This window comes from Streptomyces sp. NPDC085946 (assembly GCF_044540485.1).
Taxonomy (GTDB): domain Bacteria; phylum Actinomycetota; class Actinomycetes; order Streptomycetales; family Streptomycetaceae; genus Streptomyces.
In genome coordinates, this window is the sequence record NZ_JBITSF010000013.1 from 131,504 (window position 1) to 244,491 (window position 112,988).

The 112,988-nt window shown below is 74.6% G+C and carries 98 protein-coding genes and 2 pseudogenes (2 of these 100 running past the window's edge); 39 read left to right on the top strand and 61 right to left on the bottom strand.

Features of this window, described 5'->3' with window-relative positions; translation table 11 throughout:
* On the bottom strand, positions 1-874 hold the 5' portion of the coding sequence (locus ACIF8T_RS25040; RefSeq protein WP_400038312.1) for a helix-turn-helix domain-containing protein. 86 nt of this gene lie to the left of the window's left edge; the window shows 874 of its 960 coding nt (coding positions 1-874); it begins with the start codon at positions 872-874; its stop codon lies off the left edge, out of view.
* 303 nt (positions 875-1,177) lie between these two features.
* On the opposite strand from ACIF8T_RS25040, the gene ACIF8T_RS25045 reads away from it, so the two are divergent.
* The 3 genes from ACIF8T_RS25045 to ACIF8T_RS25055 all read left to right on the top strand — a co-directional run bounded on the left by ACIF8T_RS25045 (position 1,178) and on the right by ACIF8T_RS25055 (position 4,004).
* Positions 1,178-2,161, top strand: coding sequence for an alpha/beta hydrolase (locus ACIF8T_RS25045; RefSeq protein WP_400038313.1), 984 nt, complete (start codon positions 1,178-1,180; stop codon positions 2,159-2,161).
* Positions 2,162-2,290: 129 nt separating this feature from the next.
* Positions 2,291-3,133 carry an alpha/beta fold hydrolase gene (locus tag ACIF8T_RS25050; protein WP_400038314.1) on the top strand — a complete coding sequence of 281 codons (843 nt, stop codon included), beginning with the start codon at positions 2,291-2,293 and terminating at the stop codon, positions 3,131-3,133.
* A 28-nt stretch (positions 3,134-3,161) separates the two neighbouring features.
* Positions 3,162-4,004: an alpha/beta hydrolase gene (locus ACIF8T_RS25055; RefSeq protein WP_400038315.1), complete on the top strand. Its 843-nt coding sequence runs from the start codon at positions 3,162-3,164 to the stop codon at positions 4,002-4,004.
* 51 nt (positions 4,005-4,055) lie between these two features.
* Here ACIF8T_RS25055 and ACIF8T_RS25060 read toward each other — a convergent pair whose 3' ends face one another.
* From ACIF8T_RS25060 to ACIF8T_RS25115, 12 genes and pseudogenes are all read right to left on the bottom strand, one after another.
* A complete protein-coding gene (locus ACIF8T_RS25060) occupies positions 4,056-6,833 on the bottom strand; it encodes an ATP-binding protein (protein WP_400038316.1) in 2,778 nt (925 codons plus the stop codon).
* Positions 6,834-7,006: 173 nt separating this feature from the next.
* On the bottom strand, positions 7,007-7,561 hold the full coding sequence (locus ACIF8T_RS25065) for a DUF3291 domain-containing protein (protein WP_400038317.1): 555 nt from the start codon (positions 7,559-7,561) through the stop codon (positions 7,007-7,009).
* Between the two features lie 722 nt (positions 7,562-8,283).
* Entirely contained in the window at positions 8,284-8,997 is a 714-nt protein-coding gene (locus ACIF8T_RS25070; RefSeq protein ID WP_400038318.1) for a S1 family peptidase, read from the bottom strand.
* Positions 8,998-9,328: 331 nt separating this feature from the next.
* On the bottom strand, positions 9,329-10,342 hold the full coding sequence (locus ACIF8T_RS25075) for a polysaccharide lyase family 1 protein (protein WP_400038319.1): 1,014 nt from the start codon (positions 10,340-10,342) through the stop codon (positions 9,329-9,331).
* 14 nt (positions 10,343-10,356) lie between these two features.
* Positions 10,357-11,373 (bottom strand): polysaccharide lyase family 1 protein, encoded by a 1,017-nt coding sequence (locus tag ACIF8T_RS25080; RefSeq protein WP_400038320.1) that lies wholly within the window; start codon positions 11,371-11,373, stop codon positions 10,357-10,359.
* A gap of 10 nt (positions 11,374-11,383) precedes the next feature.
* Positions 11,384-12,406: a polysaccharide lyase family 1 protein gene (locus ACIF8T_RS25085; protein WP_400038321.1), complete on the bottom strand. Its 1,023-nt coding sequence runs from the start codon at positions 12,404-12,406 to the stop codon at positions 11,384-11,386.
* 15 nt (positions 12,407-12,421) lie between these two features.
* The gene (locus ACIF8T_RS25090; RefSeq protein ID WP_400038322.1) at positions 12,422-13,492 is read right to left on the bottom strand and encodes a polysaccharide lyase family 1 protein; all 1,071 of its coding nucleotides are present in this window, start codon (positions 13,490-13,492) and stop codon (positions 12,422-12,424) included.
* A 390-nt stretch (positions 13,493-13,882) separates the two neighbouring features.
* Positions 13,883-15,005 (bottom strand): annotated as a pseudogene (locus tag ACIF8T_RS25095) (FAD-dependent oxidoreductase).
* A 513-nt stretch (positions 15,006-15,518) separates the two neighbouring features.
* Positions 15,519-15,644 (bottom strand): annotated as a pseudogene (locus tag ACIF8T_RS25100) (zinc-binding dehydrogenase); the annotation flags it as partial.
* A gap of 538 nt (positions 15,645-16,182) precedes the next feature.
* The gene (locus ACIF8T_RS25105; protein WP_400038323.1) at positions 16,183-16,425 is read right to left on the bottom strand and encodes a DUF5302 domain-containing protein; all 243 of its coding nucleotides are present in this window, start codon (positions 16,423-16,425) and stop codon (positions 16,183-16,185) included.
* 169 nt (positions 16,426-16,594) lie between these two features.
* A complete protein-coding gene (locus ACIF8T_RS25110; protein WP_400038324.1) occupies positions 16,595-16,972 on the bottom strand; it encodes a nuclear transport factor 2 family protein in 378 nt (125 codons plus the stop codon).
* 44 nt (positions 16,973-17,016) lie between these two features.
* Entirely contained in the window at positions 17,017-17,811 is a 795-nt protein-coding gene (locus ACIF8T_RS25115) for an SDR family oxidoreductase (protein WP_400038325.1), read from the bottom strand.
* A gap of 81 nt (positions 17,812-17,892) precedes the next feature.
* Here ACIF8T_RS25115 and ACIF8T_RS25120 point away from each other — a divergent pair, with 81 nt between their 5' ends.
* A complete protein-coding gene (locus tag ACIF8T_RS25120; protein WP_400038326.1) occupies positions 17,893-18,696 on the top strand; it encodes a MerR family transcriptional regulator in 804 nt (267 codons plus the stop codon).
* A gap of 142 nt (positions 18,697-18,838) precedes the next feature.
* Here ACIF8T_RS25120 and ACIF8T_RS25125 read toward each other — a convergent pair whose 3' ends face one another.
* The 6 genes from ACIF8T_RS25125 to ACIF8T_RS25150 all read right to left on the bottom strand — a co-directional run bounded on the left by ACIF8T_RS25125 (position 18,839) and on the right by ACIF8T_RS25150 (position 24,218).
* Entirely contained in the window at positions 18,839-19,423 is a 585-nt protein-coding gene (locus ACIF8T_RS25125) for a DUF488 family protein (RefSeq protein ID WP_400038327.1), read from the bottom strand.
* Positions 19,424-19,573: 150 nt separating this feature from the next.
* Positions 19,574-19,819, bottom strand: coding sequence for a DUF5133 domain-containing protein (locus tag ACIF8T_RS25130; protein WP_400038328.1), 246 nt, complete (start codon positions 19,817-19,819; stop codon positions 19,574-19,576).
* 605 nt (positions 19,820-20,424) lie between these two features.
* The gene (locus ACIF8T_RS25135) at positions 20,425-21,129 is read right to left on the bottom strand and encodes an alpha/beta hydrolase (RefSeq protein ID WP_400038329.1); all 705 of its coding nucleotides are present in this window, start codon (positions 21,127-21,129) and stop codon (positions 20,425-20,427) included.
* Between the two features lie 424 nt (positions 21,130-21,553).
* The gene (locus ACIF8T_RS25140) at positions 21,554-21,871 is read right to left on the bottom strand and encodes a DUF2795 domain-containing protein (protein ID WP_400038330.1); all 318 of its coding nucleotides are present in this window, start codon (positions 21,869-21,871) and stop codon (positions 21,554-21,556) included.
* A gap of 740 nt (positions 21,872-22,611) precedes the next feature.
* Positions 22,612-23,019 carry a DUF2795 domain-containing protein gene (locus tag ACIF8T_RS25145; protein WP_400038331.1) on the bottom strand — a complete coding sequence of 136 codons (408 nt, stop codon included), beginning with the start codon at positions 23,017-23,019 and terminating at the stop codon, positions 22,612-22,614.
* A gap of 56 nt (positions 23,020-23,075) precedes the next feature.
* On the bottom strand, positions 23,076-24,218 hold the full coding sequence (locus ACIF8T_RS25150) for a Vms1/Ankzf1 family peptidyl-tRNA hydrolase (protein ID WP_400038332.1): 1,143 nt from the start codon (positions 24,216-24,218) through the stop codon (positions 23,076-23,078).
* A gap of 176 nt (positions 24,219-24,394) precedes the next feature.
* On the opposite strand from ACIF8T_RS25150, the gene ACIF8T_RS25155 reads away from it, so the two are divergent.
* From ACIF8T_RS25155 to ACIF8T_RS25165, 3 genes are all read left to right on the top strand, one after another.
* The gene (locus ACIF8T_RS25155) at positions 24,395-26,524 is read left to right on the top strand and encodes a SpoIIE family protein phosphatase (protein ID WP_400038333.1); all 2,130 of its coding nucleotides are present in this window, start codon (positions 24,395-24,397) and stop codon (positions 26,522-26,524) included.
* Positions 26,525-26,887: 363 nt separating this feature from the next.
* On the top strand, positions 26,888-27,568 hold the full coding sequence (locus tag ACIF8T_RS25160; RefSeq protein WP_400038334.1) for a DUF4232 domain-containing protein: 681 nt from the start codon (positions 26,888-26,890) through the stop codon (positions 27,566-27,568).
* Positions 27,569-28,327: 759 nt separating this feature from the next.
* Positions 28,328-28,915: a sigma-70 family RNA polymerase sigma factor gene (locus ACIF8T_RS25165; protein ID WP_400038335.1), complete on the top strand. Its 588-nt coding sequence runs from the start codon at positions 28,328-28,330 to the stop codon at positions 28,913-28,915.
* Here the strand turns inward: ACIF8T_RS25165 and ACIF8T_RS25170 are convergent.
* Positions 28,861-29,595 (bottom strand): zinc-binding dehydrogenase, encoded by a 735-nt coding sequence (locus tag ACIF8T_RS25170; RefSeq protein ID WP_400038336.1) that lies wholly within the window; start codon positions 29,593-29,595, stop codon positions 28,861-28,863. The genes ACIF8T_RS25165 and ACIF8T_RS25170 overlap by 55 nt on opposite strands.
* Positions 29,596-29,747: 152 nt before the next feature.
* Complete coding sequence (locus ACIF8T_RS25175) at positions 29,748-33,257, bottom strand: hypothetical protein (protein WP_400038337.1); 3,510 nt, start codon at positions 33,255-33,257, stop codon at positions 29,748-29,750.
* A 236-nt stretch (positions 33,258-33,493) separates the two neighbouring features.
* Between ACIF8T_RS25175 and ACIF8T_RS25180 the strand changes: the two genes are divergently transcribed.
* Complete coding sequence (locus ACIF8T_RS25180) at positions 33,494-34,474, top strand: D-cysteine desulfhydrase family protein (protein ID WP_400038338.1); 981 nt, start codon at positions 33,494-33,496, stop codon at positions 34,472-34,474.
* Between the two features lie 534 nt (positions 34,475-35,008).
* On the opposite strand, the gene ACIF8T_RS25185 is transcribed toward ACIF8T_RS25180, so the two are convergent.
* The 6 genes from ACIF8T_RS25185 to ACIF8T_RS25210 all read right to left on the bottom strand — a co-directional run bounded on the left by ACIF8T_RS25185 (position 35,009) and on the right by ACIF8T_RS25210 (position 40,534).
* The gene (locus ACIF8T_RS25185) at positions 35,009-35,356 is read right to left on the bottom strand and encodes a hypothetical protein (RefSeq protein ID WP_400038339.1); all 348 of its coding nucleotides are present in this window, start codon (positions 35,354-35,356) and stop codon (positions 35,009-35,011) included.
* A gap of 104 nt (positions 35,357-35,460) precedes the next feature.
* Positions 35,461-35,598, bottom strand: a complete 138-nt coding sequence (locus ACIF8T_RS25190; protein WP_400038340.1) for a hypothetical protein — start codon at positions 35,596-35,598, stop codon at positions 35,461-35,463.
* A 169-nt stretch (positions 35,599-35,767) separates the two neighbouring features.
* A complete protein-coding gene (locus ACIF8T_RS25195; protein WP_400038341.1) occupies positions 35,768-36,373 on the bottom strand; it encodes a hypothetical protein in 606 nt (201 codons plus the stop codon).
* Between the two features lie 1,364 nt (positions 36,374-37,737).
* On the bottom strand, positions 37,738-38,385 hold the full coding sequence (locus tag ACIF8T_RS25200; RefSeq protein WP_400038342.1) for a dihydrofolate reductase family protein: 648 nt from the start codon (positions 38,383-38,385) through the stop codon (positions 37,738-37,740).
* Between the two features lie 79 nt (positions 38,386-38,464).
* Positions 38,465-39,454: an aldo/keto reductase gene (locus ACIF8T_RS25205; protein WP_400038343.1), complete on the bottom strand. Its 990-nt coding sequence runs from the start codon at positions 39,452-39,454 to the stop codon at positions 38,465-38,467.
* Positions 39,455-39,685: 231 nt separating this feature from the next.
* On the bottom strand, positions 39,686-40,534 hold the full coding sequence (locus ACIF8T_RS25210) for a LysR family transcriptional regulator (protein WP_400038344.1): 849 nt from the start codon (positions 40,532-40,534) through the stop codon (positions 39,686-39,688).
* Between the two features lie 104 nt (positions 40,535-40,638).
* On the opposite strand from ACIF8T_RS25210, the gene ACIF8T_RS25215 reads away from it, so the two are divergent.
* The 6 genes from ACIF8T_RS25215 to ACIF8T_RS25240 all read left to right on the top strand — a co-directional run bounded on the left by ACIF8T_RS25215 (position 40,639) and on the right by ACIF8T_RS25240 (position 46,518).
* On the top strand, positions 40,639-41,379 hold the full coding sequence (locus ACIF8T_RS25215) for an SDR family oxidoreductase (RefSeq protein ID WP_400038345.1): 741 nt from the start codon (positions 40,639-40,641) through the stop codon (positions 41,377-41,379).
* Positions 41,380-42,362: 983 nt separating this feature from the next.
* Complete coding sequence (locus tag ACIF8T_RS25220; protein ID WP_400038346.1) at positions 42,363-42,785, top strand: Hsp20/alpha crystallin family protein; 423 nt, start codon at positions 42,363-42,365, stop codon at positions 42,783-42,785.
* Positions 42,786-43,693: 908 nt separating this feature from the next.
* A complete protein-coding gene (locus ACIF8T_RS25225; RefSeq protein WP_400038347.1) occupies positions 43,694-43,801 on the top strand; it encodes a keywimysin-related RiPP in 108 nt (35 codons plus the stop codon).
* A 129-nt stretch (positions 43,802-43,930) separates the two neighbouring features.
* On the top strand, positions 43,931-45,814 hold the full coding sequence (locus tag ACIF8T_RS25230) for an asparagine synthase-related protein (protein WP_400038348.1): 1,884 nt from the start codon (positions 43,931-43,933) through the stop codon (positions 45,812-45,814).
* Positions 45,811-46,068 carry a lasso peptide biosynthesis PqqD family chaperone gene (locus ACIF8T_RS25235; protein WP_400038349.1) on the top strand — a complete coding sequence of 86 codons (258 nt, stop codon included), beginning with the start codon at positions 45,811-45,813 and terminating at the stop codon, positions 46,066-46,068. The genes ACIF8T_RS25230 and ACIF8T_RS25235 overlap by 4 nt, the downstream gene beginning before the upstream one ends.
* A 33-nt stretch (positions 46,069-46,101) precedes the next feature.
* Positions 46,102-46,518 (top strand): lasso peptide biosynthesis B2 protein, encoded by a 417-nt coding sequence (locus ACIF8T_RS25240; RefSeq protein ID WP_400038350.1) that lies wholly within the window; start codon positions 46,102-46,104, stop codon positions 46,516-46,518.
* Positions 46,519-46,645: 127 nt separating this feature from the next.
* Here ACIF8T_RS25240 and ACIF8T_RS25245 read toward each other — a convergent pair whose 3' ends face one another.
* From ACIF8T_RS25245 to ACIF8T_RS25255, 3 genes are all read right to left on the bottom strand, one after another.
* Positions 46,646-47,035: a GntR family transcriptional regulator gene (locus ACIF8T_RS25245; protein WP_400038422.1), complete on the bottom strand. Its 390-nt coding sequence runs from the start codon at positions 47,033-47,035 to the stop codon at positions 46,646-46,648.
* A 423-nt stretch (positions 47,036-47,458) separates the two neighbouring features.
* Complete coding sequence (locus tag ACIF8T_RS25250) at positions 47,459-47,851, bottom strand: VOC family protein (protein ID WP_400038351.1); 393 nt, start codon at positions 47,849-47,851, stop codon at positions 47,459-47,461.
* Positions 47,848-48,159, bottom strand: a complete 312-nt coding sequence (locus ACIF8T_RS25255; protein ID WP_400038352.1) for an ArsR/SmtB family transcription factor — start codon at positions 48,157-48,159, stop codon at positions 47,848-47,850. The genes ACIF8T_RS25250 and ACIF8T_RS25255 overlap by 4 nt, the downstream gene beginning before the upstream one ends.
* A gap of 203 nt (positions 48,160-48,362) precedes the next feature.
* Here ACIF8T_RS25255 and ACIF8T_RS25260 point away from each other — a divergent pair, with 203 nt between their 5' ends.
* Entirely contained in the window at positions 48,363-48,569 is a 207-nt protein-coding gene (locus ACIF8T_RS25260) for a DUF6924 domain-containing protein (protein ID WP_400038353.1), read from the top strand.
* 127 nt (positions 48,570-48,696) lie between these two features.
* Here the strand turns inward: ACIF8T_RS25260 and ACIF8T_RS25265 are convergent, their stop codons facing one another.
* The 3 genes from ACIF8T_RS25265 to ACIF8T_RS25275 all read right to left on the bottom strand — a co-directional run bounded on the left by ACIF8T_RS25265 (position 48,697) and on the right by ACIF8T_RS25275 (position 50,437).
* The gene (locus ACIF8T_RS25265; RefSeq protein WP_400038354.1) at positions 48,697-48,948 is read right to left on the bottom strand and encodes a hypothetical protein; all 252 of its coding nucleotides are present in this window, start codon (positions 48,946-48,948) and stop codon (positions 48,697-48,699) included.
* A 184-nt stretch (positions 48,949-49,132) separates the two neighbouring features.
* A complete protein-coding gene (locus ACIF8T_RS25270; protein WP_055711351.1) occupies positions 49,133-49,336 on the bottom strand; it encodes a cold-shock protein in 204 nt (67 codons plus the stop codon).
* A gap of 357 nt (positions 49,337-49,693) precedes the next feature.
* The gene (locus ACIF8T_RS25275) at positions 49,694-50,437 is read right to left on the bottom strand and encodes a DUF1775 domain-containing protein (RefSeq protein ID WP_400038355.1); all 744 of its coding nucleotides are present in this window, start codon (positions 50,435-50,437) and stop codon (positions 49,694-49,696) included.
* Between the two features lie 1,078 nt (positions 50,438-51,515).
* Between ACIF8T_RS25275 and ACIF8T_RS25280 the strand changes: the two genes are divergently transcribed.
* Positions 51,516-53,672 carry a DUF4139 domain-containing protein gene (locus ACIF8T_RS25280; RefSeq protein WP_400038356.1) on the top strand — a complete coding sequence of 719 codons (2,157 nt, stop codon included), beginning with the start codon at positions 51,516-51,518 and terminating at the stop codon, positions 53,670-53,672.
* Positions 53,673-53,680: 8 nt separating this feature from the next.
* The gene (locus tag ACIF8T_RS25285; RefSeq protein WP_400038357.1) at positions 53,681-55,240 is read left to right on the top strand and encodes a mucoidy inhibitor MuiA family protein; all 1,560 of its coding nucleotides are present in this window, start codon (positions 53,681-53,683) and stop codon (positions 55,238-55,240) included.
* A 55-nt stretch (positions 55,241-55,295) separates the two neighbouring features.
* Here the strand turns inward: ACIF8T_RS25285 and ACIF8T_RS25290 are convergent, their stop codons facing one another.
* Both ACIF8T_RS25290 and ACIF8T_RS25295 read right to left on the bottom strand, forming a co-directional pair.
* On the bottom strand, positions 55,296-56,042 hold the full coding sequence (locus ACIF8T_RS25290; RefSeq protein ID WP_400038358.1) for an SDR family oxidoreductase: 747 nt from the start codon (positions 56,040-56,042) through the stop codon (positions 55,296-55,298).
* Between the two features lie 375 nt (positions 56,043-56,417).
* Positions 56,418-56,654, bottom strand: coding sequence for a hypothetical protein (locus ACIF8T_RS25295; protein WP_400038359.1), 237 nt, complete (start codon positions 56,652-56,654; stop codon positions 56,418-56,420).
* Positions 56,655-56,965: 311 nt separating this feature from the next.
* Here ACIF8T_RS25295 and ACIF8T_RS25300 point away from each other — a divergent pair, with 311 nt between their 5' ends.
* A complete protein-coding gene (locus ACIF8T_RS25300; RefSeq protein WP_400038360.1) occupies positions 56,966-57,325 on the top strand; it encodes a winged helix-turn-helix transcriptional regulator in 360 nt (119 codons plus the stop codon).
* Between the two features lie 30 nt (positions 57,326-57,355).
* Here ACIF8T_RS25300 and ACIF8T_RS25305 read toward each other — a convergent pair whose 3' ends face one another.
* On the bottom strand, positions 57,356-57,676 hold the full coding sequence (locus ACIF8T_RS25305) for a putative quinol monooxygenase (RefSeq protein ID WP_400038361.1): 321 nt from the start codon (positions 57,674-57,676) through the stop codon (positions 57,356-57,358).
* A complete protein-coding gene (locus ACIF8T_RS25310) occupies positions 57,673-58,707 on the bottom strand; it encodes a zinc-binding alcohol dehydrogenase family protein (protein WP_400038423.1) in 1,035 nt (344 codons plus the stop codon). The genes ACIF8T_RS25305 and ACIF8T_RS25310 overlap by 4 nt, the downstream gene beginning before the upstream one ends.
* Before the next feature lie 886 nt (positions 58,708-59,593).
* Here ACIF8T_RS25310 and ACIF8T_RS25315 point away from each other — a divergent pair.
* A complete protein-coding gene (locus tag ACIF8T_RS25315) occupies positions 59,594-60,706 on the top strand; it encodes a hypothetical protein (RefSeq protein ID WP_400038362.1) in 1,113 nt (370 codons plus the stop codon).
* 8 nt (positions 60,707-60,714) lie between these two features.
* Here the strand turns inward: ACIF8T_RS25315 and ACIF8T_RS25320 are convergent, their stop codons facing one another.
* The 3 genes from ACIF8T_RS25320 to ACIF8T_RS25330 form a co-directional block, all read right to left on the bottom strand.
* Complete coding sequence (locus ACIF8T_RS25320; protein WP_400038363.1) at positions 60,715-62,607, bottom strand: hypothetical protein; 1,893 nt, start codon at positions 62,605-62,607, stop codon at positions 60,715-60,717.
* A 43-nt stretch (positions 62,608-62,650) separates the two neighbouring features.
* On the bottom strand, positions 62,651-63,043 hold the full coding sequence (locus ACIF8T_RS25325; protein ID WP_400038364.1) for a DUF1330 domain-containing protein: 393 nt from the start codon (positions 63,041-63,043) through the stop codon (positions 62,651-62,653).
* Between the two features lie 127 nt (positions 63,044-63,170).
* Complete coding sequence (locus tag ACIF8T_RS25330) at positions 63,171-63,806, bottom strand: CatB-related O-acetyltransferase (RefSeq protein WP_400038365.1); 636 nt, start codon at positions 63,804-63,806, stop codon at positions 63,171-63,173.
* 253 nt (positions 63,807-64,059) lie between these two features.
* Here ACIF8T_RS25330 and ACIF8T_RS25335 point away from each other — a divergent pair, with 253 nt between their 5' ends.
* The 3 genes from ACIF8T_RS25335 (at position 64,060) to ligA (ending at position 67,634) form a co-directional block, all read left to right on the top strand.
* A complete protein-coding gene (locus ACIF8T_RS25335; protein WP_400038366.1) occupies positions 64,060-64,572 on the top strand; it encodes a hypothetical protein in 513 nt (170 codons plus the stop codon).
* 11 nt (positions 64,573-64,583) lie between these two features.
* A complete protein-coding gene (locus tag ACIF8T_RS25340; RefSeq protein ID WP_400038367.1) occupies positions 64,584-65,021 on the top strand; it encodes a glutaredoxin domain-containing protein in 438 nt (145 codons plus the stop codon).
* 549 nt (positions 65,022-65,570) lie between these two features.
* A complete protein-coding gene (ligA, locus tag ACIF8T_RS25345) occupies positions 65,571-67,634 on the top strand; it encodes an NAD-dependent DNA ligase LigA (protein ID WP_400038368.1) in 2,064 nt (687 codons plus the stop codon).
* A gap of 176 nt (positions 67,635-67,810) precedes the next feature.
* Here the strand turns inward: ligA and ACIF8T_RS25350 are convergent, their stop codons facing one another.
* On the bottom strand, positions 67,811-68,206 hold the full coding sequence (locus ACIF8T_RS25350) for a hypothetical protein (protein ID WP_400038369.1): 396 nt from the start codon (positions 68,204-68,206) through the stop codon (positions 67,811-67,813).
* A 208-nt stretch (positions 68,207-68,414) separates the two neighbouring features.
* Between ACIF8T_RS25350 and ACIF8T_RS25355 the strand changes: the two genes are divergently transcribed.
* From ACIF8T_RS25355 to ACIF8T_RS25365, 3 genes are all read left to right on the top strand, one after another.
* Positions 68,415-68,756, top strand: coding sequence for a hypothetical protein (locus ACIF8T_RS25355; RefSeq protein WP_400038370.1), 342 nt, complete (start codon positions 68,415-68,417; stop codon positions 68,754-68,756).
* A gap of 154 nt (positions 68,757-68,910) precedes the next feature.
* Positions 68,911-69,684, top strand: a complete 774-nt coding sequence (locus tag ACIF8T_RS25360; protein ID WP_400038371.1) for a hypothetical protein — start codon at positions 68,911-68,913, stop codon at positions 69,682-69,684.
* A gap of 606 nt (positions 69,685-70,290) precedes the next feature.
* The gene (locus ACIF8T_RS25365) at positions 70,291-70,833 is read left to right on the top strand and encodes a hypothetical protein (RefSeq protein ID WP_400038372.1); all 543 of its coding nucleotides are present in this window, start codon (positions 70,291-70,293) and stop codon (positions 70,831-70,833) included.
* A 274-nt stretch (positions 70,834-71,107) separates the two neighbouring features.
* Here the strand turns inward: ACIF8T_RS25365 and ACIF8T_RS25370 are convergent, their stop codons facing one another.
* Positions 71,108-71,566 (bottom strand): hypothetical protein, encoded by a 459-nt coding sequence (locus ACIF8T_RS25370; RefSeq protein ID WP_400038373.1) that lies wholly within the window; start codon positions 71,564-71,566, stop codon positions 71,108-71,110.
* 319 nt (positions 71,567-71,885) lie between these two features.
* Entirely contained in the window at positions 71,886-73,328 is a 1,443-nt protein-coding gene (locus ACIF8T_RS25375; protein WP_400038374.1) for a tyrosinase family protein, read from the bottom strand.
* A 569-nt stretch (positions 73,329-73,897) separates the two neighbouring features.
* Between ACIF8T_RS25375 and ACIF8T_RS25380 the strand changes: the two genes are divergently transcribed.
* Together ACIF8T_RS25380 and ACIF8T_RS25385 are read left to right on the top strand one after the other, a co-directional pair.
* On the top strand, positions 73,898-74,842 hold the full coding sequence (locus ACIF8T_RS25380; RefSeq protein ID WP_400038375.1) for an endonuclease/exonuclease/phosphatase family protein: 945 nt from the start codon (positions 73,898-73,900) through the stop codon (positions 74,840-74,842).
* A gap of 42 nt (positions 74,843-74,884) precedes the next feature.
* Positions 74,885-76,921 carry a S8 family serine peptidase gene (locus ACIF8T_RS25385; protein WP_400038376.1) on the top strand — a complete coding sequence of 679 codons (2,037 nt, stop codon included), beginning with the start codon at positions 74,885-74,887 and terminating at the stop codon, positions 76,919-76,921.
* Between the two features lie 109 nt (positions 76,922-77,030).
* On the opposite strand, the gene ACIF8T_RS25390 is transcribed toward ACIF8T_RS25385, so the two are convergent.
* The 3 genes from ACIF8T_RS25390 to ACIF8T_RS25400 all read right to left on the bottom strand — a co-directional run bounded on the left by ACIF8T_RS25390 (position 77,031) and on the right by ACIF8T_RS25400 (position 79,335).
* A complete protein-coding gene (locus ACIF8T_RS25390) occupies positions 77,031-77,609 on the bottom strand; it encodes a hypothetical protein (protein WP_400038377.1) in 579 nt (192 codons plus the stop codon).
* A 153-nt stretch (positions 77,610-77,762) separates the two neighbouring features.
* Positions 77,763-78,107: a MerR family transcriptional regulator gene (locus tag ACIF8T_RS25395; RefSeq protein ID WP_400038378.1), complete on the bottom strand. Its 345-nt coding sequence runs from the start codon at positions 78,105-78,107 to the stop codon at positions 77,763-77,765.
* Positions 78,108-78,507: 400 nt separating this feature from the next.
* Positions 78,508-79,335, bottom strand: coding sequence for a TioE family transcriptional regulator (locus ACIF8T_RS25400; RefSeq protein WP_400038379.1), 828 nt, complete (start codon positions 79,333-79,335; stop codon positions 78,508-78,510).
* Between the two features lie 58 nt (positions 79,336-79,393).
* On the opposite strand from ACIF8T_RS25400, the gene ACIF8T_RS25405 reads away from it, so the two are divergent.
* A complete protein-coding gene (locus tag ACIF8T_RS25405) occupies positions 79,394-80,596 on the top strand; it encodes an erythromycin esterase family protein (RefSeq protein WP_400038380.1) in 1,203 nt (400 codons plus the stop codon).
* Between the two features lie 145 nt (positions 80,597-80,741).
* Here ACIF8T_RS25405 and ACIF8T_RS25410 read toward each other — a convergent pair whose 3' ends face one another.
* From ACIF8T_RS25410 to ACIF8T_RS25425, 4 genes are all read right to left on the bottom strand, one after another.
* Positions 80,742-81,629 (bottom strand): hypothetical protein, encoded by an 888-nt coding sequence (locus tag ACIF8T_RS25410; RefSeq protein ID WP_400038381.1) that lies wholly within the window; start codon positions 81,627-81,629, stop codon positions 80,742-80,744.
* Between the two features lie 122 nt (positions 81,630-81,751).
* Positions 81,752-82,348 (bottom strand): hypothetical protein, encoded by a 597-nt coding sequence (locus tag ACIF8T_RS25415; RefSeq protein WP_400038382.1) that lies wholly within the window; start codon positions 82,346-82,348, stop codon positions 81,752-81,754.
* A 257-nt stretch (positions 82,349-82,605) separates the two neighbouring features.
* Complete coding sequence (locus ACIF8T_RS25420) at positions 82,606-83,448, bottom strand: hypothetical protein (protein ID WP_400038383.1); 843 nt, start codon at positions 83,446-83,448, stop codon at positions 82,606-82,608.
* A gap of 102 nt (positions 83,449-83,550) precedes the next feature.
* Complete coding sequence (locus ACIF8T_RS25425; protein ID WP_400038384.1) at positions 83,551-88,428, bottom strand: CHAT domain-containing protein; 4,878 nt, start codon at positions 88,426-88,428, stop codon at positions 83,551-83,553.
* 112 nt (positions 88,429-88,540) lie between these two features.
* Here ACIF8T_RS25425 and ACIF8T_RS25430 point away from each other — a divergent pair, with 112 nt between their 5' ends.
* Both ACIF8T_RS25430 and ACIF8T_RS25435 read left to right on the top strand, forming a co-directional pair.
* Positions 88,541-88,942 (top strand): hypothetical protein, encoded by a 402-nt coding sequence (locus ACIF8T_RS25430; RefSeq protein ID WP_400038385.1) that lies wholly within the window; start codon positions 88,541-88,543, stop codon positions 88,940-88,942.
* Entirely contained in the window at positions 88,939-89,907 is a 969-nt protein-coding gene (locus ACIF8T_RS25435) for a hypothetical protein (RefSeq protein ID WP_400038386.1), read from the top strand. Before ACIF8T_RS25430 ends, ACIF8T_RS25435 begins: the two co-directional genes overlap by 4 nt.
* Before the next feature lies 1 nt (position 89,908).
* Here ACIF8T_RS25435 and ACIF8T_RS25440 read toward each other — a convergent pair whose 3' ends face one another.
* Positions 89,909-90,433: a hypothetical protein gene (locus tag ACIF8T_RS25440; protein WP_400038387.1), complete on the bottom strand. Its 525-nt coding sequence runs from the start codon at positions 90,431-90,433 to the stop codon at positions 89,909-89,911.
* Positions 90,434-90,845: 412 nt separating this feature from the next.
* Between ACIF8T_RS25440 and ACIF8T_RS25445 the strand changes: the two genes are divergently transcribed.
* Positions 90,846-92,390 carry a peptidoglycan-binding protein gene (locus ACIF8T_RS25445; protein WP_400038388.1) on the top strand — a complete coding sequence of 515 codons (1,545 nt, stop codon included), beginning with the start codon at positions 90,846-90,848 and terminating at the stop codon, positions 92,388-92,390.
* 258 nt (positions 92,391-92,648) lie between these two features.
* Here ACIF8T_RS25445 and ACIF8T_RS25450 read toward each other — a convergent pair whose 3' ends face one another.
* Complete coding sequence (locus ACIF8T_RS25450) at positions 92,649-96,437, bottom strand: CHAT domain-containing protein (protein WP_400038389.1); 3,789 nt, start codon at positions 96,435-96,437, stop codon at positions 92,649-92,651.
* 167 nt (positions 96,438-96,604) lie between these two features.
* On the opposite strand from ACIF8T_RS25450, the gene ACIF8T_RS25455 reads away from it, so the two are divergent.
* Both ACIF8T_RS25455 and ACIF8T_RS25460 read left to right on the top strand, forming a co-directional pair.
* Positions 96,605-97,009 (top strand): hypothetical protein, encoded by a 405-nt coding sequence (locus ACIF8T_RS25455; RefSeq protein WP_400038390.1) that lies wholly within the window; start codon positions 96,605-96,607, stop codon positions 97,007-97,009.
* A 3-nt stretch (positions 97,010-97,012) separates the two neighbouring features.
* Positions 97,013-97,945, top strand: coding sequence for a hypothetical protein (locus ACIF8T_RS25460; protein WP_400038391.1), 933 nt, complete (start codon positions 97,013-97,015; stop codon positions 97,943-97,945).
* Between the two features lie 72 nt (positions 97,946-98,017).
* Here ACIF8T_RS25460 and ACIF8T_RS25465 read toward each other — a convergent pair whose 3' ends face one another.
* Complete coding sequence (locus tag ACIF8T_RS25465) at positions 98,018-98,959, bottom strand: LysR family transcriptional regulator (protein ID WP_400038392.1); 942 nt, start codon at positions 98,957-98,959, stop codon at positions 98,018-98,020.
* Positions 98,960-99,035: 76 nt separating this feature from the next.
* Here ACIF8T_RS25465 and ACIF8T_RS25470 point away from each other — a divergent pair, with 76 nt between their 5' ends.
* On the top strand, positions 99,036-99,755 hold the full coding sequence (locus ACIF8T_RS25470; protein WP_400038393.1) for a hypothetical protein: 720 nt from the start codon (positions 99,036-99,038) through the stop codon (positions 99,753-99,755).
* A 67-nt stretch (positions 99,756-99,822) separates the two neighbouring features.
* Here the strand turns inward: ACIF8T_RS25470 and ACIF8T_RS25475 are convergent, their stop codons facing one another.
* Positions 99,823-100,752 (bottom strand): NAD(P)-dependent oxidoreductase, encoded by a 930-nt coding sequence (locus tag ACIF8T_RS25475; protein WP_400038394.1) that lies wholly within the window; start codon positions 100,750-100,752, stop codon positions 99,823-99,825.
* 131 nt (positions 100,753-100,883) lie between these two features.
* On the opposite strand from ACIF8T_RS25475, the gene ACIF8T_RS25480 reads away from it, so the two are divergent.
* The 3 genes from ACIF8T_RS25480 (at position 100,884) to ACIF8T_RS25490 (ending at position 104,288) form a co-directional block, all read left to right on the top strand.
* Positions 100,884-101,477 carry a TetR/AcrR family transcriptional regulator gene (locus tag ACIF8T_RS25480; RefSeq protein WP_400038395.1) on the top strand — a complete coding sequence of 198 codons (594 nt, stop codon included), beginning with the start codon at positions 100,884-100,886 and terminating at the stop codon, positions 101,475-101,477.
* A gap of 120 nt (positions 101,478-101,597) precedes the next feature.
* Entirely contained in the window at positions 101,598-102,122 is a 525-nt protein-coding gene (locus tag ACIF8T_RS25485) for a hypothetical protein (protein WP_400038396.1), read from the top strand.
* A 183-nt stretch (positions 102,123-102,305) separates the two neighbouring features.
* Positions 102,306-104,288 (top strand): amino acid transporter, encoded by a 1,983-nt coding sequence (locus ACIF8T_RS25490; RefSeq protein ID WP_400038397.1) that lies wholly within the window; start codon positions 102,306-102,308, stop codon positions 104,286-104,288.
* A 229-nt stretch (positions 104,289-104,517) separates the two neighbouring features.
* Here the strand turns inward: ACIF8T_RS25490 and ACIF8T_RS25495 are convergent, their stop codons facing one another.
* From ACIF8T_RS25495 to ACIF8T_RS25520, 6 genes are all read right to left on the bottom strand, one after another.
* The gene (locus tag ACIF8T_RS25495; RefSeq protein ID WP_400038398.1) at positions 104,518-104,850 is read right to left on the bottom strand and encodes an STAS domain-containing protein; all 333 of its coding nucleotides are present in this window, start codon (positions 104,848-104,850) and stop codon (positions 104,518-104,520) included.
* Positions 104,847-106,187, bottom strand: coding sequence for a PP2C family protein-serine/threonine phosphatase (locus ACIF8T_RS25500; RefSeq protein WP_400038424.1), 1,341 nt, complete (start codon positions 106,185-106,187; stop codon positions 104,847-104,849). Before ACIF8T_RS25500 ends, ACIF8T_RS25495 begins: the two co-directional genes overlap by 4 nt.
* Positions 106,187-106,990 carry an alpha/beta fold hydrolase gene (locus ACIF8T_RS25505; protein WP_400038399.1) on the bottom strand — a complete coding sequence of 268 codons (804 nt, stop codon included), beginning with the start codon at positions 106,988-106,990 and terminating at the stop codon, positions 106,187-106,189. The genes ACIF8T_RS25500 and ACIF8T_RS25505 overlap by 1 nt, the downstream gene beginning before the upstream one ends.
* 139 nt (positions 106,991-107,129) lie before the next feature.
* Positions 107,130-108,362 (bottom strand): serine hydrolase domain-containing protein, encoded by a 1,233-nt coding sequence (locus ACIF8T_RS25510; RefSeq protein ID WP_400038400.1) that lies wholly within the window; start codon positions 108,360-108,362, stop codon positions 107,130-107,132.
* 89 nt (positions 108,363-108,451) lie between these two features.
* Entirely contained in the window at positions 108,452-109,159 is a 708-nt protein-coding gene (locus tag ACIF8T_RS25515; protein ID WP_400038401.1) for a B3/4 domain-containing protein, read from the bottom strand.
* Between the two features lie 35 nt (positions 109,160-109,194).
* Entirely contained in the window at positions 109,195-109,842 is a 648-nt protein-coding gene (locus tag ACIF8T_RS25520) for an FMN-binding negative transcriptional regulator (RefSeq protein ID WP_400038402.1), read from the bottom strand.
* Positions 109,843-110,131: 289 nt separating this feature from the next.
* Between ACIF8T_RS25520 and ACIF8T_RS25525 the strand changes: the two genes are divergently transcribed.
* Positions 110,132-110,713, top strand: coding sequence for a helix-turn-helix domain-containing protein (locus ACIF8T_RS25525; protein ID WP_400038403.1), 582 nt, complete (start codon positions 110,132-110,134; stop codon positions 110,711-110,713).
* A gap of 248 nt (positions 110,714-110,961) precedes the next feature.
* Here the strand turns inward: ACIF8T_RS25525 and ACIF8T_RS25530 are convergent, their stop codons facing one another.
* Complete coding sequence (locus tag ACIF8T_RS25530; protein ID WP_400038404.1) at positions 110,962-111,999, bottom strand: saccharopine dehydrogenase family protein; 1,038 nt, start codon at positions 111,997-111,999, stop codon at positions 110,962-110,964.
* A 111-nt stretch (positions 112,000-112,110) separates the two neighbouring features.
* On the opposite strand from ACIF8T_RS25530, the gene ACIF8T_RS25535 reads away from it, so the two are divergent.
* Positions 112,111-112,988 carry the 5' portion of a helix-turn-helix domain-containing protein gene (locus ACIF8T_RS25535; protein ID WP_400038405.1) on the top strand. 112 nt of this gene lie beyond the right edge of the window, so only the first 878 of its 990 coding nucleotides appear in the window; its start codon is at positions 112,111-112,113; its stop codon lies off the right edge, out of view.

Here is a 112,988-nt window from a genome sequence, read left to right on the forward strand (position 1 = left end):
CCACGTTGCGGAACCCCCAGCCGCGGGCCACGGCCGAGATCGTCGGAGTCGCCGTGCCCCGGCGTACGAGTTCCCGCGCGCACGCCTCTGTCCGCCGTCGCTGGATCAGTCTGCGCACGGTCGTCTCCTCGTCCTCGAAGAGCAGATGCAGATAGCGGACGGAGATGCGGTGCGCCTCGGCGATGCGGGCGGGAGAGAGGTCCGGGTTCCGCAGGTTGTCGTCGATGTACCGGCGGATCAGCGTGCGCAGTTGCTCGCGAGGGGCGGGGCCCGGCAGCCGGCCGTCCGGGCTCTGCTCGTCGATCAGGGTGGCCAGCAGGTCCGCGGCGTTCCCCGCGAGCCGGTCCCCCACCGGCCCGGCCACCCGGTGGGCCCGCGCCACCAGCGCCGACAGGAAGGGCCCGAGAAGCGCCGCCACCCCCTCACCGGTCGGGACGGCGCGTCCCGTCACCCGGTGCGCGCGGCTGCCCGAGCCACCGAGGGCGTGCCCGGGAACGCACAGCACCTGCAGGCGGAAGGGTTCGCGCTGCTCGAAGGAGAACGGCCGGCGCAGGTCGCACAGCGCCAGTTCACCGGGGCGCACGGCGGTGCTGCGGCCGTCCTGGTGGAGGGCCGCGGTTCCCGACACCTGGGCGACCAGGGCCACCCGGTCGTCCGGCGCGGCCGTGACCAGCCGGGTGGTGCGGCTCAGGCGCAGGGGATCGGCCCGCACCGACAGCACCCGGACATAGCCCAGGTCGCTCGACCACAGCGCTCCCTCGAAGGGCCGCGCCGACGGCGGCGCGGACACGCTCAGCGGAGCCAGCCAGTGCCGCACGGCCCGCTCCCAGGCCGGGGCCCGCTCCGCGTCGGGCAGACTCTCCGTACTCACCACGGGCCGCACGTCCGCTCCTCGAGTCGCTTCCCGCGCGAGCCGGGACGCCCTGCCCGGCTCACGCCCGAGGGGACCAGTCTGGGCCGGGCGGCGCCGCGGCCGTCAGGTCATTTGACGGGGCCGCCCGGCACGACGGGGCGGTACGGGCCGGCCGCGCGGTGCCGTGCGTGGACGGTCATGGCACCGTGCGCTCCGGGACACGTGCGATGCCGTGATCGTCCCTAGGGTCGTCCGGGTGCCGTCGGGCTTCCGGTACGTGGAGGCGGCACTCGTGCAGGACGCCGTCACCCACGAGGAGTTCGCGTGTCCCCCTCCCCCCGGCCGCAGCAGCCGCCCCTCGTACTGGAGCGGACGGTACGGGATTTCGTCCGCGACCACGTCTGCCCGACGGTGCCCCGGGGCACCGACCCCGGGCCGGCCCGGGACGGCGTCGCGCGGCTGCTCGGCGGCCCCGGACAGGACGCCCACGTCAGCGAGGAGTGGCTGTCGTTGCCCGCTCCCGGCCGCGCCAGGATCACCGTGCGCATCCTGCGGCCGGTGGGCGCGGACGGGCCGCTGCCGGTCGTCCTGTTCCTCCACGGCCTGGGCTGGATGCTGACGGACGCCTCCGCGCACGGCCGGCTGCTCACGGACCTCGCCCTCGGAGCCGACGCGGCCGTCGTCGTGCCCGACTACGCCCGCACCCCCGAGGCCCGTTACCCGGTGGCCGTCGAACAGGTCTACGCGGCCGCCCGGTGGATCGCCCGGCACGGGCGCGACTGCCGGCTGGACGGCGAACGGGTGGCGCTCCTCGGCGCCTCGGCGGGCGCCAACCTCGCCGCCGCCCTCACCCTTCTGGCGAAGGAGCGCGGCGGGGTGCGGTTCGTCCACCAGGTGCTGGTCTGCCCCGTCACCGATGCGGGCATGGACACCGGCTCGTACCGGGATTTCGCGGACGGCTACTTCCTCGGGAACGGGGCCATGCGCCACTTCTGGCAGCAGTACGCCCCCCGGCCGGCGGACAGGTACAGCAGCACGGCCTCGCCCCTGCGCGCGACGGACGACGAACTCACCGGCCTGCCGTCCGCCCTGGTCGTCACCGCGGAGGCCGATGTCCTGCGCGACGAGGGCGAGCACTACGCGGCGCGGCTGCGGCAGGCCGGCGTGGACGTCACCTCGGTGCGCTACCACGGCACGGTGCACGGCTTCGTCCTGTTCGAGGCGCTGCGCGGCAGCGCCGCCTCCCGGGCCGCGCGCATCCAGACGACGGACACCCTGCACGCGGCCCTGCACCCCTGGCCCCACTGACCCCACCCGGCCAGGGACGCTCCTCGCCGTGCACCGGCAGCACACCGGACTGCGCCCGCGGTCATGCGGCCCGCGGCGCCCCGCCCCTAGCGTGCCGCTGACAACCGAGGCGACCGAGGAGCGGACACCATGACCGAGCACCTGCCGATGAGCCGACGCGGCGTCGTGATGGCGGGCGCCGCCGTCGCCGCCACCGCCGGCCTGGGCACGACCCCGGCGAGCGCCGCCCGGCGGGACGACCCCGGACACGGCCACGACAGGCCCCTGGTCATTCTGGTGCACGGAGCCTTCGCCGACGGATCCAGCTGGGGCCCCGTCATCAGGCGACTGCAGCGAGCCGGACATCCGGTACGGTCCGTCGCCAACCCGCTGCGCGGGCTCGCCGCGGACGCCGCCCACCTCAGGAGCGTGCTCGCCTCACTCACCGGGCCGGTGGTCCTGGCCGGGCACTCCTACGGCGGTGCCGTGATCACGGAAGCCGCCGCAGGCGCCGCGAACGTGAAGGCACTCGTCTACGTCGCCGCCTTCATGCCCGACGCGGGAGAGGTGCTGGGCGAACTCGCCGCGAGGTTCCCCGGCTCCGAACTCCAGGCCGCCCTCACCGCCGTGCCCGCCCCGGCCCCCGACGGATCGGCCGGGGCCGACCTCTGCATCCGCCAGGACCGCTTCCGGCACGTCTTCGCGGCCGACGTGCCGGAACCGACCGCCCGCCTGCTCGCCGCGGTCCAGCGTCCGCTGGCGGCGACCGCGTTCACCGACCGGGCCACCACGGCCGCCTGGCACGGCATCCCCTCGTGGGTCCTGGTCACCACGCGCGACCGCGGCATCCCGCCCCGGCTCCAGCGGTTCCAGGCCGCCCGGGCCCGGGCGCGCACCGTCGGCGTCGACAGCTCCCACCTGCCCCTGTACAGCCACCCCGGTGACGTGGCCCGCCTGATCCAGGCCGCCGCGCACACCGTCACCCCTGCCTGACCCGCCCTTCCCAGTGAGGAAACCCCGCATGACCACACCCCATGACCTCGAGCAGATCGCGCGCGTCAACGCGGGCGAGCGCACCCCCGTCGTCTTCGTGCACGGTCTGTGGCTGTTGCCCAGCAGCTGGGAGCGCTGGGCGGCGGTCTTCGAGGAGGCCGGGTACGCGCCCCTGACGCCCGGCTGGCCGGACGACCCCGACACCGTGGCCGAGGCCAACGCCCACCCCGAGGCCTTCGCCGGCAAGAGCGTCGGACAGGTCGCCGACCACTTCGCCGGTCTCATCGGCCGGCTGGAGCGCAAGCCCGTCGTCATCGGGCACTCCTTCGGCGGGCTCATCACCCAGATGATCGCCGGACGCGGACTCGCGGCGGCGTCCGTCGCGATCGACCCGGCCCCCTTCCGCGGCGTGCTGCCCCTGCCGCTGTCGTCCCTGCGCGCCGCGAGCGCCGTCCTCGGCAACCCCGCCAACTACCACCGCGCGGTCCCGCTGACCTACGACCAGTTCCGCTACTCCTTCGCCAACGCGGTGAGCGAGGAGGAGGCCCGGGAGCTGTACGAGCGGTTCGCCGTGCCCGCGCCGGGCGAGCCGCTGTTCCAGGCAGCCGTCGCCAACATCAACCCCTGGACGGAAGTGAAGGTGGACACCCTCGCACCCGGGCGCGGCCCCCTTCTGATCATCTCCGGGGAGAAGGACCGCACCGTGCCGTGGGCCATCGCCAACGCCTCCTACAAGAAGCAGGCCCGCAACGAGCACGCCGTCACCGAGATCACCGAGATACCGGGGCGCGGCCACGCCCTCACGATCGACAGCGGATGGCGCGAGGTCGCGGACACCGCCCTGGCCTTCGTCAAGCGCTTCGCCGTCTGACCGGACGGTGCCGGGCGGCACGGCGACGCCCGGCACCGCTCCCGGCCGCCCTCACTCCTCGCGCAGGGCCCGCGCGAGCGCGGCCCGGGACGTGATCCCCAGCTTGGGGAACGCCTTGTACAGGTGGTCGGCGACGGTACGCGGCGACAGCTGCAACAGCCGTCCGATGTCCTTGTTCGACAGACCGTCCGCGGCGAGATCGGCGATGCGCAACTCCTGCGCCGTCAACGGCTCCCGGCGCCCGGGCCCCGCCGCCACCGCCTGCCCGGCGGCACGCAGTTCCCGCCCGGCCTGCTCCGCCCACGGGACGGCACCCAGCATCCGGAACGCGCGATGAGCCTCGCTCAGGACCGGCCGGGCCGCGGCGCGCTGGTGCCGACGCAGCCACCGCCCGTGGGCGAGCCGCAGCCGGGCGGCCCCGAAGACCCACCGCTCGGCTCCCGGAACGGCGACCGCCCGCCGGAACGACTCCTCCGCCTCCTCGTCCGGGGCGGCCACCGCGGAGGCGGCGGCCAGCAGGAAGGCGTGGTGCGCGGAGATCTCCGCCATCCGCGCCGCCCGCGCCGCCGCCACGTGCGCCCTCGCCTCGGCATGCCGCCCGGTCCGCACAGCGGCGTCAACGAAGTCGAAGAACGGCAGGTGGAAGCGGGGAAGTCCGGGCGGCAGCACTCCGGGCGGGGTGAGCTCCGCCAGCCGCCCGTACGCCTCCTCCGCACGGCCGTGGGCCAGCGCGACCAGCCCGTGCAGATACGCGAGGTGGTCCGTCAGGAGCTTCATCCCGGCCCGCTGTACCACCGGCCGGAGCATCCGGTCGCAGTCGGCCAGCCCCGCCTCGTCACCCCGCCCGGCCAGGAACGTCGCGTGGTGCAGCCGGAACATCAGCGCGTTGTAGTGGTAGCCCAGCGCCTCGGCGGCCGCCGCCTCCCGCACACAGGTGCCGGCCCGCTCCCAACGGCCCTCCACATAGTCCTGGTGGGCTTGGGCCTTCGCGACCGTGCCCTGGGTGGCATACGCGTGCTGCTCCGTGAAACGCCGCCGCATCCCCGCGTCCGCCATGTCCACCGACGTCGCCGTCCACAGCACCAGCCAGGCGGACCCGGCCGCCCGGCCCGGGCCCGCGTCCTCGGTCAGCGCACGCAGTTCACCGCCGACACCGTGCGCCGTGCGCGCCGGGTCCTGCCAGGCACGCAGGCACAGCCGGGCCGTCGGGGACACCCGTCCGCGATGCTCTGCCAGCGCGGCCCACCCCCGGCCGTCGCCCGTACAGGCCGACGCCATCAGCAACTTGAAGTACGCCTCCTCGGCCAGCCCGCCGAACGAGTCGGCGCCGGGCTGCGCCAAGGCGTCCAGGATCCCGGGCAGCAGGGTGAAGGACGACTCGAAGTCGATCCGGTGGCTCTGGTCGACGTAGACCGTGGCGTAGGCGAACAGGGGCGCCACGTCGACCGGTACCGGCCCGCGCCGCAGCTCGTCGAGGAGCTTCGCCGTGTACGGCAGCCGTCCGCCGCGTGCGCCCATGACGGCGGCCCACGTCAGCCGCCGGGCCCGGTCGAGCGGGGCGGGGCTCAGGGCCGCCGCACGGTCCAGGAGCGAGGCCGCCTCGGCGTCACCGCCTCTGCGGGCCAGGCGCTGTCCCGCCTCGGTGAGCCTGGCCGCGAGATCCTCGTCGGGCGATGACGCGGCGGCCGCCTCGTGCATCAGCCGACGCGGGTCGTCCGCCGGAAGCGCCGCGGCGAGTTCCCGGTGGGCGGCGCGCTGCCGCTCCTCGGGAGCACCGGCGACGACGGCACCGCGCACCAGCGGATGGCGGAAGACCAGCCGCCCCAGGGAGTCGAGGTGCGCGAGTCCGCTCGACTCGATGCGCTGCACCACGTCCTCCACCCGAGTGTCGTCCCCCCGCGCATCGCCTTGACCGCGCAGCCACTTGGCGACGTCCCAGGCGGCCGTGGAGCCGCCGAGCGCCACCAAGAGCAGGACACGGCGCGCCGCCGCCGGCAGGGATGCCAGGCGGGCGGCGAACAGGCGCTCCAGACGCGGCCCGAGCATGAACTGCTCCGGCAACGGCACGATGCCGCGCGCCTGGTCCGGACTCAGGTGCGCGGGGAGTTCCAGCAAGGCGAGTGGATTGCCCGCCGCCTGCTGGAGGATCCGCTCGGCCGCCGAGTCACTGAGCGCGGGATACCGCCCGTGCAGCAGCTCCACGGCGTGCTCGCGGGCCAGCGCACCGACGTCGACCGGCCGGGCGGGCCAGCCCTCACCGGCCGCTCCGTCCGGTCGTTGCGCGCTCACGATCACCACGGGCAGACCGGCCGTCCTGCGGTGCAGGAAGGCGAATACCTCCACGCTCGAGGAGTCCACCCATTGCAGATCGTCCACGAGGATCAGCAACGGACGTTCCCGCAGCGCCCCGGCGAGCAGCGTGAGCGCCGCGGCACCCACCAGGAAACCGCCGCCCCGCGACAGCGGCTCGCGCAGACCGAAAGCGGACCCCAGCGCCTCCCGCTGCGGACCGGGCAGGGCTCCGGCCTCGTCGGCAAGCGGCCCCAGCACTTCACGCAGCGCCCCGAACGCCACTTTCGCCTCGGCCTCCGAACCCACCGCGCGCAGCACGGTGAATCCCCGCTCGGCCGCCTGGCGAGCCGTCCAGTTCAGCAGTGCGGTCTTGCCGATGCCCGCCTCACCCCGCAACAGCAGGGCCGACCCGGCCCCCGGCGTCTTCAGCGCCTCGTCCAGGGCGGCACGCAGCAAGCCCGTCTCGTGCCCCCTCCCGACGAGCCCCCTGCCGCCTGTCGCCCCCACTGCCCCTCCCACCCCGCACGGCACATGCACGAGGAGCCGGATCCTCCACGCCAGGGAACGATGCCGCGCCGACCCCGACGACCGGCCGACGAGGTCGGCGGTCCCTTCAGGTGCAGATTATCGCCGCTGCCTGACGCCCGAAGGGCGTCGCAGAAGGCTGTGATCCGGGCATTCTCAGCGAACCGGGTCCCTCAGGGTCCGGGTCAGTGCATCTGGCTCTTCGGCCCGACGCCTTCGAGTCCGGTCGGTGTTCCGGCTGGATCGAACGGGTGGTGGAAGGCAAAGGCGTACGGTGCGTAGCCGTGGTCGTTGAGGTGCTCCAGCCTGGTGACCCCGTCCTGCCAGGTGGGCAGTGCGCCGTCGGTGACCCACCAGAACACGTGATTCGGGTGTCCCGTCCTCTCGAACCAGTCGTGACGCCTGTTGAGCGCCGCGCGGTGCGGACCGGTGTAGACGGCGTCGAAGGCGGATCGCAGGTCGGTCCAGAGCGAGAGGGTCGCTGCCAGGGCGGTGGTTTCCGCAGTGCGGCCTTTGCCGTACCAGGCCGGAACAGCGAACTCTCCCCATTCGCCCCAGTCCGAGCCGAACAGTGTGCCTCGGCTGTGGTCCGCCGCTTCGGCATGAGCGATGTATCCGGGGCGCCGGCCGATCTCCCGGTAGACGGCCTCACCGCTTTCGTAGAACTCCTGCGTGAGACGGGCGGGATCGGTGAGGGGTGACTTCAGGACGCCGAATGTGTACAGAGCAAGACGGGGCATGCGTTTCTCCCTGGTTGAGTGGGCCCGGAGGGAAAGTCCCCGACGGTCTCGCCTGCTGAGCGTGGACTCGGTTCGATGGCTTGCCCGTCGGGTGGGGAGCTGTGGGCGTGATCGACTCGGCCCGGTGGAACTCCCCCGCGGCTGTGGACGCCGCCGGACGACAGGTGACGATAGCCACCGCCGCGGACTCTGTCGAAGTTGCGTTCTCCCTCTTCAAGTGGCCTCGTACAGCGGCTTTCGCGGGAGCTGAGGCGGAGAGACCCGACTCGCTGGCCCACCGCCGCGACACACTCCCCGACGCCTGCCTCGCCATCGCCGGACCGCTCTCCGACCGCACCGCCGCCTGGACCGAGCCGCAGTTCGAGCCGTCGCACCCTCGACCGCGACCACGCACCGGCTCGTCGGCGGAAGTACCGCGGTCCTGGCCGCAGCCGACGACGGTGACAGCAGGGCCGGGCCGTGTCAGTGGACTCCACCGTCTGCCGGGCCCGCCGGCCTGCCGCGGGGTCCTTCGGACCGCGCCCGACGACAGGCCGGGGTTCTCTTGTCCCCCTGCTCGGGCGGCAAGAGGCCGATGCCCCCGGGAACCGACGGATCGAGGAGACACGCTCCGGGCCGGCAGCCGGGGCCCGTAGCGGTTCGGCGGCACGTGCCCCGCCGTTCACGGCGCACAGGTCGCCGCATGCCACCGCGTCACGACCGGACGGCCCGACCCGGCCGCCTCAGTAGACGCTCAGGCCGTACGCCGACAGCCACTCGGTCACCGGCTGGTAGTAGGTGACGCCTCCCGAGCCGCAGTTCCCGCTGCTGCCGACGATGATGCCGAGAGCCGTGCCGCCCGAGAAGGCCGGACCGCCGGTGTCTCCGGGCTCGGAGCAGATGGTGGACCGGAACAGGCCGTACACGGTTCCCCCGCCGTAGTTGACGGTGACGTTCACGGCCTGGACGGTCCCGCAGCGGTATCCGGTGGTCCGCCCGACGTGGCAGATCGACTGCCCGACGACGGGGTGCGCCGCGCTGGTGATGTCGCGGGTGCCGGCGCCGGCGCCGAGCGAGACCTCGCCGGGGTAGGCGGTCGCCGTGTCGGTGTACCGCACGCTCGCGTAGTCGTCGCCCGGGAAGCTCACTGCCGTGGTGACGCCGACGGCGACGGTCAGGCCGGCGTCGGCGTACCAGGTACGGACGCCCTGGGCGCACCGGCCCGGAACGAGCGCGTGCACCGCGGAGCCGGAGCGGGCGTTGAAACCCACGGTGCAGCGGGTGCCGGTGCTGTAGAGGGTGTCGCCCCCGCGCACCGCGAGGGCCGTCCGATGCGCCGCTCGTTCCCCGGCCTGGGCGGCCGGTCCGGTGGCGGCGGACCAGCCGAGGAGCAGCGCCAGTACGGCGAAGGCCCGGACGACGGCGCGGAGGGGTCTTTCGGAACGCAGGGGACTCACGGCGACCTCCTATGGCAGTACGTGCCATTCTGCGCATCCCGGGCCCGGACCGTCAGGCCGAAAGCCGCCAAGCGCGGGGTGCGCGGACGGGGCGAGGTGCTCACGGTGCGGAAGGCGCCGCCCTGCTCGGCGAGGTTGCCCCGGTGATCCTGAACTCCTCGGTGACGCGGCGGCTTTCCTCGCCTCCGAGCAGAGCGGCTTCATCCTCGGAGCCCACCTGTACGTCGACGGCGGCGAGCCCCGGATCCGACCCGCGAACCACGGCGACCCGTGGGCACGACGCCCCTCCGTGCATGCCGTCCGGCCTGTTCGAACCGGTGGTTTCCCCTGGTCACAGGCCGATGGTGCCCGGGCCCGCGCCCCGCGTCACGGCGTCCTTGACGGTCTGCGGGTCGTCGACGGTGTAGTCGTAGTAGTCCGCCGGGTCCTCGACGCTGCCGCCCGTGACCGGTTCGCCGGTGTCGCCGACGAAGACGTTGTTCCGCTCGACGATGTTGCCTTCCGGTCCCGAGTAGCTGTTCGTCATGGGCTCTTCGACGTCGTCGAAGTAGTTGCCCTCGATGAAGCAGCCCGAGTCCGCGTTGCAGGCGGGGCCGGTGTCGCTGTTGTCGAGGAAGTAGTTGTTGTAGATGTGGACCGGGTCGCCGAAGCGGGTGCGCGGATTGCGCTGCGGGGTGCGGTCGTACCAGTTGTGGTGGTAGGTCACCTTCAGCCGGCCGGTGTCCTGGGCGCCGTTCTTGTCGGAGTGGCCCAGCAGCATGTTCTTGGCGTGGTGATGGGTGTGGTTCCAGGAGACGGTGATGTAGCTGGCGCCCCGCTTGATGTCGATCAGTCCGTCGTATCCGGCGGACAGGTCGTTGTGGTCGATCCAGATGTGGTGCGAGAACATCTGGACGTTGATGGAGTCGTCACTGGCGTTCTTGAACGTCAGGTTGCGGACGATGACGTTGTGCACGGCGTTCGCGGGCGGCGAGGTGACGCTGTCGCTCGCGGGCAGGCCGATGTTGAGGCCTCCGCCCGAGATGCCGGAACTCGCGCCGACACCGACGATCGTCTTGTCGGAGCTGACGTCGTACATCCCGGCGGGCAGCGTGATCATGCCGTTGACCCGCACGATCCTCGGGCCGTCGGCCTTGACGGCGGCGATGAGGTCGGCGGCGGTGGAGACGGTCACGGTCGGACCGCCCGCGCCGCCGGTGGTGCCGTTCTGGCCCCACGCGTCGACGCTCGCGAACCCGGTGGGCGCCGACTCCGCCGATACCGCGGGAGCGGTGGGTGCGGAGGCGGCGGCCGTGGCGGTCAGTGCGGCCAGGGCCGTGAGGAGGAGAGTGCCCGTGCGGTGCATCGTGTGCCTCCTGGTCAGGCGATCCTGCCGACGCCGACGCCGGCCGGAACGGTGGTGGGGACGGTCGACGGGGCGTCGAGGGTGTAGGCGTAGAAGGTCCGCGGCTCGATCACCGAGCCCAGTGTGTGGGGGGCACCGGAGTTGACGTAGAGGTTGTCGCGCTCGACCACCCGGCCCGGGCCGCTGTCGTCGTAGCCGGAGTAGACCGGGTGGGCGACGTTCTCGAAGTAGTTGCCCTCCACCAGCACGCCCGCGTCCTCGGTCGAGGCCACGCCGTACAGCCGGTTGTTCCGGTAGTAGTTGTTGTAGACGTGCACCGGCTCGGCGAACCGGACGCGCGGGTGGCGCTGGTCGGTGCCGTCGAAGAAGTTGTGGTGGTACGTCACGCGCAGCTTTCCCCGGTCGGCGGTGTGGCTGTCGTTGTGACCGAGCAGGCACGTCTTGCTGTGGTCGTGGAAGTGGTTCCAGGAGACGGTGACGTAGTCCGACTCCCGCTTGATGTCGAGCAGTCCGTCGTATCCCTGCGAGAAGTCGCAGTGGTCGATCCACACGTGGTGGGCGCGGTTGGTGACGCTGACGGAGTCGTCGGAGGCGTGGGTGAAGCGGATGTTGCGGATGATGACGTTGTTGCCGGGCCTGGTCGTGGAACCGAGCTGGAGACCGCCCCCGGTGATCTCGGCGGTGGAGCCGACACCGAGGATCGTCTTGTCGGCCACCACGGTGATCATGCCGTCGATCTCGATGCGGCCGGAGACCAGGAGGGTGCAGGGGGAGTTGCGGCCCGCGTAGTCGCGGAGTTGGGCGCCGGTGGTCACCGTCACGGCCGGCCCGGCGGCGCCGCCGGTGGTGCCGTTCAGGCCGAGCGCACTGACGCTCGCGAAACCGTCGGCGCTCTGCGCCGCCGCGGCGGCGAGCCGGCCCGGGGCGGTGGAGGCCCGGGCGGGCGGGGCGGCGCCGACGGCCGCCAGGGCGGCGGAGGCAGCGGTGCCCGCGAGCAGGCCGCGGCGGGTGATCGGGGGAACGTCCGGCACGAGGGCTCCTTCAGATCCGGCCCGCGCCGGCACCGGCCGGCACGAGGAAGGGGAGGTCCGCGGGGGCGTCGAGGGTGTACGCGTAGTAGGTGCGCGGCTCGACGACGGTGCCGAGCGTCTCGGGCTTCCCGCAGCGCACGTAGACGTTGTCGCGCTCCACCACCCGGCCGGGTCCGCTCTCGTCGTAGCCGGAGTAGACCGGGTGGGCGACGTCCTCGAAGTAGTTGCCCTCCACCAGCACGCCCGCGTCCTCGGTGGACGCCACGCCGTAGAGGGTGTTGTTCCGGTAGTAGTTGTTGTAGACGTGCACGGGTTCGCCGAAGCGGACGCGGGGATGGCGCTGGGCCGTGCCGTCGAAGAAGTTGTGGTGGAAGCTGACCCGCAGCTTGCCCTTGTCCTGGCTCCCGTTGGCGTCCGAGTGGCCGATCAGCATGGTCTTGCTGTGATCGCGGAAGTGGTTCCAGGAGACGGTGACGAAGTCCGCGCCGCGCACGATGTCGATCAGGCCGTCCGCGCCCGTGCTGAAGGTGCAGTGGTCGATCCAGATGTGGTGCGAGGACTGCTGGATGCTCAGGGAGTCGTCGTCGGCGCCGGTGAACCGCAGGTTCCTGATGATCACGTTCTGCCTGCGGTACATGTCCAGGCCGCCGCCGGTGATCTCCGCGTCGGTGCCCAGGCCGATGATGGTCTTGTTCGAGCGGACGCCCTGCTTGCTGCTGATGCGCAGGGTGCCCGAGACCTGGATCACGTAGGGCTCGTTGCGGTCGCAGTAGTCCAGGAAGGTGTCGGCGTCGGTGACGGTGACCACCGGGCCGCCGGCGCCGCCGGTGGTGCCGGACAGGCCCAGCGCGGGGACGCCCGCGAAGCCGTCGGCGCTCTGCGCCGCCAGGGCGGCTCGCGTCCGCCGTGCGGCGGCGGGCGCGGCGGCCCAGGCGTGCCCGCCCGCGCCGGTGGCCGGCAGGGCGGCGGCGGCCGCGGTGGCGGCGGTGCCCGCGAGCAGGCCGCGGCGGGTGAGGGAGGGAAGGTTCCCCATCGTCGTCTCCGTTCCTCAGATCTTTCCGACGCCGGCGCCGGCCGGGACGACGGCCGGGACCTCGGCCGCCCGGTGCGGGGTGTAGGGGTAGTACGTGCGGGGCTCGACGACCGAACCCCGGGTCTCGACGGGGTGGTTGCACTCGACGAGGACGTTGTCGCGCGCGACGAGGCGGCCGAGGTCACCGCTGAAGTCCACGCGGGCGGGGTTGTTGACGCTGTGGAAGTAGTTGCCTTCCAGGACCACCCCGGCGTCCATGGCGGAGGCGACGCCGTAACTGTTGTCGCGGTAGTAGTTGTTGTAGACGTGCACCGGCTCGGCGAACCGGACGCGGGGATTGCGCTGGTCGGAGGCGTCGAAGTAGTTGTGGTGGTAGGTGACGCGCAGCCGTCCGCGGTCCTGGGCGGCGTTGTCGTCGTCGTGTCCGAGCAGCAGTGTCTTGTCGTGGTCGTGGAAGCGGTTCCAGGACACGGTGACGAAGTCCGAGCCGCGCTTGATGTCCACGGCGCCGTCGTCACCGTCGGAGAAGTCGTTGTGGTCGATCCAGATGTGGTGCGAGAACATCTGGACGTTGATCAGGTCGTCCGTGGCGCCGTCGAACGACAGGTTGCGGATGATGATGTTGTGCACCGCGTCGGCGGGGGGCGAGGTGACGGCGTCGCTCGCCGGGAGGCCGATGTGCAGTCCGCCGCCGGTCAGCCGGGCGGTGCTGCCCAGGCCGACGATGGTCTTGTCCGAGGCGACCGGGTGCATGCCGTCGCGGGAGCCCGCGGGCAGCGTGATCGTGCCGCTGACCTGCACCACGAGGGGTTCCGGGCGGGAGATGTAGGCGAGGAACTGCGCGCTGGTGGTGGCCGTGACGACCGCGCCGCCCGCGCCACCGGTGGTGCCCTTCTGCCCGAGGGCGTCGACGGAGGCGAAGCCGTCGGCGGTCGCGGCGGAGACGGCGGGAGGGTGAGAGGCGGGAGGGTGAGAAGTGGGAGGGGTGGCGGAGGCGGGGCCGACCGGCGCGGTGGTCAGGAAGGAGGCCACCAGTGCGGCGAGGGTCAGGGCGGCTCGGGACGCGCGGACTCCGGATAATCGCATCGGGGGACAGCCCTTTCTACAGCGGTGATCGGGCATGGCGAAGAGGGCGCTTTGAGCGGCGCTGGACTGACGGAACGGCGGCCCATCTGTCAGCAAGCGCTTTCCGTGGAAAGTAGAGCGCTTGTCTCGGGTGCGTCAACATGCGTGCACCTTCACGAAAAGCGAAGGTTCTCAACAGAAGCGAACAGGCTGCAGGGCTGAGCGCCGGACGGCCCTGCCGGGCCGTGCGCGGTGCGGACATGGATGCTCGGAAACGGCCGGAATTCCGTGCGGAGACTCCACTCCCCCACGGCGGGAAGGCGACGGGGCCGCGCGGGAAGGCGTGACCGTGGAGGGCGGTCGCCCGTGCGGCGGAGAAGGCGAGGCCACCGTCTTCGACGACCCGTCCGGTCAAGCTCGGTCGTCGCCGGCGAGACCGGGCAGGCCCGTGGGCGGCAGTCCGGCGGCTGCGCCGTCGAGGAGCCGGGCCATCTCGGTCGAGCGGAGCACCATGGTCGTCCCGTAGACGCGGACGGCGTCGTCGACAGTGCCGGTGTTCACGAGGGCGAGGGCGAGAGTGAGTGCGCGGGCGTCGAGCGGGGCGAGGGTGACGCCGACGCCGAGCGGGGGCATGAGGTGGGCGGCGTCGCCGAGCAGGGTGACGGTGGGGTTGTGGTCCCAGGTGTGCGGGACCGGCAGGGCGAAGACCGGGCGGTCGACGTAACGGCTGTCGTCGTCGGTGATCAACTCGCGCAGGCGGGGTGACCAGCCGGCGTGACGCCGTACCAGGACGCGGCGGACGCCGTCGGTGTCCTCGGGCGTCAGGCCGTCGGCGGTGATCCGGTCGGCCGGGACCGCGCTGGACGATGGGGGCGCGGACGCGGTTTCCGCCGTTGCGCCGGGCGAACAGGCCGCGTTCGCCGGTCGGCCGCCGCGGCGCTGCCCCGGCCGACCGGTTCGGTGATGCCGGGGCGCCGGTCGTCGACGTCGTCGAACCGGGCTTCGAGGAAGCTCACGCCGCTGTACTCGGGGGCGGCGGAGGGGACGGCCCGCCGGACCGTGGACCGGGCGCCGCCGGCGCCGACGACGAGGTCGGCGGTGACGGTGGCGCCGTTGGCGAAGTGCGGGGTTCGCGGTCCGCGGGCGGGGCCGGAGGCTCCCCCGAGGGTGTGGTCCTGTCGCACGGTGCCCGGGTGCGGGGAGTCGAGCAGCAGGTCGCGCGGGCGGCCGCGGTCGATCTCCGGTTCGGACCTTTCGCCCTCCTGCGGGAGGCGATGGAAGAGGGTCGTGCCGGCCGGGCCCCTCTGGCGCGTTTCCTGCCCCTCGGGGCGGGCCGGCCGGAAGAAGTCGTCGAGCAGCCCGCTTCGCGCAGGGCGATCCGGCCGCTGTCGGCGTGCGGGTCCAGGGTGCCGCCCTGGTCGCGGGCGTCGGGGCCGGTGTCACGCCCGTGGGTTCTGCCTGGCCGGACCCCGCCGCCGTCCGCGTCGACGTCATCGCCGTTCCGGGCCCCGAAACGGTGAAGGACCGCGCGCACATCGAACTCGCCACCACGTCCGCGGCCCGTCGCGCGGAGTCGGCCGCGCGAAGTCGGTCGCGCGCCTGAAGGAGCTCGGCGCGACGCCCGCCGGTGCTGGCCGGGCGCCCTCCCCCGGACGGTCCCGGCCGACCCGGAGGGCAACGAGTTCCGCGTCCTCGGCCCGGCCTGACGCGGAGCCTTCCCGCCCGCTCCGGCACGCTCCTGCCACCGGACTCATCGATCACGGCGTTCCGTCGCGGTCGTCCGCCGGCTCGGCCACGCCGGCGTCGCCTCCTTGCGCAGACGCCGGTGGCATCGCGGCGGAGGTGGCGGTGGTGAGGCCGAGCCGGGTGGTGAGACCGAGCCGGGTGGTGAGACCGAGCCGGGTGGTGAGGGCCGGCCCGCCGAGGGTCCGGCGGTTCCGGCGGTCGGGGTGTCGACGGCTGCGGAGACGCCGAGTTCACGTCCGGGACGCCGAGTTCACGTCGGGGACGGTGCCCGCGAGGCCTCCTGCGATGAAGGGGCGCGTTCCTAAGCGACCGTGAGCACGATCTTGCCCTGGATGTGGCCGCGGGCGGCGCGTTCGTGCGCCGCCCGGGCGTCCGCGACCGGGAACGTGCTGTCGATCGCGACGCGGATCGTGCCCGTGTCGAGCAGGTGCCGGGTGACGTCGTCGGTGCGGCACGTCCCGCACATAGCCGGGTCGCCGGCGTCCAGGCGCCACCGCGCGCCGTGTCCTTCCCCCCGTTCGTCGGTGAACCTCGCTCCGGCCGCTCGCACACCGGCCGCCGCGCCTTCCGGTCGCCGGCCCGGCACCGGCCCTCCCCCGCTTCGCCCTGCGCGGCCCGGTGGCGGTCGAGGGCGTAGCCGTCGAGTCGGGAGCGGGCGTCCCCGGCCGCCGCGTGCGGGGCGTCGGGAGCGGCACTCCACCGGTGCTTCACCGGGAAAGCCCGGGGCACGGTGAGGGCCGCTACCGCGACGGGCGGGCCGGACGCCGAGCTGACCGACCGCATGCTGCGACCCGGTCGCGCACGAGACGGCCGAACTCGGCGGGCCGTCTCACGCGCGGAGTGTGCCGGGTGCTTCCCCGCTGTCGCGGGGCCCGCCGCCGGGAGTTGCCCGGGACCCGGTTCGAGACCACCGGCAAGGCTGCCGGCCGGTGTCGCGCCGAGTCCCTCCCGGCGGCGGTGTGGACTCAGCCGCCGCTCTTCCGCCGGAACGACCGCTGGCTCGCAGCCGGACCGTGCGCGCTGCGGACCTTCGACGCGTCGGTGTTCGCAGCGAGGGCGGCGGCCTCCGCCTGCTTGCCTCGCTTGCGCGCGAGGGCTTCCCGGAACTTGCCCTTCAGGTCGTACTGGCCGTCGTCGTCGGGCGTCAGGGCACGGCTCTCGCTGTCGGCCGGCTCCGGACCTTCTTGCGACGGAGATTCTGCGGTCATGGTGACCTCCTGAGGTCGGGCAGTGGAAGCACAGCTTGTCATGCCGGGCACCGTGCGGGGCGCCCGTCCCTCTGGGAGCAGAGCCTTGCGCCGCCGGCGGGCCGGCCCGCCGGCGGCTCCGGCTCCGGCACCGGCGGTACGAGCGGGCTTCGCGGTCGCCCGGGAGCGGCTACACGGGGCTGATGACGAGTGCCGTGATCCGCGCGTCGTCGACCGTGAAGGCGTAGTCGAGGTCGACGACGCCGCCGGGGAAGTCTCCTTCGAGGCGCTGGGTCACGTTCCAGTGCCGCGCGCCGCGCCGGACGGCGGCGATGGGGGTGGTCGTGCAGGTGTACTCGGCCGAGGAGCGGCTGAGCCAGCCGCGGATCTCCTCGCGGCCGCGGTAGGTGCTGCCGTCGTCCACGACCACCGCGGCCGGGGCGAAGCACTCGGCCGCTGCCGGGACGTCGCCGCGGGCGTGCGCGTCGAGGCAGGCCCGGACGACGCCTGGCAGGTGCCGAAGATCGGTCGCGGTCGGGGTCGGGGTCGGGGGCGAGGTGGGGGTCATGTCTCTCCTTGTGAGCGTGGTATTGCCGACGGTGGGGGGCGGGCCTAGACGGTGGGGACGGTGCCGCCGTCGATCGTGTGCTCGGCGCCGGTGATGGCACCGGCCCGGTCGGAGACGAGGAAGGCGACGAGCTCGGCCACCTCCTTCGGGCGCGTGGGGCGGCCGAGGGGGATGCCGCCGAGTGCCGCCAGGACCTGCTCCCAGGCCGCGGCGTGGTCGATGCCCTGGGACCGGGCGATGCGGGCGACGAGGGCCGTAGCCGCTTCCGTCTCGATGGCGCCCGGGGAGACGACGTTGACCCGCACTCCGTGCGGGGCCAGCTCACGGGCGAGCCCCTTGCTGTAGGTGGTCAGCGCTGCCTTGGCGGCGGCGTAGCCGAGCGTGGCGTCGAACAGGGGCAGCCGGCGCTGGATGGACGAGACGTGGATGACGGCGCCGCGGCCGGCCCGGCGCATCGCCGGCAGCAGCGCGCGGTCCAGACGGACCGCGGCCAGCAGGTTGAGGGCGAGTTCCTCCTGCCAGTGCTCCTCGGTGAGGGCGGCGAACCCCCCGGCGGGCGAGCGGGATCCGCCGAGGGTGTGCACGAGGACGTCGAGGGTGCCGAACCGCTCGTGCACGGCCGTGACGACGGTGTCGACGCCTTCGGGCGACGTCAGGTCGGCAGCGATGAAGGAGTCCCGGTGGGCGGCGGTCTCGGGCGCTGTGCGCGCCGTGGCGAGCACGGTGGCGCCGGACGCGCGCAGACGTGCCGCGATCGCGGCGCCGGTGCCCCTGCCGGCACCGGTGACGAGGGCGAGACGTCCCTCCAGATCGGGGGAAGCGGGTGTCGTGCTGGTCATGCACGTGACCGTGCGGCCTCCCGCGCCGGGAAGGTCAAGCCTCTCGACCCTCCCCCTGCGGGAGGGTGCACAGTAGGACGCGTGCTGACGATCGGCGAATTCGCGCAGATGACCCACCTGAGCGTCCGGACCCTGCGCCGCTACCACGAGGCGGGGCTGCTGGAACCGGCCCACGTGGACCCGTCGAGCGGCTACCGGTACTACGACGCCGCCCAGATCCCCGCCGCGCAGGTGATCTCCAGGCTGCGGGAGCTCGACGTCCCGCTCGCGGACGTCCGGCAGATCCTGCTCACGCAGGACCCGGCCGCGCGCGCGGCGCTCGTGGCCGGACACCTCCAACGGCTGGAGGACCAGCTGTCGCGCACCCAGGCGGCCGTCGCCTCACTGCAGCGGCTGCTGCGCCCGGAGCAGGCCGGCGTCGCCGTCGAGCTGCGGCAGGTGCCCGCACGGCTCGTGGCCGCGGTGGAGGCCACCGTCGCACACGCGGACGTGCTCGGCTGGTACGCGGGCGCCATGGCCGAACTCGACGCGGTCGTCCGCGAACCGGCGGGGCCCGCGGGCGGGCTCTACGACAACGCGCTGTTCACCCAGGGGCGGGGACATGTCCTCGTGCACGTCCCGATCGCCGCGCCCGTACCGGCCGTGGGACGGATCCGCAGCATCGAGCTGCCGGGGGTGGAACTCGCGGTCGCCGTGCACGCGGGCGCGCACGACACGATCGACGTGACCTACGGCGAGCTCGGCAGGTGGGTGGCGGACCACGCTCTCGCCGTGGCCGGGCCGGTACGCGAGACCTACCTCGTCGGCCCGCGCGACACCCCGGCTGAGGCCCGGTGGCGCACGGAGATCGGCTGGCCGGTGTTCCGCGTCACCGGCGCCCCGTGAACGGCCGCCGTCCACGCCTCCGACCACCGGCACGCCCGCGACCCGGCCGACTCCCGCCCGGGCACGCCGGGTTCGCTCGGCTGCTGGACGGGTTCCGCCCGGCAGCCGGCGGAGTTCGACGCGGCCTCTCCCCCGCCGGCCGTCAGGGCGGTGCCGAGCCGGTGTCGTCGTACACGAGGAGGCCGTCACCGCGGAGGCGCACGCCCGGCGTCGGCCTGTGAGGTGCGAGGCGTCCGTCGTGCATGAGGTGGTGGACGGGCGTGCCGCGGGCCAGGACGGCGAAGTCGGCGACGAGACGCCGGTGGCATCGCCACCACACCGCTTCGCTGCACATCACCGCGGTGCGCTGTTCACCGGCTTGCCGCACGACCTCGTCCAGGGCGGTGACGAACTCCGGGCTGCGGGTGTGCGCGGCGTAGCCGCGGAAGGAGACGTTGCGCCAGACCGTGTCGGGTGAGTCCGGCGGCGGTTTCCTGAAGCCGCCCAGGCGCGGCTCCCACCGGTAGGCGATGCCCTCCTCGGGCAACCACCGGGCCAGGCGCTGCCGGGACACGTCCGGGTCCCGGCGGCTGCCGGGAGCGGTCCTGATGTCCACGACGGCCGCGACGCCGGCTTCCCGCAAGAGCCTTGCCAGCGCCTCCCGGTCGGCCGTGCTGTGACCGAAGGTGATCAGTTCGGCCCGCGGGGTCGGGAACCCGGCTGTGGGGTCGGCCCGGTCGTCGTCCATGGATCGAGTCCAGCAGGTCCTGGTCCGTGCGGCACCCGCCGGCCCGGTGCCACCCGGCTGTGCGGGCCGGCGGGGCGGGCCGGTCGGGACGAGGAAGCCGGCCCCGTGCCCATCGCCCGGCACGGCGGCGGGCAGAGGAGGCCCAGCCCGCTACGCGGCCAGTGTCTCGTTCTCCCGGGAGACGCTCACACGACCCGTCCCGTACTGCTCGAGCAAGGTGTCCGCCACGCGCAGAGCCTGCTCGGCGGTGCGGGCCCCGGTCATCACGCACAGCGTGTACGTGGCGTCCTCGAGAGCCCGGCTGGTGCGGCCGGTGGGGTGCACGTCGTGTTCCATGCGTGCCTGGGCGAACCGGGCCAGCACGGCGCGCAGTTCCTTCTCCGCCGGAACGATCATGGTGATACCTCTCCCCTTCACACTCATCTCAGGACGGCCCGCCTCACCGCGAGGAACCGGCTGCATCCCAGGCATCCGACGCCCCGGCTCACCACCGGGAGCGTCAAGCAGATCTTCAAATGCCCCGCATCGAACGGTCCATGCCCCCTGTCTGCGCCGAACGCGGCGAGCGCGTCGTGGCCCGCTCCGCGGACGGGTGGCGGCGACCGGGACGCGCAGCGCGGGGGCGGCCTTCCCGGCCGGCGTGGTCAGGATCCGGGCGTGGGCGTCGGCCGTCGACACCGTGGACGGTCACGTCCTGTCCGGTGACGGCCTCCTGGATCAGGCCCGTGGTGGAGGCGATCAGGCCGCCCGTCGTGAGCGGCCCCGCGAGCGGGCGCCGTCGAAGGCGGCGGTGCCGACCGGGCCCGGCGCGCCCGCGTCCCCGGTGTCCGGGTCCACAGGTACACGGGCGGCGAAGACCGTGTCGTCGACGGCGAAGCCCTCCACTCCCTCGCCGAGCGCTCACCGGCCTCCGGCGCGGGTCTCGATGCCGGCCGCGGCCGCAGCGGCGGGAACCTCGTGCCCGACGCCCCCGACGCCCCTGATGCCCTCCCCGCGCCGCCTCATGCCCCGCTCCACCACCGCAACGCCTCCGCGGCCACCTCGGGGGGTACTTCGTGGCCGCCCGCGAACTCCCGGTAGGTGACCGGAACGTCGTCGCCGACCAGCGCACGGACGAGCCGGCGACTGCACCGTCCGATCGGCAGCACCGCGTCCGCCGTGCCGTGGGAGACAAAGACGCGGGGCCGGCCGTGACGGATCACGGGTGCCATGAAGCCCGGCGAGAAGGCGAGCACCGCGTCGAAGAGGTCACCGTTGGCCAGCCCCAGGGAGAGCGCGTACGAGGCACCGTCGGAGAAGCCCGCGACCGCCACCTGAGCCGGCCCCACCGGGACCCGGCGGAACACGTCGGCCAGCGCGGCGTCGAGCGCGCTCACGTCGGGGCCGTACCCTCCGACGATCAGGTCCCAGGTGGCGGCGGCGGCCTGGGGCGCGAGCAGCAGGAGACCGTCGGCTCCCGCCTGCGGAAGCAGCCAGGTCAGCGCCTGCCGGGCCGATCCGCCGGCCCCGTGCAGCACGACCACCAGCCGGTACGGCGGCGTGCCCGGCGGCACACGCAGCAACGCCCCGCCGTCCAGCGGGTGCGTGCCCGGCTCGGGCGGATCCTGCGGTTCCGGCGCGGCGGCCGGTGGGCGAGCGGTGAGCCTGCCGTGCCGCGCGTTCTCCTGGATCGTCGGGTGGGCCCGGGCGTTCTCGGGCACCGGCATGGTGCTCGCCTCCCTTCGTTCGTGCCCGTGGGGGTGGGGGCACCCGGCGCCAGGAGGTGATCGTCGTGCCTCGACCTGGAAGCAGGAAGTACGACACCAAGCGGGCCAGGGCGCGTAAGGAGGCGGAGCGGTCGGGAGTCCCGGACCAGGACACGCCAACACGGCCGCCGACGAATCCCTGCAGCAGGACCCGTAAGGGTGGAGCCGAGGACCGCGCACCGAGCGCGGCCGCGGCCCGAAGGGCGAACGCCCCGGGAACGCCGACTGAGCCACCCGTCGCCCTCCACCGAGCGGAGCCGCACAGTGAGCGGCTCCGCTCGTGGCACGCGGTGAAGGGCTCCGCCCGGTGGCGCGCCAGGCGGTCATCCCTGCCTGGGCAGCGGCCTGGCGACACCACGACGACCGGGGCGTGCCCGCGCGGTCGTCACCGGTCCAGCTCCTCCTCCACCGGGGTCTTGGGCACCTCGCGCAGATGCTGCGACAGACCGGGCTTGCCGCCCCGGCGAGCCTGCTCGCCGCGTTGGGCCTCGGTGTACCCCAGGTCGGAGTCGGGATCGGTCCGTACCGAGCGAACGATGTCCTCGCGGTTGGTGTAGGTCTCCGGCGGAACGCCGCGCAGGGCGGACATCACCTCGTCGGAGGCACCGGCGGAACGGGCCGCTTCCAGCAACTGGTCCTTGTCCGCCGGGAAGTCCACGTCCTTCAGGGCGCCCAGCACCTCGTCGACCGTCGTGTGCGCCATGGAAAACACTCCTCCCTCAGGTCGGGGACTCGCTCCGCGTACCCGTGCCGGATGCCGTGGAACCGGTGCCACGGCGCCGGATGCATGCGCCGCGGCGTCACCGGATCGTGCAACGCGCGCGGAGACCTGCGCGGGGCCCGGCGCGCGCCGCGGCCGGCACGGCTCGCGGCCGGGGCGCCGCGCGGGACGGCCGCTCCTGCCGGGCGTCCCGCGAAGAGGCACCGGCCCGTGCGCGTCCCGACCGCTCAGTGCGTCGTGGCCGTGCGGGGGGGGCGCCGTGCGCTGCCCGCCACCGCGCCCGCCGGGGCCGTGGCGGTGGGTCGGTGCATCGCGGTGCGACGGCGTCCGCCCCACCCTCCGTGAGCCTCCCCTCCACCGGGCACCGGCGCGTACAGATTGCCGTGACCGGCCGGAGCGGACTCCTTGCGCGGCAGAGGGGTCCTGTCGGCCCGGCGGGCCCGTGTGGTCGGCCGCGTGCTCGGGCAGCGGGTGTCGACGGTGGCCGGCGGTACCGCGCACACGTGCACGTGCTCGGCCTCGTCCGGCCGCACCTCCTGCCGCAGGCCGGCGCTGCGGCAGGAGGTGCGGCCGGACGGCGTGCTTCGGCATGCCGTACGCGTGCGTGTACGGCCGGCACCCTGCCCGAATCAGCCCTCGGCCCACGGGCGGGCGACATCACCGCTCGGCGGATGTCCTGTCGCCCGGTCCCGGGGCGGCTGAGCCGGAGCAGCCGGGCAGTGCTATCCCGGACGCCCGTGCACGAGCGCATCGACGATCTCGGTCACGTTGGCGTACTCGCCGCCGTCCGGCAGTCCCCGCACCGCCTCCAGCAGGTGATCCGGTGCGTGGTGCGCGTCCAGGACGTCGAGCACCGTTCGGCGGTCGGCGGGGAAGACGGCCCGCTCCAGGTGGCGTGCCATGTCGCTCCGCAGCGTCTCCGCCTCGGCCTCCGCCCGGGCCCGGTCCCGTTCCTCACCGGGCGGCGGCACCGGTCCGCTCCGGTCCAGGCGGATGTCGTCGTCCGCCGGCGGCTCGGGGTCGTACGCCTCCTCCGCGTGGGTGGGCCGGCCGGACCGCAGACGGCCCTCCAGCTCGTGCTTCATCTCGTCGTCCTTGCGGGGACCGACCGGGTTGCTGCCTCGCTGCATGTGCGGACACCTCGTCTCCGTCGGGTGGATCCTCGTCTCGTTGCCGGACGTCCTCCTCAGGCCGAGGCCGGTTCGTAGGACCAGCGCAACAGGGCGCCGAGGCCGCCCGCCGGTATGTCGGGGCCGTCCTCGTCCGAGGGCGGGACGATCAGTACGTCGGCGGCCGTGACGGCGGCCGACCGCAGCAGCGCGTCGTCGGCGCGGACGGGGATCGGGTCGCCTTCGCCCAGGATCTGCGCGTCGGTCCTGCGGGTCGCCACCTGATCGGGTTCGCTGCCCACCCACGTCTCACGGCCCAGCTCCGGCCCGTCGGGCCGGATGAGCAGCGTCTCGATGCGGTGCTCCCGGGCGGCCTCGACCAGCGCCGGGACGCCTTCCACCGCGTCCGTCGGCCTGTCGGTGCCGACTCGTCCGGCGCGGAAGCGGTCGAGCGCCTCCTCGATGTGGCGACGCGTGTACTGCTGCCGTGCCTGCTCGATGTCCTCCTCCAGAGCAGAGGAGGACGACCCGGCGGCCCGGCCGCCGTGTTCCGTCTGCACCGTGACCTTGCGGACTTCCTCCGGGAGCCGGTCGTACACGGCGGGCCGTTCGCGGGGGTCCCCGACGAGGACGATCAGCTCGGCGCCGCACTCCTCGTAGGCGGAGCACAGCGCCTGGGCGATCTCGCCGGCGTTGTGCTCCCAGGTGTTCTCGACCTTGAGCTGGAAGTGCCGCTCGGACCAGTCGGCCGAGGCCGTACGGTGCACCGGGTGCTGCCGCCCCTCGACCTGCCCGGCGTCCTGCGGGCCGGCCGCCCCGCGGAGCTCGAAGTCGGCGCCGGTCCGGTCGATGTAAGCCACCAGGCAGACCGGGTCCTGGCCGGACAGCTCCAGCAGGGGCGTCAGCCGCGGCAGCGGGGCCCAGCAGGCGATCTGGCGCTGCGGCGGCCGGGAGAGACGGTGGCTGAGCACCACTTCCCCTCCTGCGGCGAAGACCACGCGGCCCGCCGGGTCCTCCGCGGGACCGATGCCCATCAGGGCGTCGCGCACCGCCTGGACGGTCGCCGCGTCCGCACCGTCCTGCTCGAGCGTCCGGCACGCCTCCCGTACGGACAGCTCGCGCCGCTTGGCCCCCGACTCGTCGTTCTGGGCCGGATCGAAGTACACCGTGGCCCACGGTCCGGAGCGGTCGAACAGTGGTCCCAAAAACGAAAGATGCATGCTTTCTCCTCGTTCGTCCCGGTCGTCAGGCCGAGTGCCCGAAGGACCGGGAGGAACACGTGGCAGGCCGGTCCGGTCGGCGTCCTCGCCCCTCTCCTCAGCACCTTTCGCCGCCGTCGGCCACCGTGGGCCGCGGGCGCTTCGCTCGACGGCCTCCGGAACGTACCGTCTGATATGTGAGCATTGGCGGTTACGGTGCGCCCGACGGTGACACGCCCCTGGGTGAAGCGCTCAGCACCACGGTCCTGCACAGCGGGGCCCTCGCAGGCGGGGTCTACCTCTTGCCCGCCGCGGAGCCGGTCCTCGTCCTGGCCGCGGTGTGCGGGGTGCCGGTGGTGACCGCGGCACCGTGGCAGCGGGTGGCGGTGTCGGCCTCGGGCCCCTTGTCGGAGGCGGTGCGCGAGGACCACCTGGTGTGGGTGGGGCGGCAGGAGGACCTGGCCCGCCTGTACCCGACCGCCGCGGCCGGGATGCCCTACCGGTTCGCGCTGGCCTTCGCGCCCCTGCACGGGGTCCGCCGCTGGGGTGCGCTGGCGCTGGTGTGGCCCGCGAGCCACCCGCCGTCCCTGACCCGCCGCGAACGCGGACACATCCTGTCCAGCGCGCGGCGCATCACCCAGGTACTGGACCGGTCGGCCGCTCCCTGGAGGATTCCCGGTCAGCCGCTTTCCGTGCCGCTGCACAGACCCGATCCGGATCCGGCGCAGACCGGGCTGGCCGCCGCCGACCTGGTGCAGCGGCTGCCCGTGGGTGCCCTCGGCCTCGACCTGGAGGGGCGCATCACCTACCTCAACGAGGCCGGGGCCCGGCTGCTCGGCGGAAGCGCGGAGCGTCTTCTGGGCACCCTTCCCTGGCAGGCGGTGCCCTGGCTCGACGCACCGGTCCACGAAGAGCACTACCGCACCGCCGTCTTCAGCCGTGAGCCCGTCGCCTACACGGCGCTGCGCCCGCCCGACCAGTGGCTCGACTTCCGGCTCTACCCGGACGGCAGCGGCATCAGCGCCCTCATCTCCCCCAGCCCCCACCACCAGCCGGCACAGGCACCGCCGCCCCGTGTCAGCGGCGCGCCGCCGGGTGGCGCGCCCGGGGCCGCCGGCACGGGCCGGATCCACCAGCTGATCCACTTGGCGGCCGCCCTGAGCCAGACCGTCACCGTGGCCGACGTGGTCAGCGTGGTGGCCGACCAGATCCTGCCGGCGTTCGGCGCCCAGGGCATGGTCGTCTCCATCGCCGAGGCCGGGCGCCTGAGGATCACCGGGCACCGCGGCTACGATCCGCGCGCCGTCGCCCGCCTGGACGGCCTGCCGCTGGACACCGACCTCACCCCCGCCGGTCACGTCCTGCGGAGCGGCGTCCCGGCCTTCTACACCGATCTCGCCGAGGTGACACGCGCCTGCCCGCGGGCGTCCGCGCTCAGCGGCAAGCAGGCCTGGGCCTTCCTGCCCCTGGTGGTCTCCGACCGCCGCGTCGGCTGCTGCATCCTGTCCTTCGACCAGCCGCGTCCCTTCACCGCGAGCGACCGCGCCGTCCTGGTCTCCCTGGGCGGACTCATCGCCCAGGCCCTGGACCGTGCGCTGCTGTACGACGCCAAGCACGACCTCGCGCACGGCCTGCAGCAGATCCTCCTGCCCGTCGCCCTGCCGGCCGTTCCCGGACTCGACGTCGCCGCCCGCTACCTGCCGGCCGCCCGCGGCATGGACATCGGCGGCGACTTCTACGACCTCATCCGTCTCGGCGACACCACCGCCGCCGCCGTCATCGGAGACGTCCAAGGGCACAACATCACCGCCGCCGCGCTCATGGGACAGGTCCGCACCGCCGTCCACGCCACCGCGGGCGCCACGCCCGGCGAGGTCCTCGCCCGCACCGACCGGGTCCTGGCGGACCTCGGGCCCGACCTGTTCGTCTCCTGCCTCTACATCCACATCGACCTGGCCGGACGGCGTCTGCACCTGGCCAGCGCGGGGCATCCGCCTCCGCTTCTGTACAGCGCCTCGCCCACTCCGGGCACCCGCGTGCTCGACGTCGATCCCGGCCCCCTGCTCGGCATCGGCATGGGCATCGAGCCCGTGTACCCGGTCACCACTGCGCCGATGCTCCCGGGGTCGGTCCTCGCCCTCTACACCGACGGCCTGGTGGAGACCCCCCGCACCTCCCTCACCGAATCGATCACCGCCCTCGCCGACCACCTCACCGGCAACGGCCACCGGCCCCTGGACGACCTGGCCGAGAGCCTCCTCCACCACACCGTCCCGCGTCACGCGCACACCGACGACATCGCCCTGCTCCTGCTGCACAGCCGGTGAGCACGCCGCCGGGCCGGGACCGCCGCTCGGGACCGGTCGTCGCACGCCCGCCGTCACGCGCGTGACGGCGGGCGCCCCGTGCCCCGGCCGCGCCGCGGATCCTCCTCTCGTCGCCCTCCGATCGCTCGCCCCGTGCGACGGGCACGAAGGCGGGAGGCCCGGTCGCAGGGCGCGCCGTGCCGGGCCGTCGGCGAACGGCACCGGCCCGCCGCCCGCCGCCATGTGTCACGGCCCTGTGACGAGGGTGTCTTGGTCACGTTCCCCGGTCGAACCCCTCGGCGGGGTCGTCCGTCGTGCCGATCGAGAACGCGGGACCACGGCACACGCCGCGGCCCGCTCACCGACCGGAAGGGAACACCTGCCATGAACCGCCGCCCGCGCACCGCCCTCGTCGTCTCCGCCGCCCTGAGCGCCGGACTGCTCATGACCGCCTGCGAAGGCGGCGCGACCGACGCCGCCGACAGGACCGGCACGGCCTCCTCCACGGCTGCCACCATCACGCCGAGCGCCGCGCGGGACGGTGGCAGCGGCGGCGACGGCACCACGAAGACCGGCCCGTCGACGGCCGACAGCAACAACAAGGCCGCAGGCGACTCCTCGTCGTCCCCGGGCGGCTCCGACGCCGGCGACAAGTCCGGCTACGGCCAGAGCTGCGGCACCAACGACCTGCAGTGGGCCGCCAAGCCCATGACGCAGGCCGGCGGCTACTACCAGGTCAGCGTCAAGGCCGAGTCCGGCATCACCTGTGTGCTGCCCGCCGGCCTGCCCGTCTTCGCCTTCGGCTCCGGCGGCACCCAGGCCGGGCCGGCCGAGCAGGCCGCGGGCCGGGAGATCACCCTCAGCGGCGGCAGGACGGCGTACGCGGGCGTCACCCCGAAGAGCACCAACAGCGACACCGGCACGGAATACAGCACGGTCATCGCCTCCGTCAGCGAGGACGACCCCAACCCCCTCTCCCTGAACGTCGGCAGTGTCATCGTCGACAAGCCCCTCACCACCAACTGGCACACCGACCCGGCCGACGCCGTCCCGTTCACCTCCTGAACCGTGCGGCCGCGGACTCCCCCTGGTGACGGGTGAACCGACGTCCTGAAACCCACGTTGTCCCCCATGGAGGAGCCCCGGCACCGGGACGCGCGGGCTCCATGGCGGCCCACCCCAACGGCTACGGCCAGTTGGTCATGGCGGCCGCGGCCTACGACCGGATCCTCAAGCCGTAGGCGGCACCGCGATGGAGGGCGGCCCGCTCGCCGGTCCGACCCGGCCCACCGGGACCCGGGCCATGGAGCCACCTCACGACCCGTCCGTTCTCCCGGCGTTCTCTCCCTGCGCGGTGATCCCCCTGCGACAGTGCCGGTCCCCCGGGCCGTGCCGTCCCCGCGACGGGCGGCTGCGGCGCCCCGCCCATCGCGGCCGCCCGTTGCCATGCCGTCCGCCGGCCCATTGCCATGCCGTCCGCCGCATCCGTGCCCGGGCCGTCCCCCGCCCCGCGCACGGGTGCGGCGGTGGGCGCACCGCCTGTCCCGTGTCCCGTGCCGCCGTCCCAAGCCGTTCGCACTTCCGCAGGTGAGACCCCGTTCCGGCGTTCCATCCGTCCCTGATGCCCGGTGAGCGCCGCAGGTGGGACAAGAGGTGCCGCAGGCTGATCACATCGCGGTCACCGCGCCGCCGACGACACGGCAGCCGGACTCCGACACGTCCACGTTCTTCTGACCCACCGGCAACGACTGCCGCGCCGGGCATCCGCCGGCGGACGTCACACGGCGCCCGCGAACGGACGTCCGTCATTCACGGGGAGACATCATGAGCACCACACAGGCGACGGTCCTGGCCGGCGAGCGACCCGGTGGCACGGCCACGCTGTCCTCCGCACCGTGCGCGGCTGCGGACGCCGAGCGGTTCGTCCGCGAGCTGTACGCCGAGCACGGGACGGCCCTGCTGACCTACGCGGCCCGGCGGCTGGACAACGACTGGCACCGCGCCCAGGACCTGGTCCAGGAGGCCGCCGTACGTGCCTGGCGCCACGGACCCTCACGCGTCCTCTCCGCCGACGGCATCCGCCCGTGGCTGTTCCGGGTCCTGCGGAACCTGGTGATCGACGAGCACCGGGCGCGAGCCGTACGCCCTCACGTCCCCCATCGTCTGGAGGACGTGGTCGTCCCGGTCGGCGACGACACCGACCGGGTGCTGACCGCCCAGGTGGTGCGGGAAGCGCTGGCCGACCTCACCGCGCAGCAGCGCGAGATCCTGCACGGCATGTACTTCCAGGGGCACAGCGTGACCGACGTGTCGCACGCCCTGGGCATTCCGCCCGGCACGGTGAAGTCCCGTACCTACTACGCGATGCGGGCGCTCAAGCGCGCTCTGCTCGCCCGCGGCGTCCTCGACTGAGTGCTCCCGGCACAGCCCCCTCCCCTGTGGGTGTGGAACGCGAGGGAGGGGACTGTCGGCAGTACCTCGGCCGTCGCGTGTGCCTGCGGCACCAGGACGACCTTGCCGACGACGCTGCCGGACTCCGCGAGCCGTACCGCTTCGCCGACCTCGGTGAGCGGCACGCGCGCGGCGACCTGGGCAGTCAACTCGCCGTCGGCGAGCAGGGCGAAGACCTGGGACAGGTCGGCGTGCAGCCTGGCGCGGAAGGCGCCGGGCCGGCGCCGGCCGGCCCAGATGTTGTAGAAGTGCGCCCCCTTGCCGTTGGGGAGCGTGTTCCACAGCGTCAGGCGGGCGAGCAGCTTGAGGACCGGGGCCCTGGACGAGCCCTGGACGTCGCGGGTCGAGGCGGTGCCGTAGGAGACCAGGGTGCCCCGGGCGGCGAGCAGGCGCCAGGAGGTGACGATGCCCTCGCCGCCGACGTGGTCGAACACCGCGTCGTAGCCCCGCGGAGCGTGGGCGCGTAGCCGGTCCTCCGGGCCGGGGGCCCGGTAGTCGACGGGCACGGCGCCCAGGGCCCGGACGGCGTCGTGGTGCTTGGCCGAGGCGGTACCGACGACCCGGGCGCCGGCGACGCGGGCGACCTGGTCCAGGGGCAGTGCCTGAGACTCGACGGCGCCGAGCGGGCCCACCTCCTCCACCCGGCACAGGCGGCGGACGGCTCCGACGTCCTCACCCGGCCCCGGCGCCGACGCGCGAAGGGGCAGTGGCCCCCGCACCGCGGCCTGCGGTGGACCCTGGACGTCCTCCACCGGACACCCACGCGGAGCACCCGCGGCTCCTGACCGCGGGCTCAGCTTCCGCCCAGGACCGTGGCGTACGCCGCTTCCCGGACGTCCTGCTCCGGGTGGCGGCGCAGGGCGACGACAGCCGCGCGGCAGGGCTCCGGCCAGTCCTGGCGGGCTCCGAGGGCCGTGGCGAGGCCGACGGCCAGGAGGCCTTCCACCAGTCCTCCGTCGCCGCCCAGGGCACCGAGCGCGGCGAGGGCGGCGGCGGGGTCGGCGAGCGGGGCGCCGTACCGGTGTGCTTCCTCCAGGTCCTCGGCCGCCCGGACCGCGAGGACGGGGCGGCCGGCGACCGCGGCGGTCAGCTCGCGGAGCGACAGCAGCAGTGCGGGCTCGGCCGCCTCCAGGTCGACCGCCCGCACGAGGAGGGCGGTGCGCGTCGCGGTGACCGCCGGTTCGGCCGCCAGTTGCCGGGCCAGGGCCGCGCACGTCCCGCGGTCCCGGACCGACGAGCCGAGCAGGGACTCCAGGCGACGGCGTGCCGGCAGGTCCCCGCCGCGCGGGCCGCCCTCCGGTTCCCCGGCCGCGATGAGCGCCAGGAGCCGGTCCACGACGTCGTGCAGCAGGCTGCCGGGCGCCACGCCACCGATCGGGTGGGGCAGTGCGGACTGCGCCAGCTCCGTCAGGCCGTAGGTCGCCCGCCAGACGCTCAGGGGCGAGGCGAGGTCGGCGCAGACGCGCGCCAGCGCCGTGCCGGCCGCGGGCGTGTACGGCGCCCAGTCGCGGAGGCCGGACAGCGCCTGGTCCGCCTCCTGTTTCCCGGCGACGAAGGGCAGCCGGGCGACGAGTTCCCCGTACCGCGGCCGGTGGGGCGGGGCCAGGTCGTCCGGGTTCACGTCCAGGAGCGTGCGCCGGGCGGCATCCGGCCCGTCGGTGACCGCCGACTCCAGCAGTGCCCACATCTCCTCGTCCGGCAGCAGCGTCGCGGCCAGGCCGACGACGGTGGCGTGGACGTCCGGATGGACGCCCGGGGTGCGGCCCACGGTCGCCAGGAGCGCGGTGGCGGCGCCCGGGGGGAGGTGACGGGCGGCGAGCCGGGCGGCCGCCTTCCTGACGGTGACCTTCACCCCGCTCTCCCGGGTCAGGACGTCGCGGAGCAGGGCCGCGACCCGGCTGGGCCGGGCGTGGGCGGCGGCGCGGGCGGCGGCGGACCAGGCGGCTGCCGCCCGGTCGTCGTCGGCGTGGTCGAGCAGGGCCCCGAGGGCCGAGGCCGGGTCGTCCGTGTGCGCGGCCGCGTCCAGGGCCGCGGCCGTCAGGGCGGACCCGGCGTGACCGGCCGGGGAATCCGCGGTGTCCTCGGCCACGGCTCCGGACGGCTCGGAGGCGGTGTACCGCTGGAGCAGGGACCTGCCGTGTTCCGGCACCGGGGCCACCGCACGGAGCAGCGCGGCCCGTTCGGCGACGCCCCGGCCGGGATCGGCGATGACGGCCGCGGCCAGCCGGACCGCGGCCTCCTGCTGCCGGGGCAGCCACCGGTCGGCGTACCGGAAGGGGGGCAGCGGCCGGGGGGTGCCGGCCGTCGGGAACCGGCCGCCCGGGAGCGGGTTCCCGGGCAGGGCGCGGTCCAGCAGGTCGGTGCGCTCCGCGGCGAGGACGGCGAGCACCTGGGGCAGGAAGGCCGCGGACGGCTCCCGCGCCAGCAGGTCGGCCACGCGGTCGCCGCGGGTCGCGGGGTCGGCCAGCCAGGCCGCGGCGACCTCGCCGAAGACCCCGTCCGGGCAGGTGCGCAGGGCCTGGGCGAGGCGGTCCTGGAGTTCGGGGACCCGGTACGCGCGGCGTCCGCAGGAGGTGACCAGCGCGAGCAGGGGCACGACGTCGCCGTCGGCGGCGGCCCGGTCCAGCCACGGGCCGAGCGCGTGGAGCACGGCACGTACCCCGTTGCCGCGCAGCCGGGTGTCCAGACGCCCGAGGTCCACCGTGCCGGTGTGAGCGGTCAGCGCCTCCACGAGGCGTACGGCGGTCCGCAGCGCAGGTGCACCGGGGGCGTCGGCGGGCGGGCCCGTGGTGGCCGCGTCGCCGGGTGCGGCTCCTGTCCCGGCGGTGGCGAGCAGGGTCACGGCCAGGGTCCGGACCGTGTCCCGGGTGCCGAACGAGCAGTCCCGGGCCGCCAGGGCGTCCCGGCACAGCCGTTCCAGGGACGCGGACCCGGTGCGGTCCCCGGCGGACGGGCCGGCCCCGAGGGCTGCCGCCAGCAGGGGTGCCGGCAGGTCGGCGAAGGCGGACAGCGCCTCCCCGCGTACGGGGTCGCGCTCGTTGGCCAGCCGGGCGGCGGCCAGTGCGAGGACCTCCGCGACCTGCTGCGGATCACGGGTGTGGCCGGCGTTGACGACCAGCCGGTCCCAGACCGTCCCGCGCTCCTCGGCGTCACCGGTACCGAGGGCGGCCAGCAGTTCGGCGCGGGCCTCGGCGGGCGGCAGCAGGGCGAGCATGCCCCAGAGGTCCCAGTCCGAGCGGCGTTCGGCGCGGAGCGTCCCGACCGCGGCACGGGCCCGGGCGTGCCGCTCGGCGGTGGGCAGCAGGGCGAGCACCCCTTCGTGCACGCGGACGGTGCCGCGCGGACCGCCCGCGGCGACGACGGCGTCCACGAAGCCGGGCCGGCGTGCCGGTGGCACCGCCCGCAGCAGGACGCCGAAGGCCGCCCGGTGGAACCACCGGGCGGCGAGTGCGGGCAGGGACGGCGGGTCCGCCGCCACCAGCCGCCGCATGACCGCCGGGCCGGGTGTCCGTTCCCACCGCGCGGCCGCCCGGCGGGGATCGGCGAGCCGGCGTGCGACGCGCTCGGCGTCCACCGCGACGAGGTCGCCCAGCCGGTCGTGCACCGGACCGGGCAGGTGGTCGGGGCCGTACCGCTCCAGCAGGTCCAGTACGCGGTCCGGCGCGGCGGGCAGGGCGGCGGCGACACCGGTGGCGTGCCGCCTCCACCAGCGATCGCGCAGCCGGCCGGGGAGGTCGGCGAGTTCCCGCTCCGCGTGGTCGAGGACGGCGACGGGGTGGCGGACGGCCAGCGTGCTCCAGTCCTCGAACGCGAGCGCCCCGGCGAGTTCGGGCAGCAGCCGTGCGGTGAACTCCGTCGAGCAGCCCGGCAGCAGGCGGGCCGCGTCCCGGTCGCCGTACTCGGTGCGCACCCGCGGCACCAGCCGCTCGGCGAGTGCCGGCCGCCGCCCGTCGCGCAGCAGCCGGGCGAGGTCGGCGCGGACCACGGCGGGCGCGTCGTCGTGGGCGGCCTCGACGGCGGCGTCGGGGACGGGCAGTCGCCGGGCGCCGCGCAGCGCGTACCGGCGGACCACCGGGTCCGGGTCGCCCAGCCGGGCCGCCAGGTGCGCCGTGTCCCCCGCGGTCAGGGCCGCCAGCGCGGCGAGGCGGCGCTCGTACGGGCCGAGCGCGTCCAGGGCGGCGAGCAGGGGCCGCAGTCCGTCTCGGGCGGCGAGCCGGCGAGCGGTGACGGCGGTGTACCGGAGCCGGGCGGCATGCGGCAGGGGTTCGAGGGCGGCGAGCAACTGCTCCGCGGGAGAGATCATCGCGGGCATTGTGCCTGACGGCGTGCCCCCGCCGCAGTGAATATCGGACCGGCCGCACGGGACGGCGGTCCGCACGGCCGTGCCCGCACCGGCGGCGTGCAGCCGCCGGCGACGTGGGGCAGGGCCGGCCGCGGACGTCCCGGCCGCCTTCACGAGGGCCGGCTGTGCCGGACACCGTTCCGGGTAGGGGCGTGTGTGACGCAGCAGCCGGTCCCGTACGACCCCTGGGAGACCTCATGAACGGCAAGGCCGTCCTGTCGGCATGGCCGACGCCCCTCGAGCCCGCGCCCCGTCTGGCGGCGGCGCTGGGCCTGCGCGAGGACGACCTGTGGATCAAGCGGGACGACCTCTGCGGCCTCGGAGGCGGCGGCAACAAGGTCCGCAAGCTCGAGTGGACCGTCGGCGAGGCCCTCGCCACCGGGGCGGACACGCTGGTGACCACGGGAGCGGCGCAGAGCAATCACGCCAGGCTGACCGCGGCCGCGGGCGCCCGGCTCGGACTGGACGTCGTGCTCGTCTTCCCCGGAACGCCCGACAGCGCCTTTGGCGGTTCCGGCAACCTGGTCCTCGACAGCCTCTTCGGCGCCCGCGTCCACTGGGCCGGCGACGCCGCCCCCGCGTCCCTGGCCGATGCCGCCGAGAAGGTCTGCGCACGGCTGCGCGGCCAAGGGGCCCGCCCGTATCTCATCCCCTTCGGCGGCTCCAGTCCCCTCGGCGCACGCGGCTACGTCGAGGGCGGCGAGGAACTGCGCGCCCAGATGCCCGACGTGCAGCACGTCGTGGTGGCACTCGGTTCCGGGGGGACCATGGCGGGCCTGGTCGGCGCGCTGGGTGCGGAACGCGTGCTGGGCGTCCACTGCGGCGCCGTGGCCGAACCGGCCGCCACCGTGGCCGAACTCTCCGGTCACCTCACCCCTCGCGGCATCCGCCCCGGCTCCCTGCGCATCCGCACCGACCAGGTCGGCCCCGGTTACGGGGCACTGCACGAGCCCGTCCTGGAGGCCATGCGCACGGCGGCCCGCACGGAGGGCGTCGTCCTCGACCCCACCTACAGCGGGCGCGCGATGGCCGGTCTCGTCGCCGCCGTACGCGACGGGGACATCCGCCCCGCGCAGCGGACGGTCTTCCTACACACCGGCGGGTTGCCCGGTCCCTTCGGCCATGCCCGGACCGTGCACCGCACCGTGAGCGACCTGGGGACTTTCGGCCGGCCGTAGGAACCGGCCGTGGCGTCACCTGGAGGGCCGGCGGTCCCGGTGATCGTGGCGGCGAGTGCGGGGACGGTGCGGGCCCGTGGGGCCGGGTGCCGGGGGCCGGCAGCGGCGGGGTCGACCGCGCTGCCGATGCCCTCGACGGTGAAGAGGGCTCCACGGCACGGGCGTCGCCGGCTTCACCGAACGCCGGGTGGTCACGGCTCGACGCTCTCGCTGGAAGCCGGAAGCCGGAAGCCGGGAGCCGGGAGCCGGGAGGGTGGCCCCGAGGCCGGACGCGACTGGATCGTCCGGGCGATCGGATGCCTGCCGAACCCGGAGGAACAGCGGCAACTCAGCGCTCCCCCCGGCTCCTGGGTCGGCTGTCGGACCACGGCGACCGCCGCAGATGAAGCACCGCCGGACCGGCCCGGCCACAGGGGTTGCCTGCGACCGCGGCCGACTGGCCGGCGGAGGCCGCGCGTCGAGACGGTCACGACAGTGGTGCGCAGCCCGGCGAGGCGTTCGTCGGTGGGCGAGGGCACAGCGGCGAAGGGCTGTTCAGCGCCAGCCGGGATTGTCGTCCGGCAGGAAGGTCCCGAACAGCGACTCATAGGCGCTGTCCTCGCCCGCGCCGCCGGGCAACACGTGATCGGGCTCGGTTCTCGCAACTGCTTCCCGGAGCCTGAGGATCAGGTCCGAGGTGGGCGCCGGGGCGAGGGACAGGGCGTCGGCCACGCGGATGCGGTGCTCGGCGATGTCGGGCTCGTACTCCACGAGGTCCCGTTCGAGGTGGGCTGCCGCGATCCGCATGGCCTCGACGTCTCCCCCACCCGAGAACTTCAGGCAATCGTGCCGGCAGGGAAGACCGATGACGATCTCCAGAGCGGCCGTCAGGTCGTCGGCCATCAGGCCAGCCTGCCCCTCGGAGCCGGCGTACACCACGGACCGACGACTGCCGGGGCGGCCGCTCAGGAAGTACGTTCCGCCCGCGGCATCCCCGGCGAACCCTCTCAGCGGCTCACCCGAGGACAGACGGACCCGCCCCCGTGATCATCGCGCGAGACATCGAGGTCGAAGACGCCTTCGAGAAGGCTTGAGATCTCCGGATCGTCCCGGATCAGGTCGAGCACATGATCGGCTGAAGTCACGGCGGGGACCATAACGACAGGGACCGACAACAGACCGCTCCGGGAGCGCGGGCACCTCCCCGAGTGCTGTGCGGGCGTCGGTCCCGGGGCGCCGACCGGGACGGCCCGGACGACCGGGTGAAGCCGCCCGCCTCGCCCCGCCGGGACGGGCGGCTCCTGGCGGCGGGACTCAGTAGAGCTTGTCGACGGCCGTCGCCGTGGTCGCCTTGAAGTCCTCGACCTGCGCGTGCTCGAAGGTGCCCAGCTGCGCCCACCGGACGTAGGTCACGGTCCTGCCGTCCCGGCCCACCGAGAACAGAGCGACGTCGGAGGAGCCCCAGTCCGAGACGGTCTGGAGGCCGTGGACGGTCGCGCCTTCCTCGACATCGATCTTGCCGTAGTACTTCTCGGTCGCCGTGAGGCCGGGCGTCTCCGCCATGAGCCGCTCGGCGCATTCTCCGATCTTCTGGCGCAGCAGGGCGGCGAACGCCTTGGCCCGCTGCTCGCTGCGCTCCACCACGGTGACCTGGAACGCGTTGGTGTCGTACTCGGTCCAGTACTCACGGTGGCTGGAGACGGACGGCAGCGCCTCCCCGACGCAGACCGGCGGGTGCTCGGGCTGCCCGGCGGTGACCGGACCGGCGTACCAGGGTGACGCCGGGTGGGGCGGCAGCTCACCCGGCTCCAGGAACCGGGGAGAGCCCGCCGCCGTCGCCGGGACGGCGGCCAGGGCGAGTGCGGTCCCGGCGGCCAGCGCGGCCAGCGCGAGACGGTTGCCGCGGATGCGGACGTTCATGTTTCCCCCATGTGGTGCGTGTCGAGACGACCGGATACGGAAGGAGGGGACGCGCTCGCGCGGCCCGCCAGGACACTTCCGATATGACGTCTTGTGAGACCCGCCAGGGTGCTCCGCCGTTGCCCCGCACTCCTGCAACAGCTACGCGACGAATGTCATCGGACGGCAACGGCGCACCGCGTCGGCGTGCTCGGCCGGGGCCCGGGCGCACGCCGACGCACCCGCAGCGGGCCCCGTAGGTCTTCGTCCCGACCGGGCGGGGATCGAGCGGGACTTCCGGCCGGTCGCATGTCCCCTGGCCGCCGAAGCCGATGTCCGGGGCACGGCCGCGGGCACAGGACCGGCTCGTCGTTCCACGCGCCTGCTTCCGCCGGCCCGCCGAAGGCCGTGACGATCCCGCCGAAAAACGGCGCACGATCGGAACCGGCCAGGTCCGGCATCCGGTGGCGCACCCGTCGCACGCGTACGACGAAGGCCGCCGGCCACGCCGGAACCGTCAGCCGTAGGCCTGGTGGCACAGGCGCACGATGCCGGGGTCGGCGATTCCGTCGGCGCGGCGGCACAGGTCCCGCATCCCGACGCTGCGCTGCGGAACCGGACGTGCAGGCTCCGGTCGCTGCGACCGGACGGGGCGGGGCGGGGCGGGCGAGCGGTGCCGTTCCGGCCGCGGGCGCGGTGCGGGGTCGGGCCGACGGCCGGCGGGAGGAGCCGGAGACGGCCGCAGTCGCCGCGGCACGGGCGCGGGAACTCCCCGGGCGGGCCGGGCGCGAGACGGCTCCTTCGCTGCCGGGCGCTCCGCCCGCTCGGCTCCCGTCCGTACCAGCGCGGAGCGCTGCGAGGGCTGGGGGGCCGGCCGCGCCGTGGCCGCCGGCCCCGGGGACGGGTCCACGGCTTCCGCGGGTCGCGAGCCGTACGGGCGGTCGTCGGACACGGGGGACGTCACCGTGGCGCAGCCCACGGCGCCCAGCAGCGCCAGCAACAGGGGGATCAGAAGGCGGGAAGGCACGCTCCACTGTCCTGCACCGCGGACTCGCGCGGGGGGTACAACGCTGCCGATCCCCCGCAAGGAGACCCCCGGTCCACCCGTGCTGACGCCGCACGCTGCCCGGATCGCCGGAGGGAGGGCTTCGGCCCCCGGCCTTCTCCACCGCACTGGTCGGCGGAGAGCCGGCTCCGGCGTCCGCGGCAGGGCACGCGCACCGTGCCACCGGCGCGGCGCCCTGGTACCCCTTGTCGGCCCAGCGGCGCGCACCGGCCGGTCCACGGCGATACGGCCGATGGGCAGCGGCGTCCCGTCGGGGACCACGAACGCCTCGCCGTCGGCCGCGGCGAGGACATGCCCCAGGTACCGGCGACCGGCCCGGTCAGAGCCCCGCGCGGGTGAACGTCACATGCGTGACTCCGCCGGGCGAGGAGACGGCCTCCACCTGGTACTCCCTCTCGATGTCCTCCAGCCCGTCCCAGAGGCGTACGCCTCGGCCGAGCAGGATCGGGACCACCACGACGTGCAGGTGGTCGACGAGCCCGGCGGCGAGGAAGGCGCGGATCACGGTCGGTCCCCCGCCGAGGCGCACGTCCCGGCCGTCCGCGGCCTCGCGGGCCGTTTCGAGGGCCTCGGCCGGCGAGGTATCGAGGAAGTGGAACGTCGTGCCGCCCTCCCTCTCGATCGGCGGGCGCGGGTGACGGGTGAGGACGAAGACCGGTGTGTGGAAGGGCGGGTTCGGCCCCCACCACCCCTTCCACTCCGGGTCCTCGTGCCATCCGGGGTGGCCGAACTTCCCCGCGCCCATGATCTCGGCGCCGATCCCGGGCGTGAACTGCCGTACGAAGGCGTCGTCGAGCCCGCCGCTCCCGCCGGGCCGGCCCGTCATCCCGTGCCACCACCGGGTGGCGAACATCCACGCGTGCAGCCTCTCGCCGGCGTGGCCGAACGGCGCGTCACGGCTCCGGCCCTCGCCGGTGCCGAAGCCGTCGAGCGAGACGGAGAAGTTGTGGACGCGGACGAGTGACATGGCCGGCGGCTCCTCCAGGCACGCGAGAGGCGGGCGGGCTGCGACGAACCGTGCATCGTGCGGGAACCGCCGCGGGTGCCTAGCGGTTGACGGATTTCATCCCCGCCTCGTCGTACCTCTCACCCGCCGCCTCGGGCAGCTCCGCGTCGATGCGGGCCAGGTCGTCCCCGGTCAGCGCGATGTCGACCGCGGCGGTGTTCTGTTCCAGGTAGGTGCGGCGCTTGGTGCCCGGGATCGGCACCAGGTCCTCGCCCCGGGCCAGCACCCAGGCGATGGCCAGCTGGGCCGGCGTCACGTCCTTCTCGGCGGCGATCTCCTTCACCTTCGCCGCCAGCCGCAGGTTCGCCTCCAGGTTGGCGTCCTGGAAGCGCGGGTTCTCGCGGCGCCAGTCGTGCGCGTCCAGCTCGTCCGGCGAGGTGAACCGCCCGGCGAGGAAACCGCGGCCCAGGGGCGAGTACGACACGAAACCGATGCCCAGTTCCCGGCAGGCGGGCAGCACCTCGGCCTCCACGTCCCGTGACCACAGCGAGTACTCGCTCTGCACCGCGGTGATCGGGTGCACGGCGTGGGCGCGCCGGATGGTCTCCGCGCTCGCCTCGCTCAGGCCGATGTACCGCACCTTGCCCTCGGCGACCAGCTCGCCCAGCGCCCCGACCGTCTCCTCGATGGGCACGTTCGGGTCGACCCGGTGCTGGTAGTACAGGTCGATGTGGTCGGTCCCCAGCCGCTGCAGGGAACCGTGGATCGAGCTGCGGACGTGCTCGGCCGAGCCGTCCTGCGGGCCGACCGTACTGATGTCGCCGGGTACGGCGTCGTCCATCCGGTAGTTGAACTTCGTCGCGATCACGTACTCGTCGCGATGCCCCCGGACCGCCTCGCCGACGAGCGACTCGTTGGTGAGCGGCCCGTACATCTGCGCGGTGTCGAGGAAGTACACCCCGAGGTCGAGGGCTCGCCGGATGGTCGCGATCCCCTCTTCCCGGTCGGCGGATCCGTAGAAGGCGGACATGCCCATGCACCCCAGGCCGATGGCCGATACCTGGAGGTCCCGCAGACTGCGCTCCTGCATGCCGTGTTCCAGCCTTTCCCTGCGCACTCGTTCGTCGGTCGGACGGCACGAAGCCCTTCATCCATCTAGCGACGGATCCCGCCGTCCGGCATCCCGGGGGAGGGACCGGACGGCACGGGCTTCGCGTGCCGCGGTGTCCGCGACGCTACGACCTGGAGCGCGCTCCAGCGCAAGTCCCCCCGCCGCGGCCGGCCGCACCGACGCACCGCGCCCGGCGTCCACCGCCGCCGGTCACAGGGCGGTGGCCGCCCGGACCAGCCCCGCGACCGCCGTCGAGCGGCTGTGCGGGGGCCAGGCGATGACCGTGGTGACGCGGGGGGCGTCGAGGATCGGTACGGCGGTGAGGCCCTCGCGGAGGCCGGTGCGGCCCGACTCCGGGACGACCGCGCAGGCGCGGCCGAGGGCGATGAGCTGGGTGAGCTGGGTGTGGTCGCGCACCTGCGGGCCGGGGCCGTCCGGGAAGGTGCCGTCGGGACGCGGCCAGCGGGGCAGGGGCAGGTCGGGAAGGCCGGTGACCTCGGCGAGCCGCAGGTGGGGGCGGACGCCGAGGGGGTGCCCGGCCGGGAGGACCGCGATCTGGCCCTCGGTGTGCAGGTCCTCGGTGTCGAAGCCGGCCGTGTCGTCGAACGGCCGGTGCAGCAGGGCCACGTCGGCCCGGCCGTCGCGCAGTACCCGCGCCTGCTCGCCCGGCCCGCACAGCACGACGTCCACGGCGACGGCGCCGGGCTCGGCGGCGTGGGCGTCGAGGAGTTTCGCCAGCAGTTCGTCGGAGGCGCCCGCCTTCGCGGCGAGGACCACGGCGGGGCGGCCGGCCGCGGCGACGGCGGCCCGGCGGGTGCGCCGCTCGGCGGCCTCGACGGCGTCCAGCGCCGCCCGTGCCTCCCGCAGCAGCACCGCCCCGGCCTCGGTCAGGGTGACGCCCCGGCTGCCGCGTTCCAGGAGGGCGGCGCCCAGGCGCCGCTCCAGCCCGCCGATCGCGCGCGACAGCGGGGGCTGGGCGATCCCGAGCCGCCGCGCGGCCCGGCCGAAGTGCAGCTCCTCGGCGACCGCGACGAAGTACCGCAGCTCACGTGTCTCCACCTCGTCAGCGTAGCCGGGCCGGCCAGGAGCGATACCCGGGCGGTATCGCCGTCGACCCGATCGGTCTTGGACGCCCTGCCGGACGCGGCGGAAGGATCGGCGTCATGAGTGAGACGAACATCGTGAACCGACGGAAGGTCGCGCTGGTGACCGGGGCCAACAAGGGCATCGGGTACGAGATCGCCGCCGGGCTCGGCGCCCTCGGCTGGTCCGTCGGGGTCGGCGCGCGGAACGAGGAGCGGCGCGAGGCCGCCGTGGAGAAGCTGCGCGCGGCCGGGGCCGACGCGTTCGGCGTGCCGCTGGACGTGACCGACGACGCGAGCGTGACGGCGGCGGCCCGGCTCGTGGAGGAGCGGGCCGGGCGGCTCGACGCGCTCGTCAACAACGCGGGGATCACCGGCGGACCGCAGGAGCCCACCACGGTCGATCCGGACCGGGTGCGGGCGGCCGTGGAGACCAACGTGATCGGCGTCATCCGCGTCACCAACGCCCTGCTGCCGCTGCTGCGCCGCTCGCCGTCGCCGCGGATCGTGAACGTCTCCAGCAGCGTCGGCTCCCTCACGCTCCAGACCACGCCCGGCGCCGAAACGGGCCCGATCTCCGTCGCCTACGCACCGTCGAAGACGTTCCTCAACGCCGTCACCGTGCAGTACGCCAAGGAACTGGCCGGTACGAACATCCTGGTCAACGCCGTCTGCCCCGGTTTCACGGCGACCGACCTCAACGGCTTCCGGGGAGTGCGCACCCCGCAGCAGGGCGCGACCTCCGCGATCCGGCTGGCGACAGTGCCGGACGACGGGCCGACGGGCCGTTTCTTCGACGACGAGGGCGAGGTGCCCTGGTGAGGGGCGCCTCGCCCACCGCACCCCGGGGAGGCGGCGCCCCCGTGTCCTCGTGACCGGCGCGTCCGGCCGATCGGCTCGGGTCCGGCGCCCGGCCGAAGGCCTCGGGCTGCGGGCTGCGGGTTATGAGCTGCTGGCTGCTGGCTGCTGGCTGCGAGGTGATCGCACTCGCCCGCCCCGACGCCGGGCCGGGAACGACAGCCCGGCGACGGGCAGGATCCACGCGCACCGCGCCCGCTCCGCGCACCACACCTCCGGCGGGGACAGGACCCGTCCGTCCCGCGCCGTCGTGGACGACGAAGGCGGTGGCGGCCGGGCCCTCCACTCCTCGCCTGCGCCGCGTGGAGCGCGGTGCGTCCCGGAACGGGAGGACTCTTGTGTCTCGCCCCGGCGACGACACCCGGGGATCTCGCTGAAAGGGCGTCAGGAGGCGCTCCACTCCAGCATGCGCCCCTCGTGGACGCCGGGACGGCAGCCCGGGCGGTCCGTACGCGGCTGTGGGCCCCCATCGGCCGGGGGCGTGGAAGGCGGAACGCGCCCTCCGAACACCCGACTTCCGCCGGGAAGCACCCGGGTAGCCGGTGGGGTTCGCGAGGTGCGTGCCGAGCGGGGCCCTTCGGGTCCACGCCACCTGCCGGGCGGTGAGGCCGAGTTCGGGTGGCAGGCCGCAGCATGGAGAAGGGGGGTCGCCGGTCCGGTGCCGGTACCGGTGTCCGTGCCGCTGGCGCCCCTTGAAGGAACGGGCCTGCGAGTTGAGCGTCATGCGACCGTCCTCGGCGGCCCGAGGCGTCCGGCACAGCGCTTTACCGCTGTTTCCGGCACCGTTGCTCACCGGAATCCCCGGCAACGAAACATGAGTCCCTTACTGTCAATTTCCAGCAGCCGTTACTTGTCAAATGTCCTGCGGTCGACTATATGAATGGGCAGTGCTTGTTCATCGGCCCGTATCCGTGACGGCCGATCCAGTGACTGGAGGAAGAAGGGACATGCTCGCGCGTACCGGCACTACGGGTGATCTGGACCGGCTCGTGCATCAACTCGTGCACACCGTCGCCTCGGACGGCGTCCTCATCCCGGCGGATGCCTGGCGTGACGACGAGGCGCTCTATCTGCAGTTCGATCTGCCGGGCATGGACCGTTCCAGCATCGAACTGACCACGGAGAAGGACACGCTGACGCTGAGCGCCGAGCGCCCCTCCCCTGTTCCCGCCGGCGCCCGCCCCCTGCTCACCGAGCGCCCCACCGGCCGGTTCACACGTCGCCTCACCCTGTCCGACGCCCTGGACACCGCGGCCGCCGAGGCGACCTACGACAACGGCGTCCTCAGCCTGCGCATCCCGCTGGCCGCACGCGCCAAACCCCGCAGGATCGCCATCTCCAGCGGCACCCACAAGCAGCTCACGGCCTAGAGAGGGGCGCCCCCGCGCCTCACGCGTCCAGCCGCTGACGGAGCCCGGCGGACGGTGCGCTGAACTCGCTTACAGGGGAAGGCACTTACCGGCAGCCGCTCCAGCGCCTGGTGGCGTTCGGCGAGCGGTGCCCCGTGACCGGCGGGCACGACGACGAGCAGCGGGCCCGCCGCGGCCGATCCGGACGGGGAGATCGCCCTCGACGAAGCCGGTCTGTGCGACCCCCTCGGCGCCACCTCCCGGACGAGCCGGCCGATCGGACGGACGTCGACGTCACCGGCGGCCCCGGGCAGACGGCCGCACTCCTCGGTCACCTATCCGCCCCGGGCCCTGACCTCGCCGCCGTCACCCCGTGAGGCGGCGGCCCCGGAGGGCGGCCGTCGCCGTGCCGGCGCCCTTCCCGGGCCGGGTGAGCCGCGGCGGCACCGCGCGACCGCCGGCAGCCGGGCGGCCCGGCGGCTGCCGGCCCACCGGTCGCGCCGGCGCCCGGGCAAGGGCGTCATCCAGGCCAGGAGGAAGCCGATTGGCCGACCGAGGCCTTGAGCGGTGCCCCTGCGGCCCGCGTCACCCGACTTCAGGACGAGACGGCCGCGGCACCGCCTCGTCGGCGCGCCCCCGCGCCTGTCCGGAAACACCGTCGGCCGGCCGGGGAAGGCATCGTGGGTACCCCCTGTCGCGCGAAGCATGTCCGGGCATCCGCAACATGTGTGTGGGGAGGCCTGTGGGGCGAATGAGGCGGAGGCCGGAACGCGGCGGGATGGCCCGAGTCCCCCGTTGTGAGGCGACGCGCCGCACACCTAGCGTGTGCACTGCGTCGGCGGGCCGCCGGAACGGTTCGGCACGCCGGCCGACGCACGAGGCAACTCCGTCCAAGCACGTTCCGCGTTTCACGACGAAGGGATACGACGATGACCTACGAGCGCCCCACCCTCATCAAGGTCGGCGACTTCCAGAAGGTCACGGGTCTGGCCGGCACGGGCAGCCCCGACCTGCTGGGCGGTCACAGCCTCCTCTGACCCGACCGGCCCCCTGCTTGACATGTACACGTCATCAGGGTGAGGCACCGTGAGTGCGGGCGGCGTTCCGGCGCCGCCCGCCCTCCTCCGGACACCGTCGACCCGCACCCACCCGGAAGGACCCTGCCCATGGCGACCGGCGCGTCGAGCCCTCCCGGGGCCGGCTGGTTCCTGGCCCTGCCCGACACCGACGCCGTCGCGGCCGTCGCCGCACGGGTACGGTCCGGCGGAGCCCAGGAGATCCGCCACGCATCCGGCCGGCCCTGGCTGATCGGGCGCTGGCAGGCCCGGACCGTGACGACGGCGGCCTGCGGACGGGCCCGGCTGGCCGTGCTCGGACAGCACGCGGTGGCGGTCGAGGAAGCGGCCCGGGCCGCGCGCACCGGATCGCTCGAGGCCGCGGAGCAGCGCGCGAGAACCTGGCCCGGCAGCCACCACCTGATCGCCAGCTTCGACGGCACGACCCTGATCCGCGGCACCGTCACCGGCGTGCGCAGCGTCTTCACGGCCGAAGTCCCCGGCGCGAGCGGCGCGCACATCGTGTCGGACCGCGCCGACGTCCTGGCCGACCTGACCGGGGCGGACCTGGACGAGCGCCGGCTGGCCGTGCACCTGCTCAGCCCCGGCATCCTCCACCCGCTGACCACCCAGACGGTCTGGCGCGGCGTCGACGTCCTGCCGGGCGACCGGCGCCTGGTGCTCGACCGCGAGGGGCGTCCGCGCACGAGCCGGTGCTGGTCCCCTCCCCCGGCCGAGCTGCCGCTCGCCGAGGGCGCCGGGCTGGTCCGCGACCGGCTCGCCGACGCGGTCGCCGTGCGGATCGCGGACCGGGAACTGATCAGCGCGGACCTGGGCGGCGTCGACTCCACCGCCGTGGTCGCGACCGCGGCCCGCGCCGGCGCCAAGACCGTCGCGTACACCGCCGCCGTCCACGACGTCCTCGGCGACGACGTCGCCTACGCCCGGCGCACGGTGGCGGCGCTGGACGCGGTGGAGCACCACGTGGTGCCCGCGGCCGAAGTGCCCCTGACCTTCGACCGCGTGGACGCACTCGACGACGACCTGGACACCCCGTCGCTCTACGCCGTCAACCGCCACCGGCGCATGGACATCGTCGAGCGGGCCGCGGAGCGCGGCTCCCCGCTGCACCTGAGCGGGATGGGCGGGGACGAACTGTTCAGCGGCGCCTCCGCCCACGTCCACGGCCTGCTGCCCCGGCACCCCCGTACCGCGTGGCGGCACACCCGCGGCTTCACCTCTAAGCACCGGTGGTCCCGCCGTACGGCGCTGCGCCAGCTGCTCGACCGCCGTTCGTACGGCAGCTGGCTGGAGCAGGTCGCGCGGGACCTCACCCGGCCCCAACCCCCCATGTCCGTGCCCCTCTTCGACTGGGGGACCCCGCCGCGGCTGCCCCCGTGGGCCACGGGGCGGGCCGTCGAGGCCGTGCGCGACCTCGTCAGGGAGCAGGCCGCGCGGGCGGAGCCGCTCGGCACCGGGCACGGCGGGCACCGGGAGCTGGCCACCCTGCGGACCCTGGCTCGCTTCGCCCGGCACGTCCAGCAGATGTCCGAACCGCTCGGCGTCACCTTCGCCGCCCCCTACTACGACGACCTCCTCGTCGAGGCGGCTCTCGCGGTGCGCCCCCGGGAGCGGGTGACGCCCTGGCGGTACAAGCCGCTGATCGAGGAAGCCATGCGGGGCGTGGTCCCCGAGGCCAGCCGCCGCCGCACCACCAAGGCCCACGCGGCGTTCGAGGAGGAGACCGGGCTGCGCCGCCACCGCTCCTCGCTGCTCGCGCTCTGGGAGGACTCCCGGCTGCACGCCCTGGGGCTGGTCGACGTGGACGCGCTGCGCGACTGGTGCCGGCGGCCGCTCGCCGCCGATCTGGAGAGCGCGCTGCTGCATCCGACCGTCGGCTGCGAGGTCTGGCTGCGCTCACGCGAAGCAACCCGCCGTGGCCGGGAACGGCCCGCGGGAACCAACACCGGCGACACTGGAGGTACCACGGCATGACGATGACCCTGCGCCCCGGAGTGGTGACGGCCGACACCGAGTACGGCATGGCACTGCTCGATCAGAAGAGCGGCGAGTACTACACCCTCAACCCCACCGCGGCGCTGATCGTCCGCACCCTGCTCGACGGCACGAGCAGGGAACAGACGGTGACGTCCCTCACCGCGACGTACGACGTCAGCGCCGAGCAGGTCGAGGAGGACATCACCCGCATCCTGCAGGAGCTGCGCGCCGCCAAGCTCCTGGCGGCCTGACCCCGCCCGCCACGTCCCGGAGGGAGAGCAGCAGTGTCCACCTCGCAGATCGTCCCGCACGACCCCCGATCGGTGCCCTTCGGACCGCGACTGGTGACCCGGCTGGCCGTCGTCTGCGCCCACGTGCTCGCCCGGCAGCCCCCCGCCCGCATCCGCACGGTGCTGCGGTGGCTGCGGCGGGGAGCGCGGCCCGCGACGCTCACCGAGGCCGCCCGGGCCCGCGAGACGGTCCTCGCGGTCAGTCTGGCCGCCGGCGGCCAGCAGGGCTGCCTGCCCAGGTCCCTGGCCACCGCGCTGCTGTGCCGCCTGCGCGGCCAGTGGCCGACCTGGTGCGTCGGAGTGCGCACCCAGCCGCCGTTCGCGGCGCACGCATGGGTGGAGGCGGAGGGGGTCCTGGTCGGTGAGGGGGCGCCGGCCGACTACTTCCAGCGGTTCTTCACGGTGGACTGAGCGGTCGCCGGCCGCTCGCGGCCCAGGGGCCGCCTCAGGCGGGCCCCGGCCGGACCCGGCGACCGGCGCGCCGCCCCGGCGGCCGGGCAGCACACCGTCCGCGGGGCGGACGCCGGTCCGGAGGTCTTCAACCGCCGGGAGCGGGTGGCGTGGTGGCGGGTGCGCCGCCCGGGCCGCGGTGGACCAGGGTCAGGAACTCCCGGTCCGTCGGACCGATTCCGCGTGCTCGGGTGACGAGGCCGTGCACGGCCTCGGTGAGCCGGGCCCGGTCCGCGACGCCGGACGTCGTGGTGATCACCGCGCCCCGGCCCCGGCGCAGCTCGATCAGACCCTCGTCACGCAGCCGCCGGTAACCGCGCAGCACCCCGTGCACGTTACCGCCCAGCGACCCGGCGCCCCGGCGAGCCGGCGGCAGCCGATCGCCCGGGGTCGCCGTGCCGTCGGCGAGCGCCCTGCGTACGCAAGCGGCGACCTGCTCGCCCTCCCCGGCGCGACGGTTCACCAGGCCGTCGGACAACGCGGCCGCGGTGGCCGAGTCGTCGACGGTGACCACGTGCTCGCGTCCCTCCACCGTGCGGACCGAGAGCGCCTCCCCCGAACGCAGCACCGCGCCACGCCTGTTCGGGCGTATCCGGCAGCCCCAGCCTCCGAAGTCCCCCAGGGCGTCGACCCGGACGCCGCGGGCACCGGCGATGCCGTCGAGCGGCGGAGCCGGCCGGGGCCTGGGCAGGGCCGTCGAGGCGACCGTGAGTCCGCGCCGGTCGACGGCGACCCGGACACCGGCGAACGGCGCGCAGGCCAGGCCGAGTACGAGCGACAGGCCTCACTCTCGGCCAGCGGCAGCGCCGGGGCGGGTGGCGCGGGTGCGGAGCGCGGGCCGGTGCTCACCAGCCACCGGGCCGGCGCGCCGCTCCCTGTACCCGGGCGCCGGTGCGACCGCCTACTGCGGCTTGGTCGCGATCTGGATCAGGTTGCCGCAGGTGTCGTCGAAGACGGCGGTGGTGACGGGGCCCATCTGCACGGGCTCCTGGACGAAGCGGACGCCGAGGCCGCTCAGGCGTTCGTACTCCGCCTGCACGTCGTCCACGGCGAACTGGGCGAGCGGGATGCCGTCCTGGACGAGTGTGTCGCGGTAGGACTTGACGGCCGGGTGGCCGGCGGGCTCCAGGAGCAGTTCGGTGCCGTCGGGCTCGTCCGGCGAGACGACGGTCAGCCACCGGTCCTGCTCCCCCACCGGGACGTCGTGCTTCTTCACGAAGCCGAGGATCTCGGTGTAGAAGTGCTCGGCCTTGGCCTGGTCGTCGACGAAGACGCTGGTCAGGTGGATCTTCATGGGCTGCTCTCCTCCGGCGCGGATGCGTCGCGCGGGTCACGCCCGAGCCATCGCTCGGCGATCTGCCGCAACGGGGCGGTGTTCAGGTCGTGGAATTTGTAGCGGCCCTCGCGCCTGGTCTCCACGAGTCCGGCGGCCTCCAGCACGGCGAGGTGCTGGGACACCGCCTGGCGTGAGATGCCGAGCCGGTGCTTCATGCTCAGCCGTGAGCAGATTTCGAACAGTGTCTGCCCGGACTTCTCGGTGAGCTCGTCGAGGATGGTGCGGCGGGTGGGGTCGGCCAAGGCTTTGAAAAGGTCATCGGCCACGACCCCAGGATAGGCAAGTCTTCACTTGCCTATCAAGTCGAAGCGCCGTTCTGCCGGCAGGACCTTCCGGGGGCATGACGAGGACCGTCGTCGGCGCCGGGTGAGAGGGCCACGTTCATGCCCCTGCCCCGCCCGATGATCTGACGTCACTGGTCCTGCGTACCGACTTCGGCGACGAGGGAGAGGACGAACAGATCGTCCGCGTGTTCCTGGCGGACGCGGCCACCATGGCGGATCCGGAGCATCCGCTCCTGGCCGTGGACTCGGGACGAACCCGGGCGCACGTTCAGGGTCCCGGCCCGGTGGTTCCCGAGGTGTCGGCCGACCTCAGCATCGCGAAGATGGATTTCGCGGAGTTCGCCGGCGCCGCCAGCGGATCGGGGCCCTTCCGCGGCTTCGGCGAGGGCTGACGCCTCACCGGTGAGGCCCGTCCACGGCGGGCCGCGTCACGCGCCGCGCCCGGCGGCGCCCGCTCGTCGCGGACGCGGGCGGGTCCCCGCGCCCCGCGGCGTCACAGGGCGGCGCGAGTCCGCCGGGCTACGACGACTCGGCACGCGCCGTCGCCGCGCCCCCGGGCCGGTCCGCCGGGCGGCGCGTCCCCATCTCCCACAGGCACCAGCTCGACCACAGCAGCAGGACGAGGAAGGCCGCGAGCAGTCCCAGCAGCACCACCATCTGCCGCGCCGAACCGTCGCCCTGGACCAGGGACAGCAGAAGGCAGAAGGTCCAGGCCACCGCACCGCTCGCATACACGGCCCTGAGCCGCCGCAACTGACTGACCGATCCCATCGTCGCCCTCCCCGAGCTTTCCCGTCACGCGTCGCCCTGCCGGTACCCCCGCTCCCCGGCTTCTCACCCCGCACGATCCGTACCGCGGGGATCTTTCGACTCCAGGCCCCCACCGAGCCCTCACACCCATGAGAGAGGCGGCTGCCGCAACGGTCAGCCGCCTCTCTGCGCGTCCCTCGCCGGATCAGCCCCGGACGATGTTCTGGGCCTGCGGGCCCTTCTGCCCCTGACCGATGTCGAAGGTGACGTGCTCGCCCTCGGTGAGCTCGCGGTATCCGCTGCCCTTGATCTCGGAGTAGTGCGCGAAGACGTCCGGGCCTCCGCCGTCCTGCTCGATGAAGCCGAAGCCCTTTTCGGCGTTGAACCACTTCACGGTGCCGCTGGCCATACTGGTCGATCCTTCGTTCATGCCAAGGAGCGCCCTTCGTCCGGGCATGCTCCGGCTCTCCGCAAACGCGGAAGCCAACAGCCGTTCTACCCCGGAACACGGCTCTCACCCAGCCGACGACACAACTCTTCACCCGTCGCGAGCTCATCGGGTACCGGCGCTTCCCCGTCTGCAGCAGACGAGACGAGCGTCCCGCCGCCCAGCCCGGGTGATCGTGCGGCCGTGCACCGGCGGGTGCACGAAGCCCGGCCCCACCGGAGCCGGCGCGGCATGCACTCGCGACGGCCCCGGCGGGGGAAGGCCCCCGGCCGGCCGGGGAACCGCTGGTGAGGGCCCCCCGGGCGACTGCGGCAGGGGCTACCGCCCGGCGCCGGCCCGGCGGCGCACGACGTAGGCGGCACCGGCCGCCACGAGCAGGACCGCCGCGCCGATGCCGGTCCAGGCGCCGGCCGACAGGCCGCCGTCCTCCTCGTCGGCCTCCTTCGCGGCGGGCGAGGCCGTGGGCTCGCTCGCCCGCGGAGCCGGCGTCGGGGACGCGGACGCGGACGCGGCGTCGCTCGGGGACGGTTCGACCGGCTTCGCTCCCGGCTCGGCGGCGCGCAGTTCGAGGACCGGCGCCTCGTGGCCGTGGCCGTGGCCGTGACCGTCGCCGCCGGACCCGCCGAGCTCGATCCAGCGGTCGATGCGGCCGTCGCTGTAGGTCTGCAGCGTCTTGAAGGCCAGCTCCTCGGCGTCGGGCAGCTGCCTGACGACGACGGAGTGCTCGGCGTCCTCGCCGGCCCGCACGGCCGGGCCCTTGACGATGTAGCCGTCGTCGTTCGCCGTGAACGTCCATCCCTCGGGACCCGCGCCGAAGGTCACGTCGGCCGGTGTGATGCCCTCGGGCAGGACGACGCGCAGCCCGGTGATGCCGGCCGTGGCGGACTCCGACTCGGCGGTGAAGGTGAGCTCGACGTTCTCGGCGAGGGCCCGGGCCTCCTCCGCCTCGACCTCCACGTGGGCGAAGGCGGGACCGGCGGTGACGAGGACGGCGGTGGCACCCGCCGCCGTCAGCAGCGTCAGGCGCCGGACGGTGGCGGACCTCTTCAGGGCAGGGAACATGGGGGTCTCCAAGCGTGGGAAGGCGCGGGCCGTCCGGTGGACGGCCCGGCGCGGTCGGAGGGCGCGGGAGAAACCGGCGCGGGAAGGCCCCCTGCGCGTCACGAGGCGCGGGAGCACCGCCGCCTTCAGGGGTGGCCGGGCCGGCCGCGTACGGAGGACGGCGGTCGGCCGGTGCCGGGCCGGTGCCGGGCGCCCGCTCGGCAGCGACCGGGCCGCGGTCGTCCCGGCGCGGAGCGCGCCGATCGCGGTCGTCAGGCCGCGCGCCGGTGACCGGCGCACGGTGTCCGCCCGGTGGAGCAGCGGGGCGGCCACGACCGCCGAGGCCGCGGGCACTGCGGTCACCGCCGACGGGTCGGGCGGCCGCCCGTGCCGGGCCGTGTGAGCGCCCGCCCCGTGCGGTGCGTGCACGGGCACGGTCGTGGCCGGGACCGGATGCGCGTGTGCCGTCGCCGGCCGTACGTGCGGTGCCGCCTGCGCCGCACCGCACGCCGCCGGCACGGCGGAAGGCGGGCGCGGGCGCCTTGCCCCGGCGGGCCCCGCCGCGCACGGCACGGCGGCAGCGGCGGTGCTCTGCCGCCGGGGCACCGGCCCTTCGGCGGCCGGACGACGGGCGGACGCCCCGAGCACCGTGCCCGCGAACGCGAAGACGGCGGCCCGCGCGGCGGGCAGCGGCGCGCGGTGCGGCACCGTACGGAGCTCGGTCATGGCCCGCCCATCATCAGGCACGACCGGGCACGGATACGGCCGGATCACCAATGAGGCGACTCGCCCGGTATGCCGCCGCAGCCCCGTCCCAGCGGCCCGCCGCACCCGGCGCCGTACGGCCGGGCGATGGACGACGGCCGCGACTCCGGCGGCGCCGTCGGGGCCGCCTTGTCCAGCTGTCGGCCGGAAGTCCGGCGCGGAGGTGGGTCCCGGTTTGCCGGCCGGAAGTTCGGCGCGGGGGTGGGCCCGGTCGTGAGTGATCACGTCCGGCGGGGCGCGGTGGTCCGGCGGTGGCCGTCCGGCGGCTTGACCACCCGGCGCCCGTGTGCGGCATAGAGTTCCCTCGTTCACTGACACTGCGCGTGGGGGGCACATGACGGCTGAAGCGGTTCCGAGGTGGGCGTCGACGCTCGACGCGGTGGTGGTGTACGCGCAGGGCGCCCTCTGCCGTCGGCTCGCCCGCGGCCGCGTGCCGGTGGACGGCCGGGTGCGGGTGACCGGCCTGCCCCGTTCGATGGACCAGGGTTCCCTGCGGGCGCGGGTCGTCGGCGCCGGCGGAGTGCGGGTCACCGAGGCCCGGGTGGAGGTCGAGGCCGGCCCTTCCGGCACCCGCCCGACCGGCGAACTGCGCGGTGAGGTGGAGCGGCTGCGCGACGCGTGCCAGGCCGCCCGAGCCCGCCGGGACCGGCAGCAGGAGCTGATCGAGGAGGTGGCGGCGCTGCGCCCCGTGCCGCCGCCCCGCAAGGAGGACGACCCGCACCGCCGCACCCCCGTCGACGCGTGGCTGGAGCTCGCCGGCTTCGTCGACGACCGGCTGACCACGCTGCACTCCCGGCTCCGCGACCTGGAGGAGGAGTTGCAGGGCGTCGAGCACGAACTGGCCGTCGCCACGGACCGGCTCGCCCGTGCCTCCACCGATGCGCCCGCGGCGCACGTGGAGACCGCCCTGTGCGCGGTCCTGACCCTCACCGGCGGCACCGGTGACACGCACGTCGAGGTGGAGGTGGAGTACGGGGTGCCCGGCGCCGTCTGGGTACCGGCCTACCGGCTCACCCACCGTCAAGGGGACGGCAGTGGACGGCTGCTGCTGCGTGCCGCGGTCGCCCAGCGCACCGGCGAGGACTGGACCGGGGTCCGCGTCTCGCTGGCCACGGCCGACCTGCGACGCCGTACCGACGCGCCACGGCTCCGCTCGATCCGCATCGGACGCAGCCAGCCCGCCCCCGCGCCTTCGGGCTGGCGCGAGCCCCCGCGCGGGCTGGCCGACCTCTTCACCGGATACGACGCGGCGGGAGCGCGCCCGGGCGGCGGTGACGCGTTCGCGACCGTCGCGGGCGCCGGGGCGGTCGGCACCGGTCCCGCGTCCGGCCCCGTTCCGCCTCCGCCCGCGTTCCAGGGCCCGCCCACACCACCGCCCCCGCCCGCTCCCCTCCCCCCGGCCGTGCCCGCGCCCGTGGCCGGCTACGGCGCGCCGCCCGCCGTGCCGCCGGCCCCCGGCGCGACGGGGGGCGCACCGGCGGCGTTCGGCGCCCCGGCGGCCGAACGCGGGCAGCCGCCCGCGTTCCGGCAGGGCGGCGCCCCCCGCCCCGGCGCCCGGCCCGCCGCGGCGCCCGCCATGGCTCCGGCGGCTCCCGGCCGGGCCGGACCGCCGCCGACACCCGCCCCCGCCCCTGCCGCGGCGCTCCCGCCCGGGCCGCCGCGGCCGAGCGGTGCCGAACTCGACTACACCGCGCTGGTCCTGTGCGGACCCGACGCGCCGGAGGAGCGCCGGGGACGGCTGTTCCCGGACACGGGCTCCGACCCGGTGACGTCCCGGTACCGCCGACGCGCCGAGGAGGTCGCCGCGCTGCCCCTGCCGGGGAACGCCGTACGCCCCCGCGAGTCGGCCGGTTCCTTCGACCACCGCTACGACGCCGCGGCCCGCGCCGACATCCCCTCGGACGGCACGTGGCACACCATCGCCGTCGGCGAGGTACCGGTCGGCCTGCGCACCGAGTACCTGTGCGTTCCGTCGGTGGAGCAGGCCGTCTACACGACGCTGGTGGTCTCCAATGCCACGGATCAGGCGCTGCTGGCCGGACCGCTGGAGGTCGCGGCCGACGGGGACTTCCTGCTGACCGCCTCACTGCCCACCCTCGCCCCCGGCGGCGTGTGCCGGGTGGGACTCGGCCCGGACGAGGCCATCGGGGTCACACGCCGCACGAGCCTGCACGAGTCGACCTCGGGACTGCGCAACAACGTGACCGTGCTCGACCACCGCGTCCACGTGGAACTGGCCAACCGGCTCACGGTTCCCGTCACCGTGGAGGTGCGCGAGCGGGTACCGGTCACCTCCGACGCGGACGTACGGATCGAGGAGAAGGCCGACTGGCAGGTCCCGGCGGACGGCGCGGAGGCCGAGCGGCACGCGCCGGGCACCCGCCTGTGGCGGATCGAACTGCCGGCCCGCGCCACCGCCGCCCTCGACGGCGGCTACGTCATCCGCATCCCGGCCGGCAAGGCCCTGACCGGCGGCAACCGCAGGAGCTGACACCCCTCATGTCCACGATTCCCGAACCGATCGCCCTGCCCGTCACCGCCGTCACCTGCCTGGAGGACCGGGCACACGTCGAACGCACCGCCGTGCTCGACCTGGAAGCCGGCACCCACCGGCTGCGCCTCGGCCCGGTCAGCGCCCTGGCCGTCGACCGCAGCCTGCACGCCGAGCTCTCCGCCGGACATCCGGCGACCGTGCTCGACGCGCGAGTCGTACGCCGGTGGGTGCCGCGCGGGCCGGGCCCCGCCGACGGCGACTCCGCGCTGCGCCACCGCGTGACCGCACTCGAAGAGGAGCGGCACGCGCTGGAACGGCAGCGCGAGCGCCTGCGCGCCCGCGTCGACCTCCTCGGCCGGCTCGCCGCCGACCTGCTGCGGGAGATCGGCGAGGGCGCCGGGCTCGGAGAGACCGACGGGGAGCGCTGGACCCGCGAACTGGACCGGGTCGACGGCGAACGCGACACCTACGGTGAGCAACTGCGCGCGGTGGAGGCCCGGCTGACCGTGCTCGCCTCCGAACTCTCCGACACCCGGCGCGCCCTGGAGCTCGCCGAGACCGGACCCGCCGAACTCGTCGCCCACGTCGACCTGACCGTCCGGACGGCCGCCGCCGGTCCGGCCGGGCTGCGCGTGACCCACCTCACCCCGTGCGCGCTGTGGCGGCCCGCCTACCGGGCCGTGCTCGACGGGGACTCGCTCACGCTGGACACGGACGCGGTGGTCTGGCAGCGCACCGGCGAGGACTGGTCGAACGTCCGGCTGACCCTGTCGACGGCGCGCTCCGCGCGGGCCGGCGCACCACCCCGGCTCCAGGAGGACAGGCTCACGCTCCAGGAGCGTTCCGCGGCGGAGCGCCGCACCGTCCACGTCGAGGTGCGCGAGGAGGAGATCGCGGACCTGGGTCCCGCCCCCGTGCAGGGCCTGCCGGGCGTCGACGACGGCGGCGAGGTCAGGGTCCTGCACTGCGGCACGGCGGTCTCGGTCCCGTCGGACGGGCGGGCCCACCGCGTGCCGCTCTCGTCCTTCACCGCCCACGCGAGCAGGGAGTACGCCTGCGCACCCGAGCTGTCCCCCCTGGTCACCCAGGTCGTGCGGTTCGACAACCGCTCCGGCCACGCCCTGCTCGCCGGGCCCGTGGACCTCGTCAGCGGCGGCGGCTTCAGCGGTCGCGGCACGCTGGACTTCACCGCCCCCGGCGCCCCTGCCGAGCTCGCCTTCGGCAGCCGCGACGACCACCGGGTCCTGCGGCACACCGAGGAGACCCGCGAGGCCGCCGGCCTCGCCCAGCGGACCGTTCTCACCCGCACCGTCCGGCTGCACCTCTCCCGCTTCTCGGCACCCGCCGAGCGGGACGAGCACGTGGTGGCCGTCCGGGAGCGCATCCCGGTCTCGGAGACGTCGGCGGTGGAGGTGGCCCTGCGCCGGCAGGACTGTTCCCCCGCGCCCGACGAGGTCGACGCGGACGGCATCGTGCGCTGGAACGTCCCGCTCCCGCCGGGAGGCCGCCGCACCCTCACCCTGGTCTACGAGATCTCGGCGAACACCAAGGTGAGCGGCCTGTGACCGTCGGGTGGCCGGCGGTGCCGGCGATGCCCCGGGCGCGTGTGCCGGTGCCCGTTCACGGCCAGGACGGCTCGTTGCGCGGCACGACGACCACCTCGGGCATGGCACTCGTCGTGGGGACGGACAGGGCGCAGAGCACCGCGTCGGCGACGATGCCGGGGCGCTGGAGCTTGGAGGTGTCCGCGTCGGGAAAGCGTTCGAGGATGAACGGGGTCTCCATGCCGCCCGCGATGACACCGGTGACGCCGATGCCGGGGCAGTCGCGCTGGGCCTCCTGGAAGAGGGTGTGGGTGAAGGCGCGCAGACCCGTCTTGCTCGCCGCGTAGGGGGCGGCTTCGGTCCAGGTCCGGTGGGACGCGGTGGACAGGATGTTCACGATGTGCCCGCCACCGCGTCCGATCATGCGCCGGTAGACGGCCAGGCACAGGTACATGGGGCCGAGGAGGTTCGTGGTGACCACTCGGGTGACCTCGTCGGCGGTCAGGTGCTCGATCGGTCTGGTGACGTCCACGGCGGCGTTGTTGACCAGGATGTCCAGCGGCCACCCGTCCCGTTCGAGGTCCTGGACCCTCGCGGTGACGGCGTCGGCGTCGCGGACGTCCAGCTCCACGAAGCGCGCGACGTGGCCCTCCCCGGTCAGGGCGGCGCACGTCTTCTCGCCGTCCTCGCGGCGTACGTCGGTGAGGCACACACTCGCTCCCGCCTGCGCCAGGCGGCGGGCGATGGCCGCCCCCAGACCGCGCGCCGCCCCGGTGACCAGGGCGCGTCTGCCGGACAGGTCTGCGTGAGGATGCGGTTCCAAGGTCTCGCCTTTCGGTTGCTCCGGGGGCCGGACGAGTGCCGCGCCGGCCGGCGGCTTCTCTTTCCCTGCCCCCGGGGCGGCCCTCAGGCCGGCGGGAAGCGCAGACAGCACCCGGTCGGCGCACTGGAGGGACGGCCGCGGGAGCGGCGGGAGGCGCGTCGTGGCCCGGGCGGGCCGCACGAAGCAGCGGCCGGGGCGGGCCGGGGGCTCTCCCCGCGTACGTCGCCGCCCCCGGCTCGCGTGTGCTCCCCGGGGTGGGGCAGCGGCCGGTCGCCGCCCGGGCGTCGCCGATCCGCCCGGCGGTCCGCCGGCGGACGCGGGTGCTCGTGACCGGCCGTACGGCTCCGGCCGGTGCCCGGGCCGGGGCCGAGGGGGTCACGCGCTGTCGGTGAGCTCCTCGTGGCCCTGCGCACGGGCGCAGTGGGCGCAGCAGAAGAACTTCCCCTCGGCCTGGTGCCCGTGCCCGAGGACCTTGCACTGGCAGTTGTCACAGATCGGCGCCAGCCGGTGGGCGGCGCACTCGATACTGTCGAACGTGTGCACGCCTCCACCGACCGTGTGCACCTCGAAGGACAGCGCGTAGTCGTTTCCGCATACTTCGCAAACCGCCATGATGTGCTCCTTTCCGAGCGGCTGCCGAGTACCGCGCCGTCCGCGTCGCATGCGGAGCACGCGCGGGACAGTGCCACGCCTTGCGCCTCAGGCGGCGAACACCGCGGTGAACCGCTCGACCGCCTCCCACGGCTCGCGTTCGCGCCGGGGCGGGGGTCGCAGGACTCGTCGGACGAGCGGGCCACCCGCCGCACCCCGCTGTTCGCGGCCGTCTCGGGCCTCGGCCAGGATCCAGTATCCTCCAGCAAGTTGCTTCCCGAAGGGAAGCGGGCGCGTGAGGGCGACAGCCGGGAAGGCGGGACGAGCGACCCATGGTCATGACCTGTACGACGGAGCGGCACGACCACCACGACGTGTACGCCGCGCAGTGCCCGTGCCGGGAGGTGCTGGACCTGCTGGCCAACAAGTGGTCGGCCCTGGCGATCGGGGCGCTGGAGGAGGGCCCGCAGCGGTTCGGCGCGCTGCAGCGCCGCCTGGAGGGGATCAGCCCCAAGGTCCTCACCAACACGCTGCGCCGGCTGGAGGACAAGGGCTTCGTCGACCGGACGATCTACCCCGCCGTCCCCCTCCACGTGGAGTACGAACTCACCGCGCTGGGCCGCAGCGTGGCGCAGCCGCTGGCACAACTGCGCACCTGGGTCGAGGACCACCTCGACGAGATCCCGGTCTGACGTCCGGGGCGGTCCTCCGCCGCGACGGCGCTAGCCCAGCCGGTCCAGCCGCCTCAGCCGTTCGATCGCGATGCCTCCTTCCGTCAGTTCGGTCGCGAGCCGGGCGAACTCACGCAGGTGCGGGCTGTGTTCGTGAGCGCGCAGGTGCGCCTCGCTCTGCCAGATCTCGTGCATCACGACGAGGTCCGGATCGTCCTGGCCCTGGTGCGGCACGTAGGTGAGGCAGCCCGGCTCCTGACGGGTGGCGTTCACCAGGGGCGCGAGAGCGGCCCGGAGGTCCCGCCCTCTCCCGGCTCGCGCCCGCATGCGCGCGATGAGCACGACGGGGGCCTCGGGGATGTGCTCGGTCATGAGGTGGCGTCCCCCCGCTCCTGGAAGCCGGTGAGGGTGATCTTGCCGATGGCCGTGCCGGATTCGAGGATGCGGTGCGCTTCCCGCAGGTGCGCCGCGTTGACGACGCCGAGGTCGGTGGTGGCCGTCGTGGTGAGGATGCCGGCGTCGACGAGGCGGGCGACCTGGGTGAGGATGTGGTGCTGCTTGGCCATGTCGGGGGTGTGGTGCAGGGAGCGGGTGAACATCAGCTCCCAGTGGAAGGAGATGCTCTTGGCCTTCAGCAGCCCGATCTCCACGGGACCGAAGTCGTCGATGGCCACGATCTGTCCGAAGGGCTTGAGGATGTCGGCGTAGGCGCCGAGGTTCCTGTCGGTGCCGACGGTGCTGAAGACGTGGTCGACGCCGTCGGGCGCGATTTCCGCCAACTGCCCGGGCAGCGGCTTGTGGTGGTCGACGGTGTGGGTGACGCCCATCCTGCGGGCGTACTCGACGGTCTCCGGCCGGGAGGCGGTACCGATCACCGTGAGGCTGGTGAGGGCCCGGGCGAGCTGGGCGACCATGGACCCGACGCCGCCGGCCGCGGCCGTGACCAGGAGGGTGCCGGTCCGGTCCAGGGCGCCGTCGTGCAGCCCCAGGCGTTCGAAGAGGCCTTCCCAGGCGGTGAGCGAGGTCAGCGGGAGGGCGGCGGCCTCGGTGAAGGAGAGGCTCGCGGGCTTGCGGGCGGCGATGCGCTCGTCGACCGCGTGGAAGCGGGCGTTGGTGCCGGGACGGTCCAGCGCTCCGGCGTAGTAGACCTCGTCGCCGACCTCGAAGAGTTCGACCTCGTCGCCGACGGCGACCACGGTGCCGGCCGCGTCCCAGCCGAGGACGCGCGGCTCACCGCCGGGGTCGTTGTTCTGCCGGACCTTGTAGTCGACGGGGTTGACCGCGACGGCCTCGACCTGCACGAGGATGTCACGCGATCCGGGGACGGGAACGGGCAGTTCGACGTCGAGAAGGCTGTCGGCGTCCTCGACGGGCAGGTTCTTGCGGTAGGCGACCGCGGGCATCGTCGCGCTCTGGATTCCACTCATCGGACAAGACTCCACATTCCGCTTGCGGCAGTGCTGGATCGAGGTGTCCGCCGGCGGTCCGGCGATCACCATCGCACCGTAGGGCCAAGGGGGTGGTAACCCGCAAGGGGAACTACTTCCCATCGGGAAGCATGCAGTTCACCGGCTGTTTCCTAGCACGCTCCGGCGGAACGGCCCGTGGCCGGCCTCCGTGCGGCGTCGCGCCGCGCAGCGGTCCGGTGTTCGCGTTGCGGGGCGTGCGGCGGGGGTGAAGAGTGGAGACATAGCGGCTCCCGTAGCGTCCGGGCCGGATCTCCCTCCCGTCCCTCCGCGCAGTGCCACCCGCAAGAGGGCAGAGCCCGCGCTGGACGCGCAGTACGGCAACGCATCTGGAATCACCATGGCCAGAAACACCCGGCGACATGTCTCCCGCACGGTCGGCGCATCTGTCGTGGCCACGGTGCTCGCGTTGCCCGCCGTGCCGTCCGATGCCCTGGCGGCGCCTCACCCCGGCGGCGAGGTCACGGTCCACGTACCCGCGCAGACGACGCCGCCCGCGCCCGCGCCCACCTCCACTCCCACACAGCCGCCACCACCACCGCCGCCACCACCGCCACCGCCACCGCCGGCCGAGGAGACACCCCCGCCGGAGTCGGCACCCGAGGACGAGTCGGCACCCGAGGACGGGTCGACACCTGACGGTGAGTCGACGCCGACGGCTTCCACCTCCCCCTCACAGGACGGGACGCTGGACCCGGACGACACCACCACGCCGGAAGAGCCACCGGGACCGGACGAGGAACGACCGGATCAACCGCCCCCCGAGCCCACCGCGGAGCAGAAGAAGGAAATCAAGAACATCATCAAGGAACTGAGTCAGAAAATGACAGAGGTTCCCGAGACACTGAAGCCGGCCGTGGCGCAACTGACCGCCACTCTGCGGGTGGCCCAGGCCCCGGAGACACCGCCGCAGGAGAAGGACGGTGTCATCGAGAGCACCGAGGAGATCACCGCGGCACTGGAGAAGATCGATGATCCCAGTACCCCCGCCGATGTGCGGGAAGAGCTGATCGGGATCACCAAGCAGGTGACGTCCGCACTGGCGGTGCTCGGTGATCCGAGCGTGCCTCCCGAAGAGCAGGCCATGACCGTCCTGACGGTGCAGAGGTCGATGTCCGTCCTGAAGATGATCAGCGACCCGGCGACGCCGAAGGAGATGCGGGAGGACCTGGCCGACAGCGTGAGGAACGTGACCCTCGTCGCCCTGAGGCGGAGCCGGGGCGGTGCGGACACCGGCACAGGAGTCAGGACGGGGATCGGCACGGGGACGGGCGAGCAGACCGGCGCGGAGATCGGCACGGACAGGGCCCGGCGGAAGGATCTCCGTTCCGAGAAGGTGGTCACCGCGGCGTTGTCCGTGACCGCCGAGCGCGAGACGTCCGAGGACAACAGCAAAGGCCTCGCGGAGAGCTCCAGCGAGTCCAGTTCGTCGCTGAACGGAAGCACCGACCCCAGGCGGTCGGAGAAGGACCGGCAGAGGGAGAAGAGGGAAGCGGAGGAGAAAATCGCCCGGTTGGAGAAACAGGTGGAGGCGGTGATCTCCGCCAGGGGCCTGCCGAACGTGGCCCTCGGCGAGGCGGCCAAGATCTGCACCAACGCCGTGTTCGAGACCGTCACCGATTCCGAGCTCGTCGAAGGGCTGACCGACCTGGCGCCCGCGAAGTGGGACAGCACGGGGGTGAAGGACTACTGGAAGTCGGACGAATCCGGGCAGGACTCCCTCGACGTGCACGCGCAACTGCGGAACAACAGCATCGATCAGGCTCCGTTCGGCATCGCGCGGCTCGTCCCCGAGCTCGCGAAGTCCGCACCGGCCGACGAACTGTTCGGCACCGTCGGCGTTCCGGCGCTCCACTGCCTGCGGTCGGCTCTGCACCTCCACCAGAAGGGCGTGGAAGCGGGGACCTGGCTCAAGATGGCCGAGCAGAAGAAGTAGGAGGGGCGTCAGTCGCCGCCGCCCTCGGCCGATCCCAGCAATTCCGCGACGGACACCTCGGATTCCACGGAGGCCGTAGCGGCGCCATATCTCTCCAGGTCCCGTCTCTCTTCCGAAAGAGCGACCTTTCCCTTGAAGTCGAAGGACGAGATGGAGTACCGGGGCGGTTCCCTCAGGGACCAGATGGCCGTCACGTAGCGCGGTTTGCGCGTCACATTCACGAGATTGTTGTTGTGCCGTACCCGGCCGTGGTAATAGATCTCCTCTCCGCATTTTTCCGGAGCACAGTAGTACCGGCCCTCTGCCTTGTCCCACGACCGGTGCCTGCGCCTGAACTGGGTCACGTCGATCTTCCCCCGGTCCTTCCTCATGTATGTCACCTGGAGCACGACATCGAGCCGGTCGAACTCGGTGGTGGTCGGGATCTGGACGACGCGCTCCATGGAGAATTCCTGCCCGACCTCGAGCCAGTCACCGGGACGGAAGAGACGCCCGCTGCTGATCTTCCTGAAGGTCAGCCGGTTGACGTACCGCTCGGCATCCTCCGGCTCCCTCTCGTCCAGGCTCCTCTTCCACTCCTCCAGCCGGTCGGCGCCCTCGGAGTATTCGGCGCTCCGGCCGTAGACCGTGTAGTCGTCGATGACGACGTAGACCGGGATCCCTCCGGAGTTCTTCACGTGCAGTTTCAGCGGGACGTGCATCAGCAGCCGCAAGGAGTCGGTGCGCGCCGTGCCGAAATCCGCCTTCAGCATGAAGTGCATGGGAGCCGCGGCGGGCTGGTACAGGGTGGAGTACGCCAGGCTCACGGCGGTCAGGAGCGCCGTCGCCACGACCCCGGCCGCGAAGGTCTTGGGCCGTGGCATCCCCCGCCACGCCCTCTCGCGGACGAGGAGCCAGAGCGCGCACACGGACCAGCACCACAGCGGCGTGAAGACCAGCAGGTAGGGCGTGTACTCCCGTTCGTCGGCCCACAGGAACAGCAGGAGGCTGTCCGTGGTCAGGGCGACGAGCACTCCGACCAGGACGACCGCTCCGGAGCTCTTGGCCTGCCGTTTCCCCCAGTAGTCGAGCGCCGCGACCGCCGCCGCGCCCTCCACCAGCCCGGACAGGACGAACAGCCCTCCGCTCAGGCGCTGCGCGAAGGTCAGCGCGCCGTGGGCGTCCGGCCATCCGACGACGGCGTTGAGGACCATGGACGCGAGCATGCCCGCCGCCATCAGCACGATGGTCGCGCGCCTTCGCCCGGCCCGGTCGGGCCACGTCCCGCTGCCCCCTCCCCGCCAGCACACGGACGCCGGGTCCTCCAGGTCCGTGTCCTCCGGACAGCCGATGCCGACGAGCAGACGGCGCAGCTCACGCAGGGACCAGACACTGCCGACCGTCTCGCCGCCGACCACGACCCGCCGGAGGCCACGACGGTCCGGGGCCTCGACGATCACCCAGGGACGGATACTCATGGCCCCAGGCTCAAGCCCGCACCGGCACGGTGCATGCGGGGCTCCCCCGTTCGGCGGCCCACGCCGGGCACGGGCCGACGACGACCCGAAGGTGGTCAGCGGCACGACGGCGGCCAGGGCGATGCCGGCGGCTTCGGCGGAGCCGCCCGCGGCGGGCCGGCCCGCCAGCGCGGTACCGCCCGCCTCGACCGCGAGACCGGCGGCGCGGGCCTCGTCGACGGCGCCTTCCAGGGCGTCCTTGCCGGAGTCCGCCGGGTCGCCGGCCCCGACCTCGCAGGTGACCGTGGCGTACGCCGTGGAGGCGTCGTCGCTCACCGCGCCGGCCGCCGAAGGGCTGACGGCACGGTCCCCTTGAGATCCGCCGGCGGCTTCGGACACCAGCGCGTCGACGGTGGCGCGGCGGTCGGCGGCCCTGATCCTCTCCCCCTCCGGGGCGACGAACACGATGCGGGCGTCGGCACCGTCGGCGTCGGAGGACCCCGGCCGCTCACCGCTGCCGTGCGCCGGTACCCGGCCCCGAAGGTTCCGCGAGCCCCGCCCGCCCGGCCTCGTCGCTCAGCCTGCCCGCCCTCCTGACGGGGTCGTAGTCCGGTCCGACGCCCTCGATCAGCAGCACATCGCCGTCGATGTGATCGGTGCGCAGCCGCAGGATGTCCTGGTAGGCGGGCGAGGCGTACCACGCACGGGCCTCGGCCAGGCCGGGGAACTCGATCAGCACCATGCTGCCGGGCCACGTCCCCTCCAGTACCTCGGCCGGCGGTCCGTGGATGAGGAAGCGGCCGCCGAAGGGGTCGAGGGTGGCCTGGATGCGGTGCAGGTACTCGATGACGTCGGCGTGGTGACGGCGGCTGCGGAGATGGGCGAAGCCGTAGGCGGGCATGGTCGGGCTCCTTCGTTCCGTGCGTCCCGGGCGGGAACGACGGTCCGAACGTAGCCGGGGCGGCGGAAGGCGGCCATTACCCCGGAGGTCATCGCCGCGGCCGGTCCCGGCTCCGCCGCATCCCCTGTCAGGGGGCGGCGGCCTCCAGTTCGGCGACGGTGCCCGACATGATCGTCCGCACGTGCTCGGTGATGTGTTCCGCGGGCCAGTCCCACCAGGCCACCGCCAGCAGCCGGGCGATGTCCCGGTCGTCGAAGCGGGTGCGGATGAGGCGGGCCGGGTTGCCGCCGACGACGCCGTAGTCGGGTACGTCCGCGGTGACCACGGCGCCGGAGCCGATGATCGCGCCGTGGCCGATGCGGACGCCCGGCATGACCGTCACGCCGTGGCCGAACCACACGTCGTTGCCGACGACGGTGTCCCCGCGGTTCGGCAGGCCGGTGAGCAGGTCGAAGTGGTCGGCCCACGAGCCGCCCATGGTGGGGAACGGGAAGGTCGAGGGGCCGTCCATGCGGTGGTTGGCACCGTTCATGAGGAACCGCACCCCCGTGCCCAGCGCACAGAACCTGCCGATGACCAGCTTCTCCGGCCCGTAGTGGTACAGCACGTTGCGCGTCTCGAACGCGGTCGCGTCGTCCGGGTCGTCGTAGTACGAGTACTCCCCCACCTCGATCAGCGGAGAGGTCACCAACGGCCGCAGCAGCACCACCCGCGGCTGCTCGGGCATCGGATGCAGGACCGTCGGATCGGCAGGCACGGGCATGGCACACGCTCCCTGAGCGGTTGACGTCGGTGACCGGCCCATGATCACGACAGCGAGCCGTCCGGGCCACCGGTTTCCACCCGGCCCGTACGGCCCACGGCCCTCTGCGGGGGACTTCGTGGTGCCGGTCGCCCGGATCCACCGGCGCGACGTGCCGGGACCGTGGTGGCCCGCCGACACCGGCCTCCTGCAGGTCCCCTGGTGTCCCGACGGACACGGGGACCCTCCGGCCCGGCAGGCTGACGACGGCCCGGTGCTGGAAGTCCGCCGGCGCCGGATCGCCGACGTCACGGCCGCGCCGGCCGGCCCGCCGGCGCCCGTGCGGTACGACGAGGACGGGTACCCGCCGCACGCCTGCTCGGTCACGGCCGAGCACGTCACCGGCTCCCCCTTCCGGGACGAGCTGCCGGAAGGACTCCGGCCGGGCCTGCGGGAACCGGTCCACGAGACCGGCGACGGCGGCGACGTCATCACCCGTCGCGTCGGCCGGAAGCCGGGTGTCCGGCCGACCTGGCACCTGTCGCGTCCCACCGCTCACCGCCGCGACGAGTGCGGTACGGACATGACGCTGCTGTTCACGATCGCCGGTGACGACGAGACGGAAGTCGTCGTCGGCAGGCGGGGAGACCTGCGGATCTCCACCTGTCCCGTCGACCGCCGTCACGCCTTTCAGGCGGATCCCCACCGACTCGTCCGCGTCACCCGAGCCGCGGCCCGTCGGACACGGTCCGGCCCGGGGGGTACTTCGGCTTCGGCTCATCGGTAGCCTGCGTCGTCATGACGCGTACTTGGACGTGGCCGACGCTGTTCGTGCTCTGCGGCTCGGTCGTCGCGACCGGACCGCTCCTCAAGGGGAACTTCGGCACGGCCGCGGTACTCCTGCTGGTGTCCGTGCTGCTCGCGGGCGTGCACTCGGCCGTCCTCTTCCCGAGGTCGATCGGTGCCCTGGAGGCGCGGCGCCGCAGTGCGGCCGACGGCCGGCCGGTCGTCTTCTGGCGGCCGGGCTGCATGTACTGCCTGCGGCTGCGCGTCCGGTTGGGCCGCAGCGCCCGCCAGGCGCACTGGGTCGACATCTGGCGTGACCCCGCTGGAGCGGCGGCGGTGCGAGCGGCCAACGGCGGCGACGAGACCGTGCCGACCGTCCTCGTGGCGGGCCGGCCGCACGTCAACCCCGATCCCGCGTGGGTGCGCGAACAGCTCCCCCCTTCCGCGTGATCGCCGTCTGCGCCGCCTGACGGGTGGCCCCGCTGTCCGGTGCCCGGGTGCCCTGGAGTCGCCGCACACGACGAGGCACAGGGCTTGCGACAGCCGGAATGCCGGTGCCCCGGGCCCCGCTCGCGGCCGGGGTCCGGCCCGGGTCGCTCGTCACTCGGGGACGGGGAGCGACCGCCTGAGCACGACCGTGGCCGCACCGGAGCCGGACCGGTAAGGGAAGAGCCTGCTCGTGCCTCGTGCCTCGTGTCGCGCAGGCCGGCATCGGGCCGTACGGCGTCCGGGACGGCTGCGGTCCCCTCGCACGTCCTCCTCCGGAGTCGGCCTGACTCGACGGTGCCGCGGGAGTGTCCGGCTCCGGCTTCCGGATCAGCGAGGCGATCCGCACGGGCCGTACAGGACACCGACCGCGTCGGCAGGTTCCTGCCGCGGCCGGAACCACCGAGGCCGCCCGCGGAACGGACCGCCGCGGGCGGGCCACGTGGACCGCGGCACCCGGTCCCGAACCGGCACCGGCCGGCATTGTCAGACCCCTGCGCCATGATCTCCCCCATGACGACTCTTCCCGCCGATGAGGCGCTGTCCAGCCTGTCCAGCCGTGCCGACTACGCAGCAGCGCTGCAGCGGCTGCGCGACGCCTCGCGGGCGTACTACGGCGACGGTGACAGCCCGATGGACGACGCCACCTATGACGCGTTGCGGCTGGCCGCGCTGGCCTGGGAGGCGGAGCACCCCGGCGACGCCGCCCAGGACTCCCCCACCGGGCTGGTCGGTGACGGTGCCGCTCCGGTGGGCGACGTCGCGCACACCACCAGACTGCTCAGTCTCGACAACGTCTTCGACCCGGACGGCCTGGTGGCCTGGGGTGCCTCCGTCCAGCGCCGCCTGGGCCGTGCCCCGGCCGGCGGATTCGCGGTCGAGCCCAAGCTCGACGGCGCGGCCGTCGCCGCGCGGTACCGCGGCGGACGGCTGACGCAGATCATCACCCGTGGCGACGGCAGCCACGGCGAGGACGTCAGCCACGTGATCGGGCAGATCGAGGGCCTGCCCGAGCGGCTGCCGGTGCCGGCCACGTTCGAGGTGCGCGGTGAAGTGCTGTTCACCCAGGAGCAGTTCGAGGCGGCGAACGTGATACGCGCCGCACACGGCGCACCGGTCTTCGCCAACCCCCGCAACGGGACGGCCGGGACGCTGCGGGCCAAGGACCGGCCCTACCGGCTGGAGATGACCTTCTGGGCCTACGGCGCGGTCGAGCTGGACGGCGCGGCGTTCCTGCCCGCCGGGGGCACGCACGCCGAGATCCTGGCCGCGGTCGCCGCGGCCGGCGTGCAGACGACCGCCGCCACGGCGGCCGGGCTGCACGTGGTCGCCGGGCTCGCCGAGGCGCAACGGAAGGTCGACGAGATAACGGCCCTGCGGCCGGCCCTGCCGTTCGGCATCGACGGTGTCGTGATCCGGCTCGACGAGGCGGCGGAGCAGGAGGCGGCCGGGGTCGGCAGCCGGTTCCCGCACTGGGCCGTCGCCTACAAGCTCCCGGCCGTCGAGCGGCAGACCGTGCTGGAGGACGTGGTGTGGGAGGTCGGCCGCACCGGGGTGCTCGCCCCCACGGCCGTGCTCACCCCGGTCGACATCGACGGGTCCACGGTCACCCGGGCCACCCTGCACAATCCCGCCGACATCCGCCGCCGCGACCTGCACCTGGGCGACACCGTCACCGTGTACAAGGCCGGTGACATCATCCCGCGCGTCCAGGCGGCCGTCGTGCAGCACCGTCCGGCCGGGGCCGAGGAGGTACCGCTGCCCACGGAGTGCCCCCGCTGCGCGGGGGAGATCGACAAGCGGCAGGAGCGGTGGCGGTGCGCCAAGGGCACGGCCTGCGCGCTGCCCGCGCTGATCGAGTACGCCGCCGGACGCGAGATGCTCGACATCGACGGCCTCGGCAAGAGGTACGTCGAGGCTCTGGTGGATTCCGGTGCCGTCAAGGACGTCGCGGACCTGTTCACCCTGTCCCTGGAACAGCTCACCGACGCCTCCGGCAGCGCCAAGCGGGCCGCCAAGCTCGCCGAGCAGATCCAGGCGGCGAGGACCCGCCCGCTCAGCCGCGTCTTCTGCGCGCTCGGCATCCTGGGGACCGGGCGCAGCATGTCGCGTCGTATCGCCCGGCACTTCGGCACGATGGAGGCGATCCGCCGGGCCGACGCCGAGGCCCTGCAGGACGTGGAAGGCATCGGACCGGAGAAGGCCCCGGTCGTCGTCGAGCAGATCGCCGCCCTCTCCGAGGTCATCGACAAGCTCGTCGCGGCGGGCGTCAACCTGAGCGAGCCGCGCGAGGAGAACGCGGCCGGTGGCCGGGGACCGCTGGCCGACAAGGTCGTGGTGGTGACCGGCAAGATGACCGGGCCGCTGGACGGGTGGGGACGCGACGCCGTGAACGCCCTGATCGAGAAGGCGGGCGGGCGCCCGGGCAGCAGCGTCAACACCAGGACGTCCCTCCTGGTCGCCGCGCCGTCGGCGAGCGGCAAGCCCAGCTCCAAGGCCGTCAAGGCACAGGAAATGGGTGTCGAGGTCCTCTCGCCCGAGGAGTTCGCCGTGCTGGTCGCCGACTTCCTCGACTGACCATCGGCCGCCGGCGCGTCCGGCGACGCGTCCGGCGGCCGAGTCGTCCTGCAGCGGCAAGGGACCTTCGGCGAGGCGGGCGGGGGGGGCGGGCGGCATCATTGCGGCGCCCGCTCTTCGGCACTGCCCGTGGGCCGGCGCCGTCCCTCGCCGGGGCGCCGCTGGTGATCGGCGCCTCACAGGCCCGCGTGGTCGAGCAGCAGCCTCAGATCGCCCTCCTTCACCCGGGTGACCCCTTGCGGGTGCCGGTTGGACAGCGCGTGCAGCGGGACGGGGTCGCGGTGCAGCCTGCGGGTCGCCGGCTGGATCAGCGTTGCCGTGAACCGCCACGGCTGGCGCGGGCTCCCGGTGACCTCGTACGGCTCGTCCTCGATCTCCGCCACGGCGGCGATCTCCCGGACCGGGGAGGCGAAGTAGATCCACAGGCGGTCGCCGGGGGCCATGCGCCGCCACCTGGACAGGCACCACTCCCGGCGGGGCGCGGTCCCCGCGAGCTCCAGCATGCGGTCCTTGGCCGAGGCGCCGCCGTCCGGGGCGGTGTCCGCCGGTTTGACGATGAACAGCCAGTCCACGGATGCTCCTCCGCTCGTGCCTACCCGTCCCCGTGCCGACGAGGGTCTCGTGTGTGGTGCCCGGTACGGGGGCGGCCATGCCCGGCCGCGCACCCGCGACCTCGTCGGGAACGGGTGGATCGAGGGGCGCCGGAGCGCGGGAGGAGGCGCCGGCGGGCCGCGTAGGCTGGCCACCGCTCGTGGTCGGCGGAGGCGGAGGAGACGGAGCGTGGGGGTCGCGTCGATCGCCGTGTGGCTCGTCGGCACGGCGGCCGGGGAGACCGGCGAGGGATTCGTGTACGCCTGGCTGGTGCCCGACGACGGGCGGCGCGGCTGGATGGTGTTCGACCCGGCGGAGGGGGTCTTCCGGGAGTGCGACGAGGCCGGAACCGTCCTGGAGGACGGCATGGAGGTCTGCTTCGCGCTCCCCGAGGACGAGTCGGCGCGCAGGCACGCCCGGTGGGAGGGCCGCCAGGAGTGGCGGGTGACGGTGACGGCGGCCTACGGCGTCTGGAAGAGGTTCCAGCAGGACGGGAAGCCCCCGGAACGGGCCCACCGCACCTTTTACTGACCAGTCCCGTACCTCTCACTGAGCGGCACCGCACCCGTCACCGACCGGCTGACGACCGGCCACCAGCTCACCAGCCCGACGCGAACGACCGTCTGAGCCGCCCCGTGGTGACAGTCACGAGCCGGCAACGGACCCGCGCGCCGGGAAACCGCGGATGGCCGAATACCGTCCCTTCTCCCTGACATCCACCGCGCCCGAACGGCGGGACGCGACCACCGAAGGGGGACCCACCATGACGGGAACCGGGCAGCCGGGACGACGCAGACCGATGCCGTTCCGCACGGCCGCCGCGACCGTATGGACCGTGGGAGCGCTGGCGCTGGCGCTCACGGCGTGCGACGGCGACGACGGCGCCACGGCGACGCCCGCCCCGACGGTTTCGGCCACCGCGCACCCGAGCGGCGGCGGCGACGCCGCAGCGGCCGGGGCCACGCCGGGCGGCACGGCGACCGCCGGCAAGGGCGGTGGCACGGCCGGTGCTCCCGGCACCGCCACACCGGCGGCCGCCGCGTCACCCACGCCGAAACCGTCCCCGAGCGGGCCGGACCCCGCCGCCGGCGCGGGAGACGCGGACACCGACTGCGACCACAAGATGCCCATCTCCCCGGACGAGATCGCCGTCCTGCGCCACACCCCGGAAGGGGGCTCCCTGAGCCTCGTCTTCAAGCACGGCAACTGGGGCTGCCCGACACCGGACTCCGACGGCCCGCCCTTCGTGACCACCGGCAAGGAGACCTTCCTGCCCCTGGACCAGGCCGCCCACATCACCGTCACCGACCCGATCGTGGCGAGCACGGAGAACCAGCACATCGGTGTGCAGGAGTTCCTCGACTGGCTGGAGGCGCACCCGAACAGCGGGCTGGTGTTCACGTACCACGTCGGCGCCGACGGGGCCATCGACACCCTGGAACAGGTCTTCACCCCCTGACCCGACGGGATCGCGTGCCCGCCCGAGAGCCGGAGTCACTCGGCACGCGGCCGCCGCAGGGACTGCCGGGGGCCGGCCACCGGGCGTACCCGCGCGAACGGGAAGGCCTCCCCCTCGCGCGGGGCGCGGTTCCACGACCGGGTGGTGAAGTGGTGCAGCCGGCCCTCGGCGAGCGCGAACCGGGGCAGGGACAGCCCGAACCCCTCCTCCAGCGCGGCGAGGACGCGGCGCTCGGCGTCCTCCGACGAACCCCTCGTGGAGCCGGGCCGGGTCCAGGGCCTCCGGGACCGCCCCGCAGCGGTCGACGTCCCGGCCCCGCACCGTGAAGGCGAACGCCTCCCGCCCCCGCTCGGCCACCGAGAGGCGGAAGACCGGCGTCCGGCCGGCCGCCCCGTGCTCCGTCTCCGGGCACGACGGCACGTCAGGGCGGGGGGCAACCGTCCTGTCGGGCTGTTCCCGGTGGCGGTGAGCCGCCTGTCGGGCCGTCGATGTCTCCCGGGCATCCGACAGGCGGCCAGGAGTTGCGAGGGTGAGCCGGTCCTGGTCGCCTGGCCACCAAGGGAACGGCGCAGCCGTGATCAGTCCCGTCCAGCGGAGGCCCTAACGATGCACCACCGTGCCCACCGTCTCCACCGCTCCCACCGGCCGGCCGCCCCGCCGCCGGCAGGGGCCCGGCGGCCGTCGGAGACCACGCTCTTCAGCGGCGTCTACGGGCTCGTGATGGCCAGTGCGCTGGCGGCCGCGCTCGACTCCCCCGGCGAGGCGTCGGATCCCGGGTCGGACGCGCTGTGGGTCCTCCTCACCGCCGTGGCCTCAGCGGCCGCCCACGGCTACGCGCACGTCGTCGCGCACCGGGCGTCGGCGCAGCAGGGCGGTGGCAGGGCCGGGCTGCGCGCGATGCTCGCCGAGTGGCCGGTCGTCGCGGCGGCCGTCCCGACCGTCGTGCTGCTGCTGACCGCGGTGCCCGCGTGGTGGACGGAGAGCGACGCGGTGAACACGGCGCTGGTGCTCAACACCTTGCTGCTCGCCGGCTGGGGGGCGTGGACCGCGCACGGCGCGGGCCGTGGGCGGGCGGCCTCCCTGCGGGCCGGAGCCGGCGACCTGCTGATCGGTCTGGTGATCATCGCGGCCAACGCGTTGATCAAGTGAACGGCACCGGTCCGGGGAGCGGGCGGGCAAGGACAGCCGACTCTTCCCCGACGCCCCGGGACCCGGGCCTCATCCCAGGGCTCGAAGCCCGCTGGCGTTCCCGGCGAGGGTCCGGCGGCAGAAGGCGAGAGGGCCGGGGCCGTACCCACGGGGACCGCCCTCAACGACGAGCAGCAACCCCAGCAGGTACAGACGAGCAGCGACCTCAGCAGGTACGGACGGCAGAGCGCCGGGCGGTGCCGGAAGGCCGGGGTGCAGTCGAGGCTGCCGCCGGTCACGGTGCGGCCGGCGACGAGGCCGCTGTCCGGGCCGGTGTCGCCACCAAGGCCAGGGAGACCGGTTCGGCGGCCGGGTCGCCCCTCAGGGCCCGCTCGTGGTCGATGAGCCCGGTGATCCGGGCGGGCCCGCCGTGGTCGGGCACGTCGGCGAAGAGGTCGCCCGGCCACAGGGCGGAGTGGACCAGCCGCGGCCCGGTCACCTCGTCCAGCGCGTACCCGCCCTCGGCGACCAGCGTCCGTATCGCGTCGGGCGGGACGCGGAGCGGGGACCGCCGGCGCACGGCCTCGTCCAGCAGGGTGTCCACCTTGGCGGTGAAGGCCGTTCGCCGGTCGGGGGCGGACAGCGCCGACCCGGCGGCCGGACAACCGAACCGGCCGCCGTCCGGCTCGCTCCCCACGCGGCATCCGGCGCCGGCGGACGTCCGCAGCAGCGTGTCGAGGTCGTCGGGTGACACGCGGCGCTCGGTGAGGCTCCGCGGGAGGGCGCGCTCCCGGAGAGTCGACGTCGGGAGCGCTCCCCTCACGCCGGGGCACCGTCGGCCCCGCCGGAGGGATCGTCCGGCGGCCGTCGTCCGGTCCGGTCGGTGCGCCGCCGCTCACCGCGGGGTGTTCCTCCGCGGCCCGGTCGTTCGCACCGTGGAAGCGCGCGGTGGCGGTGCCGGTCCGGGCGTCGGCGTAGCGCCCCTCTCCGGCCCTGCTGTACAGCGAGCATCTGGTGCGGTCGCCGAAGAGGAACACCGTCGGCTCGCCGGCCCCGGTCTCCCTCCGCCTCCGTCAGGTGGTGATCAGGGAGACGCTGCCGATGCGGGGACGCGACCCGGGCGGGAGCGTCGGCATGACCGTCCGGAGGGCTGCCTCCTCGGCGTCGGGCGGCGGGCCGAGCGGGGCCGGCGTCACCACGACGGGGGGTATGCCCTCGCCGTCCCAACGACCCAGTCGCCGCAGCTCGGTCAGGTGGTCGGTGATGTCGAACCTGAAGGTGAGTTCCGCGCCGCCGTGGCCGTGGTGGGCACGGCCGCCGACCGCGCCGAAGAAGTGCAGGTGGCCGATGAAGTACGGGCCTTCCGGGTCGAGGTCCTCCGCGTGGTCCGGGCGGGCGCCGACGAAGACGCGGTAGTTGGTTCCGGGCGGCGTGTCGGCGTGTACGCCGGCGACGGTGAGGACGGCGCGGGACGGGGACTGCGGTGAGGCGGCCTCCGGCAGGGCGGAGGCGCGGGCGCCGGGTTCGGGGGTGAGCGGGACGGTGAGGGTCTCCGGGCCCAGGTCGGTCGGGCCCGTGGTGGCCACCAGCTCCCCGGCCGGGGGATCGACGCCGGCCGCCAACAGGGCGACCAGGCGCTCGGGCGGCTTCAGGCCCACTCCCTCGGTCAGCGACTCGTAGGAGTAGCCGAGCTGTTGCTCGGACAGGAGGTCCTGGGTCCTGAGACCCACGCGTTCGCCCTGCGCGTTCCGGAAGGAGTGCGTGGCTCCGAGCCAGGCCGCGTCGGTCGGGTTGTGGTGGCCGGGGTGCGTGAGCCAGGCGGCCCAGAGACGGTCGATGTTGGCGTGGTGCAGCCAGAAGACGGGGTCCTGGGGCGAGAAGAACTGGGACATCACGCCCCCGACGAAACCGTGGAGGAGGTTGTGGGGCTGCATCTCCAGCAGGCCGGACCCTCCTCCGTTGAGATGGATCAGCCGGTCGCCGGTGTCCGCGCTGCCGAACTGCGTCACGCCCGTGAAGTGCGGCGCCTGCATGGCCCGGTGCGGGTTGACCTCGGGCCACCCGATGGACATCCCGCCGGCGGCGTCCCGGTCGCGGCCCTCGGGCCCCGCCGCCAGGAACAGGGGGTTGCCCCCGGTCTCGTCGTCGGGCCAGTCCGGCGTGAGGAACGCGCCCGGCAGACGACGGCACGCCCGGGACTCCGGGCTGTCCGGGTCGCCGTTCGTCACGCGGGTGTAGTTCCAGTACGGGAGTGACCAGTCGTCGGGTCCATTCAGCTCGTCCCGGACGACGCGGCGGACGATCGCCTCGAAGCAGAGGAGGTAGGCGCGGTGCCAGGGCAGGAAGAACCAGCCGCCGTGCGGGCAGTTGTTCCACTCCGGGTGCTGCCTGCCGTCCCTCGTGCCGTGGATGTTGGCCTGGAAGAGCCAGCTGCCCGGGTCGGTCTCCGGCTTGCTCCGCATCGCCCGTACCGCCCGGGCGTACCACAGCAGCCGGTCGTCCCAGACATCCGTCATCCTCGTCGTGTCACGACGCACGCGAACCGCTCCGGCCATGGCTCTGTCTTCCGTGACGTGGGTGGCGCGCCCATCGGGCCGGCCCGGTGCGCGCGGAGGGGAGGCGCGGCAGCGGATGAGGGGCGTGCCGCGCACACCCCTGCGGGGGCATCTGCTTCCAGCATCGCACCGGGTCGTGCGGACGCAACTCGGACGGAGCGGGGGACGCCACCACGGTGACGACGACCGGCCGGGCGGCCGGGTCGTCCCTGACAGCCACTCAATGTCATTGATCCATAGGCAAGTTACTGCCGCCTCCTTCCCGGTGGGCTCATGGAGGTTGGTCAACTCCGCATATGTAAGTGCGAGTTGGCTGTCTCCCGTCCATGACCCCGACGGATGTCCCCCGCGTTGCCGCGGCCCCGGGCGGGGCGGACACTGGTCGTATGACCCGCGGGCTTGCCCGGGGACCGGGGCCGGCGGGCGGCACAGGACTCGCATGCCTCGCATGCCGCCGGCCACCGCACGGGTACGCCCTCCACCACTGGTTCCGGCGGTGCCGGGACTCCGATGCGGTCGTGGGAGGGCACATGGCCACGACAGTGCGACTGGCGACCTTCAACGTCGAGAACCTCTTCGCCCGGTGGCGGTTCAGAGACGATGTCGACCCCGCCGACGCGAACACCCGCGGCTGGGTCGTCGAGCAGACCCGGTTCGAGGAGCTGGGCGTCGACGACAAGGCCATCACGGGAGCGGCGGTGCGGGAGATCCGTGCGGACGTGCTCGCTCTGCAGGAGGTCGAGAACGTCGACACCCTGAAGCACTTCCGGGCACAGACCCTCGGCGGGCGCACCGAGTACCCCTATGTCGCGGGAGTCGACGGCAACGATCCGCGTCTCATCGACGTCGCCGTGCTGTCCAAACTGCCCATCACCCGCATCCGCTCGCACCAGCACCTGATGGACCCCGGGAGTCCGACCGCGGCGCTGTTCTCGCGCGACTGCCTCGAAGTGGACGTCGAGGTGCGGGAGAGCGAATCGAAGAGCACGACCGTGACGCTCTTCGTCAACCACTTCAAGTCCATGAGGGGCGGGCGCCCCGCGACACGGGGGAAGAGGCAGCGGCAGGCCGCGAAGGTGAAGGAGCTCGTCACCGGGCGCTTCGGGTCCGCCGCTCCCGGGGACCATCCGTTCGTCGTCCTCGGCGACCTCAACGACTACCTCGGACCGGACGGCGGCTCCGGTATCGACGGCCTCGTCGAATGGGACCAGGTCGAGAACGTGGTGACCCGGCTTCCCGAAGCCGACCGGTGGACGCACTACTTCAAGGGCGGCGACGAGTACCGGCAGCTCGACTACCTGCTCCCCTCGGCGTCCCTCGCCCGGGCGTCCGCGGAGTCGGTGCCGGACATCCTCCGCAAGGGCATGCCGCTGCGCGCGATCCGTTACACCGGGCCGCGGTTCCCGGGCGTCGGCACGGACAGGCCCAAGGCGTCCGACCACTGCCCCCTCTCCCTGGACCTCATCATCGTCTGACGACTTCGGCGCGCAGACGCTCACCGAACACGGAGCTCAACCATGGCTCGCATCACCATCAACGGTGTGACGGTCGATCCGCTGGCCCAGAGAGACGAGCTGGCCGGCGCCTCCCTGATCGCCGCGGACGCCTCCCGGTCCAACTACCTGCTCGTCCAGACCGGCCACGTGCTCTCCACCGAGGAGAAGGCACGGCTGGCGGAACTGGGCGCGGTGATCCACACGTACGTGCCGGAGAACACGTATCTGTGCGGCTACCGGCCGTCCGATCTGGATGCGGTCCGCGGCCTGCCCTTCGTGACCTGGGCGGATGTCTACCTCGACGGTTTCAAGATCGCTCCTTCGCTGCGCGGCGAAGGGCTGCGTCCGGACATCTCGGTGCTCCGGGCGCCCGCCGACGCCCTGGCTCCGGGGACGCGTACCGTCGACGTCGTCCTCCACGACGACGTCGACCCGGGCTCGGACGAGGTGCGGCAGCGGATCGCGGCGGCGGCCGGGCTCAGCCCCGAGGACCTGACCGTGGCCCGCGACAAGGTGCGTCTGGAGGTGCCCGAGGAGTCCCTGGCCGCGCTCGCGGCCGTGGACGAGGTGCGGCAGATCGAGGAAGTCCCCGAGCGGAGTCTGTACAACAGCGTCGCCCGGCCGATCCTGCACGCCGACGTGGTCGTGGACGGCACCCCGCAGCAGGGCGAGGGACAGGTCGTGGCAGTGGCCGACACCGGCTTCGACCTGGGCTCCACCACCGATGTGCACGGCGCGTTCACGGGCCGGGTCGCCCGGCTGTACGCCCTCGGCCGCCCCGCCCGCGCGGACGACCCCGACGGACACGGCACCCACGTCGCGGGCTCCGTGCTCGGCGACGCCGTGTCCGCCGCGACGGGCGGAGCCGTCCAGGGCACCGCGCCCCGGGCCACCCTGGTGCTGCAGTCGCTCGTCGACCGCCGCGGAAACCTCGGCGGCATCCCCGTGGACCTGCGCGACCTCTTCACGCCTCCCTACGACGACGGCGCGCGCGTGCACACCAATTCGTGGGGCTCGACCGTGCCGGGGCTGCCGTACGACCGGAGCGCGTTCGAGATCGACGACATGGTCTGGAACCATCAGGACCTGGTGATCTGCTTCGCGGCCGGCAACGACGGCAACGACCGGGACCGTGACGGCCGCGTCAACCTCGGGGACATCGGGTCGGAAGGAGCGGCCAAGAACTGCCTCACCGTCGGGGCCAGCGAGAACAGCCGCCCGGACATCACCTCCACCTACGGCCGGCTCTGGGGGCGGAACTTCCCCGTCAACCCGATCCGCGACGACCGGCAGGCGGACAACCCGGACGGGATGGCCGCCTTCAGCAGCCGCGGGCCGACCCGGGAGGGCCGGATCAAGCCGGACGTCGTCGGCCCCGGCACCTCGATCCTCTCCACGCTGTCACGTGCCGCGGCGAGCATCCCCGGTGACCCCTTCGGCGCCTCCGCGGACCCGGCGTTCTTCTTCTCCAGCGGCACCAGCATGGCCACGCCCCTGGTCGCCGGCTGCGTGGCGGTCCTGCGCGAGACCCTGATGAGGAACGGCACCCCCCGGCCGAGCGCGGCGCTCGTCAAAGCCCTGCTGATCAACGGGGCGGTCGAACTCCCGGGCCAGTACGCCCCGTCGGAGGCGGGCCCGTCGCCCAACAGCGACTCCGGCTTCGGCCGCGTGGACCTCTCCCGCTCGGTGGTCCTCCCCGGTGACGACGGGCGGGCCGGCTTCCACGAAGGTGGCCCGCTGGACCAGGGCGAGCAGGAACTGCTGCGCGTACCGGTCCCGGAGCGGGACGGCGGCCCGGAGCCGGCGCTCAAGGTCACGCTGGTCTGGACGGACCCTCCCGGCGCGGCCCTGCAGAACGACCTCGACCTCGTCGTCCGGACCGAGGACGGCCGGGAGCGCCACGGGAACATGGGCACGTCCGCCGGGTTCGACCGCACCAACAACGTCGAGCAGGTGCAGTGGGACGGCATCCCCGCCGGGGAGGCCGCGGTCGTCGTCCGTGCCCACCGCATCACCCGTTTCCCGCAGCCCTACGCCGTCGCCTGGCGGCTCTCCTGACGGGCCGCCGGCCGCCGTCGGGCCGCCGGCCGCCGTCGGGCCGCCGGCCGCCGTCGGGGCGCCGGCACGAGGCGGTGCCCCGACGGACGCCGGGCGGGCCGTGTTCCGGTCAGTGCATCGACGGCATGAGGTGGGTGGCGGCGCGGGCCCGCTCCCACACGCCGGGCAGCTGCTCCTCGGGGCGCTGCTGCTCACCGTGCAGGGCGTTGAGGATCACCAGGCCTCCGGTGAGGGCCGGCACCATCCACTGCGCGTAGGCCAGCTGCCGCCGGGCCTTGTCGGTGTCGATGGGGTGCTTGGCCGCCTTCTCCGCGTCCTGCGGGTCCGGGGAGGAGGCCAGCTCGATCTTCTTGCCCAGGACGCGGGCGTAGGCGGTGGCCGCCAGAGCCGCGGCGGTGACGACGGTCTTGGCCGTGGTGGAGGCGCCCACGCCCTTCTGGGCGGCCACCCGGTGGGCGTTCACGGCGAGCAGCCCGCCGCCGCCGAACAGGTGGGCGCCGATGGCGGCGGCGTTGACCGGCGCCCACTTCGCCCACCCGGACGACGAGATCCGTGCGCCGTCCTGGCCCGGCCCGCCTTCGTCGCGGGCCGCGCCGTTGAGGCCGACCGCCCCCATGAGTGAGCCGCCGAACCAGGCCGCCAGGCCCAGATCGTGCAGACTGCGGATCCAGGTGTTGCGTTCGGACACGAGAGCACTCCTTAGGGAGGGTGAGCTGAGGGAAACGTCGAGCACTCCCCCAGCCTCACCGGGCCCTGCCCGCGCCGCCATCACAACTGACCCGGACGGGTGCTTCGCCGCACGCGGCGGCCGGGCGGGTGGAGCCGGTGTCCGGCGTCCCGGTCAGGCGGAGGCCTTCGGCCGCGACTCGCCGGCCCGGGCGCGCAGTTCCTCGTTCATGCGCTGGGCTTCCTCCAGCTGGTCCTCGAGGACGATGATGCGGCAGGCGGCCTCGATGGCGGTGCCCTGGTCGACGAGTTCGCGGGCACGGGCGGCCAGGCGCAGCTGGTAGCGGGAGTAGCGGCGGTGGCCGCCCTCGGAGCGCAGGGGGGTGATCAGGCGGTGTTCGCCGAGGGCGCGGAGGAAGGCGGGGGTGGTGCCGAGCATCTCGGCGGCCCGGCCCATGGTGTAGGCGGGGTAGTCGTCGTCGTCGAGGGGCGCGACGGGACGGGTACTGCGAGGGGGCATAGACCTCTTCTTCCGGGGACGCGTCGGGGGGCCCGGGTGCCGTGACGGCACCCGGGCCCCGATCTTTCAACACCATCTACCGGCCGACTGCGCCGGCCTTCTCTGTCCGCGGCTTCCGCCCGGGCGGGCGGAGCTGCGGGGATCGCGGATGCGTGACCGGGGACCACCTTCCCATCGGGGGTCTGCGGTACCCGAGCGGACTTCTCCTCGCTCGGGCGATCCTGATGGCGTCTGCTCCTCACCTTCGGTTACTCGGTTGTACTGCCGGATACCGCGGGTACTGCTCGCGACCCGTGGGGCCGCGTCCTGCTCGACCTGCATGTGCGGCGGTCCGTCCCTGCCGCACCCTTCTCGACTTCCTGGGTACGACAGAAAGACTAGCCCTGGGGTGAGGGAATGTCTACTGTCGCCGCGACAGTTTTTCTCTCCGGTCGGCATGTGAAGTTCTGCCGCACTCACGTTCGGAACATGCGGCGTCCCCTCCGTGCTCGCGTTCGCGTTCGCGGAGGTACTCCTCCAGTTCCGCGGCCCCGGCGAGCATCGCCCGCGCGCGGGCGGACAGCCGGCCCTGCCAGTCACGCAGGGCGGCTTCCAGCGGCTCCAGCCCGCCGGCCGCCCGCACCCGCGTGATCAGCGGGGCGATCCGCTCCAGCGGGTAGCCGCCCCGCCGGAGCTGGCGGGCCAGCCGGGCGTCCCGTACGTCGGCCTCGTCGTAGACCCGGTAGCCGGTCCGCGGGTCGCGGCGCGGGCGCACCAGCCCGGCGCGCTCCCACGCACGGAGGGTCGCGGGCCTGATCCCGAGCCGCCCTGCCAGCGGCCCGATGAACGTGCCGCCGGGTCCGCTCGCCGCGGCCGGCCCGGGCTCGGGCGCCGAGGCGGCCTCCAGATCGCGGAGGGCGCTCTCCACGGCCCGGAGGGTCCGCCGGTCGTCGAGAAGCTGGGCGTGGCTCTCGTCCACGAGGCGGAACGCCTCGTCGACCGCTCCCCCGTTCACGGCCCGCATGATCGAGGTCGCCGTCCGGTGGCCGTGGCCGGGCACCAGGGCGAGGAACGCGCGCAGGGCGCTCGCGTGCAGCGGGGTGTAGGTGCGGTAGCCGTGGGGGGTGCGACCGGCGGCCGGGAGGATGCCGGCCTCCTCGTAGTTCCTGATCGCCTGCGTGGACAGACCGTGCCCACGCGCCAGGTCCACCGGCCTGAGCCGCCCACCGCTTTGAGGGTTTCGCGCCATGTGACCGACGATACGGCGGCAAAGTCTCAACCGAAAGTTCAACGATAGCGTTGAGGGCATGGCCCCTGACATCAAGGACACCGCCCACGCCGTCGATGCGGCCGCCGTCATGAGGCTGCTCCCGGAGCGGCCCCGGCTGCTCGCCCTGGGCGAGCCCACCCACGGCGAGGACGCTCTGCTCGACCTGCGCAACGAGCTCTTCCGGCAGCTCGTGGAGCAGGAGGGCTACCGGACCATCGCGCTCGAGAGCGACTGCCTGAGGGGCCTGCTCGTGGACGACCACGTCACCTCGGGCAGCGGCACCCTGGACGAGGTCATGGAGCACGGTTTCAGCCACGGCTGGGGCGCCTCTGCGGCCAACCGCGAACTCGTGCGCTGGATGCGGGCCCACAACGAGGGGCGGCCCGCGTCCGAGCGGCTGCGCTTCGCCGGCTTCGACGGCCCGCTGGAGATCACCGGTGCCGCGAGCCCCCGCCGGGCCCTCACCGCACTCCACGGCTACCTCTCGGCCTGGGTGGACGCCGATCTGCTGCCCTGCACAGCGGACGTGCTCGACCGCCTGCTCGGCGCCGACGACCGGTGGACCCGTCCCGAGGCGATGACGGACCCCGCCCGGTCCGTGGGACGGTCGGCCGAGGCCGGCCGGCTGCGGCTGCTCGCCGACGACCTGGTGGCGTTGCTCGACGAACAGACCCCCCACCTGATCGCGGCGACCTCACGGGACGACTGGGACCGGGCGCGCCTGTACGGGCGCACCGCCACCGGCCTGCTGCGCTACCACCACGGGATGGCCGACCCCTCACCGGCCCGCCTGACCCGGCTGGTGGCGGTGCGGGACCGGATGATGGCCGGCAACCTCCTCGCCCTCGCCGCACGCGGCCCGGTGCTCGTCCACGCCCACAACTCCCACCTCCAGCGCGGGAAGAGCTCGATGCGCATGGGCGGGACGCCGCTGGAGTGGTGGAGCGCCGGTGCGCTGGTGGACGCCCGGCTCGGTGAGGAGTACGCCTTCGTGGCCACGGCCCTCGGGACGATCCGGCACCGGGGCGTCGGCACGCCGCCGCCGGACACCGTCGAAGGGCTCCTGTACGCCCTCCCGCAGGACCCCTGCCTCATCGACGCCCCGCGGCTGGCCGGCGCCCTCGGCGACCGGCCTCCCGCGCCCCGCGCATCGCCCTGGTTCGGCTACGCCCCGCTCGACCCGGCCCACCTGGCGGGCAGCGACGGCCTCGTGTTCGTCAAGGACGTACCGCGCCGGTAGCGGCCCGGCTCGGACGGGCGCGCTCCGACGGCTTCGTCGGCCCGCTCGGCACCGCCCGGGCCGATCCACCGGGCCCGCCGCCCGCCCGCTCAAGGGCACGGTCGCCAACCGGTCGGGGCGTGCCCGGCAGCCGTCGCGGAGCCGCTCAGCCGCCGGTGCGGGAGGCGTCCCACAACGGGCCGGTGAGGCCGACCGGGTTGCCGGACGGGACCAGTCCCGCGGTCAGTACGGTCCGGGCGAGGGGTTCGAGCAGAGCGGCGAGGCGTGCGGTGCCGTCCGTCCCCAGCGCGGTCCAGGGGCTCCGGGCGGCGGCGTCGGTCCGCGCCTCGATGTCCGCGCGCGCGGCGGCGCCGGCGGCCGTCAGGGTGCCGTCCCCGGCGAGCCAGCCGCGCTCGCGCAGCCCGTCCTCCGCCGCCCGCCACGCCGTCGGGTCCCACTTGCGGCCTTCGCGCAGGAGGTCCGCCTCCGACTCGCCGGCGGCGGCCTTGAGCACCATCGCCTCGACCGGTCCCACGGCGTGGGAGACGAGGACGGCGACGTGTCCGTCGCCGCGGTGCTCGCGCAGGGTGGTCAGCGCCTGCCACAGCCTGACGTGGGCCTGCCCGGGGCGTTCCAGGGCCTGGTTGGCGGCGCCGAGCACGCGGCCTGCCGTGTCCGCCGCCCGGGCCGCTTCCCAGGCCAGGTCCGCGGCTTCGGACAGGGCGGAGGAAGTGACGGCGTCCGCGCCGAACAGGCGTCTCATGGCGGCGTCCACCGCCCGCTGCCGGGCCGCGAGCACGTCGTGCGGGGCCGCGTACCGCCAGGCGTCCGGCAGCGCCCGCGCCACCCGGTCCGGGTGGAAGACGTAGAAGCAGCCGGTGACGACGGGAGCGGCGACCGGGCCGAGCGGGGCCGCCCGCAGGGCGAAGTAGCCCATCCAGAAGCCCCGCAGGCCCACCTCGTCCGCGGCCCGGCGGGCCTCGGGCGCGAAGTAGACGAGGCTGTGGACGGGCTCGTAGAGCTCCCACATGGCCCGTGCCGGATCTCCGCCCATGCCGGATCCCCCAGTTCTCCGCTTCCGCGGCCGGCCGGTCGGCCGCGGTCATGCCGCAGCATGCGCGAGGACGGCCGCCCCCACAAGCCGGCCCGCCCGGTCGGACGTGCCCGGGTGCTTCCTCAGAACTTGCCCGTCTGCTCCACCGTGCGGTGCCCCAACTGCCGGCCGAACCGTGCGCGGAAGCCCGCGGAGAGCGGCGGCCACCCCCAGAAGTCGAAGGCGAGGGCGCCCACCGCGAAGTTCGGCTCCCACTGCCACTCGGTGACCGGGACCACGGCCCCGCAGGCGGAGCAGGGGGCGCTGCCCTCACCGGTCGCCTTCCAGGCGGCGATGCCGTCCTTGAAGGGCTGCCAGACCTCGTCGTCCGCCTCGAACTCCTCCGGGTAGTCGATGATCACGGTCCTGGTCCGGCAGCGCGGACAGACCGCGTACTCCGCCTCGTCGGTCCCCTGACCGCCGACGTGGTGGTCACGCCCGACGATCACGGCCACCGGGCCGGGCCGCTCGTCCGGATCCGGCGCGTCGGCGACGGCGCGCGCCCAGCGGGGTCCCGGCACGTACCCCTCGTCCACGGTCAGGCTGTACACGCCGTCGCCGGACAGCTCACGCGTGATCAGTCCCTCGGCGACCATCCAGTCGACCGTCCGCTCCGCGAGCGGCCCGGCCTCCTCGGCGGACACCTCCACATCGACGATCCGCTCGAAGAAGTCACCCATCGTCTCCCCGTCCTGTCGGCCGTGGTCACCGTCCGGTCGTATGCGTATCACGGCCGTGCGGCGCCGCAGCGGACGGGGCCGGGCGGCGTCCCGCGAGGACCCGGCACGGGCCGGGCGCCACCGGCGCCCGCGATCGGACTCCGCCGTCTCCTGCGGCCCCCCGGCCGAGCAACTCGACCGTGGGACGGTAGGCGCGCAGGTCCGTGCGGCCGACGCGGTCCTCGTCCCACCGCGTCACCAGGCGGCCGGGGCCCTCGTCACCGTCCTCCGCGGACCCACGGGTCGGCCCACAGCGTGGACGCCGGCCGTTCGTCCGCCGCCGGCTCCGGCAGCCGGAAACGCTCCGGCTCCGACCGGGGGAAGGCGCCGGCCAGCGGGACCAGCCGGGCGGCGAGGCCGGTCGCCTCCGCCACGTCCAGGCCCCTGTTCGACAGCACGCACCCGATCAGCCGGTCCTGCCGCACGGACCACGGCGGCCTCCCGGCCGGCGCGGCCTCGCGCACCCCCGGCCGGGTCAGCGGGAACTCCGCGAAGCCCGGATCCGCCGTGTGCGTCCCCTCCCCCGACCCCAGGACGTGGACCGACGCCGCGTACGGCAACCGCAGCGGCAGGTGGCCCACGCACACCGTCAAGCAGTCCTTGGTCGCCTCGGCGGCCCGGCCGTACCCGCAGCGCTTCTTCACCTCCGCCACGTCGATGTGGTCGATCACCTCCAGGTCGACCACCGTCGCCGGGAAGCCGTCGATCCGGCCGCGGAGCACACCCTGCGCCACCAGCCCGGCGGCGTGCCCGGCGACGACCCGGTCCGGCTCGGAGATCCCGCCGGCCGGGACGTCCTGCGGGATCCGGCCGAAGCCCACGGCCAGGTCGGCGGACTCCGGCTCGAACTCCCGGCCCCGCTGCCGCTGCGCGAACATCATCCGGTCCGCCGTCGAGGCGCTGTGCGCCTCGACGCACCGGGCGCGGTCCTCCTCGATCTCGCGCACTTGCCGCCGGCCGAAGCGGACGCCGTAGAGGAGCAGCCCGGCGGTCCGCAGGGCGAAGGCGACGCCCAGGGCCGCGGCTCCCAGGAAGCCGAGCACCGCGAAGAAGAGGACCACGGAGAAGAGCGCCAGGACGGTGTCGAGGGGTTCGCCTCGGGCGAGGGCGTGTTCGGGAAGGGGGGTGCGGTGCCCTTCTGTCTCTTCGTCAGGGGCGGGATGTCAGGCGCCGGTGTGGACGTGGGACGCCCACAGCGACGGGGCGCGGGGCAGCCGGGCGCGCAGTTCCCGCACCGCCGAGTGCAGGGCGTACGGCGCCCGGCCGGTGTCCGGGGCCGCGCCGGGGGCGGGCCGCAGGGCGGTGTAGAAGGCCTCCGCGAACTCGACGGCCGTGTCGTCGACGACCGGCCACAGGGTGCCGACGACGTGCCGGAACCCGCACAGCTGGAACGCCGACGCCAGCTGGATCGCCTCGTCGAACAGCAGGCCGTCGTAGGACACGGCGGTCTCGCAGGCCGACAGGTACGCCAGCCGCGCGTGGTCGAGTCGTACGGAGGCCAGGTCGGCGACGGTGAGCGGCGCCTCGGCGTGGTCGTGCAGCAGCAGCCGGTGCCGGGACGGGTCCTCGGCCGTGCTGTCGCCGTGGCAGGCGAAGTGCGCGACCGGACAGCCCGGCAGCAGCCGCAGCACGCCGGCGCGGGTCGGCGGCCGCTCCGGTGCCTGCAGCACGACCGCGCCGGCCAGGTGCTCCGCGCACACCTCGGCCTCGTCCGCGGCGAAGTCGAGCGGCCGCTCGCCGGGCGTCTCGGGCATGGCCACCACCAGCGGCCGGCCGGGGGCGGCGCCCGCCGGCAGCGGCCGGCGGGCGTGCCGCAGGGCGCGCAGGGTCGGCGTGTACGAGGACACCACCCGGTCCAGGACCGACCGGTCCGATCCGTCGTGGTGGCCCGCCGCGTGGACCGGGAGCCAGGCGAGCGGCCCGCCCGGCACCCACCACACCCGGGGGTACACGCCGTCGGCCGGGGCCCGGTGGTGTCCCAGCGCGGTGAGCACCGGCTCGGCGACCACGTCCCACAGCCGGGCCAGGATCGTCGACAGCGTCTCCTGGGCCTCGATCCGCGCCTCGCGGGTGCCGTCCGACGCGTTGTGCGCGGCGGCCTGGCACCCGGTGGCCAGCCGCGTGGCGGTCGGCATGTCGAGGCCGGGCAACTCGACGGCCGTGACCCCGGACCGCGTGACCAGCAGGGCGTCCCCCCGGGTGTCGACGACGTTGAGCACCACGACGGCACCCTCCTCGGCCACCTCCAGGAGTTCCTCCAGCGACGGGGGCCGTGCGAAGGAGCCGAACCCCTCGTGCTCCCTGATCCGCGCGAGGACATCGGCGAGTTCACCGGCCAGCCGGTGCCGGTCGACCACCGCGGGCACCCCGCCGGGCGGGAACCCCGGAGCGGGTACGGCGCCGAGGCCGGGGCCGCCGTCGAAGCCCGGCGGCACGAGCTCGCCCAGCAGGGCGTCCGTGCCGTCGTCGGGCCGGTCCAGCATGTCCCGCAACCACTCGAAGCGGGAGGCGAGTCCGGGGTGCTCCCGGCGCAGCGCCGTGAGGTCGCTCCAGGCCTGGAGCGCCTGGCCCATGAGCACTCCCCGGCCCTCCTCCAGCAACCGCAGGGCGCGCGCCGCCCGTCGGGCGGGCGGCCTGCCGGGGTCCTCCAGCGCGCGGGCGGCGGCGTAGGACGCCAGGCCGCCGAACTGCGCGAGCAGGTGCTGCTGGTCGCCCCGGCGCAGCCGACGCGGCGCGATCCGCGGCAGCAGCGTCACGGCGGTCTCGTAGAAGTCGGCCGTACGCGACGGGTCCGCCACCAGCCGGCCCGCCTCCACCGCCGCCCCGGCACGGATCGCGGGCGGCGCCGCCCCGGACGAGGCGAGGTGTGCCGCGAGCGTGAACGCCTCGGCGCGGTCGGCAGGGTCGCCGTCGCGGCGGTGGCGGGCCCGCAGGGCGGTCACGAGGTCCATGACCACGGGCGCCAGCTCCGCGCCGTACCCCGGGTGCGACCGGTCCGTACGGCCCGTCGCGTCCGTCCGTGCGGGTCCGCCGTGGCCGCAGGCCTCCCGCAGGACGGCGATCGCCTCGTCCAGGTCGCCGGCGGGCCCGGGGCGGGCGCCGGGCACGTCCTCGCGGACCCGGTGCAGGTGCGCGCGGAGCAGGGCACCGCCGAGCCGGCCCAGCGCCCACGGCCGGCGTGGGTTGCCCGCGGGCGTCGCGGCGACACCCTCGCGGGCGACGGCGACGGCCGCCTCCAGGTCGGCCGCCGACCCGGTGGCCTCCGCCCGGAGCAGCAGCGCCTGGCACCAGTTGGGATGGATCAGGTGCCGCTGCGGATGCCCGGGCCCGCCCGCCTCGGCCGCGGCGGCCAGGACGTCGATCGCCTCGTCCAGGTCCGTCACCGTGCCCCGGTAGGCGGCCCGCGCCTGCAGGAAACCGCCGAGCGCGCTCAGCAGCACGGGCCGGGCGTGGTGGCCGGGCCCCGCCTCCCGCACCGCGGTGCGCTGCGCCTCGATCGCCGCCTCCAGGTCCGTCCCGTCGAGGCTGTGCGAGGCCCGGGCCAGGAGCGCCAGCGCCAGGTTGTTCAGTGCGACCGGACGCCACACCGTGCCCGGCGGCAGCGCCCGCACGACGGCGCGCAGCGCGTCGATCGCGGCGTCGAGGTCGCCCGGCGAGGGATGGACGAGGTTGTGCGTCATCAACGCCGCGGCGCCCGCGTTCAGTTGCCCGACCGGGCCGGTGGGCAGCCCGCCGGGTCCGGCGGACAGCGACTCCCGGCCGAGCGCGGCGGCCTCGGCCAGGTCCCGGGGGTCGCCGCGTTGCTCGAACCGCACGCGGAGGGCGTCGGTCAGCAGGGCCCGGAACCGTGCCTCCTCGTGGTGCCCCGCGGGCAGGCACGCCAGGTTCTCCCGGGCCAGCGCCACCGTCTCGTCCAGGTCCGCCGCCCGCAGTCCCGGGGCCTGCAACCGCACGAACAGGGCGTAGGCCAGGTTGCCCCGGCTCACGGTCCGCTGCGGGGAGCCTTCCGGGGCCAGGCCGGCCGCGGTCCGCAGGAGCCCGATGCCCTCGTCCAGGTCGGGGCGGTGTCCGCGCTGTTCGAACCGGGACGCCAGGACCTTGCCCAGCGCGGTCGTGACCTGGGCGTGCAGCCAGTGCTCCGGCGGCGTCGCTTCCACGGCCGTCCGCAGGGTGTCCACCGCCTCGTCCAGGTCGGCCGGTTCCCCCGTGAGGACGTACCGCATCTCCAGCGCCTCACCGAGACCGCTCAGGGCGGGCCCGGGGCCCAGGGGGTCGGCGGGGACGGCCCCGGTGGACGCGCGCAGCGCCGCGACGGCGGCGTCGAGGTCGGCCGGGTCCTGGTACCGGTCGAACCGCAGGGCCAGCAACCCGCCCAGGTCGCACAGGTACCGGGCCCGGTCGGTGGCGCCGTGGCGCTCGGCGGCCTCCCGCTGGAGGTCGACGGCCAGGTCCAGGTCGTCCGGGTCGCCCTCGGCCCGGTAGCGCGCGGCGAGCGCGCTCGCCAGGTTGACGAGGCCCAGCCCGCGCCGGGGGTCACCGGCCGGGGCCGCCTTCACCGACCGCCGCGCCGTGGTCAGGGCCGCCTCCAGGTCGGGCGCCGATCCGGTGAGCTGGTGGCGCAACAGCAGCGCCTGGCTCAAGTCGGCCAGGAAGACGTGCCGGTGGGGGTCCCCGGGCGGGGTGATGCGCAGGATGCGCCGCCACAACCGGATGATCCGCTCGTGCTCGGCCCGGTCGTACGAGACGGTCAGGCGCGTCTGGGGCTCGAAGGCGAGGGCCGACGCCGCCGCGGCGACGTCGGGGGCGACCGCGCGCGGGATGTCGTCCAGGCCCGCCAGGAAGCAGACCGTGTACGCGTCCGCCGGGACGTCGGAGCCCGCGTGCAGGCGGGCGGCGGCGGCTTCGAGCACGCCCGCGCCCGCGACGTGCCGGTACCGCAGCAGGAGGGTGCCGGCCAGGTTGCGCAGGCGCGCCGTACGGTTCGGGTCGCCGGGCGCGGTGGTCTCCCACGCCTGCCGGCCGGCCTCGATCGCCTCGTCGAGGTCCGCCGGATTCCCGTCCCGCTCGTACCTCTCCCGCAGGGCCAGACCCAGGTTCGACAGGCACAGCGCCCGGTGCGCTGACCCGGCGGGCGCGGCGGCCACCGCGGCGCGGATGGCGTGCACGGCGTCGGCCGGGTCGCCGCGGGTGGCGGACACGGTGCCGGTCCGGTCGCTGCCGGTGCCGGTCCGGTCCGTGCGCGTACCGGGCACGGCGTCCGTCCGGTCCCTGCGCGTACCGGGCACGGGATCTGCCGGGCCGTTCGCCGGGGCGGCCGCGGCGTCCGCCGGGCGGCGGCGCGTGTCGACGGGCGCGCCAGGTCGCTCCGGACGGGAACCCGGGGACGCGGGCGGCGCGGACCCGGCTTCCGCCGGCCGTTCGCGGGACCGCAGGGCGCCCGCCAGTCCGCTGAGCCGTAGCGCGAGGTCCGGGTCGCCGGGCCGGGTGGTGTCCACGGCCTCGCGGAGGAGCTCGATCGCGGCGGTCAGGTCGGCCTCCGCCGCCCGGCGTTCGTGACGGGCGTGCAGGGCGATTCCCAGGTTCGCCAGCCGTTGCGGGCGTCCCGGGTGATCGGCGGGGGTGGCGGCCAGGATGCGCCGGTACTGGTCGACCACCGTGTCCAGCGGTGCCGGACCGGGCGCGGTCACGGCCTGCTTCAGCAGGGCGACGGCGGCCGGCTCCGCGACCGAGGCGACGTGGGGCAGGAGGGGCGCGGGGATGTCGTCGACGCCCGCCAGCAGACAGGCGGCGAATCCCCCGGCGATCGCGGTCATGACCGTGTCGTCCGGCTGTCGTTCGAGATGGCGGAGCAGCAGCAGCCAGGCGAGCCGGTATCCGGCTTCGAGGTCCGGCCCCCCGGCGAGCAGCCGGCGAAGTTCCTGGATCTCGGCGTCCGCGCCCGGCTCGTGCACGGCCGCGGGGTCGCCGCCCTTGACCCGGCGTAATCGCCGTCGCGCGGCCGCCAGCAGCCGGTCCCGCCCGGCCTCCCCCTCCGTCGTCATGTCAGGGGAGAGTACGGCAACACGGCCTTCCCCCCACGGGGGTTGCCCTACCGTACTCGACATCGCCACATCACCCCACAAGACGCCTCGCACGGCCCGTCCGGAGCACGCCATGACCGAACGACCCGATCGAAGGGCCCGGCGCACCGCCGACGCCCTGGTCCACTTCTTCACCCATGTGGAGGACATCCGCCGGCAACTGCGCGAGCAGGACTCCCGGGACGCGGTCGACGCGCTGCTGACCGCCGTGCGCGACGACGGCGACGTCGACGCGGCGGCCCGGTGGCTGAACCAGCGCATCCGCGCGGAGGGCGACGCCCTCGGGCTGTACGGCAGGACCCGTTCCACCGGCGCGCTGCTCGCCGGGGTCGGCGGCGCCGGCCGCGAACCGGGCGTCTACCTGTGTCCGCACCGCCGCTGCCTGCGCCACCAGTGGGCCGACGACCTCGACGGCCCGCCGCCCGTCTGCGACCTCGACGGCACTCCGCTGCGGCTGAAGCGTCTCGGGCCGTGAACGGACTGCTGAGCGAGCTGGGCAAGAAGCTCGCCGAACGGTGGCTGTCGCTGCTCGTGCTGCCCGGGGCCCTGTTCCTCGGCGTGCTCGCCGCGGGCCGCGAGCTCGGGCACGCCCGCTGGTACGCGCTCGGCACGCTGCCGGCCCTGCTCGACCGCCGTGCCGGCACGGTCACCGGGTCCGGCGCCGAACTGCTGCTCTTCCTCCTCGCCTTCCTGCTGGCCGCGGCGGCCTGCGGGCTCGCCGCGCAGGCCGTGGGATCGCTGGCGGAACGGCTGTGGCTGGCGGACCACTGGCAGGCCTGGCCGGCGGTGACGCACCGCGCCGTCCGCGGACTGATCGCCCGCCGCGAGCGCCTGTTCCGCCGGCGCCGCATCGAGACGGGCCTCGCCGTGGCCACGACGGAGAACGCGTCCCGGCCGGCCGAGACCGATCACGAAGTGGCCGTCTCCGCCGCGCGGTTGCGCCGGGTCGCCGACGCGACGCCCGAACGGCCCACCTGGACCGGGGACCGGCTGGCCGGGGTCGCCGCCCGGCTCAGCACCGGCCTGGGGGTCCAGGTGGCCGTGGTCTGGCCGCACCTGTGGCTGCACGTCCCCGACAGCACGCGCGCCGAGATCACCGCGGCGCGCGACGGCATGGTCCGGGCCGCGACCCTCGCCGGCTGGAGCCTGCTGTACCTGGCGGCGGCCGCCGTGTGGTGGCCCGCCGCCCTGGTCGCCTGCGCGGTCGCCCAGACGGCCCGGCACCGCTTCCGCACCGCCACCGACGCCTACGCCACCCTGGTCGAGTCCGCGGTGCGCCTGCACGTCCAGGACCTGGGCCGAGCGCTGGGCATCGGCCGCAGGGGCCCGCTCACGGCCGCGCACGGCGAGGCCCTGACCGCCTACCTCGCCCACGGCACGGACCCACCGGCCCACCTGCTCCTGCCGTCCGACGCGGACGGTCCTCCCGCCCAGCCGTGATTCAGGTGCCGAGGTGCCGGACGGTCTCCTCCACCAGGCGGTTGCCCCGCGGGGCGTACCACGAGGTGCAGGAGGACAGCTCGGCGACCGCCGCGCCCAGCCACTGCGGATCACCGAGCCGGGCCAGCGCCTTCGCCTCGGTGAGCCGGCCGAACAGCGCCTTCAGCACGATGACGTGGCCAGCCCCGTAGCGGCGTTCGTGGTGCGTGTAGCGCGCGGACCACGGCTCGTACGGGTGGCGCAGGGTGCCCTGCAGGGAGCAGCCGTCGCGGCCGACGTCCGCGCCGGGCTGGCCCCATCCGATCAGGGCGGCGGGGCGGGTGGCCTGCCAGCTGCGGTACGCGGCCCGGATCCGCAGGTCCATGACCCGGGACCACTCGACGGCGAGCAGGGGTGCCGGCTCCGCGTGCCGGCGCTGCTCCAGGCCCTCGGGCGTGAGCACGATCGACAGGCCGCCCTCCCGCGCCGGGTCCCCGATCACCCACCGGTCCCCGACCAGCTCCAGCGGCCCCAGGTGCTGCGCCATGGGCTCCCTCTCCGTCCTGCCGTGTCTCCGACCGGGAACATAACCGATGCCCCGCAGCCGCACGGGGCCCGTGGGACCGGACGGCTCCTCGTCCCGTCCGTCCGGTCGTGCCCCCGCCGGCAGGAGCACGCTCGGCCCGGTGACCGGCCACCGCCGGAGACGCCCGTGCTGCGGGTGCGCTTCACCACCGAGGACGGCTCGCGGGTCCGCGTCGCCGCGGGCGGCCGGGTGTCCCGGGACGGGAACCCGGTCCGCTCCGTCCGCACCTGCTGACCGCTCACCGCGCACCGCGTCCCGGCGCCGGAGGCAGGCGGAAAGCACCGTTGACGCGGTCCCGGGCGACCGGTTCAGTGGTCGGGCGCCGCCCGGCGCGAACCGCCCGGTCACTCCAGCGCTCCCCGACGGAGGCCTCGTGAGAAGACGTACGGCACCGATACGGCACACCGCCCTGGCGGCCCTCACCTCCGCCCTCGCCCTCACCCTGACGGCCGTCGCGCCCACCGCCCAGGCCCGGCCCGCGCCCGCGACCGTGGCCGCCGCCTTCACCCGGGCGGCCGCCGAGTTCGACGTCCCGCGCGACGTCCTGGTCGCCGTCGGCTACGGCGAGAGCCGTCTCGACGGCCACGACGGACGGCCCAGCCAGGCCCGCGGCTTCGGCGTGATGCACCTGGTGGACAACCCGCGCCGGCACACCCTGCGGGAAGCCTCCGCCCTCACCGGCGTCCCCGCCGACGTGCTGCGCCGGGACACCGCCGCCAACATCCGCGGAGGCGCGGCCGTCCTGCGCGCCCGCGCCGACGCGGCCGGACTCACCGCCGCCCGGCGCGCCGATCCCGCCGCCTGGTACGAGCCGGTGGCACGCTACGGCGGCGCCGACGACCCGCGCACCGCCCGCTTCTATGCCGACGGCGTCTACGACCTGCTCGCCCAGGGCCTGACCGCCCGCGCCGAAGACGGCTCCGCCGTCACCGTCCGCCCCGACCCCGTCCAGCCCGACCGCGGCGCCTACGCCGACGCCTCCCCGCTCGCCGCGGCCCCCGACTACCCGGCCGGCCTGTGGGTGCCGGCCAGCACCGCCAACTACGCGGTGGGGCGCACGGCCTCGATCACCACGGTCGTCATCCACGTCACCCAGGGCTCGTACGCCGGCGCCATCAGCTGGTTCCAGAACCCCTCGGCCCAGGTCAGCGCGCACTACGTCGTCCGCTCCTCGGACGGCCAGGTGACGCAGACGGTCCGCGAGAAGGACACCGCCTGGCACGCCCGCTCCGGCAACCCCTACTCCGTCGGCATCGAGCACGAGGGGTACGTCGACCAGCCCGCCTGGTTCACCGACGCCCTGTACCGCTCGTCCGCGGCACTGACCCGGTCCATCGCCGACCGCTACGGCATCCCCAAGGACCGGGCGCACATCGTCGGCCATGCGGAGGTCCCGGGCAACGACCACACCGACCCCGGACCGTACTGGGACTGGAACCGCTACATGGAACTGGTCGGGGGCAGTGCGGGCGGTGACGTGCAGCTCGGCTTCCCCTCGTACACCACCCTGCGCACCGGGTCCACCGGGGACCAGGTCAGGGCCGCGCAGTGGCTCCTGAACGCCCAGGGCTTCAACGCCGGGGCGGTGGACGGGCAGTTCGGCTCGGGCACGGAGGCGGCGGTCCGCTCGTTCCAGACGGCACGGCAGCTGACCGCGGACGGCGTGGTCGGGCCGCGCACCTGGACGGCGCTGCTCTCGGCGGGCTCGCGTCCGGTCATCGGCCAGGGCGCCTCCGGCGAGGCCGTCCAACGCCTCCAGCGGGCGCTGACCGCGGCCCTGGCCCGTACCGTCACCGCGGACGGCCTCTTCGGCCCCACCACCGCGCAGGCGGTACGCGACTACCAGAGTTCCCGCGGTCTGACCGCGGACGGCGTCGTCGGCGCCGCGACCTGGAGCGCGCTGCAGGCCGGCCGCTGAACACCGGACCACGACCCGGGGGCCGGACTCTCCGGCCCCGGCACCCGGTCCCAGGCACCCGGCCGCAGGCGCCCGGCCGCGGGCGTCACTCCCGCCGGGCGGTCACGCCGGACGGCGGCGCCCGCCCTTGGCCGCCGGGCCTCGGGACCGGCGGGTCGTGACCCGCGTACGGGGCCGCCGGCCCGCGCTCGTCCGGCTCCGGAGGGTCCGGCCGGCGCGGCGCCGGCCGCCGTCCGCCCGTGTTCCGGAACGGCGTGCTCAGGCACCGGCGTGGAGGTAGGCGGCCCACAGGAAGGGGATGCGGGTCCGGTCGACCTGTCCCGGCAGGTCGTGGCCGTCGCGCACGCCGCGCACGGCTTGGTGCAGGGCCCGGGCCGCGCGGCCGGTGTCGATCGTTCCGTCGGGTGTGCGCAGGTGGGCGTAGAAGGAGTCGGCGACGGTGACGGCGATCCCGTCGTCGATCTCCCACAGGGTGCCCACGACGTGCGGGAAGCCGGCGAGTTGGAAGGCGGAGGTCAGGTGGATGGCCTCGTCCGTCAGGCCTGCCGCGTCGACGGCGGCGGTGCGGCAGGCGGACAGGTAGGCCAGTTGAGCCCGGTCGAGGCGGACCGGGGCGAGGCTGGCGACGGTGAGCGGATCGCCGGCGTGGTCGTGAAGCAGCAGCAGGCTCTTCGACGGGTCGGTGGGGTCGCTCGCGCCATGGCAGGCGAAGTGCACGATGGAGCAGTCCGGCAGGTGTCCCAGGACGTTGTCCTTCGTCGGCGTGCGATCCGGGAGGCCGTGGGAACCGCCGTCGACGGAGTCGGGTTCCAGCAGCACGACGGGGTCGGGGAGATGCCGGTGCAGCGTGGCCACTTCCGCGCCGACGTGCGGCAGGCGGCCCCGATCGGGCAGGCCGGGGGTGGTGGGCATCGCGACGACCAGCGCCCGGGCGGGTGCCGCCGGGACCGGGGTGTGCCGGCGGGCGTGGCGCAGCGCGCGGACGGTGGGCGTGTGGGAGGAGACGACCCGGTCCATGACGGTGCGCCGGGCGGGGTCGTCGGCCGGATCGGTGTGGTGGCCGGCGGCCGCCAGGGGCAGCAGTCCCAGCAGCCCGCCCGGCGCCCACCACACCCGCGGCCAGTCGGTGTCCGACGGCGGCCGGCGGTGGTGCCCCAGCGCTTCCAGCACAGGCCCGGCGGCGGCGTCCCACAGCCACTCCAGGACGTGGCTCATGACGGCCTGCGCCTCGCGCCGCTGCTCTCTGCTCTCGCCCGAGGTCGCGGTGCGCAGCGCCTGCCGGAAGGAGGTGACCGTCTCGGTCACGGCGTCGGCGGTGAGCCGGGGAAGCTCCAGGGCAAAGATGCCGTCCCGGGTGAGCAGCAGGGCGTCGCTGCGGTAGCCGCTGATGTTGAACACCACGACCGGGCCTTGGTCCGCCTCGGCGAGGAGTTCCTCAGTGGCGGGCGGGAGGGCGAAGGAGGCGAACCCGTCCAGGCTGCGGATCTCGGCCAGGGTCTCGGCGAACTCGCGGGCCAGCCGGTGCCGGTCGCGCACCGCATGCTCCGGCCGCGCCGCGAGGGCCTCCGCCTCCTCGCGCCGGGCGGTGGGACCGGCGGTGCCGGAGGGCTGGTCGATGCGGTCGCGCAACCGGACGAACCGCGCGGCCAGATCGGGGTGCCGGTGGGTCAGTTGGGTGAGGTCGCCGCGGGCGTCCAGTGCCTGGCCGAGCAGGACCGCCCGCCCTGCCTCCAGCAACCGCAGCGCCCGGGTGGCGCGTTCGCGCGCGCTCCCCCGGGGATCGGCCAGAGCCAGCGCGGCCGCGTCCCCGGCCAGGCCGGCGAAGCCGCCGAGCGCGTACTGCTGATCGCCCCGCTCCAATCGGCGGGGGGCCGCCTCGGGCAGCAGCCGCACGGCGGCCTCCGCCGCATCCGCCGCCCGCCCGGGTTCGGTCTCCGCGAGCAGCCCGGCCACCGCGCGGGCCGCATGGATCCGGGGTGACGGTGCCGCCGAGGCCACTTCCCACGCCCCGGTGAGGGCGGACACCGCCGCGTCCAGGTCCGCCCGGTCGCCGGTGTGCCGGAACCGGGCCCGCAGGGAGGCGCCCAGGCCGGACAGGTGCGTCGCACGCTCGGGGTGGTCGGCGGGGGTGGCCTCCACCGCGGCCCGGCCCGCGGCGACGGCTCGGTCCAGGTCCGCCCGGTCCCCGGTGCGCTCGGACCGGCCCCTCAGCGCGTGCCCCAGGTGGTTGAGGTACATGGCGCGTCGGGGATGGTCGGTCGGTGCGGCCTCCACCGCGGCCCGGTGTCGCTCGATGGCCTCGTCCGCATCCGCCCGGTCCCCCGTGCGCCCGAACCGCTCCTGCAACGCGCCCCCCAAGTTGGACAGGTAGAGCGCGCGGGAAGGGTGGTCGGCGGGGAGGGTCTCCACCGCGGCCTGTCCGATGGTGACGGCTTCGTCCAGATCCGACCGGTCCCCGGTGCGCACGAACCGGGCTTGGAGCGCGATCCCCAGGTTGTTCAGGTACAGCGCGCGGTCGGGGTGGTCGGCGGGAGTGGCCTCCACCGCGGCCCGGTACCGGTCGACGGCCTCGTCCAGGTCGGCGCGGTCCCCGGTGCGCTCGAACCGCTCCTGCAGCACGCTGCCCAGGTTGGACAGGTGGTCGGCCCGCGCGGGGTGGTCGGCGGGGGTGTCGCGCACCGTCTCCCGGAGGTGGTCGACGGCTTCGTCCAGGTCCGCCTGGTCCCCGGTGCGCTTGAACCTGGCCACCATCGCGAGCCCCAGGTTGTTCAGGTGCCTCGCCCTGGCGGGGTGGCCGGCCGGAGTGTGCCGCACCGTCTCCCGGAGGTGGCCGACGGCTTCGTCCAAGTCCGGCTGATCCCCGGTGCGCCCGAATCGGGCGTGCAGCGCGCTTCCCAGGTTGTTCAGGTACAGCACGCGGTCGCGGTGACCGGCGGGCGTGGCCTCCACCGCGGCCCGGTGCCGGTCGACGGCTTCGTCCAGGTCCGCCAGGTCCCCGGTGCGCTCGAACCGGTTCTGCAGGGCGAGCCCCAGGTTGTTCAGGTGTGCCGGGCGGTCCGGGTGGCCGGTGGGGGTGGCCCGCACCGCGTCCCGCCCGGCGGTGACGCTCCGGTCCAGATCCGCCGGGTCCCCGGTGCGCTTGAACCGGCTCTGCAGGGCCGTGGCGAGGTTCGACAACGGGATCGCCCGGCCGGGGTGGTCGGTGGCGGTGGCCTCGAGTGCGGCCTGGAGACACGCGATGGCTTCGTCCAGGTCCGCCTGGTGCCCGATGCGTTCGAACCTGCTTCGCAACGCGGTCGCCAGGTTGGACAGGTGCACCGAGCGGTCGGGATGGTCCGCGGCGGTCACCTCGACCGCGGCCCGAAGGCAGTCGACGGCTTGGTCCAGGTCCGTCAGGTGCCCGGTCCGCCCGAACCGGTCCCGCAGGGCGAGTCCCAGGTTGGACAGTTCCAGCGCGCGGTCGGGGTGGTCGGCGGGAGTGGCCTCCACCGCGGCCCGGTACCGGTCGACGGCCTCGTCCAGGTCCGCCAGGTCCCCGGTGTGCCCGTACCGCGTCATCAACGCGAGCCCCAGGCTGGACAGATACGCCGCCCGGTGACGGTGGCCGGCGGGGACGGTGTGCGCGATGCGCCGCCACACCTCCACGGCGGAGGAGCACGGACCGGGGTCGGTGGAGTCGAGCGCCTGCCTCAGCAGGTCGGAGGCACGCGGCGCCGCGCCCTCGGCGAGCAGCGGCAAAAGAGGCCGGGGCAGGAAGTCCTCCCCGGCACCGGCGAAGAAACAAGGGGTGAGCATCTGCACGGCGACGCCGAGATCCGCGTTCTCCTCACCGCCGGGCAGGTCAAGGACCGCTGTGTAGCGGTTCCAGTGGAACCAGCCGAGCGCATGGCAGACCTCCAGGTCCAAGTCTCCGGAAGGGGCGCGGAGGTGTTCCATGAGCTGCTCGTGTTCGGCGAGCGCCTGCGGTTCCAGCAGCAGGATGTGATCACCGGTTCCCTGGAATCGCCGCATCCGGGCCCAGACCGCGGCCAGCCGTTCCTCACGCACCCCGCCCCTCCTTCGCCCGCCTTCTCCGCGTGATGCTATGCGCACCGTCCGTCGTGGGAAGGGGAGTTGCTCCGATACGCTCGCCGTGCCGGGGCCGGGTGCGACCACAGCGCGCGGGAGCGGCAGGCCGGGGGGAACCGGTGACACGATCAGCGGGGAGGGGATCCATGCCCGAGGCGTCCGACGGGGCGGAGGTCGTGGCGGAGCGGCTGGCGGTGGTCTGCGCCCATCTGGCGCAGATCCGCAGGGATGTGCGGGAGGGGCCGGGCGGCGACGAGACTCCGGTGGACCTGCTGTTGGCCACCGCGCGGGACGGCGGGGACGTCGCGGGTCCGCTGGCGGTGCTGCACGCGGTGCTGCAGGCCGGTGGAGACCCCCAGGGACTGGACGGCTACACCGGCACGGGGGCGGCCACCCGCGGGGTGCGGCCGGCCGGGATCAGCGACCGGCCGGCCGAGACCGTGTACCTGTGCCCGGCCGGCCGGTGCGCGCGCCACTGGTGGCCCCGGGCCACCGCCGCGGTACCGCACTGCGCGATCAGCGGCGCCGCCCTGCGCCGGGAACGGCTCTAGCCGGTGGGCGGCCTGCTGACGGAGCTCGGCAAGAAGATCGCCGAGCGGTGGTTGTCCCTGCTGGTCCTGCCCGGCGCCCTCTACCTCGCGGTCGTCGCCACCGCCTGCGCGCTCGGCCACACCCACCCCTTCGACCTGTCCCGCCTCACCGGACGGGTCACCGCCTGGGCCACCCTCCCCGCCGTCGGCACGGTCGGCGGCGGGGCGGTGCTGCTGGCCGCGGTGCTGGCCGGCGCCGCCGCGGCGGGTATCGCCGCCCAGGCCCTCGGCTCGGCGGTCGAACGGTTGTGCCTGGCCGTCGACTGGTTCGCCTGGCCGCGCCCGTTCCGCCTGTGGGCCGCCTGGCACACCGGCCGCCGACGCCGCCGCTGGGCTGCCGCCGCCCGCGTCTGGCACCGCGCTCGCGAGGACGCCGCCCGCGCCCTGGCCCGCGGCCGGCGGACCGACTCCGCCGCACGGCAGGCCGCCGAGCACGCCCTGACCCGCATCGCGCCGGAGGAACCCGCCCGCCCCACCTGGAGCGGCGACCGCCTCAACGCGGTGGCCGTACGCCTGGACCGCGATCTGCACCTCGACCTGGCCGCTGTCTGGCCCCACTTGTGGCTGGTCCTGCCCGAGGAGACCCGGGCGGAGATCACCGCCGCCCGCCGGGCGCTCGCCCGCGCCACCGTCCTGGCCGCCTGGTCCCTGCTCTACCTGCCCCTCACCGTCCGGTGGTGGCCGGCCGCCCTGATCACCGTCATCGTCGCCCTCACCGCCCGGGTCCGGACCCGCGCCGCCACCGACACCTACGCCCTGCTCCTGGAGGCCGCCACCCGTCTGTACGCCCGCGACCTCGCCGACCGGCTCGGCCTCGGCCCCGGCGAACCCCTCACCCCCGAGACCGGCGACACCCTCACCCGCCACCTGACACCCAGTCCGCCGCCCCTCGGATGAGCGCCCGGTCACGGTGAGGCAGGATGCCGGGCCGCCGGCGTCCGCACGTGGTTCCCGGTCCCGGCCGGACGGTCATGCCTCACCCCGGCGCGCCGCGGCGGACGGCTGCCGCGGCGGGTCACCGGTGCGGCCCGGCCGGCCCAGGGCGGCGGCGAGTTCCGCGGCCGGGGCGGTGGGGACGCGTGGGTGGAGCAGCTCGGTGCGGTGCACGAGCCGCGGGGAGGAGAGCGGCACGGCGGTGACACCCGGCACTCCGCGAGCCCTGCCCAGGGCAGCCGTGGTGAGCCCGGCTCCGGCGGCCACCAGGGCGCCGAGCGCCTCGAAGTCGCTTCCTTCGTAGGTGAGTCGGTGTCCGAAGCCGTCGCACAGGGCCACGGCCCGCAACTGGCTCAGAGGCACGGCGGCGTCCGGGGCGTCTATCCAGCGGGCGGCGGCGAGGTCGGCGAGCCGCAGCGCGGGGCGCCCGGCGAGGGGGTGGTCGCCGGGCAGCAGGACGGCAAGGGGTTCCTGGGAGAGGGGGAACGCGGTCAGCGGTCCGGCTTCGGGCAGGTGGAGCGGGTCGCTGGGCGCCGCCGCGCCGTCGACGAGGGCCGCGTCGGCCGCCCCGGTCAGCACGGCCCGTACCGCTTCGGTGGCGCCGCACACCCGGACGGAGGCCGTGCGCCGCGGTGCCGCGGCGCGGACGCGCACCACCGCGTCCGCGACGGCGGGGGTCAGCGCGCCGGGCGTGCAGGCCACCGTGAGCCTTCCGGGCCGCGGCCGCCGCAGGCGCGCGATGTCGGCCCGGGCCGCGTCCAGCCGCAGCAGCAGCGGCCGGGCGTGCTCCAGCAGCCGCTCGCCCGCCTCGGTCGCGGCGACCGGGCGGCGGGTGACCAGCCGGGCCTCCACGTCCGCCTCCAGGGCGGCGATGTGCTGGGAGACGGCGGACTGGGTGTAGCCCAGGTGCCGGGCCGCGGCGGAGAAGGAGCGGTGGTCGACCACCGCGACGAACGAGCGCAACTGCTGCGGGTCCATGGCCATCAGTGTTGCTGATGCCCGGTGCAGGAATCATCGTTGGACGCGTTCGGGGCGGGCGGCCGAGGATGGCCGCATGACCTACACGGCCCGGATCGCCCTGGTGGGCGACCGTTCTGCGCATGTCCGTTCCCACACCCGGGTCCCCGTCCTGCTCGACGTCCTGCGTGAGCGCGACGGCCTGGAGCTGGACGCCTACTGGATCCCCACGGAGGACGCCTCCGACGCCGCGTCCCTCGCCGCGTTCGACGCGATCTGGGTGCTGCCCGGCAGCCCTTACCGCAGCGAGGCCGGCGCGCTCACCGCCATCCGGACCGCCCGGGAAGGCTGCATCCCGTTCCTGGGCACGTGTGCCGGCTTCCAGCACGTCCTGCTCGAGTACGCCCGCACCGTGTGCGGCCTGTCGGCGGCGCGGCACGCGGAGAACGCTCCGGACACCCCGGCCGAGGACGCGGTGGTGGTGCCGCTCGCCTGCTCCCTGGTCGGCCACGAGGGCGTGATCGAGCTGACCGCGGGCTCGCGGGCCGAACAGCTCATCGGCGCCGAGCGGTCCGTGGAGCGCTACCACTGCGACTACGGTGCCAATCCGCGCCATGTGGAGGCGCTGCGCGAGCACGGCCTGCGCTTCACCGGGGCGGACACCGACGGCGAGGTGCGCATCGCCGAGCTGCCCGGCCACCCGTTCTTCCTCGCCACCCTCTTCCAGCCGGAACTGGCCGGCGACGGCAGCCGCCCCCACCCCCTCGTCCGCGGCTTCGCGGCCGCCGCGGTCGCGCACGCGGCGGCGCGCGTGTGACGGGGTCCGCGGTACCCGCGGACGGACGTGTCCTCGCGGTGCCCGTCCGGAACCCGCCGGCGAGGCGCTACCGGTCGGGCGTGCTCCCCCGGCCGGCGGCCGGTCCCGGGACGGGAGCCGTGCCGGCGGTGCCGGTGCGGGACTCGATCGCGCGGAGCACGGCCACCATGTCCTGCCCGCCGTGCCCCAGCGACACCGTCTCCTCGAACAGGGCGTGGCAGACGTCCAGCAGCGGGGAGGCGAGACCGCGGGCGCGGGCGGCCCGGGCGATCAGCCGGTTGTTCTTCAGGACGTCGTGGACGGCGGCCTGGGCCGTGAAGTCGCCGGCGAGCAGCTTGGGCGCCTTCGTCCGGGACACCCCGCTGGCCATCGGGCCCGCGTCGAGGACGTCCAGGAACAACCGCCGGTCCAGTCCGTGCCGTTCGGCGAAGTGGAACGCCTCGGCGAAGCCCGTGACGAGCGTGATCAGGAAGAGGTTCACCGACAGCTTCGTCACCAGCGCGTCGGGGACGGGCCCGCACACGAACGTCTCGTGGCACAGGGGCGCGAGCAGCGGCCGTACGCGCGTCACCGTCTCCTCGTCGCCGGCGAGCATCGCCACCAGGCGTCCCCGCTCCGCCGGGACACGGGATCCGGAGACGGGGGCCTCGGCGTACCGGCCGCCCGCCGTGCGGATGTCGGCCTCCAGGGCACGCGAGTGCTCGGGCGGGACCGTGCCCATCTGGACGACGGTCCGCCCGGCGACCCGCGGCCCGAAGTCCGGGGTGCCGCGCGCCAGGACGGCGTCGGTGGCGTGCTCGTCGGCCGTCATCAGGAGGACCACGTCCGCCCGCTCGAAGACCTCGGCCGGGCCGGACGCCACGTGGGCGCCGGCCGCGCGCAGCGGTTCGGCGCGGGCGGCCGTCCGGTTCCAGACGACGAGGGGCGTGGCGGAGCGGGCCAGCCTGAGCGCCATCGGCTGCCCCATGATCCCGAGACCGATGAATCCGACGTCCATGGTGCACCGCCCTGTGCGGGGAGCCCTGCTGCCGCAGGACACTTCTATGACGACGGTCATAGTAGCCGCGTCCATGACGGTCGTCATAGGGTGAGGCGCGGATCGACGCGCGACACGGGAGGGTGGTCGGGATGGCCGGGGCCGAACGGGGTCCGCGCGAACGGATGGTGTTCAGTGCCGCCCAGCTCATCCGGCGCGACGGCGTGGGGGCCACGGGGATGCGGGACGTCGCCGCCCACGCCGGGGCGCCCCGCGGCTCGCTCCAGCACTACTTCCCCGGCGGCAAGGAACAGCTGGTGAACGAGGCCGTGGACTGGGCGGGCCGGTATGCCGCCGGGCGTGTCGCCCGGTTCCTGGCGGGCCTGGCCGAGCCGACGCCCGGCGGCCTGTTCGCCGCGATGGCCCGCCAGTGGACCGACGAGTACGAGACCGGCGGTTTCGCCTCCGGCTGCCCGGTCGCCGCGGCGACGGTGGACTGCGCCGGGTCCACCGCCTCGACCCGGCAGGCCGCTGCCGCCGCCTTCGCCGCCTGGACCGGTGCCGTGGCCCAGGCGCTGGCGGGCCTGGGCGTGCCGCCGGAGCGGACCGGACCGCTCGCGACACTGATGATCAGCTCCCTGGAGGGGGCGATCCTGCTCGCCCGCGCGGAGCGGGACGTCCGCCCCCTGACGACCGTCGTACGCGAACTGGGCCCGCTGCTCGACGCCGCCGCGACCGCGGCCTGACCGCCGGCCGCGGCGGCGCTCCCCCGCGCGGCCCAGAAATACGCAGGCAGTGCATCCGGCGCGCGTCCTGTCGTGTCCGCTGCCGTCCGTACCGGGACGGCCCGACGGAAAGGCGGCCGAGTGCCGGACGTGTACGGGTTCATGCTGGACGCCGGGTTGAGCAAGGCTTTCGACGTGTGGGCCGGCTGTCTCGACGCCCGGACGAGTGAGGACCCCCGGGCCCGCGCCCGACTGCGCGCTCTGCTGGAGTCGGCCCGCGCGGCCGCCGCCGAGGGCGATGCCGCAGAGGCGCGTGCCCAGGTGGCCGAGCTGTACGACGAGGCCGCGGAAGCCGCCCTGCCCTGGGCCCCCTCGCCGCCCCGCCCCTGCGAGGCGGACGGGCAGGCGCGCGACTATGCCAAGGACGCGCTGCGGCACGTGCTCCCCGTGGACCTGCGCGAGGAGCTCGACACCGTCGCCCTCCACCTGCGCGTCACGACCCGCCGCCTCCTGGCCGCTCCCGGCCTCGACGCCGCCTCCCGCGAGGACGTCGTCCACCTCGCCGCCCGCGCCGGAATGGCCCTCGATCTCGCCCACCCGACGGCGGCGCGCCACCAACTCGAACGTCTCCAGGCGGTGGCGCGCCGCTGGGGCCTGGAGTCCTGAGAGGCCTCCGCCACCCGGCATGCCCCGGTGCCGGCGCGTGAGGTGCGTCACCGGCTGGACAGGCGTGCGATTCGGAGCGGGGACGGCGCGCGTGGCGGCCGCATACTCGGTGATCGTCGCGGGGCCGCGGGAACGACGGCCGCGGCTCCGTTCCGTTGATCCGGGCAGGAAGGGCAGGAGCAGATGAGTGACGGGAAGCGGCCGATAGTTCCGGAGGTGGTGGACAGTCCCGCCTCACCGGCGCCGCCGACGGGGAAGGCGGCGCGATGGCTGCTGCGCCACCGGGTGCAGCCGGTGGGACCGGCGGCCGCGGAGAGCCACACCGACTCGCAGCCCTGGTGGAAGGTGATGTGCCTGACCGGGGTCGACTACTTCTCCAGCCTGGCCTACGTGCCGGCGATCGCCGCGCTGGCCGCCGGTGCCGTCTCGCCCCTGGCGACGCTGCTGATCGTGGCGTTGACGTTGCTGGGGATGCTGCCGATGTACCGGAGGGTGGCCAAGGAGAGCCCGCACGGCGCGGGGTCGGTGGCCATGCTGGAGGACCTGCTGCCGTTCTGGTGGGGCAAGCTGTTCGTGCTCGTCCTGCTCGGCTTCGTGGCCACGTCCTGGATCATCACCATCACCCTGTCGACGGCGGACGCCTCGGTGCACGTGATGGAGAACCCCTTCTTCCCGGCCGTCCTGCACGGCCACGAAGTCGCCCTGACCGTGGCCCTGCTGCTGGTCCTGGGCGGTGTGTTCCTGCTGGGGTTCAGCGAGGCGGTCAGTGTCGCCATCCCGCTGGTCGCCGTCTTCCTGCTGCTCAACGCGGTCGTCGTCGCCGTCGGCCTGGTCCACGTGTTCACGACGGACGGCGCGCTGTCGGCCTGGACCGACGCCCTCGCCGACGGCGGCGGGGGCTTCGGCGACGTGGCCGGTCCGGCGCTGCTGGCCTTCCCCCTGCTGGTGCTGGGCCTGTCGGGCTTCGAGACCGGTGTGAGCATGATGCCGCTCGTGGCGGCCGACGGCGCCGACGCCGAGCAGCGGCTGCGCGCGAGGGTCCGCAACGCCCGCCGGCTCCTGACCACCGCAGCCGTGATCATGAGCGTCTACCTGCTGTCCGCCAGTTTCGTGACCACCGTCCTCATCCCCGAGGACGCGTTCGAGCCCGGTGGCGCGGCCAACGGCCGGGCGCTGGCCTGGCTGGCCCACGAGCACGTCGGCGAGGCCTTCGGCACCCTGTACGACATCAGCACCATCCTCATCCTCTGGTTCGCCGGCGCCTCGGCCATGGCGGGGCTGATCAACATCGTTCCCCGCTACCTGCCCGACTACGGCATGGCCCCCGAGTGGGGACGCGCGGTCCGTCCGGTCGTCCTCGTCTACACCGCCCTGTGCGTCCTCATCACGATCGCGTTCGACGCCGACGTCGACGCCCAGGCCGGCGCCTACGCCATCGGGATCCTGGCCATGATGGTCTCCGGCGCGTTCGCCGTCACCGTCTCCGTCGCGCGCGGCCGCCGACGCGTGGCCACCGCCGGCTTCGCCGTGCTCACCGCGGTCCTGCTGTACGCCCTGGTGGCCAACATCGTCGACAAGCCCGACGGCATCGCCATCTCCGGCTTCTTCATCATCGGCATCGTCGCCGTGTCGCTGGTCTCCCGCGTCGCGCGCACCACCGAACTGCGCGCCGACCGCATCGTCTTCGACGAGGCCGCCCGCCGGTTCCTCGGCGACACCCTCGCCCACGACAACGCCATCAACATCATCGCCAACCGCCGCCAGACCGGCGACCTCGCCGAGTACAGCGCCAAGGAACGCGAACAGCGCGGCACCAATGCGGTGCCGGGCCCGGCCGACGTGCTCTTCCTGGAGATCGACGTGGTCGACCCGTCCGACTTCAGCGAGACGCTCACCGTCCGCGGCGTCGAGGTCGACGGCTACCGCGTCCTGCGCGCCGAGGCGCCGGCCGCGCCCAACGCCATCGCCGCCGTCCTCCTGGCCCTGCGCGACGCCACCGGCGTGCGGCCGCACTGTTACTTCGCGTGGGCCGAGGGCAGCCCTCTGGTGCACATGTTCCGCTACTTCCTGCTCGGCCGCGGCGACACCGCACCGGTGACCCGCGAGATCATCCGCAGCCACGAACCCGACCCCGACCGCCGCCCCGGCATCCACGTGGGCGGCTGACCCCCGGGCGGCGCGGGCGGGATGCCGTTCTCCCGTCCGCGCCCGGTCCGTTCCGGCCGCCGCGGGCCCGGGACGGACCGGGGCGGACGGGAGTGCCGGTCACACGGGGCGTCTCCCAGGACGGCCGACGTGAGGGATCCTGTCCCCTTCGCCCCTGCCCACGTCGTTCCCTTCGCCCCTGCCCACGCCTCTTCGGTGGCGGCCGGCCGCGGTGCGGACCGGTGGCGCCTCAGCCGTCGGCCGCGCCACCGGGCCGGACGGTGAAGACCTGGTCGAGGCCGATGAGGGCCATGACGCGCTGGAGGTTGGGGGGCACGGCGGCCAGGACGATGTCGGCGCCCGCGGCCAGGGCACGCTGGCGGGCGGCCAGCAGGGCGGTGATGCCGGTGGAGTCGCAGAACGCGAGACCGGACAGGTCGATCACCAGGCACTGACCGGAGGTCAGCGGCAGGGCGTCGACGTGGTGGCGCAGGGCGGCCGCACGGTCGAAGTCGAGTTCGCCGGCCACGTGCAGGACGGGGCCGGACGGGGCGTCGCGGTGGGTGATGGTCAGCGGGCTCATCGGTGTTCTGTTGCCGGGCGGGTGGAGGGAGGGGAGGCGGGGACCCCGAGGGCGAGCAGGGCCGTGTCGTCGTCCAGGCCGTCACCGAACCCTCGCAGCAGCTCGGTGAGCGCGCCGATCAGCTCGCGCGGCGTGCTGGGCGCGTGGTCGGTGGCGAAGGCGTACAGGCCGTCCTCGCCGTACAGGTCGTCACGGCGGGGGCCGGTGCGGGCCTCGGTCAGGCCGTCCGTGTAGAGCAGCAGCGTGTCGCCGGGGGCGAGGGTGGTCTGCGCGGTGCCGGTCGGGACCGTGGGCAGGACGCCGACGAGCATGCCGCCGGGGGTGGGCAGTAATTCGGCGTGGCCGGCGGCCCGCAGGACGAGCGCCGGGTGGTGCCCGCCGGACGCCAGGCGAACGGTGGTGTGCCCGTGGTCGCCGCCGGGTTCGATGATCCCGAAGACGCAGGTGCAGTACCGGGGGTTGCCGCCGGCGGTGTACCGCTCGTGCAGCACGGCGTTCAGCGTGGTGAGGGCCGCGCTGGGCTCGGGGTCGTGGTGGGCGGCGGCCCGCAGGGTGTAGCGGGTCAGCGAGGTGAGGGAAGCGGCCTCGGGGCCCTTGCCGCACACGTCGCCGAGGAAGAACGCCCACCGGTCGCCGGCCACGGGGAACAGGTCGTAGAAGTCGCCGCCGAGCCGGTCGGGCGAGGCCGTGTGGTAGTGGACGGCCGTCTCCAGTCCCGGCACGTCCGGCAGCGACGTGGGGACCAGGGACCGCTGCAGCACGGCGAGGGCGTCCGTGAGCCGGGCCCGGTCGGCCTCGGCCTGCCGGCGGGCCTCCTCCGCCTCGGCGCGGGCGCGTTCCGCCTCGGCGCGGGCCTGTTCGGCCTCCTGGCGCCGGCGCAGCAGCTCCCTCTCGTAGGCGCGCCGGTCGGAGGCGTCGAAGACGGTGGTGCGGATCAGCAGCGGTTCGCCCTGCGAGCCGTGCTTGACCAGGGAGGAGACCAGCACCGGCAGCCGGCCGCCGTCGTGCGTCCTCATCTCCAGGGCGATGCCCCGCAGTTCGCCCTGCATGCGCAGCAGCGGCGCGAAGTGCGTCTCGTGGTACAGCTTGCCGCCGACGGTCAGCAGGTCCGCGAAGCTCTTACGGCCGACCACGCTCGCGCGGTCCAGGCCGAGCCAGTCCAGCAGCGTCTGGTTGATCTTGGCGATGGTGCCGTCCATCAGCGTGGACAGGTAGCCGCACGGCGCCGACTCGTACAGGTCCTCCGCGCTGTCCTCCAGCAGGGCGGTGAACACGGCGTCCGTGCTCGCCTCGCCCCCGGTGCCGGCGGGTTCGGGCGCGCCGCCCGGGTGGCACATCACCGCAGCGACTTCAGGAAGTCGAGGATCGCCTCGCTGGTGGCCTCCGGGGCGCTGAGCTGCGGGCAGTGTCCGGTGGCGTCGAGGGTGACCAGGCGCGAGGAGGGGATCGCGGCGTGCACGAAGGCGCCGACCTCCCGGGGTGCGATGACGTCCTCGGAGCACTCCAGCACCAGGGTCGGCACGGTCACGCCCCGGAGGTCGGCGCGGCTGTCGGTCAGGAAGGTGGTGCGGGCGAAGACGCGGGCGATGTCGGGGTCGGTGGCGCAGAAGCTGTTGGTCAGTTCCTCGCCCAGTTCCGGCCGTTCCGGATTGCCCATGATCACCGGAGCCATGGCGGACGACCAGCCGAGGTAGTTGGCCTCCAGGGAGGCGAGCAGTTCGTCGATGTCCTGCGCGGTGAAGCCGCCGCGGTAGCCGTCGTCGTCGATGTAGCAGGGCGAGGGGCCCACCATCACCAGGGCCCGCAGCCGCTCCGGCGCGGCCTTGACCGCCAGCACGCCGACCATGGCGCTGACCGAGTGGCCCACGAACACCGCCTGCCGCAGGTCCAGCTCCTCGCAGACCTCCAGGACGTCCCTGGCGTAGCCGTCGAGCGAGGAGTACCGCTCCTCGCTCCAGGCCGACAGGTCCGATCCGCCGGACCCGACGTAGTCGAACAGCACCACCCGGTACCGCTCCGCCAGCGAGGGGACGACCAGGCGCCACATGTTCTGATCGCAGCCGAACCCGTGCGCCAGGATCACCACCGGTGCGTCGGGTGAGCCGGTCACGGTCACGTTGTTCCTCCGGCGGATGTCCATGGGGGCCATCCTCGCACGTCACCCGACCTGCCCCGGGGGCGCCCCCGGGGCGGGGTGTCCACCGCACCGGGCCCTGACGGCGGTACGGCCCGTGCGTCCGGCCTCGCCGCCCGCGGCGGGAGGGCCGGCGCGGCGCGCGTCACCCTGCCCGCCGCGCGGGGTTCGCCGCACACAGCGCGTGGTCGACGAGGGTGGTGACACCCCGGATCTGGCGTGCGGCGGTGGCCTCGTCGCCGGGGCGGCTGTGGACGGTGACCGTGATCGCGGTGCGGCCGTCCGCGGTGGCCGCGGGCCAGGCCACGGTGCCGAAGCTGCTGCCGCTGTGACCCCAGTACCCGCCGCCGCAGGACAGCGGGGTCCAGAAGAGTCCCAGCCCGTCGCGTGTCCCCGGTACCTCTCCGGGCCGGTCGGGCACCGTGACGGTCCGCCGCATCTCGGCGAGCTGCTCGGGGGCCAGCAGTCTGCCGCCCAGCAGGGCGGAGAGGAATGCGTTCGTGTCCGTGGCCGTGCTGATGACCGACCCGTCGGCGTCCCCGTCGAACGGCAGGTAGGCACGGGTGGTGTCGGTCATCGGTCCGCCCGGCGCGAACTGCTGGTAGTTGCGGGCGTGCGGGCGCGGGAGGAACGGGTCGTCGCCCGGTGCGAAGGTGTGCGTGAGCCGCAGCGGCCGCAGGATCCGGGCGTGGACCTCCTGTTCCCAGGACCGGCCGGTGACCGCTTCGATCACCAGGCCCGCCAGGACGTAGTTGGTGTTGGAGTACTCCCAGCGCGTGCCGGGCTCGAACGACGGCGGGTGCGACAGGGCGAGAGCGATGCGCTGCTCGGAGGTGTGGGTGGTGCCGCGGTTCTCGCGGTACCCGGCGGGGCTGAGGTCCGGGACGACGTCCTGGATGTAGTCGGGCAGCCCGCTGGTGTGCTGCAGGAGCTGGCGCAGGGTCACCCGGCGGCCGTCGGCGCCCGCGCCCCGGACCACGCCGGGAAGCCACCGCTCCACGGTGTCGTCGAGGGACAGCCGTCCCTCGCCCACGAGCTGGAGCAGGACGGTCGCGACGTAGGTCTTGGTCGTACTGCCGATCCGCACGTACCCGTCGCGGGGTACGGGGTCCCCGGTCCGCAGGTCCCCGACCCCGCTGCGCACGGCACGCACCCCCTGCGGTGTCCGCATGCGCACCGACACACCGCTCACCCCCGCGTCCCGCAGGGCGTCGGCGTCCCGCTGCAGCAGCCGTGCGAGGCCGGGCGAAGCACTCGGGACGGCCGCCGCGGCCTGCCCCGGGCCGAGCGTGGCGAGGAGGGCGAGGGCGGCGGCTACGAGGGCGGCGGTGGTCCGGCCGGGGCGGTGGCCGGTACGCGCGGTGCGTGTGATCGGCATGGGGCCACCCTAGGAACGCGTGCGCGCCAGGGCCATCCGGTGGGCCCGAGGTCCGGCCGGGGGGTTTGCCCCAGGTCGGGCGGGAGCCGTCAGACCGCGTCCTCGGGGTGTGCGGCGCCGAGGTACCGCACGGCGGTCCGCTCGGCGTGCGGGGCGAGCAGGCCCCGCAGTTCCTCCGCCGCCACCTCGAGGAGGTCGCCGTCGCGGGCGGCGTGGAGGGTCTCGAGGACGAAGGCGACGCGGGCGGAGTCCTCGGTGACGCGGGTGCGGTGGGCGTCGCGGTGGTTCCAGTGGCGGGTGAGGACGCCGGCGGTGTCCGCGTAGATGATCTCGCCGGGCTTGGGCGTCTCCACGGTGCCGGGTTCGCCGAGCGGGGTGAACTCCTCCGTGCCCCGCGCCGGGCGGATGTCGACGTCGCCGGTGACGTGGTCCAGGTCGAAGGCGCCGGCGGGGAGGCCGTGGCGGACGGAGACGGCGTTGTAGGAGTCGACGGCCGGGTTGATGCGCGGCAGGGTGCCCTTCTTGGCCATGCGGCGGCCCAGGGCGTCGACGCTGGGGCGGACGCGGCGGGGGTTGGTGCCGAAGGAGCGGTAGGCGGTGTGCCAGGCCTCGATGCGCGGGTCGCTCTCGTCGGCGGGCCGCCAGGTGCCGTCGGCGAGTCGCCGCTCCAGGTCGTCGAGGGCCGCGGCGGTGTCCGGCCACGGTTCGCGGCCGCGCAGGCCGGTGGCGGTGACCAGGGCGACGAGGGTGCCGGGGAAGGCGGCGGCGACGGGGGCGGTGATGCGGAAGGCGGTCACGGGCGGTGTTCCGTTCGTGCGTCGGGGCGGGGTGATCAGGGCTTCCAGGGGCCGGTGCGGTCCACGCGGCGCAGCTGCCGGCGGGCGGCGGGTACGTCCAGGCCCCGGGCGCGGGAGGCGAGCCGCCCGGCGACGTCGGTGCGCTGCTCGACGGGCTTGTGGTCGTCGTACTTGAACTTGGCCCGCACGTCGGTGACGTCCAGGCGCAGGCCGCGGATGCCGGGCAGCATCCGCCCGTACGGGGGCCGGTCCACGGCGACGGGGGCGTGGTCGCCGTCGGGCTGGAAGTGGGCGAGCTGGCGGCGCAGCAGGTCGGCCTTGGCTTCGGGGTCGTCGACGACGTGGGCGCGGCAGGTGAACTGGACGGCGGTGTAGTAGCTGGTGGGGACGCCGTCGGTGGGCGGGGTGCCGGGCTTGGCGCGCCAGGGGCCGGGGACGAAGGCGTAGTCGCCGAAGACGGTGAAGGTGACGTGCGGGTCGTGCTCGATCGCCTTCCAGACCGGGTTGGGGCGGGCGAGGTGGATGAGGAGCCGGTGCGCGTCGGCGGTGAAGTGGGTGGGGACGGTGACGGGCGCGTGGCCGGGCGGGCCGTTGACGCTCAGGAGGCCGAAGTCGTGGCCGTCGGCGATCCAGGTCTGCCACTCGGCGTCGTCCAGGCAGGCGTCCCAGGGCTGGATGAACATGCGGTTCTCCGGGGTGGTCGTGCGGTGCGGCGGGTCAGGTGAGGGCGAGGAGTCCGACGGCGGCCGTGCCCTGGCCGGCGATCAACGGGGCCACCCCCGCTGCCGGGGGGCGCCCGGTGCAGGAAGACGGGTGGCGAGGGAGCCGCCCAGGGCAGGCGGCAGAGCGATCACGCGTACGTCCCCTAGGATGAGCAATGGAACGACCAGACCGTACAGCGAAACGACCGCAGTGTGTCAACCGAACGACCGGGGGGTGCATTGCAGCGACTACTCGGGGAAGGGTGACCGGATGGCCGGGACAGAGGCCGCGCTGCGCTCGCTGGCGCACAACGTCAGGGCGGCCCGCACCCGTGCCGGCCTGTCCCTGGACGAGCTCGGCCGGCGCGCGCAGGTGAGCAAGGGGGCCCTGGTCGCCCTGGAGAAGGCGCAGGGCAATCCGAACTTCGCCACCCTGGTCCGGCTCGCCGACACGCTCGGCGTCTCCGTGTCGGCCCTGCTGGAGGGACCGGCGCAAGGGCGGGTCCGCGTCGTGGCCGCGGACGCCGTCATGCCGCTGTGGGCCGGGGAGAAGGGCAGCGAGGCCCGGCTGATGCTCACCACCTCCGGCCCGGCTCCGGTCGAGGTCTGGCGCTGGAGACTGGAGCCGGGCGAGGAGTACCCCAGCCATCCCCATCAGGCCGGGGTCGTGGAGACCGTCAGCGTCACCGACGGCCGGATGACCCTCGTCGTCGACGGGACGGAACACTCCGTCGAAGCCGGGCAGACCGCCGCCTTCGACGGGACCGTCCCCCACACCTACCGCGGCGCCGGGACCGGGACGTGCCACCTGATCATGACCGTTCACCTGCCGCCGGGGCCCGGCGCCGCGTAGGGGGATGCCGCGGGGCGGGGCGGGTCCGTCCCCGCGCGGCCGTCGGGCCGCCTCAGGGACCGTGCGAGGAGGGCGTGAACGCGTCGGCCCGGCCCGCCCGGCGGACGCCGGTGCGGGGCCCTTCGCGAAGTGCCCGGCGCGCGTGGGCCCGGTCCCGCACCCTCACCCCGCCGGCGGCAGCACGCGGGCCGGTTCCCTTCCGCTCCCTCGGCGTCCGTCGGCACCGGCTCGCCCACCCGCCGGAACCCTCACAGGACGTCGGCGGGCAGTTCCACCGTGACGTGCGGGGACAGCGCGCGCAGGAAGTCGGGGGCGTCGAAGACCTCCCCGGCGGAGACGACGCCGACCGCGCGGGTGCGTCCGGTGAGGACGCGGTCGACCGCCTCCACCACCAGGGGCGCGGTGACGGCGTAGATGTCCCGGCCGCGGGCCACGGCGCGCCGTTCGGTGTCGCCCGAGCGCACGACGACGTCGACGAGGAAGGTCTGCGCGGACCGGCCGCGCTCGTCGACCGCGGCCGGCGCCGGCGCGTCCGGGGCGACGACGTCCCGGGCCGCCTCGACGGTCATGTAGGTGCACACGTCGGGGATCGACAGGTGGCTGGGCAGGGTCACGACGTCGGCCATCGTGAACTCGCCGATGACGGGCCGCGGGCCCACCGGGTCGGGGAAGGACCAGGTCAGGGTCGGCGGGGCGTCGTGGCGGTACTCCAGCCGCCCGCCCGAGCGGCGGACGCGCCGGCCGTCCCGCCGCTCCCGGGAGACGGCTCCCGACACACGCGTCCCGGCCGTCGGGTGCCAGCTGCTCAGCGCGTACGCGACGTGCGCCTCGTCGGCCGCCGTCCGGTCGCCCATCGCCGCGGTGGCCAGCAGGTCGCCCAGGCCGCCGAAGAAGGCCATCGCCGGGACGACCACCGCTCCCGCCTCCCGCGCCCGGTCCGCGAAGTGCGTGAAGGTGTCGACGTTGGCCTCGATCTCGGCCGCCACGTCCAGGTACGGGATCCCGGCGCGCAGCGCCGCCTCGATCACGGGGGCGGCCGTCGCGGCGAAGGGCCCGGCGCAGTTGATCACGGCCGCCGCGCCGGCCAGCGCGCGGTCGAGCGCGGCCGGGTCGTCCGCCGACGCCGGGCGGCCCTCCAGCCCGGTCCGGTACGCCAGTTCCTTCAGCTTGCCGGCGTCACGGCCGACCAGCACGGGCAGGAACCCGCGCTCCCGCAGCTCCGCCACCACGAACCGCCCGGTGTGCCCGTACGCGCCGAACACCGCCACCGTCTGACCCGGTCCCATGGGTACTCCCCCGCCCTCGATCGATCCCTCGCGCTCCGTCACGGACATCCTGGCGACAGCCGGCACCCCACCGCGACTGTCCGGAACGCCACGCCCCGTACAATTCCGGACATGACCACTGTCGCGCTCGCCGTCACCGAGGGCGTGCTGCCCTTCGAACTGGCCCTGGCCTGCGAGGTCTTCGGGGCCGACATGACCGGAGTGGTGGACCCCTGGTACCGCTTCTCGGTCTGCGGACCGGACGCCGTGCGGATCGGCCGTTTCCGGCTGGAGCCCGACCACGGACTCGACCGTCTCCCCCGGGCCGACACCGTGATCGTCCCGGGCTGGGCCGACGTCGACCGGGACCCGCCGGCCGAACTGGTCGACGCGGTGCGCGCGGCCCACGCGGCGGGCGCGCGCGTGGCCTCCCTGTGCACGGGCGCCTTCGTGCTGGCCGCCGCCGGCCTGCTGGACGGCAGGCGTGCGACGACCCACTGGGCACACGCCCGGGAACTGGCCGAGCGCCACCCCCGGGTGACGGTGGACCCCGACGTCCTCTACGTGGACGACGGCAGCGTGCTCACCTCCGCCGGCAAGGCCGCCGCCATGGACCTGTGCCTGCACCTGGTCCGCCTCGACCACGGCTCGTCGGCCGCCAACACCCTCGCCCGCCGCCTGGTCGTGCCGCCGCACCGGGACGGCGGCCAGGCCCAGTTCGTGACCACCCCGGTGCCCGCCCCGGGCAGCCATCCGCTCGCCGGCCTCCTCCCCTGGGTGATGCAGCGCCTGGACCGTCCGCTGACCGTGGAGGACCTGGCCCGCCAGGCACGGATGAGCTCACGCAACCTGGGCCGCCACTTCCGGTCGGTGACCGGCACGACCCCGCTGCAGTGGCTGCTCACCCAACGGATCCGCCGCGCGCAGGAGTTGCTGGAGACCACCGACGACACCGTCGACGCCATCGCAACGGCCACCGGCATGGGCACCGCCACGACACTGCGCCGGCA

What these genes read in the sequence shown, in the direction of transcription:
- ACIF8T_RS25150 (WP_400038332.1), bottom strand. Translation starts at nt 24,218, where the DNA reads ATGCATCTTTCGTTTTTGGGACCACTGTTCGACCGCTCCGGACCGTGG.
- ACIF8T_RS25270 (WP_055711351.1), bottom strand. Translation starts at nt 49,336, where the DNA reads ATGGCCAGCGGCACCGTGAAGTGGTTCAACGCCGAAAAGGGCTTCGGC.
- ACIF8T_RS25470 (WP_400038393.1), top strand. Translation starts at nt 99,036, where the DNA reads ATGACCTACACGGCCCGGATCGCCCTGGTGGGCGACCGTTCTGCGCAT.
- ACIF8T_RS25530 (WP_400038404.1), bottom strand. Translation starts at nt 111,999, where the DNA reads ATGGGACCGGGTCAGACGGTGGCGGTGTTCGGCGCGTACGGGCACACC.
- ACIF8T_RS25330 (WP_400038365.1), bottom strand. Translation starts at nt 63,806, where the DNA reads ATGCCCGTGCCTGCCGATCCGACGGTCCTGCATCCGATGCCCGAGCAG.
- ACIF8T_RS25495 (WP_400038398.1), bottom strand. Translation starts at nt 104,850, where the DNA reads ATGAGCCCGCTGACCATCACCCACCGCGACGCCCCGTCCGGCCCCGTC.
- ACIF8T_RS25180 (WP_400038338.1), top strand. Translation starts at nt 33,494, where the DNA reads ATGAACGGCAAGGCCGTCCTGTCGGCATGGCCGACGCCCCTCGAGCCC.
- ACIF8T_RS25480 (WP_400038395.1), top strand. Translation starts at nt 100,884, where the DNA reads ATGGCCGGGGCCGAACGGGGTCCGCGCGAACGGATGGTGTTCAGTGCC.
- ACIF8T_RS25305 (WP_400038361.1), bottom strand. Translation starts at nt 57,676, where the DNA reads ATGACCGAGCACATCCCCGAGGCCCCCGTCGTGCTCATCGCGCGCATG.
- ACIF8T_RS25465 (WP_400038392.1), bottom strand. Translation starts at nt 98,959, where the DNA reads ATGGACCCGCAGCAGTTGCGCTCGTTCGTCGCGGTGGTCGACCACCGC.
- ACIF8T_RS25105 (WP_400038323.1), bottom strand. Translation starts at nt 16,425, where the DNA reads ATGACCGCAGAATCTCCGTCGCAAGAAGGTCCGGAGCCGGCCGACAGC.
- ACIF8T_RS25225 (WP_400038347.1), top strand. Translation starts at nt 43,694, where the DNA reads ATGACCTACGAGCGCCCCACCCTCATCAAGGTCGGCGACTTCCAGAAG.
- ACIF8T_RS25520 (WP_400038402.1), bottom strand. Translation starts at nt 109,842, where the DNA reads ATGTTCATCCAGCCCTGGGACGCCTGCCTGGACGACGCCGAGTGGCAG.
- ACIF8T_RS25280 (WP_400038356.1), top strand. Translation starts at nt 51,516, where the DNA reads ATGACGGCTGAAGCGGTTCCGAGGTGGGCGTCGACGCTCGACGCGGTG.
- ACIF8T_RS25425 (WP_400038384.1), bottom strand. Translation starts at nt 88,428, where the DNA reads ATGACGACGGAGGGGGAGGCCGGGCGGGACCGGCTGCTGGCGGCCGCG.
- ACIF8T_RS25315 (WP_400038362.1), top strand. Translation starts at nt 59,594, where the DNA reads ATGACAGAGGTTCCCGAGACACTGAAGCCGGCCGTGGCGCAACTGACC.
- ACIF8T_RS25275 (WP_400038355.1), bottom strand. Translation starts at nt 50,437, where the DNA reads ATGTTCCCTGCCCTGAAGAGGTCCGCCACCGTCCGGCGCCTGACGCTG.
- ACIF8T_RS25385 (WP_400038376.1), top strand. Translation starts at nt 74,885, where the DNA reads ATGGCTCGCATCACCATCAACGGTGTGACGGTCGATCCGCTGGCCCAG.
- ACIF8T_RS25265 (WP_400038354.1), bottom strand. Translation starts at nt 48,948, where the DNA reads ATGGGATCGGTCAGTCAGTTGCGGCGGCTCAGGGCCGTGTATGCGAGC.
- ACIF8T_RS25075 (WP_400038319.1), bottom strand. Translation starts at nt 10,342, where the DNA reads ATGCACCGCACGGGCACTCTCCTCCTCACGGCCCTGGCCGCACTGACC.
- ACIF8T_RS25490 (WP_400038397.1), top strand. Translation starts at nt 102,306, where the DNA reads ATGAGTGACGGGAAGCGGCCGATAGTTCCGGAGGTGGTGGACAGTCCC.
- ACIF8T_RS25415 (WP_400038382.1), bottom strand. Translation starts at nt 82,348, where the DNA reads ATGGGTGACTTCTTCGAGCGGATCGTCGATGTGGAGGTGTCCGCCGAG.
- ACIF8T_RS25115 (WP_400038325.1), bottom strand. Translation starts at nt 17,811, where the DNA reads ATGACCAGCACGACACCCGCTTCCCCCGATCTGGAGGGACGTCTCGCC.
- ACIF8T_RS25185 (WP_400038339.1), bottom strand. Translation starts at nt 35,356, where the DNA reads ATGGCCGACGACCTGACGGCCGCTCTGGAGATCGTCATCGGTCTTCCC.
- ACIF8T_RS25395 (WP_400038378.1), bottom strand. Translation starts at nt 78,107, where the DNA reads ATGCCCCCTCGCAGTACCCGTCCCGTCGCGCCCCTCGACGACGACGAC.
- ACIF8T_RS25200 (WP_400038342.1), bottom strand. Translation starts at nt 38,385, where the DNA reads ATGTCACTCGTCCGCGTCCACAACTTCTCCGTCTCGCTCGACGGCTTC.
- ACIF8T_RS25130 (WP_400038328.1), bottom strand. Translation starts at nt 19,819, where the DNA reads ATGATCGTTCCGGCGGAGAAGGAACTGCGCGCCGTGCTGGCCCGGTTC.
- ACIF8T_RS25055 (WP_400038315.1), top strand. Translation starts at nt 3,162, where the DNA reads ATGACCACACCCCATGACCTCGAGCAGATCGCGCGCGTCAACGCGGGC.
- ACIF8T_RS25340 (WP_400038367.1), top strand. Translation starts at nt 64,584, where the DNA reads ATGACGCGTACTTGGACGTGGCCGACGCTGTTCGTGCTCTGCGGCTCG.
- ACIF8T_RS25310 (WP_400038423.1), bottom strand. Translation starts at nt 58,707, where the DNA reads ATGCCCGCGGTCGCCTACCGCAAGAACCTGCCCGTCGAGGACGCCGAC.
- ACIF8T_RS25405 (WP_400038380.1), top strand. Translation starts at nt 79,394, where the DNA reads ATGGCCCCTGACATCAAGGACACCGCCCACGCCGTCGATGCGGCCGCC.
- ACIF8T_RS25325 (WP_400038364.1), bottom strand. Translation starts at nt 63,043, where the DNA reads ATGCCCGCCTACGGCTTCGCCCATCTCCGCAGCCGCCGTCACCACGCC.
- ligA (WP_400038368.1), top strand. Translation starts at nt 65,571, where the DNA reads ATGACGACTCTTCCCGCCGATGAGGCGCTGTCCAGCCTGTCCAGCCGT.
- ACIF8T_RS25365 (WP_400038372.1), top strand. Translation starts at nt 70,291, where the DNA reads ATGCACCACCGTGCCCACCGTCTCCACCGCTCCCACCGGCCGGCCGCC.
- ACIF8T_RS25360 (WP_400038371.1), top strand. Translation starts at nt 68,911, where the DNA reads ATGGCCGAATACCGTCCCTTCTCCCTGACATCCACCGCGCCCGAACGG.
- ACIF8T_RS25145 (WP_400038331.1), bottom strand. Translation starts at nt 23,019, where the DNA reads ATGCAGCGAGGCAGCAACCCGGTCGGTCCCCGCAAGGACGACGAGATG.
- ACIF8T_RS25375 (WP_400038374.1), bottom strand. Translation starts at nt 73,328, where the DNA reads ATGACGGATGTCTGGGACGACCGGCTGCTGTGGTACGCCCGGGCGGTA.
- ACIF8T_RS25215 (WP_400038345.1), top strand. Translation starts at nt 40,639, where the DNA reads ATGAGTGAGACGAACATCGTGAACCGACGGAAGGTCGCGCTGGTGACC.
- ACIF8T_RS25110 (WP_400038324.1), bottom strand. Translation starts at nt 16,972, where the DNA reads ATGACCCCCACCTCGCCCCCGACCCCGACCCCGACCGCGACCGATCTT.
- ACIF8T_RS25455 (WP_400038390.1), top strand. Translation starts at nt 96,605, where the DNA reads ATGCCCGAGGCGTCCGACGGGGCGGAGGTCGTGGCGGAGCGGCTGGCG.
- ACIF8T_RS25440 (WP_400038387.1), bottom strand. Translation starts at nt 90,433, where the DNA reads ATGGCGCAGCACCTGGGGCCGCTGGAGCTGGTCGGGGACCGGTGGGTG.
- ACIF8T_RS25175 (WP_400038337.1), bottom strand. Translation starts at nt 33,257, where the DNA reads ATGATCTCTCCCGCGGAGCAGTTGCTCGCCGCCCTCGAACCCCTGCCG.
- ACIF8T_RS25140 (WP_400038330.1), bottom strand. Translation starts at nt 21,871, where the DNA reads ATGGCGCACACGACGGTCGACGAGGTGCTGGGCGCCCTGAAGGACGTG.
- ACIF8T_RS25195 (WP_400038341.1), bottom strand. Translation starts at nt 36,373, where the DNA reads ATGAACGTCCGCATCCGCGGCAACCGTCTCGCGCTGGCCGCGCTGGCC.
- ACIF8T_RS25505 (WP_400038399.1), bottom strand. Translation starts at nt 106,990, where the DNA reads ATGGACATCCGCCGGAGGAACAACGTGACCGTGACCGGCTCACCCGAC.
- ACIF8T_RS25250 (WP_400038351.1), bottom strand. Translation starts at nt 47,851, where the DNA reads ATGAAGATCCACCTGACCAGCGTCTTCGTCGACGACCAGGCCAAGGCC.
- ACIF8T_RS25165 (WP_400038335.1), top strand. Translation starts at nt 28,328, where the DNA reads ATGAGCACCACACAGGCGACGGTCCTGGCCGGCGAGCGACCCGGTGGC.
- ACIF8T_RS25285 (WP_400038357.1), top strand. Translation starts at nt 53,681, where the DNA reads ATGTCCACGATTCCCGAACCGATCGCCCTGCCCGTCACCGCCGTCACC.
- ACIF8T_RS25430 (WP_400038385.1), top strand. Translation starts at nt 88,541, where the DNA reads ATGACCGAACGACCCGATCGAAGGGCCCGGCGCACCGCCGACGCCCTG.
- ACIF8T_RS25065 (WP_400038317.1), bottom strand. Translation starts at nt 7,561, where the DNA reads ATGCCCCGTCTTGCTCTGTACACATTCGGCGTCCTGAAGTCACCCCTC.
- ACIF8T_RS25230 (WP_400038348.1), top strand. Translation starts at nt 43,931, where the DNA reads ATGGCGACCGGCGCGTCGAGCCCTCCCGGGGCCGGCTGGTTCCTGGCC.
- ACIF8T_RS25090 (WP_400038322.1), bottom strand. Translation starts at nt 13,492, where the DNA reads ATGCGATTATCCGGAGTCCGCGCGTCCCGAGCCGCCCTGACCCTCGCC.
- ACIF8T_RS25085 (WP_400038321.1), bottom strand. Translation starts at nt 12,406, where the DNA reads ATGGGGAACCTTCCCTCCCTCACCCGCCGCGGCCTGCTCGCGGGCACC.
- ACIF8T_RS25125 (WP_400038327.1), bottom strand. Translation starts at nt 19,423, where the DNA reads ATGGACGACGACCGGGCCGACCCCACAGCCGGGTTCCCGACCCCGCGG.
- ACIF8T_RS25500 (WP_400038424.1), bottom strand. Translation starts at nt 106,187, where the DNA reads ATGTGCCACCCGGGCGGCGCGCCCGAACCCGCCGGCACCGGGGGCGAG.
- ACIF8T_RS25510 (WP_400038400.1), bottom strand. Translation starts at nt 108,362, where the DNA reads ATGCCGATCACACGCACCGCGCGTACCGGCCACCGCCCCGGCCGGACC.
- ACIF8T_RS25205 (WP_400038343.1), bottom strand. Translation starts at nt 39,454, where the DNA reads ATGCAGGAGCGCAGTCTGCGGGACCTCCAGGTATCGGCCATCGGCCTG.
- ACIF8T_RS25135 (WP_400038329.1), bottom strand. Translation starts at nt 21,129, where the DNA reads ATGCCGGTGCCCGAGAACGCCCGGGCCCACCCGACGATCCAGGAGAAC.
- ACIF8T_RS25295 (WP_400038359.1), bottom strand. Translation starts at nt 56,654, where the DNA reads ATGGCGGTTTGCGAAGTATGCGGAAACGACTACGCGCTGTCCTTCGAG.
- ACIF8T_RS25475 (WP_400038394.1), bottom strand. Translation starts at nt 100,752, where the DNA reads ATGGACGTCGGATTCATCGGTCTCGGGATCATGGGGCAGCCGATGGCG.
- ACIF8T_RS25300 (WP_400038360.1), top strand. Translation starts at nt 56,966, where the DNA reads ATGGTCATGACCTGTACGACGGAGCGGCACGACCACCACGACGTGTAC.
- ACIF8T_RS25160 (WP_400038334.1), top strand. Translation starts at nt 26,888, where the DNA reads ATGAACCGCCGCCCGCGCACCGCCCTCGTCGTCTCCGCCGCCCTGAGC.
- ACIF8T_RS25235 (WP_400038349.1), top strand. Translation starts at nt 45,811, where the DNA reads ATGACGATGACCCTGCGCCCCGGAGTGGTGACGGCCGACACCGAGTAC.
- ACIF8T_RS25220 (WP_400038346.1), top strand. Translation starts at nt 42,363, where the DNA reads ATGCTCGCGCGTACCGGCACTACGGGTGATCTGGACCGGCTCGTGCAT.
- ACIF8T_RS25050 (WP_400038314.1), top strand. Translation starts at nt 2,291, where the DNA reads ATGACCGAGCACCTGCCGATGAGCCGACGCGGCGTCGTGATGGCGGGC.
- ACIF8T_RS25400 (WP_400038379.1), bottom strand. Translation starts at nt 79,335, where the DNA reads ATGGCGCGAAACCCTCAAAGCGGTGGGCGGCTCAGGCCGGTGGACCTG.
- ACIF8T_RS25410 (WP_400038381.1), bottom strand. Translation starts at nt 81,629, where the DNA reads ATGGGCGGAGATCCGGCACGGGCCATGTGGGAGCTCTACGAGCCCGTC.
- ACIF8T_RS25525 (WP_400038403.1), top strand. Translation starts at nt 110,132, where the DNA reads ATGGCCGGGACAGAGGCCGCGCTGCGCTCGCTGGCGCACAACGTCAGG.
- ACIF8T_RS25380 (WP_400038375.1), top strand. Translation starts at nt 73,898, where the DNA reads ATGGCCACGACAGTGCGACTGGCGACCTTCAACGTCGAGAACCTCTTC.